88 protein-coding genes (2 of these 88 only partly in view) are annotated in these 115,343 nt (G+C 43.6%); 30 read left to right on the top strand and 58 right to left on the bottom strand.

Annotated elements, in window-relative coordinates; all coding sequences use genetic code 11:
* The 3 genes in view from B050_RS0102160 to B050_RS0102170 are tightly spaced (at most 39 nt apart) and all read left to right on the top strand, a layout consistent with a single transcriptional unit that may run on beyond the window.
* Window positions 1–83, top strand: the 3' portion of a protein-coding gene (locus tag B050_RS0102160) for a DUF4382 domain-containing protein (protein WP_018472232.1). Its footprint begins 730 nt before the window's first position; the window shows 83 of its 813 coding nt (coding positions 731–813); its start codon lies beyond the left edge, outside the window; the stop codon is at window positions 81–83.
* Between the two features lie 11 nt (window positions 84–94).
* Entirely contained in the window at window positions 95–1,120 is a 1,026-nt protein-coding gene (gene ribD, locus B050_RS0102165) for a bifunctional diaminohydroxyphosphoribosylaminopyrimidine deaminase/5-amino-6-(5-phosphoribosylamino)uracil reductase RibD (RefSeq protein ID WP_018472233.1), read from the top strand.
* 39 nt (window positions 1,121–1,159) lie between these two features.
* Window positions 1,160–1,645, top strand: a complete 486-nt coding sequence (locus B050_RS0102170) for a GAF domain-containing protein (protein ID WP_018472234.1) — start codon at window positions 1,160–1,162, stop codon at window positions 1,643–1,645.
* A 126-nt stretch (window positions 1,646–1,771) separates the two neighbouring features.
* On the opposite strand, the gene B050_RS0102175 is transcribed toward B050_RS0102170, so the two are convergent.
* The gene (locus B050_RS0102175) at window positions 1,772–2,326 is read right to left on the bottom strand and encodes an LOG family protein (protein WP_018472235.1); all 555 of its coding nucleotides are present in this window, start codon (window positions 2,324–2,326) and stop codon (window positions 1,772–1,774) included.
* Window positions 2,327–3,063: 737 nt separating this feature from the next.
* Between B050_RS0102175 and B050_RS0102180 the strand changes: the two genes are divergently transcribed.
* From B050_RS0102180 to B050_RS0102195, 4 genes are all read left to right on the top strand, one after another.
* On the top strand, window positions 3,064–3,564 hold the full coding sequence (locus tag B050_RS0102180) for an RNA polymerase sigma factor (protein WP_018472236.1): 501 nt from the start codon (window positions 3,064–3,066) through the stop codon (window positions 3,562–3,564).
* A gap of 4 nt (window positions 3,565–3,568) precedes the next feature.
* Window positions 3,569–4,174, top strand: coding sequence for a hypothetical protein (locus tag B050_RS0102185; RefSeq protein ID WP_018472237.1), 606 nt, complete (start codon window positions 3,569–3,571; stop codon window positions 4,172–4,174).
* A 283-nt stretch (window positions 4,175–4,457) separates the two neighbouring features.
* A complete protein-coding gene (locus B050_RS0102190) occupies window positions 4,458–5,387 on the top strand; it encodes a dihydrodipicolinate synthase family protein (protein WP_018472238.1) in 930 nt (309 codons plus the stop codon).
* 79 nt (window positions 5,388–5,466) lie between these two features.
* Window positions 5,467–6,960: a sodium:solute symporter gene (locus B050_RS0102195; RefSeq protein ID WP_018472239.1), complete on the top strand. Its 1,494-nt coding sequence runs from the start codon at window positions 5,467–5,469 to the stop codon at window positions 6,958–6,960.
* 299 nt (window positions 6,961–7,259) lie between these two features.
* On the opposite strand, the gene B050_RS0102200 is transcribed toward B050_RS0102195, so the two are convergent.
* The 5 genes from B050_RS0102200 to B050_RS0102220 form a co-directional block, all read right to left on the bottom strand.
* The gene (locus B050_RS0102200; protein ID WP_018472240.1) at window positions 7,260–8,726 is read right to left on the bottom strand and encodes a RagB/SusD family nutrient uptake outer membrane protein; all 1,467 of its coding nucleotides are present in this window, start codon (window positions 8,724–8,726) and stop codon (window positions 7,260–7,262) included.
* A 12-nt stretch (window positions 8,727–8,738) separates the two neighbouring features.
* Window positions 8,739–11,906, bottom strand: coding sequence for a SusC/RagA family TonB-linked outer membrane protein (locus tag B050_RS0102205; protein ID WP_018472241.1), 3,168 nt, complete (start codon window positions 11,904–11,906; stop codon window positions 8,739–8,741).
* Window positions 11,907–12,286: 380 nt separating this feature from the next.
* Window positions 12,287–13,291: a radical SAM/SPASM domain-containing protein gene (locus B050_RS0102210; RefSeq protein ID WP_018472242.1), complete on the bottom strand. Its 1,005-nt coding sequence runs from the start codon at window positions 13,289–13,291 to the stop codon at window positions 12,287–12,289.
* A gap of 229 nt (window positions 13,292–13,520) precedes the next feature.
* Complete coding sequence (locus B050_RS0102215; protein WP_018472243.1) at window positions 13,521–14,981, bottom strand: RagB/SusD family nutrient uptake outer membrane protein; 1,461 nt, start codon at window positions 14,979–14,981, stop codon at window positions 13,521–13,523.
* A 12-nt stretch (window positions 14,982–14,993) separates the two neighbouring features.
* Complete coding sequence (locus B050_RS0102220; RefSeq protein ID WP_018472244.1) at window positions 14,994–18,161, bottom strand: SusC/RagA family TonB-linked outer membrane protein; 3,168 nt, start codon at window positions 18,159–18,161, stop codon at window positions 14,994–14,996.
* 1,524 nt (window positions 18,162–19,685) lie between these two features.
* Between B050_RS0102220 and B050_RS0102235 the strand changes: the two genes are divergently transcribed.
* From B050_RS0102235 to B050_RS0102245, 3 genes are read left to right on the top strand one after another with little or no spacing between them, the layout of a single operon-like run.
* Window positions 19,686–20,870 carry an efflux RND transporter periplasmic adaptor subunit gene (locus B050_RS0102235; RefSeq protein WP_018472247.1) on the top strand — a complete coding sequence of 395 codons (1,185 nt, stop codon included), beginning with the start codon at window positions 19,686–19,688 and terminating at the stop codon, window positions 20,868–20,870.
* Window positions 20,871–20,930: 60 nt separating this feature from the next.
* Window positions 20,931–24,065: an efflux RND transporter permease subunit gene (locus B050_RS0102240; RefSeq protein WP_018472248.1), complete on the top strand. Its 3,135-nt coding sequence runs from the start codon at window positions 20,931–20,933 to the stop codon at window positions 24,063–24,065.
* Window positions 24,058–25,461, top strand: coding sequence for an efflux transporter outer membrane subunit (locus B050_RS0102245; RefSeq protein WP_018472249.1), 1,404 nt, complete (start codon window positions 24,058–24,060; stop codon window positions 25,459–25,461). Before B050_RS0102240 ends, B050_RS0102245 begins: the two co-directional genes overlap by 8 nt.
* Window positions 25,462–25,611: 150 nt before the next feature.
* Here the strand turns inward: B050_RS0102245 and B050_RS0102250 are convergent, their stop codons facing one another.
* Window positions 25,612–26,094: a GNAT family N-acetyltransferase gene (locus B050_RS0102250; RefSeq protein WP_018472250.1), complete on the bottom strand. Its 483-nt coding sequence runs from the start codon at window positions 26,092–26,094 to the stop codon at window positions 25,612–25,614.
* 448 nt (window positions 26,095–26,542) lie between these two features.
* Window positions 26,543–29,914 carry a TonB-dependent receptor gene (locus B050_RS0102255; RefSeq protein WP_026235553.1) on the bottom strand — a complete coding sequence of 1,124 codons (3,372 nt, stop codon included), beginning with the start codon at window positions 29,912–29,914 and terminating at the stop codon, window positions 26,543–26,545.
* A gap of 904 nt (window positions 29,915–30,818) precedes the next feature.
* On the opposite strand from B050_RS0102255, the gene B050_RS0102260 reads away from it, so the two are divergent.
* On the top strand, window positions 30,819–31,514 hold the full coding sequence (locus B050_RS0102260) for a lysoplasmalogenase (protein ID WP_018472252.1): 696 nt from the start codon (window positions 30,819–30,821) through the stop codon (window positions 31,512–31,514).
* Between the two features lie 90 nt (window positions 31,515–31,604).
* A complete protein-coding gene (locus B050_RS0102265) occupies window positions 31,605–32,507 on the top strand; it encodes an endonuclease/exonuclease/phosphatase family protein (RefSeq protein WP_018472253.1) in 903 nt (300 codons plus the stop codon).
* A 113-nt stretch (window positions 32,508–32,620) separates the two neighbouring features.
* Here the strand turns inward: B050_RS0102265 and B050_RS0102270 are convergent, their stop codons facing one another.
* The 5 genes from B050_RS0102270 to B050_RS0102290 all read right to left on the bottom strand — a co-directional run bounded on the left by B050_RS0102270 (window position 32,621) and on the right by B050_RS0102290 (window position 39,815).
* Entirely contained in the window at window positions 32,621–32,941 is a 321-nt protein-coding gene (locus B050_RS0102270; RefSeq protein ID WP_018472254.1) for a hypothetical protein, read from the bottom strand.
* Window positions 32,934–34,259 carry a PepSY-associated TM helix domain-containing protein gene (locus B050_RS0102275; RefSeq protein WP_229802423.1) on the bottom strand — a complete coding sequence of 442 codons (1,326 nt, stop codon included), beginning with the start codon at window positions 34,257–34,259 and terminating at the stop codon, window positions 32,934–32,936. Before B050_RS0102275 ends, B050_RS0102270 begins: the two co-directional genes overlap by 8 nt.
* A gap of 82 nt (window positions 34,260–34,341) precedes the next feature.
* Window positions 34,342–36,756, bottom strand: coding sequence for a TonB-dependent receptor (locus B050_RS0102280; protein ID WP_018472256.1), 2,415 nt, complete (start codon window positions 36,754–36,756; stop codon window positions 34,342–34,344).
* A 623-nt stretch (window positions 36,757–37,379) separates the two neighbouring features.
* A complete protein-coding gene (locus tag B050_RS0102285; RefSeq protein WP_018472257.1) occupies window positions 37,380–38,378 on the bottom strand; it encodes a hypothetical protein in 999 nt (332 codons plus the stop codon).
* A gap of 12 nt (window positions 38,379–38,390) precedes the next feature.
* Entirely contained in the window at window positions 38,391–39,815 is a 1,425-nt protein-coding gene (locus B050_RS0102290) for an MBOAT family O-acyltransferase (protein WP_018472258.1), read from the bottom strand.
* Between the two features lie 590 nt (window positions 39,816–40,405).
* Between B050_RS0102290 and B050_RS0102295 the strand changes: the two genes are divergently transcribed.
* Complete coding sequence (locus B050_RS0102295) at window positions 40,406–41,020, top strand: RNA polymerase sigma factor (protein ID WP_018472259.1); 615 nt, start codon at window positions 40,406–40,408, stop codon at window positions 41,018–41,020.
* Between the two features lie 99 nt (window positions 41,021–41,119).
* Here B050_RS0102295 and B050_RS0102300 read toward each other — a convergent pair whose 3' ends face one another.
* The 4 genes from B050_RS0102300 to B050_RS0102315 form a co-directional block, all read right to left on the bottom strand.
* On the bottom strand, window positions 41,120–42,775 hold the full coding sequence (locus tag B050_RS0102300; protein ID WP_018472260.1) for a capsule assembly Wzi family protein: 1,656 nt from the start codon (window positions 42,773–42,775) through the stop codon (window positions 41,120–41,122).
* A 39-nt stretch (window positions 42,776–42,814) separates the two neighbouring features.
* On the bottom strand, window positions 42,815–43,480 hold the full coding sequence (locus B050_RS0102305) for a hypothetical protein (RefSeq protein ID WP_018472261.1): 666 nt from the start codon (window positions 43,478–43,480) through the stop codon (window positions 42,815–42,817).
* Window positions 43,481–43,666: 186 nt separating this feature from the next.
* On the bottom strand, window positions 43,667–46,135 hold the full coding sequence (locus B050_RS0102310) for a bifunctional UDP-N-acetylmuramoyl-tripeptide:D-alanyl-D-alanine ligase/alanine racemase (RefSeq protein WP_026235558.1): 2,469 nt from the start codon (window positions 46,133–46,135) through the stop codon (window positions 43,667–43,669).
* A gap of 51 nt (window positions 46,136–46,186) precedes the next feature.
* Window positions 46,187–46,522: a tRNA-binding protein gene (locus tag B050_RS0102315; protein WP_026235559.1), complete on the bottom strand. Its 336-nt coding sequence runs from the start codon at window positions 46,520–46,522 to the stop codon at window positions 46,187–46,189.
* A gap of 74 nt (window positions 46,523–46,596) precedes the next feature.
* Between B050_RS0102315 and B050_RS0102320 the strand changes: the two genes are divergently transcribed.
* Both B050_RS0102320 and B050_RS23020 read left to right on the top strand, forming a co-directional pair.
* A complete protein-coding gene (locus B050_RS0102320; protein WP_157492493.1) occupies window positions 46,597–46,947 on the top strand; it encodes a hypothetical protein in 351 nt (116 codons plus the stop codon).
* Window positions 46,948–47,109: 162 nt separating this feature from the next.
* Window positions 47,110–47,406, top strand: a complete 297-nt coding sequence (locus B050_RS23020; protein ID WP_240473663.1) for a transposase — start codon at window positions 47,110–47,112, stop codon at window positions 47,404–47,406.
* A gap of 262 nt (window positions 47,407–47,668) precedes the next feature.
* Here B050_RS23020 and B050_RS0102325 read toward each other — a convergent pair whose 3' ends face one another.
* Window positions 47,669–48,415, bottom strand: a complete 747-nt coding sequence (locus B050_RS0102325; RefSeq protein WP_044201644.1) for a 1-(5-phosphoribosyl)-5-[(5-phosphoribosylamino)methylideneamino]imidazole-4-carboxamide isomerase — start codon at window positions 48,413–48,415, stop codon at window positions 47,669–47,671.
* A gap of 156 nt (window positions 48,416–48,571) precedes the next feature.
* On the opposite strand from B050_RS0102325, the gene B050_RS23605 reads away from it, so the two are divergent.
* Window positions 48,572–48,745 carry a hypothetical protein gene (locus B050_RS23605; protein WP_018472266.1) on the top strand — a complete coding sequence of 58 codons (174 nt, stop codon included), beginning with the start codon at window positions 48,572–48,574 and terminating at the stop codon, window positions 48,743–48,745.
* Window positions 48,746–49,051: 306 nt separating this feature from the next.
* Here the strand turns inward: B050_RS23605 and B050_RS0102330 are convergent, their stop codons facing one another.
* Window positions 49,052–50,116 (bottom strand): WD40/YVTN/BNR-like repeat-containing protein, encoded by a 1,065-nt coding sequence (locus B050_RS0102330; protein ID WP_018472267.1) that lies wholly within the window; start codon window positions 50,114–50,116, stop codon window positions 49,052–49,054.
* A gap of 44 nt (window positions 50,117–50,160) precedes the next feature.
* The gene (uvrA, locus tag B050_RS0102335) at window positions 50,161–52,980 is read right to left on the bottom strand and encodes an excinuclease ABC subunit UvrA (RefSeq protein ID WP_018472268.1); all 2,820 of its coding nucleotides are present in this window, start codon (window positions 52,978–52,980) and stop codon (window positions 50,161–50,163) included.
* 1,188 nt (window positions 52,981–54,168) lie between these two features.
* Here uvrA and B050_RS0102345 point away from each other — a divergent pair.
* A complete protein-coding gene (locus B050_RS0102345; RefSeq protein WP_018472270.1) occupies window positions 54,169–54,771 on the top strand; it encodes an RNA polymerase sigma factor in 603 nt (200 codons plus the stop codon).
* A complete protein-coding gene (locus B050_RS0102350; protein ID WP_018472271.1) occupies window positions 54,746–54,982 on the top strand; it encodes an anti-sigma factor in 237 nt (78 codons plus the stop codon). The genes B050_RS0102345 and B050_RS0102350 overlap by 26 nt, the downstream gene beginning before the upstream one ends.
* Window positions 54,983–55,353: 371 nt before the next feature.
* On the opposite strand, the gene B050_RS0102355 is transcribed toward B050_RS0102350, so the two are convergent.
* On the bottom strand, window positions 55,354–55,833 hold the full coding sequence (locus B050_RS0102355) for a GNAT family N-acetyltransferase (protein ID WP_018472272.1): 480 nt from the start codon (window positions 55,831–55,833) through the stop codon (window positions 55,354–55,356).
* Between the two features lie 311 nt (window positions 55,834–56,144).
* Between B050_RS0102355 and B050_RS0102360 the strand changes: the two genes are divergently transcribed.
* Window positions 56,145–56,915 (top strand): type III pantothenate kinase, encoded by a 771-nt coding sequence (locus tag B050_RS0102360; protein ID WP_018472273.1) that lies wholly within the window; start codon window positions 56,145–56,147, stop codon window positions 56,913–56,915.
* Between the two features lie 144 nt (window positions 56,916–57,059).
* On the opposite strand, the gene B050_RS0102365 is transcribed toward B050_RS0102360, so the two are convergent.
* Window positions 57,060–57,362 (bottom strand): DUF4286 family protein, encoded by a 303-nt coding sequence (locus B050_RS0102365; protein ID WP_018472274.1) that lies wholly within the window; start codon window positions 57,360–57,362, stop codon window positions 57,060–57,062.
* 191 nt (window positions 57,363–57,553) lie between these two features.
* Here B050_RS0102365 and B050_RS0102370 point away from each other — a divergent pair, with 191 nt between their 5' ends.
* From B050_RS0102370 to B050_RS0102410, 9 genes are all read left to right on the top strand, one after another.
* Window positions 57,554–58,000, top strand: coding sequence for a sterol desaturase family protein (locus B050_RS0102370; protein WP_018472275.1), 447 nt, complete (start codon window positions 57,554–57,556; stop codon window positions 57,998–58,000).
* Complete coding sequence (locus tag B050_RS0102375; RefSeq protein WP_018472276.1) at window positions 57,997–58,899, top strand: MerR family transcriptional regulator; 903 nt, start codon at window positions 57,997–57,999, stop codon at window positions 58,897–58,899. Before B050_RS0102370 ends, B050_RS0102375 begins: the two co-directional genes overlap by 4 nt.
* Window positions 58,900–59,076: 177 nt before the next feature.
* The gene (gene nth / locus B050_RS0102380; protein WP_018472277.1) at window positions 59,077–59,763 is read left to right on the top strand and encodes an endonuclease III; all 687 of its coding nucleotides are present in this window, start codon (window positions 59,077–59,079) and stop codon (window positions 59,761–59,763) included.
* Between the two features lie 3 nt (window positions 59,764–59,766).
* Window positions 59,767–61,563 (top strand): asparagine synthase (glutamine-hydrolyzing), encoded by a 1,797-nt coding sequence (gene asnB / locus B050_RS21960; RefSeq protein ID WP_044201484.1) that lies wholly within the window; start codon window positions 59,767–59,769, stop codon window positions 61,561–61,563.
* Window positions 61,560–62,762, top strand: coding sequence for a glycosyltransferase family 4 protein (locus B050_RS0102390; RefSeq protein WP_018472279.1), 1,203 nt, complete (start codon window positions 61,560–61,562; stop codon window positions 62,760–62,762). The genes asnB and B050_RS0102390 overlap by 4 nt, the downstream gene beginning before the upstream one ends.
* Window positions 62,763–63,003: 241 nt before the next feature.
* Window positions 63,004–63,417 (top strand): DUF2721 domain-containing protein, encoded by a 414-nt coding sequence (locus B050_RS0102395; protein WP_157492494.1) that lies wholly within the window; start codon window positions 63,004–63,006, stop codon window positions 63,415–63,417.
* Window positions 63,414–64,559 carry a peptide-methionine (R)-S-oxide reductase MsrB gene (msrB, locus tag B050_RS23835; protein ID WP_018472281.1) on the top strand — a complete coding sequence of 382 codons (1,146 nt, stop codon included), beginning with the start codon at window positions 63,414–63,416 and terminating at the stop codon, window positions 64,557–64,559. Before B050_RS0102395 ends, msrB begins: the two co-directional genes overlap by 4 nt.
* Window positions 64,560–64,995: 436 nt before the next feature.
* Window positions 64,996–65,457 carry a carboxymuconolactone decarboxylase family protein gene (locus tag B050_RS0102405; protein ID WP_018472282.1) on the top strand — a complete coding sequence of 154 codons (462 nt, stop codon included), beginning with the start codon at window positions 64,996–64,998 and terminating at the stop codon, window positions 65,455–65,457.
* 11 nt (window positions 65,458–65,468) lie between these two features.
* On the top strand, window positions 65,469–65,930 hold the full coding sequence (locus B050_RS0102410) for a peptide-methionine (S)-S-oxide reductase (RefSeq protein ID WP_157492495.1): 462 nt from the start codon (window positions 65,469–65,471) through the stop codon (window positions 65,928–65,930).
* A gap of 11 nt (window positions 65,931–65,941) precedes the next feature.
* On the opposite strand, the gene B050_RS0102415 is transcribed toward B050_RS0102410, so the two are convergent.
* From B050_RS0102415 to B050_RS0102580, 32 genes are all read right to left on the bottom strand, one after another.
* A complete protein-coding gene (locus B050_RS0102415; RefSeq protein ID WP_018472284.1) occupies window positions 65,942–66,607 on the bottom strand; it encodes a TetR/AcrR family transcriptional regulator in 666 nt (221 codons plus the stop codon).
* A 778-nt stretch (window positions 66,608–67,385) separates the two neighbouring features.
* Window positions 67,386–68,687 (bottom strand): sulfatase-like hydrolase/transferase, encoded by a 1,302-nt coding sequence (locus B050_RS0102420; RefSeq protein ID WP_018472285.1) that lies wholly within the window; start codon window positions 68,685–68,687, stop codon window positions 67,386–67,388.
* A 67-nt stretch (window positions 68,688–68,754) separates the two neighbouring features.
* Entirely contained in the window at window positions 68,755–70,488 is a 1,734-nt protein-coding gene (locus B050_RS0102425; RefSeq protein ID WP_018472286.1) for a RagB/SusD family nutrient uptake outer membrane protein, read from the bottom strand.
* Between the two features lie 18 nt (window positions 70,489–70,506).
* Window positions 70,507–74,040, bottom strand: a complete 3,534-nt coding sequence (locus B050_RS0102430) for a SusC/RagA family TonB-linked outer membrane protein (protein ID WP_018472287.1) — start codon at window positions 74,038–74,040, stop codon at window positions 70,507–70,509.
* Window positions 74,041–74,248: 208 nt separating this feature from the next.
* Window positions 74,249–75,346 (bottom strand): FecR family protein, encoded by a 1,098-nt coding sequence (locus B050_RS22805; protein WP_018472288.1) that lies wholly within the window; start codon window positions 75,344–75,346, stop codon window positions 74,249–74,251.
* Window positions 75,347–75,747: 401 nt separating this feature from the next.
* The gene (locus B050_RS0102440) at window positions 75,748–76,905 is read right to left on the bottom strand and encodes a BamA/TamA family outer membrane protein (RefSeq protein WP_018472289.1); all 1,158 of its coding nucleotides are present in this window, start codon (window positions 76,903–76,905) and stop codon (window positions 75,748–75,750) included.
* Between the two features lie 203 nt (window positions 76,906–77,108).
* A complete protein-coding gene (locus tag B050_RS0102445) occupies window positions 77,109–77,723 on the bottom strand; it encodes a fatty acid desaturase (protein WP_083923231.1) in 615 nt (204 codons plus the stop codon).
* Between the two features lie 160 nt (window positions 77,724–77,883).
* The gene (locus B050_RS0102450; RefSeq protein ID WP_018472291.1) at window positions 77,884–78,729 is read right to left on the bottom strand and encodes a 4-hydroxy-3-methylbut-2-enyl diphosphate reductase; all 846 of its coding nucleotides are present in this window, start codon (window positions 78,727–78,729) and stop codon (window positions 77,884–77,886) included.
* A 6-nt stretch (window positions 78,730–78,735) separates the two neighbouring features.
* On the bottom strand, window positions 78,736–79,446 hold the full coding sequence (locus tag B050_RS0102455; protein ID WP_018472292.1) for a lycopene cyclase domain-containing protein: 711 nt from the start codon (window positions 79,444–79,446) through the stop codon (window positions 78,736–78,738).
* Window positions 79,447–79,454: 8 nt separating this feature from the next.
* Entirely contained in the window at window positions 79,455–80,297 is an 843-nt protein-coding gene (locus B050_RS0102460; protein ID WP_018472293.1) for a phytoene/squalene synthase family protein, read from the bottom strand.
* Window positions 80,294–81,799 carry a phytoene desaturase family protein gene (locus B050_RS0102465; protein WP_018472294.1) on the bottom strand — a complete coding sequence of 502 codons (1,506 nt, stop codon included), beginning with the start codon at window positions 81,797–81,799 and terminating at the stop codon, window positions 80,294–80,296. Before B050_RS0102465 ends, B050_RS0102460 begins: the two co-directional genes overlap by 4 nt.
* A 1-nt stretch (window position 81,800) precedes the next feature.
* Window positions 81,801–82,310: an RNA polymerase sigma factor gene (locus tag B050_RS0102470; protein ID WP_026235565.1), complete on the bottom strand. Its 510-nt coding sequence runs from the start codon at window positions 82,308–82,310 to the stop codon at window positions 81,801–81,803.
* Window positions 82,311–82,893: 583 nt separating this feature from the next.
* Complete coding sequence (locus B050_RS0102475; RefSeq protein ID WP_018472296.1) at window positions 82,894–83,355, bottom strand: hypothetical protein; 462 nt, start codon at window positions 83,353–83,355, stop codon at window positions 82,894–82,896.
* Between the two features lie 37 nt (window positions 83,356–83,392).
* Window positions 83,393–83,977 (bottom strand): hypothetical protein, encoded by a 585-nt coding sequence (locus B050_RS0102480; protein ID WP_018472297.1) that lies wholly within the window; start codon window positions 83,975–83,977, stop codon window positions 83,393–83,395.
* Window positions 83,978–84,004: 27 nt separating this feature from the next.
* A complete protein-coding gene (locus B050_RS0102485; RefSeq protein ID WP_018472298.1) occupies window positions 84,005–84,466 on the bottom strand; it encodes a hypothetical protein in 462 nt (153 codons plus the stop codon).
* An 82-nt stretch (window positions 84,467–84,548) separates the two neighbouring features.
* Complete coding sequence (locus B050_RS0102490) at window positions 84,549–84,902, bottom strand: DUF3127 domain-containing protein (protein WP_026235566.1); 354 nt, start codon at window positions 84,900–84,902, stop codon at window positions 84,549–84,551.
* A gap of 131 nt (window positions 84,903–85,033) precedes the next feature.
* Window positions 85,034–85,717, bottom strand: a complete 684-nt coding sequence (locus tag B050_RS0102495) for an ion channel (protein ID WP_026235567.1) — start codon at window positions 85,715–85,717, stop codon at window positions 85,034–85,036.
* 90 nt (window positions 85,718–85,807) lie between these two features.
* A complete protein-coding gene (locus B050_RS0102500) occupies window positions 85,808–86,455 on the bottom strand; it encodes a helix-turn-helix transcriptional regulator (RefSeq protein WP_229802421.1) in 648 nt (215 codons plus the stop codon).
* 434 nt (window positions 86,456–86,889) lie between these two features.
* Entirely contained in the window at window positions 86,890–87,180 is a 291-nt protein-coding gene (locus tag B050_RS0102510; RefSeq protein WP_018472304.1) for an ArsR/SmtB family transcription factor, read from the bottom strand.
* A gap of 642 nt (window positions 87,181–87,822) precedes the next feature.
* The gene (locus B050_RS0102515) at window positions 87,823–89,520 is read right to left on the bottom strand and encodes a GMC oxidoreductase (protein WP_018472305.1); all 1,698 of its coding nucleotides are present in this window, start codon (window positions 89,518–89,520) and stop codon (window positions 87,823–87,825) included.
* A complete protein-coding gene (locus tag B050_RS0102520) occupies window positions 89,513–90,079 on the bottom strand; it encodes a gluconate 2-dehydrogenase subunit 3 family protein (protein WP_018472306.1) in 567 nt (188 codons plus the stop codon). The genes B050_RS0102515 and B050_RS0102520 overlap by 8 nt, the downstream gene beginning before the upstream one ends.
* Before the next feature lie 297 nt (window positions 90,080–90,376).
* Complete coding sequence (locus tag B050_RS0102525; protein WP_018472307.1) at window positions 90,377–91,942, bottom strand: calcineurin-like phosphoesterase C-terminal domain-containing protein; 1,566 nt, start codon at window positions 91,940–91,942, stop codon at window positions 90,377–90,379.
* A 125-nt stretch (window positions 91,943–92,067) separates the two neighbouring features.
* Entirely contained in the window at window positions 92,068–93,504 is a 1,437-nt protein-coding gene (locus tag B050_RS0102530; RefSeq protein ID WP_018472308.1) for a SusD/RagB family nutrient-binding outer membrane lipoprotein, read from the bottom strand.
* 26 nt (window positions 93,505–93,530) lie between these two features.
* A complete protein-coding gene (locus B050_RS0102535; RefSeq protein ID WP_157492497.1) occupies window positions 93,531–97,010 on the bottom strand; it encodes a SusC/RagA family TonB-linked outer membrane protein in 3,480 nt (1,159 codons plus the stop codon).
* 84 nt (window positions 97,011–97,094) lie between these two features.
* Window positions 97,095–98,075: a FecR family protein gene (locus tag B050_RS22810; RefSeq protein WP_018472311.1), complete on the bottom strand. Its 981-nt coding sequence runs from the start codon at window positions 98,073–98,075 to the stop codon at window positions 97,095–97,097.
* 340 nt (window positions 98,076–98,415) lie between these two features.
* Window positions 98,416–99,372 (bottom strand): class I SAM-dependent methyltransferase, encoded by a 957-nt coding sequence (locus B050_RS0102550; RefSeq protein WP_018472312.1) that lies wholly within the window; start codon window positions 99,370–99,372, stop codon window positions 98,416–98,418.
* Between the two features lie 578 nt (window positions 99,373–99,950).
* Window positions 99,951–100,568 carry a sigma-70 family RNA polymerase sigma factor gene (locus B050_RS0102555; protein ID WP_229802420.1) on the bottom strand — a complete coding sequence of 206 codons (618 nt, stop codon included), beginning with the start codon at window positions 100,566–100,568 and terminating at the stop codon, window positions 99,951–99,953.
* A gap of 158 nt (window positions 100,569–100,726) precedes the next feature.
* The gene (locus tag B050_RS0102560; protein WP_018472314.1) at window positions 100,727–101,416 is read right to left on the bottom strand and encodes a phospholipase D-like domain-containing protein; all 690 of its coding nucleotides are present in this window, start codon (window positions 101,414–101,416) and stop codon (window positions 100,727–100,729) included.
* 365 nt (window positions 101,417–101,781) lie between these two features.
* Window positions 101,782–103,062, bottom strand: coding sequence for a hypothetical protein (locus B050_RS0102565; RefSeq protein WP_018472315.1), 1,281 nt, complete (start codon window positions 103,060–103,062; stop codon window positions 101,782–101,784).
* A gap of 24 nt (window positions 103,063–103,086) precedes the next feature.
* A complete protein-coding gene (locus B050_RS0102570; RefSeq protein WP_044201492.1) occupies window positions 103,087–105,528 on the bottom strand; it encodes a TonB-dependent receptor in 2,442 nt (813 codons plus the stop codon).
* 327 nt (window positions 105,529–105,855) lie between these two features.
* The gene (locus B050_RS21975; protein WP_018472317.1) at window positions 105,856–107,001 is read right to left on the bottom strand and encodes an alpha-L-fucosidase; all 1,146 of its coding nucleotides are present in this window, start codon (window positions 106,999–107,001) and stop codon (window positions 105,856–105,858) included.
* Window positions 107,002–107,086: 85 nt separating this feature from the next.
* Window positions 107,087–107,650 carry a YfiT family bacillithiol transferase gene (locus tag B050_RS0102580; protein WP_018472318.1) on the bottom strand — a complete coding sequence of 188 codons (564 nt, stop codon included), beginning with the start codon at window positions 107,648–107,650 and terminating at the stop codon, window positions 107,087–107,089.
* Window positions 107,651–108,288: 638 nt separating this feature from the next.
* Between B050_RS0102580 and B050_RS0102590 the strand changes: the two genes are divergently transcribed.
* Complete coding sequence (locus B050_RS0102590) at window positions 108,289–108,945, top strand: HAD family hydrolase (RefSeq protein WP_018472320.1); 657 nt, start codon at window positions 108,289–108,291, stop codon at window positions 108,943–108,945.
* Between the two features lie 80 nt (window positions 108,946–109,025).
* Here B050_RS0102590 and B050_RS0102595 read toward each other — a convergent pair whose 3' ends face one another.
* From B050_RS0102595 to polA, 3 genes are all read right to left on the bottom strand, one after another.
* Window positions 109,026–109,448 (bottom strand): secondary thiamine-phosphate synthase enzyme YjbQ, encoded by a 423-nt coding sequence (locus tag B050_RS0102595; RefSeq protein WP_018472321.1) that lies wholly within the window; start codon window positions 109,446–109,448, stop codon window positions 109,026–109,028.
* A 343-nt stretch (window positions 109,449–109,791) separates the two neighbouring features.
* Window positions 109,792–111,168 carry a DNA repair protein RadA gene (gene radA / locus B050_RS0102600; RefSeq protein ID WP_018472322.1) on the bottom strand — a complete coding sequence of 459 codons (1,377 nt, stop codon included), beginning with the start codon at window positions 111,166–111,168 and terminating at the stop codon, window positions 109,792–109,794.
* 226 nt (window positions 111,169–111,394) lie between these two features.
* Complete coding sequence (gene polA, locus B050_RS0102605) at window positions 111,395–114,211, bottom strand: DNA polymerase I (protein WP_018472323.1); 2,817 nt, start codon at window positions 114,209–114,211, stop codon at window positions 111,395–111,397.
* Between the two features lie 396 nt (window positions 114,212–114,607).
* Here polA and B050_RS0102610 point away from each other — a divergent pair, with 396 nt between their 5' ends.
* Window positions 114,608–114,925, top strand: coding sequence for a hypothetical protein (locus B050_RS0102610; RefSeq protein ID WP_018472324.1), 318 nt, complete (start codon window positions 114,608–114,610; stop codon window positions 114,923–114,925).
* Between the two features lie 94 nt (window positions 114,926–115,019).
* On the opposite strand, the gene B050_RS0102615 is transcribed toward B050_RS0102610, so the two are convergent.
* Window positions 115,020–115,343 carry the end of a M48 family metallopeptidase gene (locus B050_RS0102615; protein ID WP_018472325.1) on the bottom strand. 471 nt of this gene lie beyond the right edge of the window, so only the last 324 of its 795 coding nucleotides appear in the window; its start codon lies off the right edge, out of view — the gene reads right to left on this strand; the stop codon is at window positions 115,020–115,022.

Raw genomic sequence — 115,343 nt, forward strand, 5'->3', positions numbered from 1 at the left:
TTACAGTCACCGCCAAGATCGACTCGGTAACGGTGATAGAAACCATCCTACTGCCAGAAATCCAAGAAGAGATATTACCCTAAAACCGCCAATAATGACCCAAGACGAAAGATATATGCTGCGAGCACTGGAGCTGGCAGAACTTGGGCGAGGACGGGTAAGTCCAAATCCCATGGTGGGATGTGTCATCGTCTGGCAGGATACCATCATCGGTGAGGGCTATCACCGCCAGTACGGCGGCCCCCATGCGGAGCCTAACGCGATCGAAGCAGTAAAAGACCCTGGAAAACTTCCCGAATCCACGGTATATGTCACACTGGAACCCTGCGCTCATTTCGGTAAAACCCCGCCATGTGCAGCGCTCTTGGTGGCCAAAAAAGTAAAGAAAGTCATCATCGCCCTCGTGGACACCAATCCTCTGGTGGGCGGAAAGGGCATCAAAATGCTGCAAGATGCCGGTATAGAAGTGGTCACGGGAATCCTCGAGCAGCCTGCCCGAAAACTCAATAAACGGTTCTTCACCAGCATTGAAAAAAAACGTCCCTATATTATTCTGAAATGGGCACAAACTGTGGATGGCTTTGTGGCTCGGAAAAACTATGATAGCAAATGGATCTCCAACCCTTCCAGCCGGCAGATGGTGCATCAGTGGAGGGCAGAGGAGGACGCCATCATGGTGGGCACCAACACCGCCCAATACGATAATCCACGCCTGAATGTCCGCGACTGGCAGGGAAAAGATCCGCTCAGGATCGTGCTGGACCGAAGCTTGCGATTAGCACCTTCCTTATCTTTATTTGATCATCAGATCCCCACGATTTGCTATAACAGCCTTAAAAATAGCGAAGAAGAAAATCTAAGTTTTGTAAAACTAGCGCAGGACCTTCCCCTGGTCGAAATGCTGAAAGACCTCCAGCAGCGGAAAATCCAAAGCTTAATAGTGGAAGGCGGGAGTTTTTTGCTGCATAAATTCATAGAAAATGAACTTTGGGACGAGGCAAGGGTGTTTACTGGCCAAAGGAAATTTTCCGAAGGCATCCCGGCACCCAGGCTGAGGCCTAGCGCCAGCACCAGCTATGATATTTTGGGTGACCGACTGGAAATTTTCGAAAATCAATAAGAAGCGTAAATCACTAATTGGCCCAAGGGGCACTCATCAATGGCAGAATCACTATACCTTCCGACGGCAGCGAGCAAGGCTGAAAAATACGAGGCACTTTTACCGCAAATAGAAGCACTCATCAGTGGTGAGCCCGATCTGACGGCCAATCTCGCCAATATAAGTGCAGCACTGAAAGGTGCCTTTGGCTTCTTCTGGGTGGGATTCTATATCGTGAAAGAAGACGTATTGGTATTAGGTCCCTTCCAAGGCCCCATCGCCTGCACCCGCATCCATCGTGGCAAAGGCGTATGTGGAACGGCCTGGGAGCAAGGTAAAACCCAGTTGGTGCCCGATGTGGATGCCTTTCCAGGCCATATCGCCTGCAGCTCTGCCTCCAAGTCCGAGATTGTTGTCCCTGGATTTTATAAGGATGAAGTACTGCTGATCTTAGATATAGACAGTGATCAGCTGGATGATTTTGATCCTACGGATCAAGAATACCTTGAGAAAATGATGAAAATTCTCGAACAAACCATCGCTTAATGCTATGAACCTAGCATGGTTAAAATGACCTTCTTAAGCTTCTATAAGTAATATTCCTTGGTTAATTCCATTCGTCAACTGAGATACAAAAAGGTCCTCGCCCCAGCCGAAGGACACTTACTCACCTCAGGCTGAAGGTGTAATAAATCGAGCCATGGCATCCACTAGCTCTCTGGGATCATCGCTAATGATCAATGGAGCCATCTGCTGGTCCTTGATAAACCCTTCCTGGCGAGAAAAATCCAGGAAGCTTATCAGCTGATCATAATATCCATTTACATTGTACAAAGCCAGAGGCTTCCTCATATAGGCCAGTTGGTTTAGCGTCATCACCTCAAAGAGCTCCTCCAAGGTCCCAATACCGCCAGGCATGGCCACAAATCCATCACCCCGCTCGGCCATCAGCCACTTCCGATCTCTCATGGTCTCCACCACGGTCAGCTCGGTACATCCCTGGTGGGCCACTTCTATATCCACGAGCTTTTGGGGGATAATACCATATACATTCCTACCCGCCGTCAGCATATAATCTGCCATAATCCCCATCAAACCGACCTTTCCAGCCCCATATACAAGGTCAAGCTCCCGATCAACAAGCTCCTTCGCCAGTGCTAAGGATCCCTCCTTATAGATGGGATTATTGCCAGTATTGGCTCCACAGTAAATTGTAATTTTTTTCATGTCTAAAAAGGTTTTTTGGGCGAATGCAATTATTATGCTATCGAAAATTTATACTTATTGAGTAATTATTCCAGGTAAAGTAAGTGGAATTTATAAAGGTTTCCTCTTGTAGGAATAGCTTTTTGGGGCTTCCGGCTCTGGGTACAATTAGTAAGAATACTTATTCCCACTCCCACAAAACCAAGGTGGTAAAGAACTCGCTACCATTATAGCGTTTTTCCAACTAAGAACTTAGACTTAGTCCGGCAATTTTCTTTGCTGAGCAAAAATTGATTTCTTACCAAAAAGCATACTTCCAAAATGTCAATTATAGGAAGTTGAAATCACATGCGTGGATGTAAGTCAGTATGAACAAATTAAAGAAAATTTCGATGGATGTAAAACCCAAATCTCCCTTAATTATAGATCAATTTTTTCTTCCTCATTTTCTACACTGAATCTCATTTTTGCCCTGATATTCTTTGGCAAAAACGAAATATTCATTTCCCCTCCCCCAGCTCAAAGGACTGGGAAAGAGCGGAAGATTTACACTTAATATTTTGGAGTCTTAGTTAGAGATAGGCAGTCAATATTTCCAGAGGTACGCGGAAAAGAGCGAAGCAGGCTATCGCTTGATAATCCATTTAGCGCTATGCGTCCAGCCATGCTTTAAAAAATATATTTTATATTCCTGTGACATTTTTCTATCCGCTGCGAATAATAATAGTAAAAGAAGCCAAACTGGAAACCAAAAACTTATGAACCAGCCATTGGAAAGGGATTTTGAGCAATACCTGGAGCATTATGAGCGCATGATCAGCAAGGTGGCGCGCATCTATAGCCATGATCAGGAGGGGCAAAAAGACCTTATTCAGGAAATTGTCCTGCAGCTGTGGAGGGCATTTCCTAAGTATGAGGCTAGCAAATCCACTAGTACCTGGACCTATAGAATCGCCCTAAACGTCTCCATATCCTTCCTTCGAAAAGAGAAATCCAGAAGGGAAGGAGAAGAAAGCTACCGCCAGGAATGGCCGGTTTACAGCAGCCCCCCAACAGATAATGACGAGCGCATCGAGCAGCTCTACCGATTTATGGATCAGGTAAAATCCACCGATAAGGCCCTGTTGCTGCTGCTCCTGGAGGGCTTCAAAAATAAAGAAATCGCCTCGATAATGGGGATCTCCACCAGCCTGGTTTCCACGAAAATCTTCCGTATCAAGGAACAATTAAAAGTCTATTTCGAATCATTAAATCAATAGAATTATGGAATATCGAGAATTAAGTCAGCTATGGCAAGAGGATTCCACAGCGCCAAAATCCAGTAATTTGCTATCCCGAAAACTCATAAATGAGGCCATCACCTCCAAGGTAGGCGCCAGCTTCAAAGAGCAAAAATTCTCCACCTATTTTGAGCTAATCAGCAATATCTTATGGATGTGTTTCCTGGTGAGTTTTATGAAGCAAGAGCTCCATGCCCTGCAGTTTTTTATTCCTGCGCTGATCCTGGGATTGGCCAGTCTGCTTAGTCTGGGCATGGCAGGCTATCAATTATGGCTATATCATGGGAGTCATTCGGATGATGCAGTGCTCGATGCCCAGCGGAAAGTCATGAAGCTGCAATATTTGGAGGCCTTGGATAGACGCTTGCTTTGGCTATTGATACCGGTATTGTCCACGCCCTTTTTGATCGTGTTGGCGAAGAGTCTGGCGGGAATAGACATGTACTTATTCCCAAATTTCCTTTGGCAAATAGGGCTGGGAAGCATCCCGATATCCGCCATTATTGTGTGGATACTGAAGCGATTTCCCTCCAAAAAGCTGCAAGAAGCCCGGGACTTTCTAGACGAACTGGACCAAATGAAGGAATAAGGCTGCTGGGCGAATGAATAGGGTATTTAATTTACTATCTTCTTAGCCTTAACCAACGCCTGATAGGATAAGCGTACCAGTGGTCGATCTGCACCTTCCTAAAGATCTTAGGAGCAAAAGGAGGATACGATCCCTCACCGTATCCCGAAGGTGCAGGACAGTGCTCTGGCAATATGTCTTTAGTTTGGGAATAGATTAGAACTAAGAGAATAGCGGATAAGCAGGTTTAGGCATGGCCCAAAACCACGCTGTCACTGTATTATTATATACCATGAGCACAACTATGAATAAGCCAAAATTCCAGGGTATCATCCCGCCGATGATTACGCCTTTGCTAGAGGAAGACCAGATAGATATTCTAGGACTAGAGCGGCTGCTGGACCATATGATTTCAGGCGGGATACATGGGATTTTTATCCTTGGCACCACTGGAGAGTCCACCAGTCTTTCTTATAGACTCCGTCACGAACTGGTGAGGCTCACTTGCAAAATGGTAAATGGAAGGCTGCCCGTCCTGGTGGGCATTACAGATACCGCTGCGACGGAGAGCATCCGCCTGGCCAATACAGCCAAGGAGGAAGGTGCCGCAGCGGTGGTGGCCGCTCCCCCCTATTATTTTAATCTAGGCCAGCCTGAGCTGATCGAATATTATGAATACTTGATACGGAAGCTTCCACTGCCCTTATTCCTTTATAATATGCCTTCTCATACCAAGATCATCATTGAGCCCAATACGGTAAAAACGCTCTCCAACTATAAGGAGATCATCGGGCTCAAGGACAGTTCTGCCAATAATGCCTATTTCAATAATCTGGTTCATAAGATGAAAGATCAACCTGACTTTTCGCTCTTTGTGGGTCCGGAGGAAATCATGGCAGAGACGGTCTTACTTGGAGCAGATGGAGGCGTGAATGGCGGGGCCAATATGTTCCCAAAACTCTATACCAAACTCTACGAAGCGGCAAAAACGGGGGATATCACCAGGGTGAAAGAGCTACACTCAGTGGTCATGCAAATATCTTCTCAGCTCTACTCCTTAGGCCACTATGGCTCCAGCTATCTGAAAGGGATCAAAGGGGCGCTGAGCCTTATGGGTATTTGCTCTGACTATATGGCCTCCCCCTTGCACCGATTCAGGGCAGAGGACCGAGAGAAGCTCGCCTGCAACCTACAGCGCATCCAAGAGCGAGTGGATCAGCTGCAGCTGCGCTAAAGAGAATCCTTCAAGCCTTGCAAATAAGTCTCTCAAAAAATTAGAGGCCATAATCAGTTTAATTTAACCCGAATAGCCCATGCAATTATCCCTGATCGACCTTGCCATATTTTTGGTTTATATGCTCGGCATCCTGTTTTTTGGTGTGTCTTTTTATTTTAAGAAAGGCCGGACAACAGATGACTATATGGTGGGTGGAAGGAAACTGCCTGCCTGGGCGATAGGGATGTCGATTTTTGCGACCTTTGTGAGCAGCATTAGTTTCTTAGCCCTTCCGGGCAATGCTTATTTGGGGAATTGGAATAGTTTTGTCTTCAGCTTGTCAATTCCTATAGCAGCGTGGATAGCAGTGAAGTTCTTTGTTCCCATGTACCGGGAGCTAAAGAGCGAATCAGCCTATTACTATTTGGAGGAGCGATTTGGCGCTTGGGCGCGGACCTATGCCTCCATCTGCTATCTGCTCACCCAGCTGGCACGGATGGGCACGATACTGTACTTACTGGCTTTACCGATGAATGCGCTGCTGGGTTGGGACATTGCTACGATCATTATTGTGACCGGCATAGCGGTGATCATCTATGCTTCCATGGGAGGAATAGAGGCGGTCATCTGGACCGATGCTATTCAGGGAATAGTCTTGATCCTTGGGGCCATCACCTGTCTTCTGATCCTATTATTTTCTATGCCTGAAGGTCCCGGGCAGGTGATCAGCATAGGGCAGGAGCATGGTAAGTTCAGCTTGGGAAGCATGGGGATCAGCTTTACAGCCTCCACATTTTGGGTGATCCTGATTTATGGCCTATTCATAAATCTTCAGAATTTCGGCATTGACCAAAATTACGTGCAGCGCTATATGAGTGCCAAGACCGAAAAGGAGGCGATTAAGTCCACTTGGTTTGGGAGCAGCCTTTATGTGCCGGTATCCTTATTGTTCTTTTTTATCGGAACGGCGCTATTTGCTTATTATCAGGCTATGCCGGAATTATTACCTGCTTCGCTGCAGACCGCGGATGCTGCGGACAAGATTTTCCCTTATTTCATCGTAAATGGCCTGCCTAAAGGGCTTACAGGCTTATTGATCGCTTCTATATTTGCCGCAGGCATGAGCACCATCTCCACCAGCCTCAATAGCTCTGCCACTGTGATCCTTACAGACCATTATAAGAAATATATCAATCGCACCTCCAGCCAAAAAACCAACTTCCGCGTCCTGACCATTTCCGCTGTGGCGATGGGCATCTTAAGCATCCTGGTATCACTTGCCATGACCGAGGTCAAAAGCGCCCTGGATGCTTGGTGGGCACTGAGCTCAGTATTTAGCGGTGGGGTGCTGGGATTATTTCTCTTGGGCTATTTCTCCAGGAGGGTAAAACAAATGGAAGCGGCCATTGGGGTGGTACTAGGCCTCCTCGTCATCGGATGGATGAGCCTGACCCCCATATTCATCAGCGAAGGTCCATGGATATCCTTTCGAAATCCCCTACATGCCAATATGACCATTGTGGTGGGCACCTTAGTAATCTTCCTCACGGGGTTTTTATTGTCCAAAGTGCTTAATGGTAAAACCAGATAAACCTAAAATAGGAAAGCCAAATTATTAACAAGAAGCACATCCAAGCAAAGATACAACCGTCATCGAGGGTCATGCATCATGCGATCGCGGCTCTACCCATTGCTGTAGAGACTGCTCCAAAATGGTTTTTCATACGTACTGCTGAGGCCCTGACGGGCAAAATTATACCACCTAACTTGGGTATAAATACTAGAGGGAAACCGTCCAAAATCTGTAAAAAAGTAAGTTTAGGATATTAATTCAGTAGGGCAAAAAAAAAACAACCTGACCAATTTGGCCAGGTTGTAAAGTATATGCTATTAAGATGGATTTTGTTCCATTTCAGGGTTTGCATTGATTTCATCCTGAGGAATTCTCCACTGCCAGTTATTGGTACCTGCTGGCTCTGTGAATTTACCACTCAAGACGCTGCTTACGTGATTTCCACCATTTCTATTAAGCGGAAGATTAAGACGCTTCAGGTCATAGAATCGGAAGCCCTCACCCCATAGTTCCAAACGACGCTGAATCATGATCTCCTCGATCAAGGCATCACCGGTATTGGTGCTTAGGGTATATTCTGGATCCCGGGCACTCGCAAGTTCAAACAGGGCCTGAGCAGCGCCTGCATTATTACCTGATCTAGCCAAGGCTTCCGCCTGAAGCAAGATCATTTCAGCAGCTCTCATATAAGGCACATCACCCACAGAGCTACCAGAAGACTGGGCCAGGAATTTTGTGTTCATATAAGGCACCTTAGTGAAAGCAGAAGAAGGCATTTCGAAGGCCTGTCCAGTCGGATCCCAAAGACCTCTTCTTATATCCGTTGCAGACATCTCGTCATATAGAGGCTGGAAGATCGCCTTAGGATTGCCACGAATATTGGTAGAGCTGAAGTTCAGCGACATATAAGCAAAGAAGGAGGCAAAGTACGTGGTCTGAATATCGATCTGAGCAGAACCCCAGATCCACTCCGGATTATTCACATTATTGAATCCTTCAAACAATTGTGTCTCATTCATCAGGTCAAAGCCATCACGAGCTTGTGCAGCAAGAGGAGCAGCTTCGGCATATTTACCTTGGGTAAGATAAACACGGGCTTTTATTCCTCTAGCGACATTGATATTCAAGTGAGACTTGGCATTACGATCTTCTGTCAATAAAGAAATCGCCTGATCCAGATCCGCATGTATTTGGGTATATACCTCTTCTACAGTATTACGGGGACCACCTTCAGTGATGGGATCAAGAACGATAGGTACACCTAGCTGAGTATTGGTAGTATTGGGCGCATAGCGCTCCGCAAACATCTGTACCAAGTTAAAGTGAGCCCAGGCACGATAGGCCAGGGCCTGTCCTTTGATCTCGTCTTTTTCTTCCTGAGGGCCTTCAGCACCATCGATATTTGCGATGATCATATTGGCATTGCCCATTACTTTATAGTAAAATCTCCATACAAAGCGTACATCAGAAGCAGTTTCAATGATGTGTCTCTGCCAGCTAGCGATGGAAATAAACCAGCCATTTCCCACAGCTGTGTTTACCAAATCTTCTCCCATCATATCTCGCATGATCATCACACCACTTTCTGCTGGCTGACCTTGAGAGTCATATCGCTCAAACATGGTACGGTGAATCCCGTTTAGGGCCGTCATGGCATTCTTGGTGGTGGTAAAGACCGAAGTCTCAGACACCGCATCCGTAGGCTTGGTGTCAAGGTAATCTGAGGCACAGCTCATATTTACCAGGACAACCAGACTTAGTATTTTATAAAATATCTTTTTCATGTTAATTCTGGTTTAGAAGCTTACATTTAAACCTAAGGTGAAGGTTTTAGCTGGTGTATAAGTATTGGAGGTCGTTCCGTTGAAACTTTCAGAAACGAACATTCCTTTTCTTTTAGACAGCCATCCCAAGTTCTCCCCAGCCACATAGATCGATGCTTGAGAAGCATCCACCTTTTTCAGCAGATTGGCAGGAAGGATATAGCTAAGGTTTATTGATCGCAGGTTCAAATAAGATCTATCGATCAACCAACGGTCTGAACCGCCGTTTGATTGCTGTCCTTGAATATTATCCATACGTGGTACATTGGTGATATCACCAGCCGTCTCCCATCTATTTAGGATATCTTTATGCAATGAAGAGCCATCAGGTGATGAGGTCATCATACTTGCATATACACCATCATATATATCGCCGCCCACAGAGAAGCTGGTCAATATACTTAGGGAGATATTCTTATAGGTAAAGGTATTGCTCAAACCGCCAGTAAAGTCCGGGATAGCAGTACCTGCCGAATGGTAGGCGGCATTTGACAGGGTAGTGGTCAAAGTATCCTGACCCTGAATGATTACATCATCACGTAATGAACCTTCAGTGGTAAGCTTTTCCACGGCTGTGTACATGCCATAGCCCGTCTCAGGATCCACGCCTCTCCAGTCTCTCAACCAATAGTCATAAATGGATCCACCAACTACCAACTTCTTAGTTCCAACTACCTGCTCCTCAAATGGCAATTTCTTAAACTCATTTTTGAAGGTGGAGACGTTCAGGTTGGCATTCCAAGTGAAGTCCTGATTACGGATGATGTCACCTTGAAGTTGAAGTTCGATACCGGTATTAGACATGGTACCCACATTGACTGGGGTACTTTCGATACCGGTAGTCAAAGAAAGCGGTACGTCAAACAGTAGGTTTTCAGAAACTCTATAATAATATTCCAAGGTACCAGTGAATCTTTTTGCAAAAGCAAAGTCAATTCCGATATCGAAGGTATTATTTGACTCCCATAATAATTCAGTAGCTGACAAGCTTCCCTGAAGGATACCAGGCTCATTGGCATTATTATAATCCAGATCATATAAGGCCTGCCAAGGATAGTAATCAGGGCTACCAGCATCATCCAAAAGGCCGTCATTACCTACCTCACCATAACTGGCTCGTAATTTCAACATATCAAAGAAGTCTGCATTGAAGAAGGCCTCTTTTTCGATATTCCACGCACCGGCCACAGACCAGAAAGTACCCCATCTTACGTCCTCAAAGAACCTGGATGAACCATCTCTTCTGATGGACGCTGACAAGGAATACTTATCATCATATACATAGTTGAAGCGAGAGAAGTAAGACTCGATACGATAAGAATCCACTCTACCATCCGCAGAGTTTACTGTCACGAAGTTACCAGGCTCGATATTTCCATCAAGGATCTGCCCTTGCTTAGCGATTTCCTGACGGTTGATCTTCAGGTCATAGTTTTCGTGCGCCACCAATCCTTCAAAGTAATGCTTGATATTGATGGTATTAGCATAGCTCAAAATCTGGTTGAAGGTCATGGAATTTCTTCGCGTATTCAGACGGTCTGTTCTTCCAGATGGAGCGCCGTCACCCACGATAGGGTTATCATAGCCCACACCTAGATAAGAGATCATATCTGTAGAGATATTGGATCTGAACTTAAAGTTTTTGAGAAAATCTATCTCAGCATAAGCCCTAGCACTGATGACATCTCTGTCATAGAAGTTTTCGTTTAGCTTAGTTTCCTGCACCACGTGACGTCCAGGAGATCCACCAGAACCACGGAATACAGAACCTAGATTGGTCATATCTCCGGTATCATATATTTTTTGTCCGTTGGCATCCAGGATATATCCACCAGTTTGCTGGTTTTGAAGATATACTGGATAGATAGGGCCCATATTTCTAGCAAAGAAAAACGGGTTTACATAACTAGAATTTCCTGAAGTAGCGGCGTTATTGCCTTCAGTCATGGTAGCGGAAAGGTTGATACCTGTCTTGAACCAGTCTGTAGCTTGCGTATTCACATTGATACGACCAGTAAATCGCTCCATATCAGACTTGATTACAAAGCCTTTTTCATTTAGATAACCAATACTAGTATAGTAGTCAGTTCTATCTGTACCGCCTGAATAAGACATATTGTACTCGCCTCTACCACCGCTACGGGTCACTGCGTCGAACCAATCAAGGTCGGTAAAGTTATTTACTGCACCAGAGTTTAGCATACCATCCACACCCACTACTTCGTTGTTAGGGACGTCATACACATTATATTTCAGCACAGGAATAAGGTTTTCCGAAGCATATTGGCTAGCGGCATTTTCTGCCATATTAGAGTTAGTCATCTGACCAAATTTCAGAGACTCCCAAGTCAGCGGATAATATTCGTCTGCATTGACACGGTCATATTCAGGAAGTGCTCTGGAAGACACCCCTTGACGAATACTTATATTAAAGGTTGGCTTATTTTTACCGCCTTTTTTGGTAGTGATCATGATCACACCGTTGGCGGCTCTGGCTCCATAAAGAGCTGAAGAGGAAGCATCCTTCAATACCGTCACATCTGCAATGTCCTTAGGATTAAGGTTAGAGATATCACCATCATAAGGCACACCATCCACCACATATAGTGGATTTTGGGAAGCATTTACAGAGCCGATTCCTCGGATACGGATGGTGGGACTCTCTCCTGGCTGGCCACTAGCAGAGGTGGTTATTACACCAGCCGCCTGACCTTCCAGTACATTTGTTACACTGTTGATGGGACGATTGGCAATACTGGCTTCTTTGATGGCAATTGCAGAACCTGCAAAATTGCCTTTCTCGGCAGAACCATAAGCCACTACGATGACCTCATCCAGATTTTGGGTATCTGGCGACAAGGTCACATTTACTGTAGATTGGTTTCCGATCTTTGATTCGAAACTGGAATAACCAATAAAACTAAAAACTAATGTATTCTGGCCCTCTGGGACCGTAATAGAATACATACCGTCTAGGTCGGTGATGGCACCGACTGTAGTACCCTTTACCAAGACATTCACGCCTGGCAATCCATTAGGCTCTTCTTGCGAAACTACCTTCCCTGTTACCTTGCGACCTTGGGCCCAAGTAGCAGAAATGGTCAAGAGCACTAAGATTAAACTTAGTAAACTTTTCCTCATAAAGTTATTTATTTGAGTAATAAAATTGGAAAAAGAACATTCATCACGAATAACTTATATTCTAGTTTTATGGTAAATAAAACCGATAAACATTCATTTGCTTGCAATGTTAAGAATTTTTAACATTAAAATACGTTGGTTTACCTATATTTTCTGAAAAATTACCTATTCACCCTTTATTTTTACCAAATGAAATGAATCGAAGGTGATAAATTTTCAGAACTTATATGATTCCTAAGCCCTCATCTATGGACAAAAATTAGGCATCATTTGATTTTTAGAGGATTTTATGCTTTTAATCTCTAAGACATTTGGACAATTATGACTTGGTTAAAAAAAATACCATGAAAACAATTTTACACAAACAAAAATCAAATACTCTACTCCATACAGTTCTTACAAATATCAATTTCTGATCTATCTAGGAAAATCTGGTTTCTAAAAGACCCATACTTTACATTTTTCCATATTTCCGCCAATCGCGTTATTCCAATATTACCCATGGTGTATTTTCCATCCTTATCATAGCAGCAGGGAAGCACATCCCCATCCCAGGTGATTACCGCTCCTTGCCACATCCTCCAACATTTATCTCTAAGCTCTTTTTTGAGCTTCCACTTTCCCATGCCATCAGGCAGATAGCGGGAATATCGGAGGTCGCTGGGGATCAGCGGGGAGCCATTTTCATAATTATAGATTTGAGCGGTCTTCAGCTGCAGCTCATCCACCCCGAGAGATTTGGCCAGAGACTTGATTTTAGATAGCTCATGCTCATTCTGGCCAGTCACCAAAAACTGAAATATAACTTGAGGAAAATGTTGATGACGCGCCCGCCGGCTTTTGATCAGTAGATCAATACCCGCAAGCACCCGATCCAGCTTTCCTCCAATCCGATAATTTTCATACACCTCCTGCGTAGCCCCATCCACCGATACGATCAGCTGCTTAAGGCCTGAATCTAATACCTGGGGCACAGTCTTTTCATTGAGGAAATGCGCATTGGTAGAGGTGGCAGTAAAGATCTTATGCTGATCAGCGTATTTTACCAGTTCCAAAAACTGAGGATGCAAGAAGGGTTCGCCTTGAAAATACAGGTGCAAATAGGCCAAATGGGGGGATACTTCCTGAATGATCTTTTGGTAAAGTGCTGTATCCAGCATCCCTGTGGGACGGGAAAAACTCCTCAGGCCAGAAGGACATTCGGGACACCGTAGATTGCAGCCCGTGGTAGGCTCTATTGACAAAGCCGCAGGTAAACCCTGAATAAGAGGCTTTCGGAACCATTGAGCTTTCCAAAAAGAGAGATATAAGCTGACAGCATTCCTAACCTTGGCCCAGGACAAATACTTAAAAAACTGAATACCTAAAACCACTTTGCTTTTCATGAACTATCTCTCTATCTCGCTCGCTCAGGAATAGTCTTATTCCAGCTCATCAAAATTAGTTATAATCCACTCATCAGCAAATTTCAAAAAAACTATATGGAAGCAAGGAAATCTCAAAATGAAATCAGCACTTATTGAGCGTTTTTAGGATCCCAGGAAAAATGTGCTCAATTATGAATTCAAAAAAAAACGACCTAAGCTGTTTGCCTAGGTCGTTGATACATTATAATCAGGAGGGGTTTTGTATTATTTTATCGTTGGCATTGATTTCATCCAAAGGAATCTTCCACTGCCATTCATTACTACCTGCATCCCGCTTATAGTTGTTTTCTAATACGGTGCTCACATGATTGCCGCCAGTCCTATCCAGAGGAAGGTTAAGCCGCTTCAGGTCAAAGAACCGGAATCCCTCTCCCCAGAGTTCGACACGACGCTGGACCATTATTTCTTCTATAAGCAGCTGGCCCGTATTAGTGCTCAGGAGGTATTTAGGGTCTCTGGCATGAGCCAATTCGTAGAGTACTTCTGCTGCCTTGCTGTTATTTCCTGATCTGGCCATGGCTTCAGCTTCTATCAAGACCATTTCGGAAGCTCTCATATAGGGTACATCACCCACAGAACTCGATTCACCTTGCGCAAGAAACTTCCTATTCATATAGGGTTTTTTCACAAATCTATTTGAAGGAGGCTCGAAAGTAGTTCCTGTAGGATCCCACAATCCTCTTCTCAGGTCTGTATCAGTCATTTTATCATAAAGGAGACTAAAAATGGCCTTGGGATTAGAACGGATATTGGTAGAACTAAAATTTAAGGACATATAAGCGAAATAGGAGGTAAAGTAAGTGGTCTGAAGGTCTATTTGATCAAAACCCCAGATCCACTCCGGATTATCGACATTATTAAACCCCTCAAAGAGCTCTGTTTCATTCATAATGGTATAGCCATTACGAGCTAGATTGGCAAAGGAAGCCGCTTCTGCAAATTTCCCTTGGCTTAGGTACGCTCTCGCTTTGATCCCATTGACCACATTGATATTTAAATGGGATTTGGCATATCGATCCTCATTCAGTAGTTTGCTCGCCTTCTCAAGGTCCTCATGCACCCGGGCATAGACTTCCTCCACGGTATTCCGTGGGCCACCCACGAGTATAGGCTCCAGTACTATTGGGACTCCCAGCTGGCTATTACTCCCAGCAGCATCATAGCGTTTGCCATAGAATTGCACGAGGTTCAGGTGAGCCCAGGCACGATAGGCCAGAGCCTGGCCCTTGATCACATCTATATCTGCCTTTGGACCCGAGGCATTGTCTATATTTGCGATGATCATATTAGCATTACTAATTATGGAATAGTAATATTCCCAAATGAATTGAACATCTGAGGATGTTTCACTGACATTAGTATTCCATCGATAGACGGAAATATAAAAGCCATTCCCCAGGGAGGTATTTACCAGATCTTCGCCAAGCATATCACGGATAATCATAGCCGCTCCTTCGCCCCCTTGCCCTTGGTGGCCAAATTGGAGGTTCAAAGCGCGGTGGATTCCATTCAAGGACGTCAGTGCATTTTCAGTAGTTAGGAAAATCTGATCTGCTGACACCGCATCGGTAGGCTGTGTATCCAAAAAATTAGGTTCACAGCCCATCATCAAGGTCAGCACAAGTAATATATATAGTGATTTTTTCATGAGAAGATTCTTTTAGAAGCTAACGTTTAAACCAAGTGTAAATGTCCTTGCAGGAGTATAGGTATTAGAAGTGACCCCGTTGAATCCTTGCGAAACAAACATCCCTTTCCTCTTTGATGCCCAACCCAAATTTTCTCCCGCCACATAAATGCTGGCCTGTGATACCTGCACCCTCTCCAGCAGACTCGCTGGAAGAGTATAGCTTAGATTTACAGACCTTAGGTTCAGGTAAGACCTATTTATCAACCATCGATCAGAAGCGGCATCGGAGTCGGAGGCATTATTGCTATCCATTTTCGGTACTTCGGTGATATCACCAGGTTTTTGCCAACGGTTTAAGATATCCTCATGTAAGGCGGAGCCCTCAGGAGAAGCGCCCATCAGTGAGCTATAAACATTGTCATAGATCAAGCCACCCACAGAGAAACTAGTCAATACACTCAAAGAGAATTTCTTATACGTAAAGGTATTGCTTATTCCGCCTGAGAAATCTGGTATTGCGGTTCCAGCACTATGGTATCGGGCATTATTCTGGCTTGTAGTCAGGGTATCCTGTCCTATAATTTTCAGATTATCATTAATTTTCCCGTTTTCATCATAGTAATTGTCAGCGGTGTATAGCCCTTGGCCAGTTTCGGGATCCACCCCCCTCCAGTCTCGCAGCCAGTAGTCATAAATAGATCCACCCACCACTAGTTTTTTACTTCCATTGATAAGTTCATCAAATGGCAGCTCCTTAAATTCATTCTTAAAGGTGGAAATATTGAGGTTTACATTCCACGAAAAATCTTTTTTGCGGAGGACATCCCCTTGTAATTGGAACTCTATACCAGAGTTTGACATGGCGCCGAGATTAGCAGGAATACTGCTAAAACCCGTAGTTAAGGACAATGGCACCTCGAAGAGTAGATTATCAGATATACGATAATAATACTCCAGGGTACCAGAAAACTTATTGCCAAAGGCAAAATCCACCCCTACATCAAATGTTTTATTGGCCTCCCATAATAGGCCTTTAGAAGCCAGGCTTTCCTGAAAAGTACCTGCCTCGTTAGCATTATTATAGTTTAGACCATATAAAGCCTGCCAAGGGTAGTAGTTTTGACTCCCATTGGAATATTGCACCCCATTATTTCCGACCTCTCCATAACTCATTCTTAATTTGATCATTTGGAAATAATCAAGGTTGAAAAAATTCTCCTTATCGATACTCCAAGCCCCGGCAACAGACCAAAACAGTCCCCAGCGTACATCTTTATAAAATCTGGAAGATCCATCTGTTCGTATGGAGGCAGACAGGGAGTATTTTTCATCATAGACATAATTAAATCGAGAGAAATAAGATTCTATTCTATCGGTATCCACACGACCAGAGGCAGAGTTTACAGTGACGAAATTATCAGGCTCCACATTACCATCTAATATCTGCCCTGATTTAATCACATGCTGCCGGTTATACTTATAGCTATAGCTTTCATGCGCCATCAATCCTTCCAGATAATGCTTGCCTTCAAAGGTATTTGCATAGCTCAGGATCTGATTGAAGGTGGTAGAGTTTTTTCGGATATTCAACCGCTCCATCAATCCTCCTGGTGCGCCATCTCCCACCACACGATTTTGATAGATCATCCCTAAATAAGAAGTGATGTCTGTAGAGATATTGGTTTTAAACTTAAAATCCTTCAAAAAACTCACCTCAGCATAGGCACGTGCACTTATGATATCCTCATCTGTAATATCCTCGTTGAGTATTGCCTCCTGGATGGTGTGTCGGCCCGAGTTAGCGCCAGATGGACGGAAGACAGATCCCAAATCTGTGCGATCTCCCGTATCAAAAATCTTTTGGCCATTCTCATCCAGAATAAATCCTCCGGTTTGTTGATTTTGAAGATAAACAGGAAAAATCGGCCCCATATTTCTGGCAAAGTAGAAGGGATTTACGATACCATTGCTTGAAGTGGTAGAGGCATAATTACCATCTATCATGGTGGCGGAGAGATTTACCCCTGTTTTTAGCCAGTCTGTGGCTTGAGTATTGACATTAATACGGCCAGTAATACGCTCCAGGTCGGATTTTAAAACGAAACCCTCTTCTTTCAGGTAACTAACACTGGTATAGAAATCCGTCGCCTCTGAGCCACCGGAATAGCTCATTATATATTCTCCTCTTCCACCAGACCGCGTCACATCATCAAACCAGTCAAGGCCTTGAAAATTATTAACTGCCAGAGGGTTTAGTTTTCCATCTATCCCCACTACTTCATTATCGGGGATATTATAGACATTATAATTTAGCACTTGGATTAGATTCTCCGTAGCATATTGACTGGCATCGACCTCGTTTTCGTTGCTGGAAGACATGATACCATTTTTGAGAGATTCCCACTGTAATGGATAATATTGATCAGCATTGACACGACCATATTCCGGAAGAGCCCTTGAAGACACCCCCTGTCTCACGTTGAGATTGAAAGTGGAATTATCCTTTTTCCCTTTCTTGGTGGTGATCATGATGACACCATTGGCAGCCCTTGCCCCATACAGTGCAGAGGAGGAAGCATCCTTAAGTACCGTCAAGTCGGCAATATCATTAGGTGCGATATTGGATATATCACCATCATATGGAACCCCATCGACCACATATAGCGGACTTTGGGAAGCATTTACTGAGCCCACACCACGAATCCGTACTTCAGGACTAAACCCTGGCTGCCCACTGGCAGAAGTGGTAAACACACCCGCCGCCTGTCCTTCCAGGACATTAGTGACGCTACTTACGGCTCGATTGGTTATTTCGGTATCCTTTATGGCCAGTGCTGAGCCACCAAAAGTATCCTTATGGGTAGTGCCATAGGCGATCACGATGACCTCGTCCAGATTTTGGGTATCAGGAACCATCGTCACATTGATCGTGGATTGGTTGCCTATAGCGATAGTCTCCGAGCTATAGCCTATAAAACTAAAAACAATCGTCGTCTGGCCCTCTGGCACTGCTATAGAATAATTACCATCCAAGTCTGTCACAACCCCGACTGTGGTTCCCTTTACCAGAACATTTACTCCCGGTAATCCCTGCGGCTCTTCCTTGGATATCACTCTTCCTGTTACCTTCTGGCTCTGGGCCCAAGCAGCAGAAAAAGCAAAGAGCAACAACACAATACTTAGTAAACTTCCCTTCATATTATTAATTTTAGGATTAAATAATTTTTTAATTCAGCAAGACATTCCTCTGAAATGGTGTCTTTTACCTATATTATCATAAACATTACTTGGTGAGGCTATTTTATGATAAATTAACATAAATTATTATAGGCATTATTTTCAACATTCAAAAAAACAGCCTTCCTAATCCAAGCCACAACCTGCAGGAAAACCTTAAATATTCAGGATAAAATAGAACCAAAAATCCACCCATTTCCCCGCAGAATATTAAGGTGAATTGAAGACTTTCTCTGGTTACAGCATATAAATACAGCTTTATAATGGAATGGGTGAATGAAAATTAAATTCTGAAAATTAGTCTACCTATTTATTATAAGTAAAATTTTCCTTAAAAATGTCATTAATATTCTTAATAAGCCTTTCCTCAAAAAAATGAGCTCCTATATAAATCTGCTTCAAATATAATGGTAAGCAGGCTCAAAGCAATAATCCTTGAAGGCTAATTGACAGCTAAAAAATTTCCATAAAAAAAAGATAAAAAATTACTAAAATTAAAATTGAATAGGTTCCAAAATTATAGATTCACACACAAAATGATGAAACACAATTTATACCCTTAAGCAAGTCAGATACGCAACTCCTAGTTTCTTAGGTTATTTTTACCGCTCACTAAATCTTTATTATTAATGTAAAAATCATTATTATATATATAAAATTTATTTTACTTTAAAAAACATCACGTTTTCTCTATAGAATAAAAGAGATTTTCAGAAATCACCCTTAGCATTGGAACTATAAAAGTGATTACCGCCTCCACTTCTGTAAATTTTTTGAAGGTCAGCAGATTTCCCGAGCCCCCCATATATTATAAACCCTGATGATCCACTCTGTATTTCGTCAAGTGGAAGTATAAGTGATTCTCCTATTCCCAGTTTTTGCAAGGCAGATTCGAAAGTCATCCAAAGACTACGCTCAAGCTCTCCATCATTTCAACTTTTGTCGAAAATCCATCTTTAGGTTTGCGTAAAAATGGGTATTTATATGTCCTCAGAACAAAAAAAACCGATGCCGAAAATCGACACCGGTTTATACGGTTGATTTACCTCTATCTACTTTAGCATAGGCTGAGGAATCTATACAATATCATAAAACATGCCATAAGCACAGGGTCCACAAAATAGGTTTGTGTATGCTACGTCGATAGATCAAAACCCCTATTTTCTCAATCTTTGGAGTATGCGATCTGTTTATTTACCTTTATTCATAAAATATTTAACATTTTCAAGATAAAAAGTCAAATACCATTTTTCCCTTTTAGTGACTTTTACTATTTTTAGTATAAAATAAACCAACCCTTAGCCCTTTACCAAGTAAAATACCTACCATAGCGGACTCATTAGACCAAAGAGCCTAGGACGATATAGGTATGACTGGCAATTATATTTCACTTTTCGAATTAGGATTTCTTTTTTAACAGTACTAATAGGAAATAACAACAATTTTTGAAGACAAGAGGCTCCACCATATAAAAAACATAATCTCATGAAAAATATAATTTTTGTCCTTACCGCGGTAATACTGATCAGTGGTTGTGGAAAAAAAGGGCAAAAAAAGCAAGCGCCAGTCCGTCAGGTCCCAGTGGTCATGGTGGTCAATAAGGATCTGCAAGGAAGCTACACCTTTCCGACGGAGTTTATGGGCAAGGTGCATAACGAAGTTCGCCCCAAGATATCGGGATATATTCAGGAAGTATATATAGAGGAAGGGCAGAAAGTCAGCAAGGGGCAGATGCTATTCAGGCTGGAGACCAATATCCAAACTGAAAATGCTGCTGCTGCCAGGGCAGAAATCAATGCCTCTCAAGCCGCCGTGCAAGCTGCTGAGGCCAGTGTGCAGGCAGCCCAGGTCAATGTGGATAAACTCATCCCTCTGGTCGAGCAAAATATCATCAGTAACGTATTGCTGGAGACGGCCCGGGCGGACCTCCTAAAAGCCAAGGGGCAGCTCAGCCAGGCCAAAGCAGGCTATGGCACCTCCCAAGCCAACTTTAAGGGAATAGAGGAGGACATCAAGTTCTCCGAAATCACCAGCACCATGGATGGTGTCCTTGGCCGGATCAACTACCGAACAGGAAGTCTGGTGAGCCCAAATGACCCTAAGCCTCTAACCACCATTTCGGATATCAGCGAGGTGTCAGGCTATTTTGCTCTCAACGAAAAACAGTATATCTATTTCTTCCAGCATTTTGAGGGGAAGAACCTGGAGGAGAAAATCCAAAATCTACCGCCAGTGCAGCTTATCCTGCCCAATGGCAGCATCTATGAGGAAACTGGTAAGGTGCAGGCCGCTACGGGGGAGATAAACCCCAATACTGGCAGTATCCAATTCAGGGTGGTATTCGAGAACCAATCGGAAATGCTCAAAAATGGCAGCACAGGCACCATCAAAATTCCTCGTGATTATAAGCAAGCATTGGTCATCCCTGAGTCGGCCACCTTTGAGCGACAGGGAATCACCTATGTATATAAGGTGCTTGGAGACAGCCTGAGCATGCAGACCATCACCCTCAAAGATCGGGTAAGCAACTATGGCGTGGTGGAAGAAGGGCTAAGTGCTCAGGACCAGATCGTCGCGACAGGCGTGGCGACACTGCGAGCAGGAATGCACATCAAGCCAAAAACCATCAGCCTAGACAGCATGGTCCAATCTATCAAGGCCGTGCGCTAGCAAAAGCTACCATCCGCCTATAATGCTAAAAATGAGTGATTTTATCTTAAGATATTTTTCATGATCAAGACTTTTATTGACCGGCCGGTACTCTCCACCGTGATCACCATCTTCATGGTGCTCCTGGGGGTATTGGGGATCTATTCTCTGCCGGTGACCCAGTACCCGGACATCGCTCCCCCCACCGTGCAGATTCAGGCCAATTATACCGGAGCTAGTGCAGAGACTGTTCTAGAGAGCGTCATCATCCCCATCGAGGAGGAGGTCAATGGCGTGGAGAATATGACGTATATCAATTCTAGCGCAGACAATACAGGCGCAGCGACCATCACGGTGTACTTCGAGCAGGGGGTGGATCCGGATATTGCCACTGTAAATGTGCAAAACCGCGTCGCCCGGGCCACTCCATTACTGCCTGAAGAAGTCAATAAAAGGGGCGTGGTGACACAAAAGCAGCAAACAAGTGCTTTGATGTTTATCACCTTCTATTCCACAGTGGAGGACTTTGACGATGTCTATATTCAGAATTATATGAATATCAATATTATCCCTCCCATCAAGAGAATATCGGGAGTGGGTGATGCGAAGGCATTTGGCATAAAAGATTACGCCATGCGGATATGGCTGGATCCGGCCAAACTCACCAACTATGGCCTGGTCCCTTCGGATGTCATCGCAGCCATCAATGAGCAAAGTCAGCAGGCCACCCCTGGCCAGATAGGGCAAAATTCCGGTAAAGCCTTCCAGTACGTCATTAATTACAGCGGAAAATATAGCGAGGCGGAGCAATACAAAAATATAGTGGTCAAAGTAGGAGAGGATGGAGAAATCCTACGCGTGGCCGATGTGGCAGAAGTAGAACTCTCTGCCTTCTCCTTCACCACCACTGGCAAGCTGGACGGGCATCCCGCCGTGTCCATGGCCATCTACCAGACCCCGGGCTCCAACGCCCAGAAAATCATCGAGGAGGTAAAAGCCCAACTAATCGCTAGCCGGGGCCAAATGCCCGCAGGTATTGATTATGATATCAACTATGATACTAATGAATTTCTGACCGCCTCCATGGAGGAAGTTATAAAGACGCTTTTTGAAGCTTTTATACTTGTCTTTATCGTGGTGTTCATTTTCTTGCAGGACTTCAGGTCCACACTGATCCCGGCCATAGCGGTCCCAGTGTCCATCATAGGCACCTTCTTCTTCCTCAATGTTTTTGGGTTTTCGATAAATCTGCTTACCCTCTTTGCCTTGATCCTGGCGATCGGCATCGTGGTGGATGATGCCATCGTGGTGGTGGAAGCCGTCCACGCCAATATGGAGAAGAAACCCGGGAAAGATATCAAGGACGTCACCAATGAGGCGATGGAAAGTATATTCTCCGCCCTGATCTCGATCACCTTGGTGATGATCGCGGTATTCATCCCTGTCACGTTCATTTCTGGTCCCACGGGAGTATTTTACAAGCAATTTGGAGTAACCCTCGCCATCGCCATAGTCTTATCGGCGATCAATGCCCTTACGCTCAGTCCCATGCTCTGTGCCTTGCTGCTAAAGCCCCATGTGGAAGATGGCAAAACCACTGTCATCAAGCGATTTTACGCTCATTTTAATGTGGCATTTGCTAAGCTTACCGAGCGATATGGCCGAGCCGTGGCGATGATTATCAACCAAAAATGGATCGCCCTATTGCTTATCGCCGGCGCAGTGGCGGCCATACTCTGGGCCAATGCCACCACTCCAACAGGCTTCGTCCCAAACGAGGACAGAAAAATCATTTTCTCCAATGTGGAGCTCCCCCCGGGCTCCTCCATGGACAGGACATACCAGGTCATGGAGCAGCTCAACGCGATCGTCTCTCCGATTCCCGGGGTGGACAAGGTGACCTATATGGCTGGCTTCAGCCTCATCAACGGCGCCGGAAGTAATTATGGATTGGCATTTATCCAGCTCACCGATTGGGAAGAGCGGAAAGGGGATGATGAGCTGGGGGTGGTTGCGCTGACGCGCAAAATGTTTGCCGTAAGCCAGGAGATCTCCGATGCCAAGGTCCTGTTCTTCAACCCGCCGAGTATTCCTGGATATGGAATAAGCTCGGGTTTTGAGATGCAGGTACTGGATCAGTCGGGCGGTACTGCTGAGCAGCTGGCAAGTGCCACTCAGGAATATATGGCGGCACTCACTGCCCGCCCAGAAGTACAGTATTCCCAAAGCAGCTTCAACACCAACTATCCGCAATATGATCTGCGGATCAATGTGGACCTGGCCAAGCAAAAAGGCGTAAGCATCAATGATATATTTGCCTCATTGAGTGGCTATGTGGGAGGGATTTATGCGGCAGACTTCACCAAATTTGGCAAGCAATATAAGGTCATGGTGCAAGCCGCTGCCGACGCCCGTGATGATATGGCCAAGCTAAATAGCATCTATGTCCGCACCAAAGACGGTGAAATGTCTCCTATTAATGAGTTTATTCATTTAGAAAAAATCTCCGGCCCCCAGTCCGTACAGCGCTTCAACCTGTTCAGCTCTGCCATGGTGAGCGGAGCTCCCGCCTCAGGATATAGCACCGGTGATGCCATTAATGCCGTACGGGAAGTGGCCGCGGATCACCTTCCTGCAGGTATGGACATTGATTTCTCCGGGCTAACCAGGGAGGAAATCAGCGCTGGCTCTCAGACAGTCATCATCTTTATCATCAGTCTGATCTTCGTTTACCTCCTGCTCTCCGCCCAATATGAAAGCTACGTATTGCCCTTGGCCATTATGTTTACCTTGCCGCTGGGAGTATCGGGAGCCTATATTTCTCAGAAAATTGCAGGCTTGGAAAACAATATATTCTTCCAAATCGCCCTGATCATGTTGATAGGATTATTGGCGAAAAACGCCATATTGATTGTGGAGTTTGCCCTGCAAGAGCGCCAAAAGGGCAATAGCATCGTGCAAGCAGCCGTATTAGGTGCCAAGGAACGACTGCGCCCCATCCTCATGACCTCTTTTGCCTTTGTGCTTGGGGTGATGCCCCTGGTCATGGCTTCCGGCGTCGGCGCCAATGGCAACCGATCTCTGGCCACCGGAGCAGCTTTTGGGCTGCTCGTGGGCACCATCTTCGGCCTTTTAGTCATTCCCGTATTATTTGTCATTTTCCAGTCCTTGCAGGAAAAAATCAAGCCCATCAAACTACTTCCAAAAGATGAATAGCATTCTAAAAAATATACTGCCTCTTGGGCTTTCTATCTGCTTACTCTGCTCCTGCCTGGCCACCAAGGATTATTCCAGACCTGAAACCTATGCAGTGGAACAATATAGAACCCAAAGAATCAGCCATGACACTAGCTCATGGGCAGAGTACCATTGGGAAGATATCTTTAGGGATAGCTACCTGAAGCAGTATATTACGGAGGCCCTTCAGGCCAATCTTGATCTACTCAAAGCACAACAAAACCTGCTCATCTCTGCCTCACTAGCGAAACAGTCAAAATCACTAATGGCCCCCACCGTCACAGGGGGCTTTACTCCTGCTTATATTTGGCCCTCTACGGAGACCTTTTTGGGCGATTCCTACCCCAACGACAGCCACTATTCGGATATCTCTCTGGGACTCAGCCTGGCTTGGGAAGCCGATGTATGGGGACGACTAACTAGTTTGAAAAAAGCCGCCGCTGCACAGTACCTGGCCTCCGAAAATATGCAGCGACTCATCAAGTCCCGGGTCGTCGGAACCATCACTAGCAATTATTACCTGCTTCTTTCCCTGGATGCAAAGGAAGCTTTTCTTAAAGACGCTATAAAAAACAGGGAGGAAGGACTCACCACCGTCCGTAGCCTCAAGGAATCTGGTTCACTGTCAGAAGTGGCGGTTATCCAAAATGAATCCCTGCTCAACATTGCTCAAACTATGCTGATCGATGTGCAACGTGAAATCAAACTTCGGGAAAATATCCTAAGTGTGCTCATTGGCCGTACTCCCGAGAAGCTGCCGCGGAACAGCTGGGAGGCCCAAAAAATCATCCCTCCACTTGGCTTAGGGATTCCGATGGATCTGCTAAACAACAGACCTGATATAATGTCTGCCGAATATGAACTGGTTCGCGCCTTTCAGCTTACCAATGTGGCCAATGCTAGCTTCTATCCTAAGATCTCCATCCAAGCCTCTGGCGGACTCAATAGTCAAAACTTCGACAATCTATTTAGCGTGAATGCCCTCTTTGGAAATCTTATCGGCAATCTTACCCAGCCAATCTTCAACCAAAGGCGACTGAGAACTCAGAAAGAGGTGTCAGTCGCCCGCCAACAAACGGCCTATTTGAACTATAAGCAAACGGTGCTCGAAGCCTATCGGGAGGTGTCCGATGCTCTCTATACCTATGATGCAGGCGCAGCAAAAATGACGATCCAGTCACATCAAAACCAACAATTGCGCCTAGCCGTGAAGTACTCAGAAACCCTTCAGGACCAGGGAATGGCCTCCTATCTGGAAGTCCTAGCGGCAAAAAATAATTCGTTGGATATCCAGCTGGACATCATCGACACCAAGCTATCTATGATGCTGTCCGCCGTGGATCTCTACCTGGCCCTTGGCGGCGGCTGGAAATAATCAGACCTGGCTCCTGCCATTATGGGTTCCGTCCTCTGCCAGGCAAACCACTGACATTCGCCGTCTGATTGGTACATTCCTGAAGGATTAGGTATTAAATAAGGCTCGCTCCTAGCTCGTCGATGGTATTTTTAATGATTGGTCATGGGCTTAGAGGTCTTTTAGCATCCAGATGGAGCAAGAGAAATGGCCAGAATCACCCAGAGGCTTGGAAAGCCGCCTGAACCCCACCTTTTCATACAAACTTACTGCCTGACCAAATAAGGGTATACTTTCGAGATAAAGCCCTTCATAGGCCATATCCTGAGCACTAGCGATACACTTTTCCATTAGGGTCTTGCCAATTCCCTTTCCCCGGGCCCCAGCATCCAAATATAATTTGACCAGCTCGGCCAGGCCTGATGGCAATCCACTGGTGGGATATACGCCACAGCAGCCGAGGATATTTCCATCCTCCTCTGCCAGCCAAAAAACAGCCTTCTCTGCCCGCTCAAAAAGGCCATGCAAATCCTCCATTTCGGGATCTGCAAATACCGTCCCCTCCCGCGGAGCATCATACTCCTCAAATACTGCTTGAATCAATTTTTTGACCGCAAGGTTATCCTCTTTTTCTATAAGGCGATAGGTATTCATAAGGCAAATTTACATTTTATCCATTATAATACCCCTCTAAATGGACTGAGAAACTCATTAGCTGGGAAATATTATTTCTACCCCCAGACCAGGATCCCAATCAATAATTATAACTCCTGGAGGAGCTAAGTGAGCCGATGAGACTTGATAAGGCTTGGCTTGCTATCATTGGTAATCCTATAAATAGGGGAGCTCGGGGAGGATAAAAAGGAAGTGATTTGAGGAAAGAAAAATGGCCCGATTGCTCCGCAATGTGATTTTTGCCTAATCACTATTAGGTAGAAGGGCTAGCACTGGGAGATTTTTACGGGAGCGCCAGAAAACAAAAATGGGTACTGCCAGATGAAGGCAGTACCCATTGGTGCAGCTATAGTCAGTCCCTTGGGGAAGGCTACGCCAAATAATGACTAAGGGGCTGTCTCAATAAAAAACAGCCCCTTCAAAAATCTTAGAATATATATCTCAAACCAACCTGCATGCCCCAAGTAGTAGAATAGCTACTTTGGTTTCTGAAAGGAGTGGTTACCAATTCATCAGAAGTTGTCTGAACGGTAAGGGCAGGAATCCCTGAAGCAGGAGTATCAGAGGCCAGGTTAAGCAGGTTTTCTGCTCCGTTTAGCTGCTGTTGTACTCCCCAGTTTTTGCTAAGAAGGTTACCCACATTTACGATATCCACACTTAGCTGAAGCGTATGCTTATGCGATCCAATTTCCGTAAATAGATCCTGGAGGATTCTTACATCCCATCTGTTTAGCCAAGGCATCAGGAAACCATTTCTCGGAAGGTACTCTCCTCTGTATTTCTCCAAGCCATTTTCGCTTACGAAAGCATCAAAAGCTGCTTTCTGCTCAGCTACTGTAAAATCACCATCTACCAAAGGAAGGTCATCGGTGTTATTAGGAAGGAAGATCAGGTCGGCGTTTATCCCATCATTATTGATATCATCTCCATAGTAATAGGAGAATCTACCTTGATGCGATCCGCTATAATACACGCCTACGGTGGTCGCAGCAAAATTAGAATATTCGAATCTATAGTTGATGTTTGCGACTACACGGTGAGGGATCGCATAATCAGAGATATGAAGCATCTGATCATTTGGACTGTTGATGATCGGGCTGGCACCCCAAGCGGAGTTGGCGCTAGAGCCAGAGTTGGCAGAAACCTCCTGCGATGCAGAATAGGTATAGAATACTGAACCAGATATGCCATTATAATCCGGCATTGTCAAACCAACTGTTGCACTGAAGGCATGACCTTTCACATCTGTATTAGTAAGTACGGTAGCGCTATTTCCACCCATTACTGAGTTATATGCTGTGCTTTGGCCAGGAAGGAAAAACTCCCTATCATCTCCATAATCGCCTACTTCTCCACTAGAACCATAATTCATAGTGTTGGTAGAGCGAGTTCTGTTTGCACCATACTGGAATACACCATTGATATCTTTGGTATAAAGGAGGTCAGCAGTAGCAATCAAAGGCGTATTAGGAATAACATAATCTGCTCCTAAGCTAGATCTCCATACCATCGGCATCTTAAATTCTCTATCCACCAAAGCAAATGAGCCTGGAGCTCCTTCAGAAGGAGAAGAGATAAACACGTCTTCTGCACCAGCAGGAACGTTATTTACATGGTAATATCTATCAGGCTGGAAGGTAATATTTCCTATCCATCCGGCTACGTCCTCATAACTTCCAGGCTCCACATTATTTTGGATCACACCTGCGTTGGTTGGCATATTGGTAAGCCATACGAAAGGTACTCGACCGGAGAAGGCACCTGTACCACCTCTAAGTGTGAAGGTTCTGTCGCCATTCACATCCCAGTTGAATCCTAATCTTGGAGAAACCATGATTTTAGACTTAGGCCAGTCGCCAGAGCTATAGTGCGTAGGCATACCGTATTTGTCCAGAAGGGTGATATTATCGATAGACTGGTTTGCAGTCAGGTCATTGAGGTAAATAGGAAGCTCTGCACGAACACCAAAGGTCAGGTCCAAATCTTCGTTTACCGAGAACTTATCCTGAGCATAGATAGAGGCAAGGCCAAAATTCACTCTAGAGTAAGTATCTTGTCCTTCATACGGATAGGTCAATCCAAACATGGTAGGCGCCACCTCATTGGCAGTGCCAGTGGTAAGGAAGTCCTCCACAGAGGCATATCGGTAATAAGAAGTACCCATTCTCACATAACTGTTTCCAAACTTCTGAATTTCAAAAGCTGCCCCAGCGGTGATGGTATGACTACCTTCTACATAAGTAAGGTTGTTTATGAAGGAGTAGTTGTCATTAACCACGTCATTATTATAAGAGAAAAGCTCAGTACCAAAACTCATATAGTTGATAGAACCTGGAGATTTCACACCATTTACGATCTCACCGCCATCCCAGATATCCACAAATGGGAAGAGCTGGTCACTTGGAGTGGTTCTGGTATCTCTGATTCTGGAATAAGTTGCCAGGAACTGGTTACTTAATTTGGCAGAGAAGTAGCTATTAAGTTCAGCAGTGATAGATCTCACAGAGTTTTCAAAGCCATAATTGGCATTTTCGAAAGCGATGGAATTCTGACCCACACGTGATCCATTGGAGAAAGGTGAGCGTGGTCTAGGACCAGAATTGGCGTTAGCCACCTGAGGGGAAATCCCCACCACCTGATTATAACGAACGGCTAGTTTGTGCTTTTCGTTGATATTCCAATCCACACGAGCAAGGAATTTGGTGCTCTCTTGTTTTGCTTCATTGGCATATCCCTGATATCTGCCTGGATCATATCCCCACTGGTTGATCAGGTGATCTCTTACTGCTTCTAGGTCAGCGACTGTTGTTCTGGAGATATTATTCTCTGGATCAGAAACACCATTAGTTGAGGGCTTCCATAGGTTGGCGCCAGAGGCATTTGCTCCTGTTTGGAGTTCTCTTTCAGCATTGACAAACAAGAATAGTTTGTTTTTGATGATAGGACCACCTAGTCTAAAACCAAAGTTCTGGCTAGCGGCATCAATTTTTTCCAGCTCATTATCTTCAATTTTACGACCTTGAAGATCCTGGTTTTGAAGGAAATAATAAGCGGAACCTTCAAAGGTGTTCGTACCACTTTTGGTAACGGCGTTGATACCGGCACCAGTAAACCCACTTTGGGTAACATCAAAAGGAGCGATGTTTACAGAGATTTCCTCAATCGCATCCAAAGAAATCGGCTGGGAATTACCTCCTGGTAGGGGGCTACCACTCAGACCGAAGCCATTATTGAAGTTGGCACCATCAATCTGCAGGTTATTGTACCTAGCATCTCTACCGGCGAAGGAGTTACCGTCTGCCTGAGGCGTAAGACGAGTAAAGTCCATGATACTACGATTGATTTGCGGCAAGTCGGTGATTGCTTTTTGTCCGACATTGGTCGCAGCGCCTGTTCTGGAGGCATTGAAGTCATCCAGACTGCTGGAGGTCACCACGATCATCTCTAGCTCAGACTCATCATCCAGTAGAATCACATCTACAGAATAGGGCTGGCCCAGACTTAGGTTGATATTGGTGATTTGAAGGGCCTGAAAACCTATATAACTTATCTCTAAGGTATAGGGTCCACCCACTCTTAGGTTGGCTAGATTAAACCGGCCATCGATGCTCGTCACAGCACCATACACGGAACCAGACGGCCCATGCGTGGCCTTTACTGTGGCACCGATTAACAATTCTCCTCGAGCATCAACCACATTTCCTCGAATGCTACTGGTTGTTACCTGCCCATACAGCATGGTGGTTCCCATAAGAACCATTACTACTGTTAGTAATTTTTTGAGTAAATTTTGCCTCATAAATTTTAGATATTGATTGATACTACTGATTTATTAAAAGGGAATACTAATTTTCAGCACAAAGGTATAGGACTTTACGGGGTTTTTATTTTAGTAATTGTTAAGTTTCTCCTTGCTACACGATACATTACTTAACATTAACTTTACCCACTTATAGAATATTCTTCTAAAGTTAAGAAGTATTTTAACTTTTCCCGAAAATATCAGACCTATACAGTCAAAATTTCTACAAAAAATTCTCTCACCTCCCTATCCTTCTTGCAGGGCACGTTTCTTTATAAAAAATATTTGTATTATCCTAAAAATATTGTATCATAAGCTCCATTATAATTCAAATTTGATTTCCTGTTTCGGCATTTATACCAAATAATTACAGCCTAAAACAAATAATAAAAACCTAAAATATGGAATCTTAATACGCTATAAGTAATAGTCGATTTATATCAGTAAAAATCATTGGAGCCTTTTCTATGAAATTTTACTAATCTCCGTTTCTTAAAATTCTCAGTACAAGCTGATAACAGTTCTCCAAACGTAAGAAGTCAAACCCCTATTGGCTCAGCCAAAATCTTAGCCTCCCAAAACATCATAATCCAATAGGATCTTAGTCAAGCACAGTTTTGTAAACAAAATAGTAGAATAAACTAATTTCGGGGGTTTCGAAGCCAGTTCCTCCCTGCCACCTATCACGCAAGCTACTGTATCTGGGCTATGAAAGCCTAAAAGTTAAGAACAGATAAGAGCCGATGGCAGAAGGCCAAGTACGATTTCGCAATAAAGAATATGGAAAATGGAAAAACAGTCATACAGAGAGCCTTGTATTTATTAAGAAGCGCCTCGTTAAATAATTGTAAAAAGCTAAAGTAGAGTCGAATTTTTAAGGATAATGTCCGATCTTGTGCACATGAGTAAAAAAGCGATTGGATGGCTTTATTTATATCTATTTGCAGGAATTGCCGACTTGGTTGCCATCGCCAAGGGTTTACAGGAGTATAGATTTTTCACCAAACCCCTAATTATAGTATCGTTAGGCCTGTTTTTTTATTTCACCACCCAGTCCATTCAGAAAAGCTTACTTCGCAAAGCAGTCCTTGCAGGCTTATTATTTTCTATGATTGGGGACTTTCTGCTGTTATTTCCTGATTTATTCTCCTATGGACTTGGGGCCTTTTTAGTAACCTTGATCTGCTATATTATCGTCTTTAAGCTCACCCAAAACCATCAGGTAAACCTAAGGTCGGTGAATTTCCTGAAGATTTTCTTCTATAACTTACCCATATATCTGATCACCGCCATCGTCTATTTCCTGATCAATGATCACCTATATAGTCTGAAAATCCCCGTTATCATTTATATGCTCACCATGGCCCTGATGGTGATCATCGCCCGCGAGAGGTTCCAGCGCACCAATATCCAGAGTTTTATTCAGATCCTTGCTGGGGCTTTTCTCTTCATGATTTCGGATAGCTTATTGGCCCTGGATATTTTCTTTCAGCCCATAGAAAATGGAGGAGTCCTGATCATGGGCACCTATATCATGGCTCAGTTGCTGATCATCATGGGCATAAGAAGCCACCTAATTCATAGCCCGGGAAAATAAACTATCCATGAATATTCGTAGGTATATTTCATAACAATTTAATCTAAACTTCTGGCTTAAACACTTAATTAGCCTTAGTTTAGTGACATTATGAAAAAAATAACCTTTCTTATCCTTGCTTTTATTATTGCTTTCCCCTCATTTGGCCAAGGCCAGAAGGAGCTAAAAGTAATTAGTTATAATATATGGAATGGCTTCGACTGGGGCAAGGATCCAGAAAGAAGGCTAGCCTTGGGCCAATGGATGAAGAACCAAGCGCCCGATGTAGTGGCCCTTCAGGAGCTCTGTGCTTATACCCCTGAGAAACTTCAGGAAGATGCCACATCCTGGGGTCATGACTATTCGGTATTACTCAAGACCACTGGCTATTCGGTTGGTATTACCTCCGCAGAGCCGATCGAGGTTCGCTCAAGATTATTTGCACCGCTGCACCATGGAGCCTTGCATGTGGTGATTGTAGGGATCGATTATCTAGTGATCCACCTGCACCCAGGCAGTATTCAGCGTCGCCGCGAGGAGCTCCAGTTGCTACGTGCATATATAGATGAGGTAATCCAGACTACGGAGAACCTGATGGTGCTGGGAGATTTCAATGCCCACAGCCCGCTAGATGCCTCGGTATATCTCGAAAACCAGGCTTGGCTGGAAGATAAATGGGAAAGCTATCAGGAGAAAGGATTGGATGGAAATATGGCCATAAAGCTTCAGCCAGATTATTCGGTGATGGCAGGCTTCCTGAGCCTTCCTTTATATGATGTGGTATGGCAAAGCAAGGGTGCTTCCAAAGACAATGTGAGCTATCCAGCCATGGCGCTTAGCGATAAGGAAAATCAAGGCACAGAAATCCCCGGCAATGAGCGAATAGACTATATAATGGTTTCTGAAGACCTGCAACCTAGCATCATAGAGGCCCATATTGGGAATAAGGAAGACAATTGGTATTTATCAGACCACTATCCCGTAATCGCCACATTTAATTTGCCAGCCAACTAGGCAAAAAGGAAAATTCCCCGCTCCCGCCATTTTAGCATAATTATTTAGCAATTATAGTCTAGCCACGGGTATTGCACAGGAAGATTTAATCCTTGGACTATTGTTTTTTTGCATCAAAAAAACCAGATGGCGATGGCCAGGCCCAAGGTCAATATGGTAAGCCAATTACGCTTTTGCCACAGGCTTATTCCTGCAAAAAAGAGTAAACTGAGATGGGAAAAACCTAAGTGATCCAAATGGTCGGTAAATCCTTCAAGGCCATTTTCATAGGCAAAAGGATAAAAAGTATGGATAGAAATTCCCGAAATGACTTTCATATACTGATCAATAGAGAAGGCCATTACTACCAAGGATATTGAGGCAATTGCTAATAAAAGCATCACTCCATATTGCTCATGCAAGCGATTATATTTGGGTTTGGCTCCTTTAATCATGTTTAGAAATGGATATAAACCTCAAATAAACTGCCCTTGCTAGGTAAAAAATTATAAACCCATAAAATATAAATCCTACCAAAAGAGAGGGAAGGCCAATTCCATACCGAATGCTCAGCACTGCTATAAGTGAAATGGACAATAACATTCCTCCCGTCCATCTGATTAATAAAGGCTTTAGCGCAATAAAATCAGGTTTTTCCTGTCTTTTTTTCTTCGTTCTTTCGAGATAAATAATAAATCCACTAATAGAAAGAAAGCCGGAAGTAAAGGCAAGAATGGCATAAATAATCTTTAAGCTCATCCCCCCAAAATCACCAAAATGGAGTGCTTCCTGAATATAGTAAAGCTTAGTAAGCTTTCCCTCTTCATTAATTTTGAAGCGGGACACTATCTCCAATTGCTCTTTTGTCAGCACCAGCTTATTTGACCTTCTCTCATACGCCTGCCCAGCGACATCCCCCAAAACATGGATGAGACCGTCTCCATTGGTGCTCGGACGAATATCCCAAGGCACCATTTCAGGAAAAGCCTGTTGGGTAATATCCATTATCCGATCATAATTAAGAACAAACCGCTTATCCAGTTCTGCACTGAGGGGTTTGTGATCGGGAGAATACGCATTGGGGAGCTCCTTTCCTGCAGCAGTCATGATATAGGATTGCCATCCAAGCCAAGCGCCAGAAATGGAGATCATAAGGTTAAAAATCAAGGCTGCTGCACCAATATATTTATGTAGATCGGCTTGGGTAATACGCATATTCTTGCGCCGAACTTTACCGAAGCTTTGTTTCTTCATAAACTTCCCATAAATCAAAAATCCGGTAATCGTGGACACCAGCAAGGCCAGCCCAATTAACCCGACGATTTGCCGGCCATAGTTTGCCTCATAGAAGCGGACGTGGATATTTCGAAGGAAATAACTGAAGGTCTTGAAATAATTTCTTTCGCCCAGGATTTCTCCCGTATAGGGATTTACAAACACCTCCCAAAACATGGGGTTAAACTCCTCGGCCTCATTTGGCCGAAGGCGGATATTCCATGAATCAAGGTGTTCTCTGGGCAGTTCCACCTCAAAAAGGTATTTATCAGGATGCATTTCCAATACTTCCTTCACCGCCTTGCTGAGTGAGGCTCGTTGTGGAGAAGGCTGCACCTTGGTCAATTGGGGATTGAGCAGCTGATCTACTTCTGGCCTAAAAAGTGCTGCAGCACCCGTTAGGCTTAGAAAAGCGATCATCAGTCCAGCGTAGAGGCCGACCCAATTGTGAATTTTCCAAAGTAGCTTTTTGTCCATATGCCAAATCCCCCAAACCATCCAAAAGGCTGGTAGGGGGATATTAGTTTAAGTATTTCCCGATGGGGGATGCAAAAATAATAATTCTATTTCAAATGCCGGATCAGAAGGTATAAGAAACAGTGGTCATGACATTTCGAGGTGCTCCAGGAAAAGCCCGTAGGTAATCATATCCACCCACCCAGTGCGTTTTATTAAGCACATTATTCACATTCATCTGAATCTGGAATTTGTTCATCTTATAGTAAATGGCTGCGTCCACCAGTTGGTAAGCTGGAAATATTGGGGGTGCTTCGGTGCTGCCCAAGGAACCGAAGCGCTCGCTAACAAAATTAGTTCCCAGACCAAATCCCAAGCCTTTGAACTGGCCAGAGGCAATGATGTATTTCGTCCAAAGATTACCCACATGCTTAGGGGCGTTTGGTTTTTGTCGACCAATCAAGTTTTCATCATCACTTTCCTCCACTGTAGCTTCATTATAAGAGTAATTGGCCACTAAACTCCAGTTATCAGTAATTCGGCCTACCAGGTCAAACTCCACTCCCTTACTAAGGTCCTTGCCAGTCTGTACAAGGAGATCAGGATTACCGGAATCATTGGCAGAATACAAAGCACCTCTTTCGGTAAGGTAATATAAAGCCATGGTAGCACTCAGTCTTCCTTCGAATAGATCTCCTTTTGCACCTATTTCCATAAGCTCACTCGTCAGCGGGTCAAAAGGCCCTCCAGCCTCAGGATTATTAATAATGGAGGCCGTCTGTGGTTCATACCCCTGAAGATAGGTACCATATACATTCACCCTTGGTGACAATTCATAAACCAAGCCAAGCCTGGGAATCAGGGCACTTTGAGTAACTGACTCCTCTTCCGGAGTCTTATAATCTAGTTCATCCGTATAATAATCCTGACGTAGGCCAAGAAGCACTTTAAGTTTACCTATTTCCAATTGCTCCTGAATATATATGCCATGCGCATGTAACTGCGTCTGGGGAAAACTGGTGGTACTATAAAAATACTTGGTCATATCCATCATTTGATTGGGATGAAGCTCATTGAGGTCAAAATGCGCTACGACAGGAATAGGGTTTCCCTGTGCATCCAAGGCATACAGGTCTTTATTATTCACATTATAAGAGTTGATAGAGCCGGTCATGTCGGCCGTGAAATAGCCTCTTGCTTGCAATTGAGATCCACCGGGCTGCAAGGTCTGCTGAAAATAATCATAGCCAAGCAGCAACTTATGCTTAATAAGCCCAGTGCTAAAGTCGTAATTGAAATAATTGCTAAAGTTATTATTCGTCCAGGTACGCTGACGAATGCCAGCTCTCATTTCTACCTGACTAGGATCTTCGGAACCATCTCCAAGATTGGCAAATTTGTTATTGGAGCGATGCTCCAAAAGGTCCTCACTATAATCTGACCGCATAAAAATAGAGTTAAAACTCAATCCATCCGTGAACTGATGTCTCAGTGATATGGTAGCATTTATATTTTCCTCCTTCAGGTAGTCATTGGTCATGCTTAAGGAGCGAGTGATCGGGGTAGAATAAAGGTCACCATCACCAAATACCGCCTGACCACGATCAAGTCTTCCGTCTGACTTCTGATAAACTACATCAAAATTCAAAACTGTTTTGTCTGAAGGGAGGAATGAAAATGAAGGAGCCACTACCAAATTCTTGGAGTATTGGAGATCCCGGAAGCTGCCAGAGTTTTCATAGCCGAGATTAAGCCTGTACAGAAGAGTATTGTCCTCGGTCATAGGGCCAGTAAAATCACTTAATATTCTGAAGGTGTTAAAGCTTCCTACGGTAGAAGTGATGGATTGTCTTTTCTCCTGAAGAGGCTTTTTGGTCACTCTATTGATCGTACCTCCAGGGGAAGAATTTCCAAATAATGCAGAAGCTGGGCCCTTGATGATTTCGACCCTTTCGATATGAGGGATGAGTTGTTGCTTCCAGAAACTGGTCATTGCACGCATTCCATTGACCAAATTACCATTGACATCCTGACCTTTCACGCGATTTCCACGAATGGTAATATCATTATAGAAGGTAAATTGATTGACGCCGCTGATATTCTTTACTACATCATTCACCTTATAGGCTCCCTGATCCAGCGCCAATTCCTTGGTTACATAGCCTATCGATTGTGGCACATCCCGCAAAGGCGTGGATGACTTAGTACCGATAAATGAGCGGGTATTCTTATAGGTTGTTTCTGCTCGCCCTAAGATCTCGACCGTCTGAAGTTGCATTTCGCCCTCAGTAAGTATGACATCCATGGAAGTATTTTCACCCGATTTTATGATGACCTGCTGCTTTTGGGAAGAATAAGCAAAAGAACTGAACTTCACCCAATAAGTCCCCTCAGGAATTTTGTCAATTTGATACTCTCCCCTAGCATTGCTAAGCGTACCAAGGCCAGTGCCTTCCACCATAATATTGATGAATTCTGCGGCCTCATCCTGATCAGTGCTAATAATGCCAGACAAACTGCCAGTTTGAGCGTAAATCATCGTGCTTATAAATATTAGACAATTTAAAAGTAAAGCTTTTTTCATGAGGGTAATTTTATTTAGACCAATTATTGATTGATTCAAAATTAGGCCCTCATTTTGGTCAAACCAAAAATAATCGCACTTATTTAGATTAAATCTTATTAGAAGCGTATACTTAATATTTGATAGTATTACTTATAGAACTGGCAAATGCAGTCCATTAAATAATCATAGTTGCAATTTATCAGACCTAAAATAGGTTCATTATTCCTTCCTCAACTGGAATGAGCATTTATCTTGGATAGTTCTCTTCCCCCAACATAGAGACCTGGAAGCTCGTTTTTGGCCTATAAGAGTGAAAAAACATGGCGCTGCTTCTCTGTCACTTTAAAAGTAATGGCAGCAGCAAGCCGCAAAGTGATAAATTCATTGAAGATCCAACATTCGCTTATACAATAACAGGAATGCGGAGGGTAAAAAAATCATCAACTCCGTTTCAATTACACTAGGCATATAGGAGGAAAGAAACCATTAGTAGGATTCCTGTGGCACTAAGCAGGGAAATTTATGAGATGCAAAAACTTCCTTAGACAGACCATAAAATCTTATTTACCAGCTTTTACCTTCCCAGCAAGTAGCTCTTATTCGTCAGATGACATCTGATTAGTCCTGATGAGGGTATGGCCGGGACTGTCTTTGGGGTTGTTTTGATGAAATTCGTTAAGCTCTTTATTGATGATCTCCGTGAATAAGGCTGCTCCATCAGGATTGAGGTGGGTATTGTCTAGAAAATAGCGTGGGTTATCCTCCAATGTATGCTCGTAATTCCAGAAGAATACGTCTTTATTATCCACAAATTTCGATACAAATTTCTCTCTACGATCAATGACTTCATCAGAAGCCATATCATTGTTCAGGTAGTATTTGGGAGGGGAAAGGAATATTACCTGAATCCCGCGATCTTTGCAATAGCCGATAAGCTGTTGCAGAATTTCTTGATTTTTGGTATTTCTTTCGTCACTTACCGTATTCTGATAGATAAGGCGCTCGTAGAGTTTACCAGACTTTTCTAATTTCTCAATATCATAATCTGCATTACCAAAGAGGTCATACAATGCTGATAGTTTAAATATAAAACCTGCATCGTTATAGCGTTCTATATTCTTCTCATCCATCATATAGGAAAAGAACAGTTTGGTATAGAATTTAAAATTGGCGGTGAGAAGCCAGTTGTTTTTCAGGTCTGACTCATAATTCTGGATATCATAATAGATATTAAACAGGTGATTACTTTCCCATTTTTGATTATTATCGTTCTCCAAATAGCCCAGCGACAGGTCAAAAAAGACATATTTAAGTTCTGGAAGCTGCGGAGCAAACTTAGAAAACAGCATCATATTAGTATTTACAGCACTGGCTTCATGAGCCAAGGAGGCGGTGGTGATGTCCATTCCCAGAGGGTCTATCGCGCGCCAGGTATAGGAAGGCCCCAGGATCAAGGCCTCCACCTGATCCTTATTACTTTCCAGGTACTGCTTTTTCGCTTTATAGTAATTTTCTCTAAGGTAAAGCTCCATAGAGAAGAATATCACTGCGATAGGCAATACAAAGAGGGCAAGATTTACGAGGTATTTTTTCATAAATTATAGCCCTTAGAATTGAAAGTAAAGAAAATCCTGAGGTCTGCCGCCATAGTAAAATACGGCAAACAGTAAGGCATAATACACGCCCCATCGCAGCAATTTTGGAGAATAAATACCTGTCAGGTCAAGTCCATGCTCTTTTTCACGCTGAAACCACTCGATCAAGATCATCAAGCCTAATCCGGCAATGGCCTTATTCTGGGGCACTAGCGGAATAGAAAACAATGAGGGATCGAATAATTGTACCATATAGTTAAAGCTTTCGGAAATAGGCTGCATCAAAAATAACACCCCAAGAAAGATAAAACTCATCTGAGTAGAAAATATTTGCCAGGTTTCTTTCCAGGAAGGAAGTATTTTTCCATGAGCAACGGGCTTTCTGAATTTTTTCCGTCGGAAAACCACTGGCATAAATAGCAAGGCATGGAGCAAACCCCACATCACATAGGTCCATGCTGCGCCATGCCAAAAACCGGTAATTAGGAAGATGATCAGGATATTACGCACTACCTGCCATCTGCGGAAGCCTTTCAGTCTCTTGATCACATAATCGCTAAACCATGAAAACAAGGAAATATGCCACTTCTGCCAGAACTCCGGAACGGAGCGCGCAAAAATAGGAAAGTCGAAATTCTTCATCAGTCGGAATCCAAACAGCCTTCCTGTGCCTATGGCAATATCTGAATAACCTGAAAAGTCACAATAAAACTGAAAAGCAAATGCCACCAGACAGACCAATAAGGTGCTGGCACTATGCTCCTCATAATTCATGGCAATGCCGCTGGTAAAAATTGCAAGGTTATCCGCCACTACCACCTTCTTGAATAAGCCCCATAGCATCTGACGCATACCATCGGCCGCCTCACTATACTGAAAAGTACGCTTATTCTGGAACTGTGGAAGGAGGTTGGTCGCCCGCTCAATAGGGCCCGCCACCAGCTGAGGGAAGAAACTTACATAGGCAAAAAAGGCGAAGAAATCCTTCGTCCCCTTTAGTTTCCGATCATATACATCGATGGTATAACTAAGGGTCTGCAGGGTATAAAAACTGATGCCCACCGGAAGGATAATATCCAGACGGTCTGCCGTAAATCCGAAACCCATAAAGGAGAAAGTACTGACAAAGCTATCTAAGAAGAAATTATAGTATTTGAAAAAGCCCAAAAGACCCAAATTCACCGTAATGCTCAGGCCTAATAAGGCATTACGCGTCCGCTTCTCCTCCGCTTGATTAAGTAATATACCCACTAGGAAATCCACCCCACTACTTAGGGCGATCAGAAATAAAAACCGCCAATCCCACCAGCCATAGAATAAATAACTGGCTGCCAGGATTAAGGCATTCTGAAGCCTAAGGTTTTTCGAAAAGACAAACCAGTACAGAAAAAATACGCAGGGCAAAAATAGAGCAAACTCCAGAGTTGTGGTTAGCATATTGTCTTGCTTTTCTTGTTTGTGAATTAATTTTTACCAGTTATACCTTTCTTTCCGACTCTTCTACCTGTTTTGCATTTGAGGTACCAAATAAGCTATTACCAGCAACACCTTAAGCATATTGTATATAAACGGAAATCTTTGATGTTGTAAATATACAAATCAATAAATCTAAAAACCAAATATCTGTATATAAAAAACATTTTTAAAATTATAAAAGGCAATATAAGCGAAGATCAGCTTTCAAACAACCCTTTAAGGGCTTCAGGCCTCATGCGATGGCCATGTAAGATCCCTTAAAAAGGAAAAATTACCCATTATAATAGGGACTAACATGGTAAAATCCCCCTAAGTAAAGCAGATTTTACCAGCAAAAACACAGCATCTTCAAAAAACCAATCAAACGATCACTAAGGTGACTTTTAGTAAAATTTCATATTGCAAAAGTAAGTAATCAAAATAAATTTGATAAATAATAAAACAAAAGGAAAAATTATTGTTATTTTAACGTTACGATTTCTTCATAAGAGCTTAATTTATTTTCCCTGACTCCAAAAATTCCATTTGGAAATTACCTAAGACTTAGTAGTATGTCTATCATTGACTATATATCTTCATCGACAACAGCCGCGACTCCCAGCCATTGGTGGGAGCAGATACGCGCCGGAAATCAGGAGGGATTGAAGTCATTATATTCTCATTATATGCAGGACATGTTTCGCTATGGCATGGCGATTTATGATCATAATAGCCTGGTAAAAGACTGCATTCAGGAGGTCTTTGTGAGTCTGTGGAAGTACAGAAAGAGCCTAAAGTCTGACATAAATATCAAAGGATACCTTCTAAAATCCCTGAGCAACAAACTGCATAAGGAAATAGCAAAAGAAACCCAGCGCTACCACAGCAATTCCTGCGATCAATATGAAAACCTACTATTTACCGATTCTGAAGAGAAGAAGTTGATCGATAGACAAACACTTAGCAGCCAGCAGAAACACCTCGCAGAAGCTTTGTGTAAATTGCCTGAAAGGCAAAAGGAAGTTATCCAGCTTATATTCTTCGAAAACCACTCCTATGAGGCGACCTCAGAAATCATGGGAATCAACCTACGATCGGCCTATACACTCGCGTGGAAGGCGATTTCCTCACTCAAAAAATCGGTTTTGCTGATTTCCTCACTCATTATGCAGCAACTATTATCTTAGCTCCCAATAATCAAAAATACCTGTAGTACTTTTCTGACAGGCACTGCAAGCCATGCCAGCCTGTATCGCCTCGCCCAATAGCACAGACTAAGAGCCCAATTACTCGATCAGGTACACAAAGCTAAAGTGCGCCACCACGTTTTTACGATCAAATCCAGGGATAAAATACTCTTCGGGATCATTTACCAAATACCAGTTATAGTTCAAGGTACTAATATATTGTAATTTGCCAGAAAGGAGGAATTTATCAATCTTCCAATCGGCCACTACAGAGGGTACCAGATCCACGTATTTACGCCGGTAATCCTTTATGATTTCGAAGCTTTTATAGTAGAAGTCATTATTATGCACCAATCGCTCCATCTGCACGCCCACCCGATTGAATTTTTTCATATAGCTCGCTTCCAGAAAGATCACATTACTTCCCGGCCCAATCCCCGCACCCAAAACCTGGCCTTTATTGGTGTAGCCATGCCGCACATGGGGATGGGTGTACCATGAATCATAATCAAAAATCGTCTCCCTGACCACCTGGCCCATCTGCGTCATCTCTGAGCTCAGCTGAAAATAGGCGTCCTCTCCCTTCAGCGGGATCAGGCTGGTAAATCCAAAAGTAAAAGCTCTGGTAAGGTCCGGGTTGACCAGAAAATCCCTGAGCATACGGCTATTGCCATTACTTCCATATTCTCCATAAAACTCAAATAGCCCTCCATGGCTCATCCATCTAAAGAATCCACTGCTGAGTTGATTTCTCTTATCTCGATCTACGTCTATGACATCAGCAGGACCTTTTGCTCCATTGAAAATGGGGAGGTAATCGGCAAATTTGCTCATATCATTATGATACATCTGGGAGACACTGCTATACCCAACGCTCAGGCCCGGCACCCACTTGGGCTGATAGCTAAAGGTGATCCCTGCCAGGTACCTCCAGTCATCCCTTTTGGGAATATAAGGGCTAGAGTTTTTATAGACATAAGTAGAGTTTGGCGGCAAGAAACCTGAATTCTCAAGCTGCCCCATGACCAGCTGCCCTTCAAAGGCACCAATAGAAGTGGTGAAAGGGCGCGCTGTCTCAATAGTGGCATGCAGAAACCCGGGAGCATTATTACTCATCAAGAGCGAATTTCTCCGAGCAGGCCCCCACCAGAGGTTTTCGGTGGATATCCCCGCCGAAAATCCCCCATAAGTATATTTGATACTGGACTGGCCCGGGAGGAATCGCGTATAACTCCCCGTCCCAAAGCGCTCAGGAATATCACTGGTATTGAGCCATTCATAATAGTCCATCCAATGGTAACCGTCCGTAAAAGTCGGAAATCCGATATAATCGAGATTTTGAGCAGCAATAATTTCGGGCATCAGCTGGATGCTTAGCCCCTTATATTGTAAGTACATGCCGCCGCTCAGTAAAACCTGGGCGCCACTGTTGGGAATTAAAGCTCCGTCATTGACCCCAAAGGCATATTCAGCATTGTACTGACTGCGAAAAGTAAAAGGCATCGCCTTAATATATCCGCCACCACGAAGGGTGTCTTTTTTAGGATCCAGCAAAAATGCATTAAAAGTCTCTGCTTCTTCCTCAGAAACATTGCTCAGATCCTCAGGGCGGGGGGAGAGTGGACGCAGATTAAAGGAGTAATCTGCGCTAAAATTCCCAATTAACTGTTGCCTGCGCAGGTATTCTCCCATGAGAGGATTATTGAGGTTTATCGTTTGGCCAGAGGCCATGCCGCTCACCAGAACTATTCCCATCAAAAGAAACTTATATATCGTCGTATTAGAAATCATAAATCACTTTACCGTTAGGGTGGTTACTTCAATGCCAGTGACCGACCAGCTTTCGTCACATATCTCCGAGAAGGCATTGTCCTGTGTGAGTTCGTCACCCCATACCACTGTGATATGGTCGGACTTATGCTTAATCAGCTTGCTAATAAGGTATTTGGAAGTCCAGCCCGGCACTCCCTCGTATTGGCAAAGCCCGGGAAGATGCTTCTGTAAAGCCCCTGTCTTAGGGTCATTATGGCGGCCATATTCCTGCGGGAAAGCTTGATATAAGCAATAGGATGAGTTGCAGACGCTATTGGAAAAGGTAGTTTCAAAAACACGATCGCCATCCACCTGGACATACCAAAGGTCAGGACCACTAAGTCCGATAGTATTGCCATCCCAACTGTCATGCGCCAGAATCTCAATTTCTACTCTTACGGTATTATGATCAGGCAAATTATCCAGGGAAAGGCTGATTTCTTCCTTATTATAATTCCCCATCACAGTATCCCCATTAAATACAAAAAGTCGAGCATTGTCTATTTGCGCCGTCCTTGCCTCATCACGGAAGTCGCTGACATAGACCACCACATCCCCCACCAGGGCTTCCTGGGAGCATGATAGGAGGGACAAGATAAGTATGGCTCCAGAAAGAAGGGATGCCAAACGAGGGATTTTAAGTATCATGAGGAATATTAACCTTGAATAATCAGTTCATTTTCTGCTCCTTATATTGCCGCAGGCCAAAGCTTACTGCAAAAAAAACAAGGACACAAATATAAACTAAATAAAGGGGAATGTCTCAGCCTAACAGACTGAAATATCCGCTGGCCAAAAGATGATTAAAATCATACCGCGGATCAATGAACCTTTTTAGTCCATATAATACACCCTCTTCACTCTGCTGCTGATATTGGTAAGGAGCTCATAAGAGATGGTGCCAATGGCCGCCGCTTGGTCCTTCAGCGGAAGCTCCTTGCCATAAACGATGACCTCATCACCCTCCTGTACCTCCTCCAGATGGCTGATATCCACCATGGTCATATCCATACACACATTTCCAATGACCGAAGCGATCTTACCATGAATCATCACCTGCCCCTTGCCATTGCTAAAGCGCCGATCATAGCCATCGGCATAGCCAAGAGCAATCGTCGCTATCTTGCCATCAGCAGACATCATCCCTTTACGGCCATAGCCCACCGTATCTCCTTTTTTGAGAAGCTTGATCTGGGAAATGGTGGTCTTCAGCCTACTTACAGGCTGCAAAGCTTCATCATGAAGGCCATTTACCTCTATCCCGTATAGGCCGATGCCCAGACGGACCATGTCCATCTGATATTCAGGATAGCGGATGATTCCCGCAGAATTCAGAATATGGCGCAAAGGAGTATCAGGAAGAATATCACTTATTCTGCTGGCCATTTGCATAAACAATTCCGCCTGACCTCTGGAAAAATTCTCATGAAGTGCCTCATCAGCACCCGCCAAATGGGTGTAAAAACTAGCAATCTCAAGCTCGGGGAATTTACCAATCAAATGCAGCAGCTCCTCTAGATCTTCCTCCGCAAAGCCCAGTCGTCGCATGCCCGTATCCAGGTCCAAATGTACCGCCAATCGAGCGCCCGAAGACTTACAATATGCTCCCAGCTGCGCAAAAAACCGGCAGCTATACACCACCGGCTCCAGCTTATTCCTGATCAGATTGCCAAATGACTCAGGCGCTGGGTTAAGCACCATGATGGGCAGCTGGATCTGATCATTCCGCAGCGCCACTCCCTCATCTGTATAGGCGACTGCCAGGTAATCTGCTTTTAGCTGCGCTAAATGATGCGCAATTTCTGTCGCCCCGCCCCCATAGGCGAAGGCCTTTACCATCACCATAATTTTGGTGCTGGGTGCAAGCCGTTTTTTATAGAACGAAAAATTGTTTCTGAGGGCATTGAGGTTGATCTCTAATACGGTGCCATGCAGCTTCTCCTGCAGGCTGTCAACAATCTGCTCAAAGGCAAAATCCCGCGCACCCTTGATCAAAATCAGGTCATCTTCCAAACTAAGGGTGGCCAAACTCTCCAAGGCCTCCTTCGTGTTACCATAAAACAAGGACTCTCCCACATAGTAGCTCTTCAACAGCGGAATCCTATTTCCGACGCCCACCACCAGATCCAGCTGATAATGAGTGAGCATATCGGCCAATTGCTGGTACACCGAATGCTGATCGCCCGCCTGAAGCAGGTCGGATATGATCAGGATCTTTCGCCGCTTGGCGCGTTGATTCTGCATGAACTCTAGGGCCACATCCAGGCCGGCAAGGTCATTATTATAGGTGTCATCGATCAGCAGACATCCCTTCTGGCCGGACTTCAGGCTGAGCCGCATTTCTACCGCAGCTAAAAAGGGCAACTGCTCAGAAATCTCCCTTTCCTCCATCCCCAAAGTCAACGCCGTCACGATCACATGACGTAGGTTTTCTAAAGAAGCCTCATCCGTAAAAGCCGTCTGAAAGGTATAAACCCCCAAGTCTGGCTTCATCAGGGTGATCTTGCTGCCTTCAGCCTGCTTCTTTACTGTAAGTGTATAATCACTGCCCGGCTGGTCCGACCATGCCACGAGCCTCTCAGCGGGAAAGTGCTGCTGGAGAACGGCCTTCACTTTGGCTTGATCCTTTCGATAAATGATGAATTTCGATCGTTTGAATAGCTTTATTTTCTCAAGCAACTTCTCTGTCTCATCCGCAAAGCCTTCCGCGTGTGCAGTGCCAATGGTGGTAAATATCCCCAGATCAGGCTGGATGATATCCTCCAAAAGCTCCATTTCATGAGGCCTGGAGATCCCTGCTTCCAGAATGGCGAGCTGATGGGAAGGCTCAATGCCAAATACCGAAAGTGGCACCCCTGTCTGGCTATTATAGCTTTTAGGACTTTTGGCTACCTGGTATTTGCTGCTAAGCAACTGACCCAGCCATTCCTTCACGATCGTCTTTCCATTACTTCCAGTGATAGCGATGACCGGCTTTTCAAACTGCTCCCTTTGGTATTTGGCCAACTGCTGGAGGGCAAGTACTGAGGAGGACACCCGCAAGAAAGTAGCCTCGGGATACCGATCCAAGTGCTCTGGTAAAGTCTCCACCACAAAAACACGCAGCTCCTGCTCGTAAGCCTGCATCAAATAAGCATGTCCATCCACCTTGAATCCCGATAGAGCAACGAATAAGGTCTCTGGCCCATAGATTATCTTACGGGTATCCGTGGAAATATAGGACACGGGATTCTCAGATTTTGATCCAAAAACCTCCGCCTGCAAGAGTCCTTGCATTACCGACACAGGAATAGGTTTGAGCATAGTTTAGTGTTTTATGGGACTATTAGGAGCTGGAAGCCCATACGAAAAGCATTAATAAAGTTTTGAGCCATTGGGAACGGGCAGGTCCACCGTGGCTAAGGCCACGTTTCCGCTCGAATCGTAAAAGCCAGTTACCAATACTTCTGACATAATATTGGCAATTTGCTTAGGGGGAAAATTACATATGCAAAGCACCTGCTTGCCCACAAGGCTCGCTAAATCATAATTCTCGGTGATCTGAGCAGAGGACTTTTTTATTCCTATTTCTCCCAAATCTACCTCCAGCTTATAAGCAGGTTTCTTCGCTTCCTGAAAGATTTCAGCTTTGATAATGGTGCCAATTCTTATTTCAACCTTTTGAAAATCAGAAAACTGAATCATTTGCATATTATCTATAAATTTGTATATTTGAAAACCTCTTTGTGTTTAAACAAAAAAGAGGCTAGAAAACACCTTTTATAATGGTCAAAGCTAACCAAATTCCATCGAAATTCTATAAACTATTCCTTCTCGGAATGGCAATAGGTCTATGCTGGACATTGGATGCTGAGGCTCAGGAAATACGAGATTGCGATAGGAAAAATCACAACCAAAGTAGCCTGGGAGAGGATGTAATTTATGGGGAGATGGAGGATGATTATATCCCACAAAAAACAGAACCCACCAAATCGAGAACTATCGTAAAGGAACTCAAAGATAGCCCCGCACGAAAAATCTCTGCCACCGAAAAAAAGCAGGAATCCACAGAGGAAATGTCAACACTTTCCTTTAACCTATTTCTATATATCGTGGATCGATTCAAAGAAGACTAAAGATAATTTCAGTAAAATATACTTTCAATTAGTAATAGCCCATAATAAAGGAGACTTTTAAAGTTTCCTTTTTTTTTATGCCTAATTCGTCTTATCAAGTAAAATCGGATCAGTCCTAAAAGTTAGGGGGGGATTGGGCTAGGATCTCATCAAACGAGTAAAATAAAAGAACTAGCCTTTACCAAGCTAGCACAATGGTATAATGAGGTAGAAAACGCAGGTTTTAAATCATTCAACACCGTATCTAGAACCTTACAAAATCATTATACATCTATCCTTAACTTTTTGACGACCGTAGTACCAATGCCTCGACTGAGTCATTCATTGCAAAAATTAAAGGTTTTAGAGCTCAATTTAGAGGCGTCACAAATATCGAATTCTTCCTATTTAGATTGTCAAAAAATTATACTTGAAATAATTGCCCCCCAAAAATTCAGACTGATCCGTAAAATCAGGTAGGGAAACCAGTCATCAGGCTGCCAGAAGGCAAGGCTATCGCCCTATTTATAAGCAGCTGTGCTTCCCTCAAGCGTTTGGCTTAATGTAAAGGCTTATAAAAAGTGTTTATATGGAAATAAAAATATACACTGACTCGTCATTGCTTTAAAACTAATCAGCTGCTATCTAACGCATCCTTCCTACTAAAGTCGGCAAGGATGATGCTCGATATTTTTTTCAATAATTAGCCCAAATCACAATTACGAGTCAGCATGAAGGATATTTAGCTCATCGATTTGCAGGAGGCGACAAAGTCCTTGATTTCTTCGGCATTGATTCTGCCATCATAAAAGGCCTTTCCGAAAACCACTCCAAAGAGTCCAAGATCCCTTAGCTTCCTGAAGTCATCGATATCCCGAACGCCACCACTTGCGACTAAGGAGAGGTTAGGGAATCGCTCGATAATTTCTTTATATAGCTTAAAATTAGGGCCTTCCATTACACCCTCGCGGGTGGTATCGGAGCATTTGAGGTATCTCAGGCCTCTTTCGTAAAAGTGCTCTATATGCTCAAACAGATCCACATCGGCCTCCTTTTGCCAACCGCGGATTTTGACCAGATTGTCAGCAGGATCCGTATCGGCAGCCATATTTATTTTTTCCCGGCCATAAGAAATCAGCCATTGGGCAAATTTTTCTGGAGATCGCACTGCAATGGTGGAAGCCGTAAGCGTATGAGCACCATGCTCAAACACCTTGATCACATCCCCATCAGTCGCCACACCTCCTGTAAAATCTACCTTCAGAGAGGTATAGGCTGCAATGGTGTGCAGCACATGGTAGTTCTTTGGGCTGCCGCGCCGTGCCCCATCCAAATCCACTAGATGGAGACGCTCGATCCCACAATCTTCAAATTCCTGGGCAACCCCTAATGGATTGTCAGATATCAACTCTTCAGTAGCAAAATCTCCCTGCCTCACTCGTACACACTTGCCATTGATAACCCATATAGATGGAATAATTTCAAACATGCTTCTTTCTTTTTGGTATTTTGGGTAAAATATTTTGGTATGAATAGCCGCGCCATCACTCATTGTGCAGGCACATTATTCAAGATCTTTTCTATTAATAATCCTAAGTCCACTTTAGGAGCTTAATTACAGCTTATCAAAATTCAGGCCTGGTCGATGAATCTAAAATCAGAAATGGTCTCTAAAACCCACACCCAAACCTATTCTATAAAAGCCAAGCTAATGCTAAGAGTAAAGCCCTTTACGGCGCCCATTCCTTATGTATTAGCATTTATGAGTGGACAAAGCATTCTTAATCCACTCACTTTGGACAGAAATGAACCTTTCTAATATACCATTTCCCTGACTTTTATAACAGGGAATAGAAATAATAATTTTCAGATTATTTTCATTGCTAAGAATAAGAATGAATCTCATGACAGCATGGGCATGGCCCCTACAATCAGCATACATTCCTGTAAAAATACCGCTGATAAATCATGGAGGAGCCTTACTTAATTCTTTGCCATAATTCCCCTAATTAAAAGATGTTGAGCTACTGGTGTCCAACCGGATTCCGGGGTAGGCTAGCGCCAGGCCAATCAAATGAAAGGCTAGAAAAGGGGAGTCACTTAGTGTATAATTTCTATTTCAGGATCAGTCGCTTTGGTCGGAGGAGGTGAGCAGTTTGGCTATTTTGCCGTTCGGTCCCGAGGCCCAGATGGTTTCTCCATTATTTGATTTTTGGATCACATGGAAGGCTGCATCACTAAACTTGGTCCAGTTATGCCCGGCATTGCCAGAGTAGTCACTGCCATTTGGCCCCACGGCGATGAGCCAATGGTATTTGGCATAGTATGCCACGCCGGAGCGATAGCCTGAGGGCCCATTACCTTTAGGTTTGACCCATGATTTCCCCTCATCAAAAGACATGGCGATATTATCTTGATCCAGGTCCGGGTTTTTATAGTCCCCACCCACGGCGATAAGGTTCTTGCCATTGATAAAGGCCAAGGAAAAGATGCCTTTGGAAGGAGCGCCTTGAGTAATAGGCACAGGAATACTATCCCAATCGACCCCTCCATCTTCGGAGAAGAAGATCCTACTTTGGCTGCCGCCACTGGCCATCCAGATACGATGATCCTTAGCCAATATTCCCGTTCCACTAGCTGCAAAGCCCGCTTCACCAGGTGAGGCCTTTGGGGCGCTGCTGATATCATCCCAGCTTTCGCCACCATTCAGAGTGAGCACCAACTTCCATTTTCCTTCTTCCGGATCTCCATATACATAGCCACGGCGATCATTGACGAAGGTCATTCCATCAAAGAAAGCGGAGTCAGAGGCTTGATACACTTTCTTCCAATCCTCGCCTCCATTGGTAGTTTTGTAGATTACGGCAGGTTGGCCAGAGGAGATGGCAACGGCCGTATTGGCATCAAAGGCCTCGATATCCCTAAAGTCCACCGTGTCCATACCGGCAATGACACCATGATCCCAGCTCTTGCCGCCATCTAAGGTCCTTAGCCATACTCCTTCAGAGCCTGAAGCCCATGCGATATCATCTGTTAGCGCCGAGAGTCCACGAAGGGAGCTTTTCACCGGGGTGGTTAGTACTTCCCATTCTATAGGACTTACCTCGGGTGATTCATTTGTTTTCTGGCAGGACCAGACGATTGCCGCCAATCCCAAAAGGCTCAGGCGAAGCACCATATTTCTTTTCATGACTTGTCTAATATTGCTTATAATAAATACAAACTCAGTTATTATTACCCTAAAAATGATTCTCGAAGGTACTTAGCAGTGTAATTATCTTCCACCTCTTTCAGCTCCTCTGGAGTGCCTTCAAATACAAGATGGCCGCCTTTATCCCCGCCTTCCGGGCCCAAATCAATGACCCAGTCTGCGGATTTAATCACCTCGGTATTATGCTCAATGATCACCACAGAATGCCCCTCTTCGATCAGCGCATTGATAGAATAGAGCAATTTCTTAATATCATGAAAATGCAGACCTGTGGTCGGCTCATCAAAGATAAACAGGATATGCCCTTTGTTTTTGGAAGCGCCTTTACCCAGGAAGGAGGCTAGCTTTACCCGCTGTGCTTCCCCCCCACTGAGGGTATTGGATGATTGGCCCAGACCTATATATCCGAGACCTACCTCCTGAAGCGGCAGCAGCCTGCTCACTATGGTATTCTTCCCATCAAAGAAACTGATGGCCTCATCGATGGTCATCTCCAATACATCCGCTATATTCTTATCCTTATAAGTAATGTCTAGAATTTCATTCTTGAAGCGTTTGCCTTTGCAGGACTCGCAGGTAAGGAAAATATCCGCCATAAACTGCATTTCGATTTTCTGCGTACCCTCGCCCTGGCAGGCTTCGCAGCGTCCTCCATCCACATTGAAGGAGAAGAAAGCCGGTTTATAACCTCGCTGTTTGGAGCTGGGTTGCTCGGAATACAGATTACGGATCGCATCATAAGCCTTGACATAGGTCACTGGATTTGACCTCGAGGACTTGCCGATAGGATTTTGATCTACAAATTCGATTTGACTGATGGATTTATAGTCGCCGCCTAATTTATCGAACTTGCCTGTCTCATCGATCACCGTGCCCAGCGTCTTACCCAAGGCAGGATAGAGTACTTTTTTGATCAAAGTTGATTTTCCAGATCCACTGACGCCTGTGACCACTGTCAGGGTATGCAGAGGAATATTCACTGAGATATTCTTCAGATTATTCTCCCTGGCTCCAGTGATAATCAGCTTATCTTTTCCTTTACGGTTGCCGTTCTTACTATTGATTTTCTCCTCACCACTGAGGTATTTGGCCGTATACGTCTCGCCGTGAGCGATAAGCTCTGGAAGTTTCCCCTGAAACACCAGCTCACCACCATTATTCCCTGCATCCGGCCCTATATCGATTATCTCATCTGCAGCCTTCATGATCTTCTCCTCATGCTCCACCACGATCACCGTATTCCCCATATCTCTCAGGGTTTTGAGGACCATAATAAGCCTATCGGTATCTCTAGGGTGCAGGCCAATGCTAGGTTCATCCAATATATACATGGAACCCACCAAGGCAGATCCCAAAGAAGTAGCCAGCTTGATCCGCTGAAACTCACCGCCCGATAGGGACGAGGTAAGGCGGTTTAACGTAAGGTAACCAAGACCTACTTTATCAATATATTCCAGCCTGTTGAGAATTTCTTTCAGCAGCCTATTGGCTGTTTTTTCCTCCGCAGGATTCAGTTTTATAGTCTCAAAGAAATCCAAGGCCTTGTCTATAGGCATCAGCACGATATCGGTGATGGATTTTTCATTGATCTTCACATAAGAAGCATCTTTTCTCAGACGTGTCCCCTTGCAATCCGGGCAAGTGGTCCTACCACGAAAGCGGGAAAGCATCACACGGTATTGGATTTTATGCATCTTACCTTGCAGGAAAGTAAAGAATGCATTGATTCCTTTAAAGTGTTTATTTCCTGTCCATAATAGTTCTTTCTGCGCCTCATCCAGGTCCTCATAGGCCCGGTGAATAGGAAAGTCAAAGTGAATTCCATTTTTGATCAGCGGCTCAGCCCATTTCTTGGTGGTCTCTCCGCGCCAAGGTGCTATCGCACCTTCATAGATGGACATGGACTTATCAGGGATTACCAAATCCGGATCTATCCCCAGCACTGAGCCGAAGCCTTCGCAGGTTTTACATGCCCCATAAGGATTGTTGAAACTAAAGAAATTGACAGAGGGCAGTTCGAAGGAAATCCCATCCAGTTCGAATTTATCGCTAAACTTCCGCACTCCTTTTCCAGGAACTAGCACGAAACACTCCCCGTGGCCCTCATAAAAAGCAGTCTGCACACTATCTGCTATCCTAAACTGATTGTCCTCATCTTCCTTATGGACCACGGCACGATCTATCAGGATCTCTGCCTCACCTTCAGGAATTTTCTTTTCCGCCAGCAGGTCTTCCACGTAATAAACCTCCTCATTGATGATTACCCGGGTGAAGCCCTTTTGGAGGAGCACTTCCAGTTCTTTTAGAAATGTCCTGTCCTCGGAGATTTGCAATGGGCAGCTGATCATGACCTTCTCACCCTCCTCAAATCCGTGGATATGATCCACCACATCGGTGACTGTATGATGCTTCACTTCCTCTCCACTTACCGGAGAGATCGTTCTGCCAATTCGGCTAAAAAGCAGCTTTAGGTAATCATAAATCTCCGTGGTGGTGCCCACGGTAGACCGAGGATTTTTTGTGCTTACCTTCTGCTGAATGGCTATGGCAGGGGATACGCCCTTGATATATTCCACATCAGGCTTCTCCATACGGCCCAGAAACTGCCGGGCATAGGAGCTTAGGCTTTCCACGTACATCCTTTGGCCTTCGGCAAATAATGTATCAAAAGCCAACGATGATTTTCCAGATCCAGACAAGCCAGTCACCACCACCAGTTTATTTCTAGGAATGGCTACACTTAAGCTTTTCAGGTTATTGACCCGGGCATTTTTTATAATTATATACTCTTTTGGATCGAGATTTTCTATAGATCTACTTTTCAAGGCTGTTTTTTCATTCATAGCGTACAAAGATACCAAGTACTAAGCGGAATCGGTAATAAGGATAAAACCCAAATTCCTCGAATAGTTCCCCAAAACCTATAAGCCATCCCTGGCCTTCAAGGATTTTCGTGGTACTATCGATTTATAGGATGTCTAATAGGATCCTTCGGATCAATATAATAGTGCTTTTACTCGTACTTTTTTAATTAATTCAGTCCCATAAAAAAGTCCATTTTGCGGGAACAATTGATAATCGTCGATTTCTTCCACCTCTATCACCTCACTTATAAGGTTCAGGGAGTCAGCATAAGCTTTGATCCGGCCTTCCGCTTGCACCAAAGCCATCTGGAAAGCCTTCGCTTGAATCTCATTATTTTTTTCGGATGAGATATAATAGCCATTGCTATTTATAGATGCCGGAATATCAGATTCCGCGAGGACATCGGCAATTCGGTCTTTATCCTTGGGATCAGAAATGGATAGATTATAGGTTATACTATAAGTAAAGGCCTTAGGACTGGAGGGCTGGTCATACATACCCTCGCGGTAATAATTCTCATTGGCTTTTTGGGGNGAAAACGCAGTCATCTCCGTAGAGTTCATCAACTTCTCAAATTCCTCTTTTTGTTTTTTGTCTCCATTAAAGCCTATGCTGACCGCCGAAGGGAGCTCGGTCAGGCTAATAGTGTGCGCACCAATCAACTCTATGGAGCTATCATGACTGCGGTTTGATTCGAAATTGCAGGAAGAAAGTGTCAAGCTGAGCATCAAAATGAAGCCTAAATGAACAAAAAAACAATTTTTCATAAAGTTGTAGATTATTGTTGAAAATTTCCACACTGTATAGTAGGCTTACACAAGAAGTGAGCCATATTGCCAACAAAATATCAGAGTATTATTACAAAAAGGAAAATAAAAGGACCGATTAATTGTAAATATATAAATCTGATGATTTTGGTATAATAATTGGGTAAAATAAAGGTTGGGAAGCAAATATTTTTCCCCGAACTATTGTATTAAATTTTTCTATAAAAACAAAACATTATATTGTTTTACAAGAAATTTTAAATTTATTCAATATAAAAAAATCTGATGAATGGTTGCATCATGTTAGACAATTGAATACATTTGGTTCACACACATAAGTAACAACCCTAAAATTGGCAATATGCAATAGACTTCTACGTTATTTAAACGTCAGAATTTATGAGTAAAAGGTTAAGACCGAATGACAGCGAATTGATCGCTCAGTACAGAAATGGTAGTGATGCTGCTTTCGAAGTGTTGGTAGATAGATATAAGTCTCGAGTATTCACGACGATTTATATGATTGTAAAAGACCAGGGAATCGCCGAGGATTTGCTTCAGGATGTATTTGTAAAAGTCATTCACACCCTCAATTCCGATAGGTATAATGAGGAAGGCAAATTTCAGCCATGGCTGATGCGTATAGCCCATAATCTTGCAGTGGATCATTTTCGAAAGATGAAACGTTACCCCTTCATCATGATGGAGGATGGATCCAATGTATTCAATACCCTGCAGTTTGCAGAGTCCACCGTGGAGGACCAGAAGGTTCAGGATGAAACTCACGCCTTAGTGCGCGAGTTAATCGACGAACTTCCAGCAGCCCAAAAGCAGGTATTGATCATGCGGCATTATATGGATCTTAGTTTTCAGGAAATAGCTGACCAAACAGGGGTAAGCATTAATACCGCTTTAGGTAGAATGCGATACGCTCTGATCAACATGCGCAAAAAACTGAAAAAAATAAATATTGCCTATGACAAAATATTTTACCCCAAGTGAACAGCTGATAAAGTACATTTATCAGGAACTTACTGAGCAAGAAAGCGAAGCGTTTGAACAGCATATGCGTTCTAATGATCATTTGATGCAAGAATATTTAGACCATCTCAACATCCTTGGAAGCCTGAATGAGCTTAGCCTGGAACCATCCGAGACGGTAATCCATGCCATCAAAACTAAGGCCCGTTCTTCTGGCCTTCAAAAAGCATAATCCCCGCAAGGGAATAACTATCAAGTTTTATAATTAATAAAGGCACTCATCCTTACAGTTCTTACTGTTTTGGATAAGTGCCTTTAGTGTTTTTAAGGACTTAGTTTTATAAAATACTGTGCTGTCAAATCTTGACTCTATGCACAATAGCGCTGTCACCTGCGCCTGAATAATTAATGTAAGTATTGTAAATACCAAGCCCTCTTTTCATCTCTATGGGCTCTTTCAAAATCATCCATAAGCCGAAGAGATTATCCTGAGCTTTGGTTAAAGTTAAAGCCCACTCCGCAGCAAAACCATTAAGATTGACAATAATAGAATTCCTCTTAGGGATTCATTTTAAATTCAGAACTACTGACCGATACACCCTCTTATTGGCCAAGCATTTCTTTAATATCCTCTGATTGAAGATGGCAATTATACCAGCCCCCTTCGATCTCCGCATCGTATTTCTTATAGAAATTGATGGCGGGATCATTCCAATCCAGCACCTGCCACATCATTCCAGTGCAGTTTTCCTCAAGGGATTTTTTCATTACCCTTTCAAAAAGTAACTTGCCGGCGCCCTTTCCTCTTTCGGATTCCGTCACTATATAATCTTCTAAATATAACCTCCTACCTTTCCAGGTGCTATAGCGATAATAATAAATCGCGGTGCCGATGATTTCCGCCGTACTCTCTTTGATCAATACAAAAAACCCAAAGATGGGCTGCTCACCAAAACCATCTTCCTCCATCATCTTCACGGTATTGGTGACCTGCTCTGGTGCTTTTTCATATAATGCCAGCTCTTCTATTAATTCGAAAACTCTTGGCAAATCGTCTTTTTTTCCTTCTCTTATCGTGTACATATCTCGAAAATATTAAAAAAAGGAATGAAAAATAAGGGTAAAGGCTAAATTTCTTATTGATTTCAGGTAAAGCCCCTACAAACATAATACTGATCCACAACTCAATGAATACTACAGCCGAGGCCATTTATCATCTTCGCGGGGTGGCAATATTCTACTCCAACCATAGGACAAGGCTTAGACCCTACAAAAAGGAGTTTTCCGCTCTAATGATTTTTGCTGCATTCTTATCCGGGAATTCATACAGGCTAAGACTGGAAATAAGTGTAAATAATTTATCTTAGTAGTCTTACTAGAAAACAGCGCTAACTATGTTTTTATCCATCGACGCAGGCAACTCCAATATTGTTATTGGCATCAAAAAAGAAGATTCTTCAGTCTGGGAGCCCATTTACCGGATACCGACCCAACAGAATCTGTCCGCTGCAGCATTGGAGAAGAGCCTCCGATTATTTTTACTGGAAAATGGCATCAAAACTCTTAACATTAATAATATCGGACTTAGCTCGGTGGTCCCGGAACTCAATGCCTCTCTGATCAATATGTGTAGGATGCTTTTTCAGCTGGAGCCTTATTTAATTGATGAATATAGCTATGGAAATCTGAGTGTAAAGACCTCCCGCCCAGCGGAAATGGGCACGGACTTGATGGCCAATGCATGTGCTGCATATCAGCACTACCAGCAAGCCTGCATAATTGTAGATTTTGGGACGGCACTGACCTTTACCATCGTGGATGAACAGGGAAATATTGCCGGAGTGAATATCGTGCCAGGCCTCAAGACGGCACTAAACTCACTGTTTGCCACCACCTCAAAACTCCCCCAGGTAAAGCTCGAACTTCCTTCTTCTGTCATCGGAAAAGACACGGTTCATTCCATTCAAGCTGGGATTTTGTACGGATATACGGGATTGGTGAAAGGCATGCTGAGCAGTATAAGGTCGGAATTACCGCTGGACTTTAAAGTAATCGCAACAGGCGGATTATCCAAGATCCTCACCACATTAAAGTCAGACTTTGACATGGTGGACCAGAACCTCACGCTGGAAGGGGTACGCCTTATTACGCTTCACCAGAGGTAATTGGTTCCTTCCTCACATCCGCTCTGCGCATACCTCCCGCAGAGGCTGGAGAGACCAGGAACCTTTGGGTTCATAATCTACTCCGGGCTCTATCACAGATGCAATGCATTCGGAAGGATAATTAACTGGAATTTTTACACCAGCCTAAAGTTGTTCCAGCAAAGAGCGAAAAATCACATAACGATCTCTAAATTTCAACTGATGCTTATCCTGTAGTTGACGAGCGTGTTTTTCCTGGTATTCTTTTATTTTGTCCATGTCCTCCGCAAAGTACTGAACGGAATAGTTGACCCCACCGTCCTCAGCTTCATGCATTAATCTGAAAAATTTATTTTCCTTAAACAGCCCAGTCGCCATAACTTCAGGAATATGGGTTTCTCTCATGAACTTGATCCACTCATCCTCCACGGATTGATCAATATTTACAGTTACGTTATAGAGAATCATAGTTTTTATTTTGTTTATCAATAGATATGGTTTTCTTAAACAAAAATTTAGTAAATTTGCTTAATCAATAATCTTCAAAATTAGTTATTTCCCGCGATATAGCCTTAATCAAGACTACTAAATCCATAAAAGGGTTAAAAATCTGGTTTTCAAAGTTAAAACAATCTCCAACATTTCAGAGTTAATACCTCATGTTATACGCAATAGGATTCGTGCTGATTGGTTTTATAAGCATGGAGCTTGCAGGATGGTTTATCCATAAATTCATTATGCACGGCCCGCTTTGGCCTATCCACCAATCGCATCATAAACCAAGCAAGGGCCCATTCGAACTCAATGATATCTTTTCCATATTTTTTGGAACCACGGCTGTAGTGCTGATGATCCTTGGTTATGAGCAATTAGATTATCGGTTTTGGATAGGCACAGGTATCACGGTCTATGGTTTTAGCTATTTTGTATTCCATGATATCATCATTCATAGACGACTAAAACTAATAGCGCGTCCAGAGCATGGCGTTTTGCGTGGCATCATCAGGGCTCACCAAGCGCATCACTCTGACAATAAGAAAAAAGGAGTGGCTGCCTATGGCCTGTTTTTCGTTCCTTTCAAGTTTTTTAAAGGAGGTCTAAAATGAGCAATTATTCCATCAAAGACCTCGAGCACCTGTCAGGTATCAAGGCCCACACCATCCGAATATGGGAGCAACGCTATAATCTGGTCGAGCCAAAACGAACCTCTACTAATATTCGCTATTATGATGATGCAGATCTAAAACTCATCCTAAATGTCGCTCTTCTAAACAATAATGGAACGAAAATTTCCAAAATCGTAAAGATGAGCGAAGAGGAAATCCGTGATCAGGTCATTGCACTGACGGAGGGCACCATGGCTTTCGAGGACCAGATTCACGCACTTACTGTGGCCATGATAGAGATCGATGAAGAGAATTTTGATAGAATTTTGACCATCAATCAGCGGAGCATAGGCTTCGACGAAACTATGCTGCAGGTAATTTATCCATTTCTTGCAAAGATCGGCTTGCTATGGCAAATCGGCAGCATTAACCCTGCCCAAGAGCACTTCATCAGTAACCTCATCCGTCAGAAACTCATCGTGGCTATCGATAAGTATGTCTATCAAGGCGGTGGTAAGAAGTTTATCTTATTCCTCCCAGAGGGCGAGCTGCATGAAATCTCCCTGCTCTTCGCCTCTTATATTCTTAAGCGTGAAGGCCATAAGGTAATCTACCTTGGCCAAAGCACCCCAAAGAAAGACTTATTGGAAGTCTATAATTATCATCGCCCTCAGTACCTGATCACCGTTTCCACGACCGCTCCGGACCTGGAATCACTGCAGGAATATATGGATGATCTGGGGCGGATTTTTAAGGAAAGTAAGATCATCATCTCTGGCTATCAGGTCATGAGAGCCTCCCTAGAGTTCCCCAAGAATATCAGCAAACTCGACCATATCTCAGATATAAAGGGCTTTGTGGATAGCTTAGACAACGATTTTACTTCGGTCAAATCCTAAACCTATCCTCTTGGCTTAACGGTAACCTCTAGAGCTATAAACTCTTATTCCTGCGAAGCACGGACAGCAGTCCCTAAATCCAAAGCCTGATCTTCTTCATAAGTCGGGGAAGCCGGCAGTGAATACATTCCTGGTTTAATCGAAACTTATTATCTTTGGCTATAACCTAAAAGAATTATGCTAAAAAAGGAACGGTACCAAGCTTTTATAGACCATTTTTCTACCCATATGCCAGTGGCGGAGACGGAGTTGCACTATGAAAATCCCTTTCAGCTATTGGTGGCCGTGATTCTAAGTGCCCAGTGTACCGATAAGCGAATTAATATAATTACCCCTGCGCTATTTAGAGATTTTCCCACTGCGGAGCATCTGGCGGCGACCAATTTTGATGAGTTATTTCCCTATATCAAATCCGTTTCTTATCCCAATAATAAGACCAAGCATCTGCTAGGAATGGGTAAAATGCTGGTGGAAGACTTCGGCAGCGAAATCCCCTCCACGGTACCAGAACTGGTAAAACTCCCTGGAGTAGGTCGCAAAACCGCCAATGTCATTACTTCTGTGGTGTGGAATCAGCCTAATATGGCCGTGGATACCCACGTATTCAGAGTTTCGAGAAGACTGGGCCTCGTCCCAATGACCGCCAATACCCCGCTGGAAGTGGAAAAGCAGCTCATTCGTCATATCCCAAAAGAACATATCCATATCGCCCACCATTGGCTGATCCTTCATGGACGATACATCTGCCTGGCCCGAACGCCCAAGTGTAGTCAGTGTGAATTGACTCATTTCTGTAGGTATTATGAAAAAAACCAAGCTAAAATCCAGAATGAATTGGATTTGTTGCCCAAGAAAAAGAAATAAGCAATGTGCGGCATAAATATGGTCCTTCATCAGGGGGAGGGTGCCTCCAAGGCCATCTTCAAAATGAACCGCTCCACTGCCCACCGTGGTCCAGACCATAGCGCTTGGCTTCAGCTAAGTGATCGCCTGTATGTCGGTGGCAATCGTCTGATCACCGTGGACCCTGGGGACTATTCAAATCCTCCAATCTGCACTGAGGATCAAGCCTTCTGCCTGGTCTGGAATGGGGCTATCTATAACACACAAGAGCTTCGCAACCAACTAATTGATGCGGGGGTGATGTTTTCTAGTCGGTCAGACACAGAAGTATTGTTTCAGTGGCTTATCTTATTTCCTCTGCGCATAGGGGAAATCAATGGCATGTATAGCTTCATATTCATTGACAAGAAAAATAATACGGCACTTATAGCCAGAGATCCCTCGGGCCAGAAGCCATTATATTATTATCAGGAGGGAAATACATGGGTGATTTCCTCTGAGCTCCGTGCGATTATGGGCAGTGGACTTGCCAAAGTACAGCTAAATCAAGGGCAGTTGCAGCCCTATTATTACCTGAGACATGCCTGGTCCTCCCAGACCATGGTCGCTGGTATCCGGCAACTGAATCCCGGCGATATGCTGAGCCTTGACCTGGATACAGGAGAGGCTAGCTTTGCCAGGATAGCCCCTGTGGCATCGTCCGCCGATTCCGTGGCAGTGGAGGATATGGATTTTCCTGCTCTCCTATCCGAAGCAATGCTTCGCCATATGGAGGCGGATGTTCCTGTGGGACTTATGCTGAGCGGCGGTGTGGACAGCAGCTTATTATTGGCCAGCTGGATGGCAGAGACGCAAATTCCCTTGCATACCTACACCGCCTCCTTTGGGATGGAAAAGGCGGGATATGTAGATCATAAATTTGCCAAAAAACTGGCAAAAAAATACCGCTGCGAGGCTCATGAGGTAAAAATCTCTGCGGAAATCCTCGTGCGTGAATGGCCTGAATACATTAGCACACTCGACCAGCCAGTAGGAGACAGTGCGGGATTTGTCAGCTGGCAGATAGCCAAAGCGGCAAAGGCACATTCTAAAATCCTTATCAGCGGGGCAGGAGCAGATGAGCTATTTGCCGGATATCGAAGACACCAAGCGTATAAGACCTACCTGAAAAACCCGAAACTCTGGAGCATAATCGCCTCATTCGGAAAGAATTTTCCTTTTTTGCCCGCTGCGCTTAAAAAATTCTTCACAAGCATAGAGACTTCTTCCTTCCATAGTTTTGTGAATATGACTGCCTTGCAGCCAGTCCCGCAGGTATTATTCAATGGATTCCAGAAAGAATTCGCCAATCAACAAGAAGGCTTCCTAAAGGCCCTGGCATGGGATCGCGAGGTGTATTTGGTACAGGATATCCTGAAAGTCCATGACAATGCACTAATGGCCGAAGGTATAGAAGGAAGAGCTCCGTACCTGGATGTCCAAATCCGACAGATGGCCATGAAGATCCCGGAGCATCATTTACTTAGTATGCCTGCCAAAGATCCGCTGGTCAAAGCTTTGGAAGCTGCCGGGCATCCCGAAATAGGGAAGCGCAAAAAATGGGGTTTTGGCTTGCCCTTTGGAGCATGGATGGAGCAGGAGGCATCGCTGCGGCGACTGGTGAATAAGGAGATACATGCCTTCATGGATCGGCATCCGAAGGAACTTCCAGCTGAATATATAGCCTTCAATCAGGGAAGGGCAGGAGGAGTCGGCTCCAACGCCCTGCTGTTATGGAATATCTTTGTCCTGGCCTCCTGGTGTAATTATCATAAACTATGAGAATTATCTATGTCCATCAGTATTTTGTGCGGCCTGAGGAGGGAGGGGCGATACGTTCGTACCATCTGGCCAAAGGAATGGTGGAGGCCGGGCATGAGGTGGTTATGGTCAGCAGTCATAATAAGAAATGCTATGAACAGGTAATCGTCGATGGGATAGAGGTTCATTATTTACCGGTAGAATATAGCCACCATTTTACTTTTTGGGCCAGGATCCGCGCCTTTATGCTTTTTGTATGGCAAGCCAAAAAACTTCTTAAGAAACTAGCCCTTCCAGACCTATTCTATATCACTTCCACGCCCCTGACCACGGGAATCCTGGGATTGTGGATATCAAAAAAATGGGATATTCCTTATGTCTTTGAAGTTCGAGACCTATGGCCGGAGGCGCCCATTCAGGTGGGAGTGATCCGAAATAAGTTGCTTCAGAAATGGCTTTATTCTTTAGAACGTAAAATTTACCAGGGCTCGGCTCATTTGATCGCCCTGTCACCGGGAATAGAGACCTATCTCCATCGGCAGCTTCCCCAAAAGCAGCTGACCTTAATCAGCAATTTCTCAGACTGTGATTATTTTGTACAGGAGACTCCGGCACTTCCCGCCTTAGCCGAAGTAATGGAAATATGGAAATCCTATGAGGTAAAAATCGCCTATACTGGAGCCATAGGAGAGGTGAATGCCGTGGAGGAATTGCTGGTTCTAGCCGAAGCAGCCGCAAATCAAGGCCTCCATTGGGGTTTCCTGATCATGGGGGATGGAAAAAGGCTTGCGATGCTTCAGACCGCGGCCAAGGGGCTTGCGCAGGTACACTTCCTTCCTCATGGCCCAAAGCAGGAGGTAAGGGAGGTTTTGCGAGAGGCTGATTTCGCCTTTGTCTCCTTTTCTCAAGAGCCAATCTTGCAGACCAATAGTCCCAATAAATTTTTTGATGCCTTGGCATCATCCACTGCTATTTTGATTAATCATAAGGGCTGGATACGTGATCTGGTCATCGAGGAAGCTGCCGGAATGGAAGTGCTACTGGGAGAGGATCCCGAGAAGTTGAAAGAGCAAGTTTCATTGATAAAAAATTCGCTAAACAAGCTTCCAGAAATGAAGGCAAATGCACGAAAGTTAGCCCTTGGCAGATTCTCAAAAGCAGCAGCCTTGTCCCGGGTTTTGGGGGTGTTGAAACTGGCGGTGAAGGAGCGTCAGGCTTAATATCATTTTTTAAGAAATAGTTATTAATTAAAAAAAAAGGTGTAGTTTTTATAAATAATTGAACTTCAATGCTATATAGTACCTGATTTATTGAAAGATTACCTTTTTACATTCAAAAATAGTTGAATTCTACTATTATCCTAATCCTATACAACTAGACGAAAAGAATAAATGTGCTCGGCAAATTGCCGCGGCAAGAAGAGTTGTTCCTTATAATTTTACTATAAAAAAGCAATTTACTATGGAGTGGTATTTACCCATTACAATACTTCCTGGGGTTGGGATGTTGATCTTGTCCACCACCAATCAGATGTTGAATTTAAGCCAGGAAATAGCGAGTTTATTAACAGATGAGTGCAATGAATTTAGGCTATTTATAGCGGAGAAGAAAATCAAGCAGTTGAGTAGGTTAACGCGTAGCTCCACCTTATTATATTTATCAGCGGGCTGTTTCGTTTTCAGTGGGATCTTGCAGGTAATCACGCAGGCATCCACCTACTCTTTTCTTCCGAGCAACCTTCTGTATTTAGGAGCCGTTTTGGTATTAGTCGGCTTAGGTATATTAATATCCTATAGCTATCATACCATCACAATACGTAAACTCCAACATACCCGAAGGGGAGAGATGTTAGGAAAGGGAAAAAATTCCTTATGAGTGGATCTTATACATTACCATTGCAGGTGCAGCTCCCTATGTGGGACTTATCGCCAATATTTCCAAACCAACTTCCAGGTTCAATTTCAGATTATCAAGGCAAGCCATTGGTGATTTTGATTTTCAGCATCAAGTGTCCAGGTTGCCTGGGCCGCGCCATACCCTTTGCCAATAGACTGGTATATGAGATGGGCGAGGAGCTGCAAGTGCTGGGCATACATACGACTTTCGAAGGAAAAGCCCCTGAGCTCGAGGAGCTGCAGGCCGCAAAGGAGGAGTATCATATACGGTTTCCTATCTTTCAGGACAGGCACCTCAATAGCACCTTTACGCTCTATAAGGCGGGTGGCACTCCGCACTGGCTGGTACTGGATCGCTCAGGGAAATTACAATATTCCATATTCGGCTCTGATCCCAATAATGCGCTATTGCGGATAGAGTATAAGCTTCAGGAGCTGCTACATAATCCAGAAGCGGAAAGTGAGGAGCTGCGTAAGGTGACGGTGGAGGAATATTCACTGGATCCGGACAGGTATGAGCTTCGGGAAGGCTCTGCTGATGGGGCACCATCCTGTCCCTATGGAAATCAATTAGAATGGATAGGTTACGATCTTCGGGAACTCGAATTTGTTAGGTTCACAAAGGGCGTATTCAAAAAAATTATAAAACAAAAAAAAGTAAATACTATGGAAACGATGTTAAAGTGGAATGATGTCATTCGATTTGCAAATAATGGCACTCCTAGTCCAAGTCGAAGAGTGGAAAAAACAGAAGCGGAATGGAAAGAAATCCTAAGCCCTGAGCAATTTCAGATCACCAGGCTTCGCGGAACGGAGAGAGCGCATAGCTCCGATTTATGCAATTTATTTGAGCCGGGGAAATATGGCTGTGTATGCTGTGACACCTTATTATTTGACTCGGGAGAGAAGTTTGATAGCGGCTCAGGCTGGCCCTCTTTTACTCAGCCGATAGAGGAAAATGCCGTTGCCTATCATAAGGACAATGCTTTTGGGATGGTGCGTGTGGAGGTGACTTGCAATACCTGCGATAGCCATTTGGGTCATGTATTTCCTGATGGACCTGCACCAAGTGGCCTTCGCTATTGTATCAACGCATTATCATTGAAAAAGATAGCGAAGTAAGCTGGATTTATCACTATGGGTATTCTTGCCAAGCCATAGGGAAAAAAAGACGAGTCCCTTAGTAGAAAAAAATTCCATTTTCGTAATTCTTCAGAAATCACGAAGGATACGTTGGAATGGAAGAGTTTTGGTTTCCCTTTACCGGTCTATATAGCAAGTAAGGCCGCCACATTGAATCAATAAACTGCTTCAATGAAAATGGCCTGAGATAGGTAAATAGAATAATACGATGCCTATCGATTTAGGGAGAAATTATGACTAGCTGAAAAACAATAAATCAAGCTAGCTATATGATCCTGGTGGACTAGTTCTACACTCCCCGATAGTTGAAGCGCATCAGCAGTTTAGAATCTACAGATGTCAGGCGAGGTGCTGGGTAATCCGGCGCCTCCGGCATCTACTTTTAAGGATTATATCAATTTAAAAACAACGGAAAATGGAAGAAGTGAATTTCAAAAACACACGATTTGATCCAGATTTGACCCCATTTCATGGTATTGCGAAAGAGATGGCTGGGGCATTCGGATATACCGCAGATCTCATGGTGGATAAGCAGCTCGCTCAGCTCCTCAGGCTGAGAGTGGCTCAGAAAAACGAATGTTCTTATTGCATTATTCTCCATGCCAAAACCTCCAGAGAAATAGGAATCTCAAATGCTAAGACCGATAATATTTCTTCATGGTGGAACAGCGACTTATTTACTGACAAGGAAAAATCTGCCCTTCGGTACACGGATGTCCTTAGTGAAGGCAGTCATCCCGCCTTTCAGGAAGTGCATGATGAGCTCGCCAGATTCTTTAGCACGCAGGAAATTGCTGAGATCGCTGCGATCGTCATCAATATGAACTTATGGACTCGCCTGAAACTAGCGCAAGGAGCTACTCCTGCTATCCAGTAATAATGACAGAAATGAAGTACATCGGTTTTGGAGGCGGCTGTCACTGGTGCACAGAGGCGGTATTTCAGTCTATAAAAGGGGTGGATACTGTCTATCAAGGATGGATCGGCTCCATAGGTGACGAAAGAGAATGGTCAGAAGCGGTTCTTGTACGGTATAATCCTGACAGAGTCAGCCTTGCCACACTTATTGAAGCGCATTTGCTGACACATAGCAGTGAGAGCAATCATTCTTTTAGACATAAATACCGATCTGCAGTCTATACAATGAGCACTGATGAAAACGAACAGAGCAGTGGTATAATAAAAAGCCTGGCAGCTAAAACCAATACTGATTATATCTGCCAGGCTTTGCCTTTTCGGAAATTCAAATCGAATGTTAATGTATTTCTGAATTACTATCAGACGCGAAAGGATGCTCCTTTTTGTACGCGATATATAGAGCCAAAATTAAGAATCACCCAACAATTATAAGGCAATGTCAATTAGGAAAGGATGGAGTCTTCATCAATATAGTACCCGTATTCGCTAATGAGACGTTTGTATTCCGAATCACCAAGATCGGTCATATACGGAATCAAAAGTTCCCAGATATGGATAACCATTTCTCCAGGCTCCTGAAAGTTAAATCCAGATAGCAGCTCTCTTTGGGAAAGCCAGAAGGTGATGACGATACGTATGGTATGTCTCAAACGGTGAAAACCAGTACCAATTTTAGGTTCAATAAATCCTTCGGCAATGAATCTTTCGAAAAGATTTGTCATTTCATCTCTACGTTGAAGAATTGTTTTCTTCAAGAGCGAGCCTACCTCTGGATTTCCTCGGGAGATCTCCAGAACATCAAGATTGAAGAACCTATATTTCATTTGGAACTTGTCGAGATGAACCAAAAAGCAATGAAAGGCCTCAAAGGAGGATTTTATATTGGTATATTCTTTTATGGAGGTGGTCATTTCCTCCCTCATCTGTTTATAAATGGCTAGAAGAATAGCTTCACGGTTATTATAATGATAGTCTAAGTTACCGTGACTAATCCCAAGCTCGGCGGCAATATGCCTGCTGGTAATATTATGGGCTCCGAACTCATTATAAAGCCTGATGGCTTCATTTAGTATTTTTTGTTTTGTAGATATTTTCTTTTTCTTCTCCATAGCATGAGCGGATTTTTCTTGGAACAGCAGGTATTTGTCCGATTAGGGAATAAATACTTGTAGTTTTATTACCCTATTCTCTGATAGAACCATAATTAATTGTTTTCCTTACAATTTTACAACCATAAAACGCTCCAAACTGTTTAAAATGAACCTATAAAATGGCAAAATCTTCAAATAGGTGATTAAGACCATTTATGGACATTAAATAATGAGCCGGGCTTCACTAAGAATATTAGGTTAATTCATAATAACCTTAAGCACCTTTCCACAAAATGGAAAACTGTCCTAATACTATTCAAGGGCACATTAAAATGGACTAATGCTAGTCCTTTAACACTTTGGTACGGAAATTAGCTTATTATGGTGATTTGACAAGCCTAAATCATTATAGTTTATTAATATTAGGTGTAATATCTCGGTAATGTACAAAAAAATTCCAATTCATTACTTATCCCCACTAAACAACCGTTTAATATTTTTACAGATTATATTTAGTCTAAAAAAAGATCTCTCCCTTTCACGACTTTATAAATCTAAGCCAAAAACCTGAAAATCTGTCAAATACAGGTTATATTTTCATTTTATTTGGTAATTAAAAATCTATTTAAGTAAAATATACCAAAACCATCAGCCTTTACATAAATTGCTTCAAACGGCAAGTTCGCTTAAGATAAAAAATCTACAACAGTCAATTCACTTATCCAAGCCTAATCATACCTTTTTTACCTTGATAGCCCCCTATTATACACATTTTTGCACGGCTTATATAATCCAATTATTTACCTATATTATGCAATATGTCCTTAAAACTATTAATTCTTCTAAGGCCAAAATCCGAAATTTCCGCAAGTGAAAGTTCTTTCCTTTCGAAAGGATCATTTTGAATATTGAAAATTCTGCCATCATCATATAGTTTCCATTCTTTATTTTGAATATGTCGAGATGGCTGATGTTTACCCCAGCGAGGATCATAATCACAGTAGATCCACTCTCTGCTCAGCGACTCCTTTCCCAAGAGCTGGGAATAAAAACTTATCCCATCCGTAAATCCCCTATCCACCTCCTCTATACCTGCCAAATCCCAAAGTGTGGGCATAAAATCCGCAAAATCAATTAAATGATCGTTTGTACTTCCAGAAGCGATGCGTCCCTTCCAGTACGCTAGCATCGGCACATGGGTTCCAGCTGCGGTTGGATGGCCCTTATCCCCTTGGATTTCCATCCCATTTTGCATAGACAGCACCTTCCGGTCCGTGCCATTGTCCCCAATAAAAACGATCAGGGTATTCTCAGCCATTCCTAATTCCTCCACCTTAGTCCAGATCTTCCCTACCAATAGATCCATATACTCCACCATCTCTGCGAAATATATGGGATCATTGACCTTACTGGAGGCGTCAAAGTCCGAAAAGGAGGCATTGGAAGGGCTAGGAACAAAGGGATCGTGCGTCAGGACCATCGGATAATACACAAAAAACGGATCGGATTGGTTATCCTCTATAAACTCAAGGATACTTTCTGTAATGATATCAGGGCCATATTCCCCCTCATAGACTTGATTACCGTTTGGATTTGATAAAAGAGGATCTTTATATCGGCTACCGAGTTCATCCACCTGCCATAGGCAATAGTCCTCAAAACCCGCCTCAAGGGGATGGCTACCCACGCGTCCACCTGCAAGATTGCGCTGATGCTCATTTCCAAGGAGCTGCCATTTGCCAGCCACAAAGGTCTTATATTCTGCTTCTGTCAAATAATCTCCAAATGTTTTTTCCTCTGGATCCAGCAGCCCAAAACCAATATAATTACGGAAATTATATTTGCCAGTCATCAACTGCACCCTACTCGGGGTGCATAGAGGCATTGAATAGCACTGGCTGAAATTCATTCCTCCGGCAGCCAAACTATCCAAATAAGGGGTTTGATAGCTATCACTGCCATTGACACCTAGGGTCTCGAAACCCAAATCGTCTGCCATAATTAGAATTATATTTGGCCGTAAGGCCTGAGAATCCTGAAACCCATAAGAGGAGGAGGATGCTATCACTAATAGGAGAGCGCAAAAATAATTTTTCATAAGAAGAAAGAAAAAGCTGCCCTGACAGGTCTTGAGACACCCTCAGGGCAGCTTATAAACATTGAAATTACCAATTAGGATTCTGATCCAAATTAGGGTTCAGCACCAGTTCATCACTAGGAATGGAACTTAGATAATCCTGATCTGGACGGAAGCTATAGCCATTTGGCATTTGTGTTTGGAAGTAATCCACCAACCCATCATCATTTACCATAGCCGTAAAGGAGGCCGATCCATTAGGATTTAGGAAGTCATCCTGATCAAATGGATATCCCAAAGGACGCATACCATCAAATAATGAAGCAGCAGCCCATCGGCGATAATCATCCACTCGCTGTCCTTCCAGTGCTAGCTCCACTCGTCTTTCGTTACGAATAGCATAAAGTGCATCTGACACAGCATATCCATAATCCAGCTGCTGAGCACCATATTGCTGCTGTGGAATCACGGTGAAGTCCGGCATGCCAGCGCGGGAGCGGATCATATTCAAGGCTTCATAGGCCACGGTACCGTCCAATTCGAATTTGGCCTCCGCGTAATTTAGCAATACTTCGGCAAATCGGAAATAGATACGACCTGTCTGGCTATAGCCACCAAAGTCGGCCCCAGCGCCAGAGGAATAAGGATTGGAGAATTTCTTGACTTGGAAGCCTGTGGGGCAGAGTTCTTCAGAGCCTTTTTCCAGAAAGGGTCTGTCGAAGATCTGGCCAGAGCTAGCCACTCGCAGGTCACCCGGAATCCACACCGTCGCATGAAGCCTAGGGTCACAATCAACGGCGATTTGATTGAGGAAATCATTGCCTTTGGTACCTTGGGCCACAGCCATATAATCATAAGGCTGTCCATCCTTACCCAAATACGAGCTCACCAATGACCAGGTGATGCCCATATCCCGGGTCCTTCTGGTGGTATAAAACTGCAATTCATGCCCCATCTGCTCAGAAGTACTGGCAATCTTATAGAATAAAACCTCATTGACCCCCGACATATTATCTAAGCCAAAGAGCGTATAATAATCCGTGTCCGGATTGCCAGTGGAGTATATCCCCACCTGATAGCTTCCATTCATCAATTCCTCTGCGGCGTCTATGGATTTCTGAAGGTATTTATTAGGATCAGCCCCATCTGTACCGAAATCGGTTCCGGCATGATACTTCTGCCAAGTACCCTCAAACAATGCCACCTGAGACTGAAATGCCAAGGCCGCTTCCTTATTCAATCTGGCATTACCTGTACTGGCCTTTAAGCCGAGGTATTTGTGTGCGCTGTCAAGGTCAGATAGGATGAAATCAGCCACGGCCGTACGTGGATCACTTGGCTTAAATAAGTCCTCATCTCCTGGAAAAAGCTGGTGATCATAAATAGGTACATTCCCATATTTCTGCAGCTTGGCATAATAAAACCAAGCTCTAAAGAAATAGGCTTCCCCCAGAAACTGAGCATAAGCGCTAATGTCATCCTGCACCTGGTCGAGGTTGTCAAAGAAGATATTCACACTGCGAATACTTTCCCATTCGCTGGTCCACTGGCCCACCTGAGGGGCTCTGGCACCATGCAGGACAGAATTTGGTGTCGCCACTATTAGGTTATCAGAGTTATTTTCTGAAAGTGGAAGTAAGGCACTGCCATGGCCTGGCAGGGTCACATAAAATTTCTTGACATAATTATCAAGGTCATTGGCCGTTTTAAAATAATCATTGATAGAGATTTTGTCCTCTGGAGGATTATCTATAAAACTTTCACATGAGGCCAGTCCGAGGACTAGCAAGATCATGGCGGATATATATTGAAATTTCTTCATGTCTTCGCGATTTTTGAATTAATAACTAACCTGCAATCCAAATGAAAGAATGCGATCGGCTCCATACGTTTTGCCAGCACCCCAGCTGCCACCGACAGCCACAGGATCAATTCCTTCGGGTAGGCTGGAGAAGGTAAAGAGGTTTTCACCCGACATATACAGTCGGAAATTGCTCAGCTTAAATCGGTCCAGCACTTCATTAGGCAGGGTATAACCGATCTGCACATTCTGCACCCTCAGATAAGCACCATTCTGCAAGTACCTTGTATTGGTGTTTCGGTTCTTAACATTCTCCGCGCTATTTATATAAGGCCGTGGGAAGTAAGCGTCCAGGTTATAGTTAGCTTCGCCTTCGGCAATGCCAGTATATGCATCTCCCACCTGATCTCTGAAATAATCCAGATGAGAAGCAAAGAGGGAAGACTGATTACCGGTACGGAATCCCCAGAATATATTTTCAGAATCACCAAACCAAAGATCTCTTTTGCCAACGCCCCTTAGGATGGCGGAGAAATCAAAGCCTTTATAGGCAGCATAGAGGTTTAGCCCAAACTGCAGGTGAGGCGTGCTATTTCCGATGATACTTAGATCACCATGATCCTCAAGGGTATTCGTGCCATTATCCACAAATCCATCCCCATTGATATCCACATATTTCACATCGCCGGTATTCCATTCCAAGCCAGTAATATCAGATAGATTCACCTGAGAGGTATAAGCATCGATTTGCTCCTGTGTTTGGTAGAGCCCATCTGTGGTGTAGCCCCAGATTTCTCCCTGCTCCTTCCCTACATACCAGGAAGATAGTACGCCATTCGGGTTGAGGTATTCGGTGATTATCGCTTTGCTATCGAAGATATTGAAGCCCACATTATAGGTGAAGCCCGATGAGGTGGTTTGATTCCAGGTAATAGTGCTTTCCCAGCCTCTAGACCTCAAAGTAGCATTGTTGGAATTTGGCGGTGCATCTCCCAAAACCCCAGGCTGTGGATCCACAGGGCCGATCATATCGAAGGTAGTACGCTCAAACCAATCAAAAACCACCTTAAGCCTCTTGTCCATAAAGCTCATATCCGCACCGATATCGATAGTCCTTGCAGTCTCCCAGGTCAGATTTGGAGAGATCAGAGAAGGAGTGTCGGCATAGCCAATAGGCCTGGAATCAGAAGGCCCATACAGCCAGTTTACGGCCTCCCCTGACAATGGGATCAAAGGTAAATCCTGGTAAGGATCCACATTTTGGTTTCCTAGCTCTCCCCAAGACCCTCGGATTTTGAAGGCATTGACCGTCTTGGAAATAGGAGCCCAGAAGGCTTCCTTATCCATATTCCATCCCAAGGAAAAGGAAGGGTAAAATCCCCAACGCTTGCCCTCCCGGAATCGGGAAGATCCATCATAGCGAGCATTTAGCTCCAGAAGGTATTTCTCCCTGAAATTATAATTGAATCTTGAGAAGTATCCCTGGGTGCTTATGGTGAGCAGCTCCTCGGTCATCTGAATCTCCCCATCGGCAGTCATCAGCGATGGTACAGAGGGAACGAGGATATTGGTTCTGAAGCCATTGAGACTGCGGTCCTTGAATCGCTCAAACTGGGTACCCGCGAGAAACTTAAAATTATGATCCTCCTGCAGGTCAAACTCATAGGAAGAATAGATATTGGTGGTCCAATATACATTACTATAATGAGTGGTCGAAACGCTACTCGGCACAGTATTTCCACTAGGAGTCAGGGACTGATCCACCAGGTGATCATATACGGTAAACTCATTTCCTCTATAAAGTTTATCCACATTCTTCATCGCAAAATCAGCATGGATATTCCACCCCTCCATAGGATTGATATCGGAGGCAAAGGTATGCCAGTTCTCGATTTCTTCGGTGACATCAGTCCCTGCATCGTTCACCCAAGGGATTTTGGACTGGATCATGGTATTCCCATAGCCATCATATAAAGCATTACTCGGCATGGTCCTGGCGATCTGGTGAAAGATCAGATCATAAGATCCCTGACGGTCCATATTAGGAATTTCACGGACGGTCTTGGAAAATCTAGGTTGGTATGAAAACTCCCAATTGTCGGTGATATAAGTGGTGATTTTACCCATGATATTGTACCTATTGAAGGTATCTGTACCATAATTAAGCACGCCAGACTGGTCATATAATCCAGCGGAGAAATAATAAGAGGTCTTATCCGTCCCGCCCGAAATGGACAAGTCATGTTTCTGGATAAAGCCTTTTCCGAAGTATTCGTCAAACCAATCACGATTGGCGTTTCCATTTTGGTTAAATCCCCAGGTATTGAGGTTACTTGGATTAGGGGTGGTCTCGAAGTGCGTCGCATCAGCGGGGAAATTAGCATTGGCCCGTATCGCGTCAAAATCTCCTGCTTGGTAAGCCACGATATTATCCACCACTCTATTGGTGAAGAATCGTCCCCCAGCACCATATACACCGGCCTCGTTGATCGCACGAGCATGGGTGTAAGAGTTGAGCATGGAAGGGAGGTTCTGTGGGCTGGCCATAGAGACGGATCCTGAATAGGTGGCTTTTAGCTTTCCTTTTCCGGATTTGGTGGTGATGACGATCACCCCATATGGGGCTCTGGAGCCATAGATAGCCGAGGCTGCCGCATCCTTGAGCACAGAGATCGACTCGATATCATTAGGATTAAGTCGGTTCATATCACCCGGAATCCCATCAATGATCACATAAGGTTCGCCACCATTGATGGAGCCCATACCTCGGATTTGGATATTCATATTAGCCCCCGGCTGGAAACCATTATTTCCCACGCCGAAGGTAAGCCCCGGGGAAGTTCCTTGTAGCAACTGGGAGACGGAAGGGGAAGGACGATCCTTGATCATATCTCCATCCACCACGTCTATAGCTCCGGTGAGATTGGTCACTTTCTGCGTGCCATAACCTACGACCACCACTTCCTGAAGGGACTTAGCATCCTCTTCCATGCGGATATTGATCGAGTCATTATTCCCTACGGGCACTACCTGACTGGTAAATCCAATGAATGAAAATCGCAGGGAGCTGCCTTCAGGTACCGAGAGGGAGTAATTGCCATCCAGATCAGTAACAGTGCCTGTGGTGGTTCCCTCCACAGTAATGGTCACTCCCGGCAAAGGCTCACCGATATGATCCACTACTTTTCCAGAAACGGTAATTTCGGCTAATTGCAGCCCAAGCACCGGCTGGGTAGATCGGCTTGTGTTCCGTTTTACATGGATATTATGATTTACCTGCTTAAAACTCAGATTGCTCTGAACAGCGATATCGCTTAGCAGATTATACAAATTGCGCGTTTGTTCCGTGATTGTAATTCGCTCGTCCTTGTTTACCTCCTTATTGGTGTACACGAAGTTGAAGCCAGTAGTCTCTTCTATCTGATGAAAGACCTCCGAAAGCTTAGATTTCTCAAAACCTAGGTTAACCGTTACCTCCTCTAAGTCCTTAACCTGAGATTTGGTCTCATTGGCCAAGAGGAAGCTCATGGTTACCGCTTGAATCACAAAAGCGTAAATAAATAGCTTTGTCATATAGCTTAAGTGTATAAGTATCCTTTTGTTCATATATTTACATGGATTATTAAATTGATTGACAGTCGATTTGATTCTTTCATCCGGAGCAAATTTGACGATTGGCTACGGATACCTTTTACTATCCGAAGCTGTTGACGCAGTTTCGGATTTTCATTTTCTATAGGCTACTTCTATTATCTATTTTACTTTTTGTTCATTGGCCATTTCAATTAAAATTGATCTTTACTTCCTTTTCTTTGATCTCAAAAGTGAATCGGGCCGTATAGCTCAGTCCTTCTAAGACATTCTTTAGATTTTCATCTTCGAATTTTCCGGAAACCAATAAGTCAGTGCCAGGCTTCCGTTCAATTATAATATGGACCCCATACCAATTTTCGAGGGTCCTCACCATCTCATGAAGTGGTGTTTCATTAAATATGATCTTTTTTTCCCTCCAGGCAGTCACCATTTCCAAGTCATAGCGGTACAGGGAAAGGTTTCGGTTTTGCTTATCCAGCTTGACCCCATCCCCGGGTTGGAGGACGAGCTCTTTCCCTAGATCAGTATCATTTACCTGCACCTTGCCCTCCAAAAGTGCGATTTCGCGCAGCTCATTTTTATAGGATTTAATATTGAAGGCAGTGCCCAGCGCTAAGGTGGAGGTGTTTCCCGTATGCACTATGAAGGGCTTGGAAGCATCCTTTGCCACATCAAAATAGGCTTCGCCCTCCAGATGTACCTCACGCTTCTCCCCTTCAAAATCCTTAGGGTAGCTTATGCGGCTATTGGAGTTGAGCATTATGCTGCTGCCATCGCTGAGAGAGATGAGTGACTTCTGTCCCTCAGTGGTTATATTCTCCATATATACCAGCATCGTAGGCTCTGGTGGCAGGGGTGTGGCAAGAAATAAATTGGCAATGATGCTTAGCGTAAGGCAAAACAATAAAATTCCCGCCACCCGTTTCCATTGATTGATAGGATGCAGCGAGACTATCTCTGTGGCATTGCTCTCCTCTTCATCCAATAACAGATTAGGATGCAGCGGGATAATTTTGCCTTTTTGCAAATCTCGCCCTTCCTCATACTGGATTTCCCTTGCTATAGCATCCCATACTTGATCCACTTCCTTCGCAGGTATCTGCGCAGCAGGCTGAACATAATTCAGCAGTAGCTGCCTCGCCTGATGGACCTCACTTTTCTTGGAGGGATAGCGCTTTAGGCTGGCCTGCCACTGCGAATGCATGGCAGGGCTGGGATTCAGCACCCAAGCCCTGAATGAAGCATCCAAAACAAAATCTTCTACCGAAAAATTCGAAATATCCATAATTATGATTTACAAACTAATAAGTCCGCGAGATGAAATAGTTATCCTTCATAAATCAATTATTTTTAATAATTTTTAACATTTCTTCTCAGGCTGAAGAAAAGGAATAATTAGAAGGATCATCGAAAATAGCCCCTAATGAGTGCAAACAGCGTTTTCTACTTATAATTTAGAGGGTTTGCGGCGCAATACAGCACAAGTAAAAAATAAGTAAAATGGCGGTAAAAATTCTAATAAAAAAAATCTAAGCCCGGGAAAAGCAGGCCATTTGGCCAGCAAAAAGTGGAGATAATTTCCAAAATCAGCAGCACGCTAAGAGGAAACGCACAAGCAATATCGTCTCAAGAGGTAAATTCATAGTTTATATTTTTTACAATTTTGCGCCAGCAAGATCTAAAAAATCAATACACCTCATTCAGCCCAAAATAAAAGGCNGACTGATTCCCAAAACCAAAGTCTATCCTGATATTCACTCCTTCATCGAGCAATTTGTACCTAAAGCCAAAGCCAAAAGCAGCATGAAATCCATCCCATGAAAATTGGTTTAGGCCAGATTCCACCTGGCCAGTATTTCCAAAAAGCACCATTCCCAAATCTCTATAAACGGGGAATCGATACTCGCCCTGATAGATCATGGAGGTCTGCTCCCGATACCTGCCCTCATAGTATCCCCGCATCCGTTTGCTTCCACCCAGCAGGCTGAGCTGCTGGAAGGGCGCCAGTCCATCCACCACACTTCCAAAGGCCTGAAATGCCAATACAGAAGCCGTGCCCACCGGTACATATTGTCTCAGATCCAGCTCATATTTATTATAAGTATAGTCACTGCCCCAAAACGACTGGTAGCTCATCCATGAAAACTGGCGTAATGCACCCCTGCGAGGTTGGAAAATATCGGATCGGGTATCATGGCTGACTTTCAGCCCCAAGCCAGCGACCAGGGGCTTATCACTCCCGGGAATATCTCCTGAGTCTAGCAATCCACCTTCCTCTTTTTGATATACATTATCCGTGCGGAAGTCCAGCTGAGGACCAAAATACAAATGGGGAAGTACTAGTCTGAGGTAATTAAATTTGAATAGCAAGTACCGACTTGCATAATCCTCCTCATTCGATGAGGGAAGGTCATTTCCTATGCCATAAAACTTCAGAGGATACTTGGCCATTTCCAGCCTGGCGTAGAAATAATCTTTATTATAATTCCGCCATAAGTCCACGTCAGCCTCCAGAATTGCCTGTTTTTCTAGGGTATAGAGAAAGGTAATAGGCATGGAGCTGGGGCGGAGGTTTTGGCTGATACTTTTGGAATTCCTAAACACCTTGATGGCCCCCATGCCCAGCCCAAGGCTAGTTTCTGGGGAATAGCTCACCGCCGGAATAAAGGACCAGCTGTCAGTGCTCATCCAGTTTAAGACATCATCTAAGGTATTGAAGAGCTGGTCATGGATCCTGGGTTTTGACTCCGCAATACTGTCAGCAGAAACCTGGGCATGGCCCCCCTGGCCTAGCCCAAAGAGCAAGAAGATGATGCCGATGGCTGATCTATAAAAATTCCTCATATGCGCTATATCATTAATCGATAGCCAAAAGTAGAGGATTTTAATCCTTGGAGCAAGATTTGATTTTAAGGTCTTTTTTCGCGGATTATCTATCAGGGCTTTCCTCCTGGACCTAGCCTATTGAATTCAATGATATGACCCATCATGGCTGGCAGCAAGATTTTAAGGGATTTTCAAGTCCTGCTATAGGCAAATGCAGGCCTTCATTTCATTCTCCAAAGCCGCCACCAGGGAGTGCCAGGGGAATCATGATGCTCATAATGATAGCCAAAAAAATAGCAAGACAAAAATGCCCACAGATGGTTTTTGGACAGGGTTCCTGACTTATGCTTGTTGGGATGCATACCCCGATGGGGAGTATAAGTGCCGAAATAAAATAATTGAAAGGTGGAAAGAATGGAGGGCAGCATCCAAAATAAAATCACGTTGGTCATGGGAAAGAATACTACCAATACCCAAAATGTAATGCCCATCAGCAGCATCTGCGGCCATCGGATATAGCTGGTGATGAAGCTCAGGTACCAAGGCCAGAAAGCATGAGGCTCATGATAGTCAGGATCCTTATCAGTAGCCACGAATCGGTGATGCTCATGATGCTTGGGCAGGAGATCCTGATAAGAATTATAAGCAAACAATCCTGCCGCCAGGGTGCCAATTAGCTGATTAATGGACTGATGAGAGGATACACTGCCGTGCATGGCATCATGTGCGGTGATAAATAATCCCGTGTATAAGTGCATTTGCAGGATTACGCCTACATAGACGAGCGGATTGGACCAGGAAAATTCATGGTTCAACCAGAAATATGTCGTTAGCATCCATAGCAAAATGATGCTAAGACCAATGATAGAGCCCCATGGATCCAGGGTGCTAGGCGTTATTTGCTTAGTTTTTTTGATAGTCGAAGTGGATAATTATTATTAAACAGGGAAAATTTCTTTCGGCAGAGCCGCCTTCTTACTTATCGGCTATCGCCAATCAAAAGGCTGAGATAGTTTCTTTCACTGCCTCCATTAGCCACATAGGCGTGGAGGTAGCGCCGCAAATTCCCACCCGGCTTTGCTTGCCAAACCAGTCTTTATTTACCTGCTCCACGTTGGAGACAAAGTGGGTGTGGGGATTCTCCCTTTTGCAGACTTCATACAGCGCCTTGCCATTGGACGATTTGCTTCCACTCACAAAGATCACTATATCATAGTTTTTAGCAAAATTACGTAATTCTTTATCTCTATTGGATACCTGGCGGCAGATGGTATCATGAGTATTTACCTCAATTCCATTTTCCTTAAGCAGCCGATTGATTTCATAAAAATGATCTGTACTCTTTGTAGTTTGGCTGAACAAGGTGATCTGCGGGGGCATTGTGGATAAGTCCAACTCATCAATATGCTGAAAAACCACGGCCTCTTGATTGGTCTGTCCCAGTAATCCTGCCACTTCTGCGTGCCCATGTTTACCATAGATGTATATTTTCTCCTTCCTGTCAAAGGCATTTTTGATCCTATGCTGCAGCTTCAGTACCACGGGGCAGCTGGCATCCACGAGGGTCAGGTTATTTTCGATTGCGAGCTTATAGGTGGAAGGAGGCTCGCCATGCGCTCGAATCAGCACTTTGGCATCCTTCAGCTGCGCCAACTCCTCATGATTGATGATTTTCAGGCCCTTGGCCACGAGCCTCTTTACCTCCTCATCATTGTGGACGATGTCCCCAAGACAGTATAGCATCTCCTCCTCATCCAAGATGTCCTCCGCCATCTCGATGGCATATACCACGCCAAAGCAGAAGCCAGAATGTCGGTCTATATCTATCTGAAGATCATTCATATACTATCAACTAAGTGAAGGCCTTAATGTTTTCCTACCAAGGAAATATTCATATAAGGATATATTCATCAGCATCATGGCTAATGAATAAAACACATCCTCCACCGGTATGGTAAATATCCTAAAGCCGAGGTTTTCGGCATCGTCATACCAGACCACCGGCTCAGGAGTAAATGCTCCCGTTAAAGCACCGTTAACCAATAAAAATGGTATTAGATGGATTAAATAAAACAGGTAAAATCGCTGAAGAAATCTCGTTTTGAAAAACCAAAGATGCGTCAGGATTACCAAAGCAGTCACTGCAAAATTGACCGAGGTGTACCATAAGTCATAATGGATTACCGCCATCGCCAGCAGCAGTAGGGTTAACAGTTGGCTGATGTATTTGGCGATTGTTTCTGAGATAGGAGCTTTCAGCTCATAATATTTGAGCACCTCATAGATGAAAATACAGGAATAGGGTACAGTTATAAAAAACAAGCATTCCTCTAAAGGCAAGGGACCAAGGTAAATACCGCTAAGGTACTGCGCATTGAATCCCCAGACGCCCATCTGAGTAAACTCATAATCCCAAATCAAGAAGAAGACGGCGGTCAGAAGAATAGCAGGCCAAAGAGCAAACCATTTCTTAAAGTAAGAAACCTTCTTGTCAAATGACCATAAAAAAGGGAGAATAATGGTGCCTATATTTAAAGCTAAATAAAGATATTTTTCCATGATTTCACCTATTCGATACCCAATTTGGAGCCAAAGTAAATGCTCATAAGTAGGGATAGTTTTTTGATATTAGGGATGCGTACCCGCTGATCAGAGATGGTTTCTGGTTGTAGTTTTCTGATTTTGGCAAACAGATTCTGGTAATAAATATAGGCAATCTTCACCCCGATTCTGGCGCCTTTCGGCAGTTGCTTTATTCCCAGATAGGCGGCATCGAAGTCCCTTTGGATATCTTCTTCTATGCACCGCTTAGCTTCCACGCTGAACGCACTATACTCCAGTCCCGGGAAGTACACCCTTCCCCGATCTTCATAATCGCTCTTGATATCCCGCAGAAAATTTACTTTTTGAAATGCCGAACCCAATTTGCATGCAGGAGCTTTCAACTGCTCGTACTGCGCCTCATTTCCTTCACAGAATACTCTTAAGCACATCAAGCCCACTACCTCTGCGGAGCCATAGATATATTCTGTGTATTTGGTGTCATTATACGTGCTGAAATCCAGGTCCATGGCCATGCTATCCATGAACGAATCGATCAGGTTTCGCTCGATTCCATATTGATGTACCACCATTTGGAAGGCATGAAGGATAGGGTTTAGGCTGATTTTTTGGTCTATGGCCTCATAGGTATCCGCTCTGAATTTGCTTAGCAAATGGCTTTTGTCATGGCTATGAAAAGTGTCCACGATCTCATCAGCGAAGCGCACAAAGCCATATATTCCATAGATGGGGGAATGAAATTTCTTCTCCATCACCTTGATTCCCAGACTAAAGGAGGTGCTATAGCGCTGTGTTACCAGCCTGCTGCACTCCAAGGCCGTGCTATGGTATAATTTTAATGGATTCATAGGGTTGATTTTTCGGTAGATGCCGGCTGAAACTGACGGAGGATTTCCTGCGCTACCACCTGTCCAGAAATCAAAGAAGGCGGAACTCCAGGCCCCGGAATAGTCAATTGGCCGGTATAATAAAAGTTGTCAAGATTCTTATTTCGAATTTTGGGCTTCAGCATAGCCGTCTGTCCCAGGGTGTTGGCCAGGCCGTAAGCATTGCCTTTATAAGAGTTATAATCCTGAATAAAATCTCTATGTGCATAACTGCGCTTATAGGATACCTTATCAGCGATGGATTGGCCTGTGAGCTTCTCCAGCCGAGACATTACTTTTTGGTAATATTCCTCCCGCCGAGCCTCGCTATCTTCAAGTCCTGGTGCAAGGGGAATGAGTATAAATAGATTTTCTTTGCCCTCTGGAGCCACCGAAGGGTCCGTTTTTGAGGGACAGCATACGTAAAACAGGGGTTTTTCGGGCCATCCTGCTTCCTCATAGATGACATGCGCATGAGGCTCTAAGGCTTCGTCAAAGAAGAGATTATGATGCTCCAAGCCTTCGATTTTGGCATCCACGCCCAGATAAAATAGCAAGCTGGAAGGAGCAAGGGTCCTCTTATCCCAGTAGGATTCAGAGTAGTTTTCATAGCCTGGGGGCAATAATGCCGCATCTACATGATGGTAATCTGCCCCAGCTACCACGATATCTGCGGGGATTACGCGGCCATCTTTCAGGTAAGCGGCGTTGACTTTGCGGTCTGTAATCTTAAAATGCGATACATCCGCCTTATATAGAAATTTCACCCCTTTTTCCTCCGCCAAACTCACCATTCCCTTGATGATTTCGTGCATTCCCCCCATAGGATACCAGGTACCAAGTTCCATATCGGCATAATTCATAAGGCTATACATAGCTGGAATTTTATCCGCTGTCTGGCCTAGGAATAAGACTGGAAATTCCATGATTCTGACCAGCTTATCTTCAGTGAAAGACTGGCGAACATGCTTTTTCATAGATTGGAAAAGATCGAGCTTGATCAGGTCATTAAAAATATTAGGCTGGGCAAATTCCCAAATGGTATGGCAGGGTTTATACACCCACTCTTTGATTCCCACCTCGTATTTTCTTTTGGCTTGCGCCAAAAACGTATCGAGCTTCACCGCACTGCCAGGCTGAAGCCGTTCAAATAAGGCTCGTAGTGCTAGTGGATCCGCAGGCAAAGAAAGCTCATCCTCCTTACCAAAATATACTTTATATGATGGATCAAGACGTTTCAGCTGATAGTAATCCTCTGGCTTTTTGTCGAATTTGGCAAAATAATCTTCAAAAATATCAGGCATCCAATACCAGCTCGGCCCCATATCAAACGTAAAACCATTCGCCTCAAACTTCCTTGCTCTTCCTCCGGGGCTGTCATTTTTCTCTAATACCTTCACCTCAAAACCCTGACTCGCCAGGGAAGTGGCTGCGGCTATTCCAGCAAACCCTGCTCCGATTACTATGACTTCCCCTTTATGCATATCAATCTGCTTTATAAACGCTCAACTGCTCCTTAAGGCTTTTTCTGGCAAGGTGAATTCGGTTTTTCACTGTACCGATAGGCAGGTTTAGCTCCTCCGCTATCTCGTAATATTTATAGCCCTCATGGTGCATCAGAAAAGGTACTTTATAGCAGTCCTCCAGCAGACTGATGCGCTGCCATATATCGCTCATGGCGAAAGAGCCAAAGACGCCATTTTCTATTAATACTTCCCCGGAATTTAAAAAATGCATATTCTCCGTGGTATCCACAAAAGTCGCCCTTCTCTTAATCTGCTGATAACGAGTGATAAACGTATTTTTCATTATGGTATATAACCAAGCTTTAAGATTGGTACCATCCGAAAACTTGTCCCGGTTCGTAAATGCCTTCAACATCGTGTCTTGCATTAGGTCATTGGCATCATCAGAGTCCTTCGTCAAACGCATAGCAAATGGACGTAGGGACTCAGAGTGTTCATTAAGCGAGTAACTGAATTCTTTAGTAGTCATGATTTCGGCTATTTGTTTAATCAAAAGTAGTTATGATTAAACAAAGTACAAACTTTTGTTTACTCTTTTTTTCTTTTAATTAAACAAACGGTAATAAATGACCTTAAACAGGTAATTAAAGACTGTTTTTTGGAAAAAGTAATTTTCCTCAACTATGCAGCTGAGCTATGAAAATGGTCTAAATGAGTGATTTAGGAGAAAATAAAAGGATATTCAGAGAAGAAATGGCTTGAAACAGCCTATTTCCGCTTTGGTAAAAAATATAAGGTAAACAGAAAAATAATGAATCTATTCACTGTATCCTGCAGGAAGGAGCTTAAGGGATCATGATAGGCTTGGTTCCCTTTTTTATTGCTGCATTAGCAGCAAAGGATTGTTTTTTTAAAGCCAAAAGATCAAAGCAAGGATGGAAATACCTACTCTAGGTTTAGGCGGGAATCTACAATCATGATAAACTTCTTACCAGGGAAATGATAGTTATATAATTATAGACCTAAACCACATGCCCGAAGAAAGACCTCAGCAGTCACGATGCCCCGATCTGGGTTTAAAAATTAATATGCATAATAGCTTTCACAGCCAATCAATTTCTAATGGCCTCGGAGAAAAAGTTTCTCTTCCACAATTCCTTACTTGAAAAGTTTACTGCATCCAAAATCTCATAGATATTCTTAGGAACAAAGGGGCTAATTACAAGGCAGAAATGCCCTGATCGATCCTGCATGACTTCCAGTTCGTAGTGAGTCTTGAGCTGCAAGATGGCACGGGGAAAAAATATCTGTACGTGTGTAGAGGTCAAATCCTGCTGAAAGCCGAATTTTTTCTTCTTATGATGAAAATGCTTTAAGATGGCCCGTTCCTGGAAATCCTTGTCGGCAAGGGTAAGAGTGGATTGCTGCCATATTTTGGGATTGAATTGATGGCTAAGCTGCATATTGCCCAGCCTGAAAGTGTATTTGATGAGCTGATCCACCTGAATCGTAACTGGCAGGTTATTCTTGATGGATAGAAATTTCCACAGGTTATCCATTTTTCTAACATCCATAATCTTGTATTTTGGGTTGTTTTGCTATTCTTGGCGGCTATTTTACTAATTCTCTATAATCTACCGCCGTCTTGATCAAGGCTTGCTTGGCATCATCGCTGGTCCATATCGGAAACCAACTTTCTACCACCTGCACCTCGATGACTTCGCGATCCTGCAGGCTCATTAGCTTATTTACAAGCAGCTCATGACTTCGCCGATCACCATTCAATATAGAAAAATGTTCATTAGTACCCGCATCAGACTGCCGTCTTAGGCGCACCGTGTCCAGCAATTCCAAGGCCGGAGAAAGCTCCGCATAGATATACGCTTTATCCTTTATACGATTTACGATCAAGCTTAGGTTTATAAAAATGCTGTCTGCTGAGCCTGAGCGGTCTTTGTGCCGATAAAGTAGCAGCTTGGCTTCGGCTTGCCTTTCGATATCATAGTGGATCTGTCGCACATTCTGAAAATAGATTAGACTGGAAGCCTTAAAGGAATTTTCGTCCAACATTCCTGAATTATTGGATTTCCGCTCATCGAAAAACGATAAAATCAGCACCAGGCTTACCGAAATAAGGCCAAAAAGCTTTATGATTTTTATCAATTCGGGGGTAAAAACTTCCTTTTTTGCAGACATGGGCCTTTTAGGCTTTAGGGGAAACGCTTAGTTCAGGAACAATCCCCAGCCATCATCATATTTATGAGAAGGGTCAAATCCCTTTACCCATTCCACAAAGAGCAATTTAAATTCCTCCAAGGCATCGCGCAATAGCTCAAGATGCTCCTCAGCATGGGTATCTACCATAGGCACAGAGTAAGTCATGCTGTTCAAATGACGCGCATGCACTTTCATAAAGACGGCGTTTTCCATTTTCAGGATATAATCATCCACTCCCTCGGCCCCGCTAAATTTCCCACAGATCAGCGTCGCATCTTCGATCATGAATGTGCCATACATATCTTTTGACATCTCATCCAAGGCTCCCACCATGGCTTCAGTAAGGTGCAGAATATCCTTTGCCTTCTGCATGACAGGATGATTTTCTATCCTCTCTTGTTCACGTCGGTACCCCTCTCCATCGTCCTCTTCATCCCAACTATCATCGTCCTCGAAATCATTCCACATATACTCCTCAATTTTTATGAATAAAAAAAAGCGATCATTAAATGATCGCTTAAATATAAACTTTTTGATAAATCTACCTCAATTAGAAAGGCAAAATATCTTCTCCTCCGTCATCATTGAAGGTGCTTACTTCCGAATTTGAATTGTTGCTTTGAGCAGGGGCTGAACCTCCACCTGGACGATCCACTCTCCAAGCCTTCACATCGGTGTACCATCTGCTATTGTACTCACGGCTTTCGATCTCGATACCTACCTTCACAGCTTCACCCTCTTTGAGCGCAAATTGGTCAATCTTATCACCCCAAATCGTCATGCATACCTTTTTTGGGTATTGCCCTTCCGTTTCTAGGATATAATCCTGCTTTCTCCAAGTCCCATTACGGCCATTGCCAGACTGCTCTGGCATAATCTGAATGATTTTACCTTCTAATTCCATATCGTTATTTAATTTTTGTTTCGGCTTGAATCTACGAAGGTAATCAATCACCCTTTTTATTAAAAAGTAAAAGACCATTTAATAGCAGAATTTTAAATTCCACCATCCCTTTTACTTGATTTTCAAGGAAATTAAAATGACCTCTTAGAACTGATTTTTGAGGAAAACTTGCTAATCAAAATGCCCACCAACACCACATTATAAAACTGACCCAACACTCCAAGGAAGGAGGCGGCCAATTTCGTGGTATGTACCAGCGGGGTGATATCCCCAAAACCAATGGTGGTCTGGATAATCGAGGCAAAATAGATCAAATCCACATAGGTATCAGCCAACTTAGCCGAATGCAGAGGCCCAATGGAGCCGGGATGATTATAATACATAAACTGCAAAAGGAATACGCTAATCTCTATTAGCAAGAAATACCCGCAGCCCGCAGCAAAGATGATATCGGCATTGACATAACTTGGTTTTATGAGGAATTTAATCACTTCCCACATAATCAATGCAAAGAATGCCACATATAGCAAACTCAGTATCTGCATAAATACCTGGTGTTCCTTTAGGAACGAATGGGAAATAGGAAGAAGGGTGACGATCACCAGAAGGGAATTTTTAATCGCTATTTTCCAAGGGCCCTTTTCAATAAATACGCCCACACTTGCCAGGCCCAATAATAAGGTGGTTAGTGGCCAGATGTAAATGATGTAAACGGTAAGATCCTCAAAAAATACAGCAGAATACAAGTGTACTATTAGCGATGCTAGCAGCACTTCGTATTTATTGTTCTCCAGAATTGACCTAATTTTTGCCATGAATTATCAAAATAGATCATAATGATAGATAATTACTCCTCCATTACACAATTTCTCAGGAGGAATTATAATCAAAAAAATGGTGAGTCATCAAATCAGCCCTTCCATCACACACTGGGAGGCTAAGCTGGCCATGGTGGAATGGCCGGTTTTCTTAAGCACATTTTTACGGTGGGTACGCACAGTGTTCTCAGAGATATTCAGTAAATCAGCGATTTCCTTTGGCTGCATTCCTAAAGCATAGGAATGAATGACCTCCAATTCCCGCTTGCTGAGTACATTGCCAATCTTATCCACAGGACCAACTAGTAAATTAGCATCAAACTCACCCGTGCTGGTTTCCACATTATAGAAAGATTTATCGCCATTCAAACTGATAAAAGAAATGTGGTCAGACTTAGCTAGCCCCATATAAGAAATATCGGTATGCACACTCAGCACATGCTCGATGGTTCCCTTTTGGGATACAGAAAGGACATTTACCTGAAGAAGCATGGTACGGAACTTTCCATATCGGTCCTTCAGGCGATACATATAGAGTATTTTGTAAAACGGCAATTCCTGAGGTTCAGAGAATTTTTCCAGAAAATCCCTTAGCACCATCTCCTTCCGCTGTACAGAATCCAAATCCTCCGATACTACGCATTTAAGCAATTCTTCCATCGAAGTATTTTCCGGATCCACATCGATAAATTTGGTGACACTAGGGTGTAAGTACTCCAGCCCTAAATCTTTCATATTTAAAACAAAATAAAAAAACTCACCTGGGCTGAATAGTGAAGCAATGTGTTTCAACTGCTCCAAAGCCTTATAAGGATGAAATTTATCTAAATGGCTCGAATAGCCATCTTTCCACATATCTATTAAACTAGGTATTCCTCTCTTCATGATCCTCGTATCCAAATCCAATTTGCAAAGATATTATTTTTATGAAAATAAGGCTTTTATCATGCCAAAATTAAATTTTACCTACAAAAACGATCAAAAATGCCGCTAAAAATGAGCATATACCCTGAAAATTGCTGCAAATACCTAAGTATTCCTTCCAAGTACTAAATATTATGGGTCAGGCGAAAAGAAAAAATAAAAAGCAGATGCTGAGAGCCCTAAATGAAAAGTAGAATGTGGATAGCTATCTATTAAATGGAGAAAAATGTAGAACTATCAACAAATTACAGGTTCTTTAACCTTTCTTTCCAGAAGGTATCGAAGTAATTTATCCACAAAGAAAGCTCTTCAAATCCTGCACCGTTGAGTTTGCAGATTCTTTCACGACCCTTTTTCTGGATGTGGATAAGCCCCGATTCACTCAGAATTTTGATATGCTTCGATACCGCCGGACGGCTCATCTCAAAATTATCCGCTAAAGCGCTTATGGTATGATCTTGATGGGACAATATCATTAATATAGCTCTTCTATTACTATCAGAGACTGCTTTGAAAGCATCTTTCTTAAGTTTCATATCCTGTATTAATAAATAATATTAGTGCTATATTGTGGATAACTTTAATTATAGCATCAGTTTAAATAAAAGTCATACCCTATCCAATGCCCTACTCGGCAATGCTAATTAACAGCATAAATTTACTAAAGTTTTTCTAAAAATGAAACCAAAGGGTTACGTCTAATGTAGGAAACTATTTAGTTACCTAATAAAACGCTACTTTTTTGATGGGTATAAGGCTGAAAAATAATTTATCAAGCTCGAAATAAAGTTTATACTTTCAACCAGTCCGCAGAAAAAACCTTACACCCTTTGCTAAGGCTAGGTATAATAAGAGTTATCAGAGCGGATTAGAGGGATTTCATTATCAAGGAGAAAATCTCACCTCATCATTTGGTCTCAAAAATAGCCATATCGACCTTTTATTCTATCCGATTTAGTACAACTGAACCATAGATAGAAAGCAGAAAAACTTTATGAATTTCATTCATTTTTACAATCTCAAAAGGCCAATTCAATATGAAGTATTTATGATCTCATGAATATGCCATTATAAAAAAATTAGCTGGCCAGAAAAGGGTAATGCCATTGCCGTCATGCATCATAAAAAAGGACCGCCCAAAAGGCGGTCCAAATATTTAACGACTAAAATCTAGCGACTTAGGAATTACCGAAAGCGTGATCCACAGCTCTTGCTGCCAAAACCATATAGGTTAGGGAAGGGTTTTGGGTACTGGTGGAAGTCATGCAGGCCCCGTCGGTCACATAGACATTAGGGCAGGCGTGAAGCTGATTATGCTTATTGAGTAGGGAAGTTTTAGGGTCATGACCCATTCTCACCCCGCCCATTTCGTGGATATCCAAACCAGGACGACGTTCATCATCCCATGTTTTGATATTTTTGAATCCAGCCGCATCAAACATCTCAGACACCTGCTCTCTATAATCTTTGATCATATCTTCATCATTCTGATCATATTCGACGTTTACGCGAAGCTGAGGCATGCCCCATTCATCTTTCTGACTTTCATCGAGGGCGATATAGTTGGTTTCCTTAGGAATGGTCTCGCCCATCATATGCGAACCAATATGCCATGATCCGTATTCAGCAGAAGAGATATTATTGACCAAATCCTCCCCAAGTCCATCATAACTTACATGCTTGGCCCGAGTACCATGGATGCCTGCGGCATAACCTCGAAGGAAGTTTGTTTCCTGCTTTTGGACATTTCTAAATCGGGGCATATAGCCGCTGGTGGGCCGCTTACCCTCAGTGGTAAAATCACCAAGCCCCTCATATTCGCCAGAGACACCCCCACGATAATTATGGAAACCTATGTATTTGCCCATTATATCATTATCATTTCCAAGCCCATTCGGGAAACGGGAGGAAGTAGAATTCATAAGAATCAAATTGGTATTTAGAGCACTGGCATTCAGGAAGATCACAGGAGCATAATATTCTGTCATTTCTTTGGTATGCGCATCTATCACGCGTACTCCGGTGGCTTTTCCTTTCCCTTCATCATAGATGATCGAGTGCACCACGGCGTCATTTTGCAAGGTTAGATTTCCAGTCCTGGCGGCCCAAGGTAAGGTAGCCGAATTGGAGCTGAAATATCCTCCGAAAGGACAACCACGCTGACATAGCACGCGGTGCTGGCAGATGCCTCGTCCTTGTTTTGCATAATATTCGGCATTGCCAGTGATGTGTGCACATCGGCCAGAGATCACATTTCTGCCGGGATACTGCTGCTCCACGACTCCTTTGAAGTAATCCTCCACGGCTGTAAGCTCTATTCCAGGCAGGAAGTCACCGTCAGGAAGCTGGGGAATGCCATCCGCATAGCCCGCTACGCCTACGAATTTTTCTACATAGCTGTACCAAGGCGCCAGATCCTTATATCGTATCGGCCAGTCCACCGCAAAGCCATCCCTGGCAGGGCCTTCAAAATCAAAGTCCGACCAACGCTGCACCTGCCGCGCCCACAGGAGTGATTTTCCCCCCGTCTGATATCCTCTTATCCAGTCAAAAGGTTTCTCCTGAATATAAGGATGCTCCTTATCTTTCACAAAAAAGTGCGCTGCATCCTCTCTGAAAGCATAGCAACGACTCACCACTGGGTTTTCTCTCTGTATATCCTCCGGAATCTGGCCCTTATGGTCAAATTCCCAGGGAAGCATATTCGTAGTAGGGTAATCCTTATTATGGACCACACTTCTGCCACGCTCCAGCACCAGCGTCTTGACGCCTTTATCGCAAAGTTCCTTGGCGGCAAAGCCTCCACTCATTCCTGAGCCGATGACGATGGCCCCATAGGTGTTTGCCTCTTCACTCTTTATATTTAGATTAGCCATTGATATTCACTTTTTCGCTTGCGTCAATTTTCTTTTTACCAATAAATACAGGGCCCGGCACCTGCTGATAAGGCATGATCTCGGTCATATAATACTCCGATTTCATGTATCCCTGAAGACCAAACTTCTTGGTGATCGCCAGGAATTCCTGAGTGGCCAACTGCTGTTCACCTTTTTTCTCAGTACCAGCCATCATGCTCTGAAGATGGGTTTTTCTCTCTGCCTCATCCATTTTGGTAAAGGAGGTGCCAAAGTTTTCTTTGGTAAAACTACCGAATCCTTTTAGGCCTTTGACAAATTGCTGCTGCTCATTCTCTGCCAGGCAGTCGTTGGCCATTACTAATACAAACTGATCTACGCCTAGCTCAACACCGCCCTTAAGGGTGGTTTTGGGAAAAATCGTATCGATTACTGCTTGTAGCTGCTCCGCATCACTTGCGGTGATCTCTAGCTCATCATAGGCGGTAAGCACTTCCTCCTCGCTGAAAGTACAGGAAGGGATCAGCGCAATGCCACCTGCAGCTAAGGCAAGTTGTTTTAATGCTAATCTTCTGTTCATAGTCTCTTTTTAGGGGCTTTTTGGGTTAAATGATATTTTTTCTGAAAAGATAAAACGGTTTAGCCAAATAACCAATTGAATAGTAAATTCAATCCTCTTCTTCGAGGCGGTTCTGTTTTGACCTGCCTAAGTTCCATTATTTTTTTGATTTTGTGAAATCCAAGGTGGAGAATACTGCTGATAAGGAAATCAATTTAGGATAATCCCTGCGATCGCCAGAGAGAAGATGGTGTCCTCAGAGCAAAAAAAAGCCGGCCCACATTCCTGTAGGCCGGCAACAAACTAAATCAGCAAAACTTATCTGATATGGTAAGTGCGCTTACCATAATGCTTTTTACCAAACATATCCGTGGCCTCCACTTCTATGGTATGAGGGCCTACTTCGAGCTTAGTATTGATATTAGCTCTCCACAGGTGAGTGCTTTTCACCGGATTTGATGGTCGGCGTCCCTCCCAAATCTCCTCAGTGGTATCCCACTGATAGACATCCAGCATATAAGTAGGATCATATTCCTCCATAAAACTCATATCCTTCCATTCGCCATTATCGATTCTATAGCGAAGCTTATCCGAGTCGGAGCCCATAAAGAAATTCACGAATATCCCAGCAGAAGTTCGGCTATCCTTGGCCAGCACTTTAGGCGCAAAAATGGCCATTTGATAGCCTTCCTGCTCATCCACTACCTTATACCTGACCTCATATTGGTTGCCGTCAAACTCGATAAAGGCATAACCTTTTGGCGTACCATCACGCATCGTGGATACAGGGATTCCCTTATCATTCAGCTTTCCAGAATACCAGTCACCGGAAGTGGTGCCCACATTATAATGGTGGTGAGGATTCTTATTTCCCCAGCCATCCTTCTCAAAGAAAAAGTCTTGACGCTGCAGGTGCGTATGCGCAGATAGAGAAAGGGTATTAGGGTAGTCTTTCAGCAGGTCAAACAATTGCTGGCGATCCTCGTCCTTGAAGGGATCTCCACTAGGCTCGCTCAGTGGAATATGCACAGCAATGACGATCAAATGATCTTTAGGGACAAATTGAAGGTCATTTTTCACAAACTCCAGCTGATCCGGACGGAAGCCACCCCAGTAGCCACTTTGGTCTCTTGGATCTGGATACATCACATCATCCAATACGATAAAGTGTACTTTGCCATGATTGAAGGCATAATTTGCTGGACCAAAATGAGCTTCGAACGTTTCATCTGCAAGGTGATCTTCGGTCACATCAAAATTAATATCATGATTACCCAATACATTATACCATGGCACCCCTACTTTGGCGGTGGCATCTATATAGGGCTTAAATAAGTCAAGATCATTGCCCACCAAATCTCCTAGGGAAAGTCCAAAATCGATCCCATCGATTCCTTCCACCTCGGATACCACGCCATTGGCAAAGTGATTTACCTCCTCAATCGTATAAGGCTGAGGATCACCAAAGATCAAAGCGGTAAACTGCTCCTTATCTTCCTGCATAGGAACCAGGGCAAAATCAAGCTTCTTCGGTAGTTTGCCAGTAGGTTTCACCCCTTCAAAATCCAATTCTGGAGAGCCTTCAGGCTTATGAATATAGAAATACTGAGGAAGGTTTTTTTCATTTACAGGAGCCTGATAGCCAGCTGGCTTGATGACGAAGACAATCTGATCATCGCTCACAGGAAGCTCATACCGACCTTTATCATCGGTCTGGACCACTTGGATGCCATTGGAGACGGATACTCCAGCGAGGAGCTCCTCGCGGCCGTCTTTTTTGCCATTTCCATTAAGATCGGCAAAAACCCTCCCTTTGGCGGTTTCCTGGGCAGATACCGCTAAGCTGGCGGAAATGATTAAGCCTGTTAAAAGTAATTTTTTCATTGTACTGTGACAGATTTAAGTGAATTAATTTATAGATTTCATTAGACTATTTTTACACCAAAATCCATCCAGCACTGGCCTGAAGCCCGCTGGATGGAATGAAGTATTGATTTGCCGCAAGGCAATTATTTTTCCCACCAAACTTTGGTGTTTATATCATCGCCACCCATTCGAGTGACCGCTGCCTCATAATTGGCGGCATTTTGTAATCTCACATCGATCGGGTACATAAATCGCACAGGGACTTTTTGGTCATTTTCCATTCCCTCATGCACGGGCAATACCGGCAAGCCAGTCCTCCTGTATTCGAACCACTGCTGATAGTCATTGAAATACAGACCTAAGTATTTCTGAAGCATGATCCTCTCAAGAGTACCGTCATAGGCTGCGGCGGGATTTAGGAAATAATCCCCAGAAATCTCCACTTCCCACTGCTCCATGGCTGCTCGTACGCCATTTTCATAATGCATCTGGGCGTCCGCCTGAATGTATCCTCTTTGCGCCAGCTCTGCCTTGATAAACTCCACCTCTGCATAGCTGAGGATAAGGGAAATCATCGGTGCCTCCACCAGGGCCACATTATGATTTGAGGGAATATACTGAAATTGGTTTTCATCTCCTTGATATCCAGAAGGAATCCCCTGATACCCTATCGGCGTGGTGCCGTCCAGATCCCTGGCCTGAGTAGCAAATCTTGCCCTACGAGGATCCTCTAGGCTGTTGAGCTGATCGATAAAAAAGGAGCTCATCGATCTGAAGGTGGTAAAATCTATCGCTCTGCCCCAGGGAGAGAGATTAGGAGTTACGCCAGTTACTTTCAGGATGGCCGACTCTGCCGTATTTTCAAATACTGGATAGCTTCCCGGATCATTGATCATCCTTGCCATTTCTGCAAAAGCGTTCGTTTCTGCTCGATTGGACACGCGAAGCAGCAGTCTTAGTCTTAAGGAATTACAGAATTTCTGCCACTGGGATACCTCATTGTGAAAGAGCACATCATCGCCATATTGCATCTCCCTTGTCAGGTCAAACAGGCTATTGGCCTGCTCCAAATCAGCTAAGATCTGAGTATAAATCTCCTCCTGAGTATCAAAAACAGGACGAAAAATCCCCTCCTCGGCACTGCTGGCCTCTCTCATGGGCACATCTCCGAAGCAATCCGTCAGCTGGCTATACACCCAGGCATTAAGCGTCATGGCGATGGCTGCATAGTTGGGATCCTCGGCATCCTCAGCAGATTGACGCATTTCCTTGATATTCACCAGCCAGCGGTAATAGGTATCCCAGGTGCCATTCCCAGCAGATTCACTGATATCATAGCGATGGTATCCTCCCGCACTGGATGGATAAGGAAGTGCAACCTGCATGATCTGAAAAGTCCAGGAATCTGCCCTACGGGTATTATAGCTAGCCACCTCATAGATGATGGGATTCAGCAGCGTACCTGGGCTGATCCTATCGATACGATTTGGGTCAGTATTGATTTCTTCGAAGTCAGCCGTGCAGCCTTGAAAGAATAGCACGAAAGCCAAGAGGGCAATTTGATAGAGTGATCGTTTCATATTTTTTGCTTTTCAGTAAAGAAAAATTACAGTTTTAAGGTGAGGTTCAGCCCAAAGGTCCGTGGCGTCGGCAGCTGGCCGATTTCTACCCCTGGCATCAAGCTTCCTCCATTCAAGGCGGCCGTCTCAGGATCAAAGATGGGGAAGTCAGAAATCAGCGCTAGATTACGGCCATATACGGCGATAGAAGCCTGTCTGATCATCATTTTCTTTAGCCATACCGATGGGATATTCATCTCAAATCTCACTTCCCGAAGTTTGATATAGGAAGCATCAAATGAGTTGGACTCGACATTTGCCCTGCGATAATATTCCCGATAATAAGCCGGCACGGTCGTTTGAGTGGTATTCGGAGAGTAAGTACCATCATCATTCAGCACCACTCCGTCCCCGATGATAAATCCGTCTTCACGACCCATAAGGGTATGCTTCAGCTTGCCTTGTTCAGACATTTTATGATGGGTTTGGGAATAGATGATCCCCCCATATTGGCCATCCAACAGCACGCTCAATCGGTAGTTTTTGTAAGTAAACTCATTTCTAAATCCACCTTTCCACTTGGCATAAGCATTGCCACGATAGGAGATATCATCCGGGCGCTCAGGAAGTCCGGATTTATTATATACAATTTCGCCCTCTGGGCTTCTCACAAATCCATAACCGTAAATATCACCCGTGGTGCCACCGACCTTTGCGATGATCTGGGCATTGCCGCCTGTGGCGATGACCTGGCTGTCATCATATCCGTTGGTAAGCTCCAGCACCTCATTGTCATTTTTGGCCCAGGTGATATAAGTCTGCCATTTGAAGTTTTGAGAAACCACAGGTGAGCCATTAAGGACCAGCTCTATGCCTTGGTTCTGGACTTTTCCAGCATTCAGCACCGCACGGTTATAGCCGGTGGTGGGATCCACAGGCACCTCCAGAATTTGGTTTTCGGTGATGCTGCGGTAGAAATTTATATCTGCGCCCAAGCGTCTATCGAAGAAGATCAATTCGATCCCCGTTTCATAACTGGTGGTTATCTCTGGCTTAAAGTCCACATTATAAAGGGTGGTAGGTACTGATCCGGAGCCTGGAAATTCGCTTTGCCCATAATACTTACTGGTTTTATAAGGGCTGGTATCATTGCCCACCTGCGCGGCAGATAGTCTAAACTTCGCAAAAGAGATCTCCTGCGGAAGAGAAAATAGGTCCGTTAAGATAAAACTGGAGCTTGCAGAGGGATAGAAAAAAGAATTATTCTGGATCGGCAAGGTACTGGACCAGTCATTTCTACCTGTCAAATCCAGGAACATCTTATCCTCGAAGGAGAAAGAAGCCAGGGCATAGAGACTGTTGATTTCTCTATTATTGTCATAAGTGCTCAGCACGGGGTTATTGATTCCATTGGCCAGCTTATAGACTCCAGGGATCACCAGCCCATCCACATAGGCACTCACATTCCGGTATTTACGGGTCATGGTATTTCCCCCGGCGCTGACGCGCAAATCAAATCGATCTCCGAAATGCTGCTTATAGGTAAGAAGGAAATCCGAGTTGATCTCATAATTACTGACATCCTGCTCCTTATAATAGCCGCGCTGAAAATTCGCGGAGCTATAGGGTCTTTGCATCGCGCGCTCCTCTTGGCTCAGTGATAATCCCGAGCGCAGCATCAGCTCCCAATGATCATCAAAGCTATATATTGCTGACAGATTGCCCACCATGGCATTATTATTCACCGAGTTGGTCATATCATACGCGATAAGGAAGGGGTTATCTATATAGCTAGAGAAAGGATGCAGCTGCTCGATATTTTCCATTCCTTCTTTCCAGATCGGTCGGTACCACTCCAAGTCAATACTTGGATTTTGAAAAATCATGAAATAGGAGATTGACTGGTTGTTATAGCCAGTAGCTGGTAGGTTATCACTGGCCTTATTGGTATAGTTTACCTTGGCATTTACTTTCAGTTTATCGGTAATGTTTTGATGCACGCTAAGTGCGGCCACGAATCGCTCAAAACCCGTATTCGGCATGATCCATTCATTTTTGGTATGGGTGAGAGAGGCTCTCATTCCTCCTTTTTCGGTACCGCCTTCCAGCGCAATATTATTGGAGAAGGTAAATCCTGTTTCCCAGAAATCCTTCACATTGTTTTCATAAGGTCTCCATAGCTGGCGTTCGGCAGATTGATCTTCGAGGCTTGGATCATATTGGTAGTAATATTGACCTTCAAACTTCGGCCCAAAGCCACTGGAGGTGCCGCCCGTGCTCTTTCCATCTTCGGAAGCCCCATAGGAATAATACAGCTCACCTTCGGTATTGAAGGCAGTCCCTGTTCCCTGACCATATTCATATTGGCTATCAGGCCATCTGAGCACATCGTTCATGCTAAAATTAGAGTTGATCGATACACCGATTCCCTTGTCCTTTTTGCTTCCTGATTTGGTGGTTATTACCAGTGCGCCATTGGCAGCACGGCTACCATATAGGGCGGTGGCACTGGCTCCTTTGAGCACTGTAATATTCTCGATATCGTCGGGGTTGATATCAGCGATACCATTGCCAAAATCCACTGGCACATCATTACCAGATCCAGCACCATAGGCAGAGCTCACCCCTGAGCTGGTCAGGCCACTATTCATAGGCACTCCATCCAATACGATCAAGGCACTATTCCCATTAGGGTTTAGGGAATTATCACCTCGCAAGCTGATCTGGCTGGAATTCATCGGTCCGGAGCCAGAAGATAGCACATTAAGACCGGCCACTTTGCCCACTAGCGCATCTGCCCAGTTATTGGATTTGGCATCCAGCAACTGCTCGCTATCCACTTTCTGTGTCGCATATCCCAGGGCCTTCTCATCTCGCTTTATCCCTAAAGCAGTCACCACCACCTCATCCAGCGCCTTACTATCCAGCTGCAGGCTTATCGTGATGGCTGCAGAATTTCTAATGGTATATTCCTGATTCAGGTAGCCCACATAGGAGAATACCAATACATCCCCTTCAAGGGCATTAATAGCAAAATTCCCCTCCAGATCGGAAACAGTACCCCGACCTTTTCCTTTAAGGAGAATATTTACCCCAGGCAGGCTTTCACCAGATTCCGAATCGATCACCTTGCCCGTCAGGGCAATTGCTGATGGCTGCTCAGCAAGACTGGTTTTCTTGGTGGATATGGCCAAAGTGGTATTCACCTGCATAAATTTCAGATTCGACTGACGAGAAATCTCCTGCAGGAGCAGCTCTAGGTTCTGCTTCTTCCTAGTGATTTTCACCTCTCCGCTGATTTCGAGATCACTCTCATACGAAAACTCAAAATTGCTTTGCTTCTCCACCTCTGCAAATACCTCCTCCAAGGCATAGCTACTTTCGGCAAGCCGAATATAGGTGTCCGTTAACTTCTGGGCGTTTGCCCGCTCTGCCATGGACCATTGCATGGTGCTAAGACAGAAAAAAACCATCGCGAATAGCCTCATCGTAAGGTACTTTAAGGTTTCATGTAAATTTTTTTTCATAATTTTGATTGGATTGGTAGAATTAGCTTTTGCATTTAAATCTGCCTATATCTTCGGCGGGGCTGTTGGAGCAGCTCCGCCTTCCTAGCAGCCTTGGATTCTTAGAATTATATTTTTTTGATTTATAGTATAGGATATGGGAATCGAATAATTGACGGCCAGCAGAAGGTCCTCCAAGTTTAGGTTATGGTAAGTAGCCGTGAGCCTGCAGTTGGGGTATTTATCAACATTGGATTTTATAGTCACCCCGTACCAATCTTCAAGGGCTTTTAGCACCTGCGGCAAGGTAGAATTTCGAAAGACCAGTTTTCCCTCTGTCCAGCCAAACACGCTCTCAGCATCAATAAGCTCTGTTCTATTCAGTTCACCCGCTTCTAGCCGTACCTGCTGAAGTGGCTCCAAGGTTTCCCCTATCTCGTTAGACAGCTGGACCTTGACCAGACCGGTTTTTACGGCCACAGATTCTGGGCTGCCGGGCCGGGCATTTACCAGGAAGGAAGTCCCTAGGACGCGCGTCTCCAGAGACTCGGTCAGCACGCGAAATGGGAGCTCCTTATTGGGGCTCACCTCAAAGAAAGCCTCACCGCTGAGCTTCACCAGTCGATTGCTGGAATAATCCGCCGCCACCTGCACCTCACTATTATGGTTAAGGTGAATACTACTTCCATCAGGCAGTTTGATTTTGCGCTTGGTGCCTGCGGGATTAGAAAACACTTCATATTGGCCAGTCCTATCGGTGCTCTCTGCGCTATGTCCCAGCTGAAATCGAAAAAGCCAGCTCATAGAAATAATTACCAACAGACCAGCAGCCACTGCCCATTGGAAAGGGATGGACTGATTTCTGGTTCTTGGAAATAGCTGCGCATGTGGGGTGATCTTTTTCTCCACCTCCCAAAAAATTGCATTTTTTACCTCTTCTTTTTTGCGAAGCTTATAATCAGAAATCTCCTCCACCTCCTGCGCCGATTCACGATACCAGTCATTCAGCTGATTTTGCTCCTCAGTGCTGATTTTGCCGCGTAGGGACTTTGCAATTAACTTTTCTATAGTTTTATCTACTTGCATTATGTGCTGTGTTCATCTATAAAGTGTCCTGCACAGTGCATTACTACCGTCAAAAACGGTTACTAAAATGTTAATAAAATCGAGTCTTTGGTGATGTTTGGATAACTAAGGAGAGGCTTAGCCCTGCCGGGCAAATAAAAAGTATTTCAAAAGGCATTCATGGTCCCAGCCTGAGGTATTCAGAGGAGATTTTTATTGAAGCATTAATCTGTTGGGCAATGGGGCCAGCTTATAGTAAAAAAATATACCAGCCTGAGCTATAACTTTAGGTAGCTATAAAAATAATCGATAAATAGGTATTTAGGCAAGGATGCTTATATATCCACATTCCTGCAAGCTGCTAATAGGAACTTGCTTTAGGCAGGTCTGCCACTTTCTGATAGTATAGGCATACCTGATCACCTATTTGGTATCGATTATGTTGTGCGGCTTTGGCCTTTAAGCTCTTGAGCTCTTCTTTAGAAAAATAATCTTCCAATTCATGATCCACCATTTTCCTCCCTTGTTTATATAAGGAAGTATAAGCAAACTGCGCTTCAGTACTGTCAAATTCAGTGTAAAAAAGATGGAAACCAAATTTCTTCCCCAGGTCATTCATGGCCTTGATACTGGGGATAAATAAATGCCTCGGAGGATCTAGCTGAAACCAATCTGCCCTTTCCTTTCTCCAAACCTCACTGTCTGTTACTGGCAGGCGGATTAGCAGCTTCCCGTCTTCCTTAACGATCTTACTCAGTTGTCCCCATATCTCCTGCGGGTATTCCATATACTCAAAGGAATGATTCATCATCACGATATCAAATTTCCCCCTGACCTCCTGGAGTTCTAAGCCCTGCAGGGTCAATCCAGGTTCTTTCACCTCTTTGGGAAGGAAGGGATCATAGCCATATTGATTGTCAAAACCACAGCACCGCAGGTCATAGCTCAATTGGCCATTTCCACAACCAATATCCGCTATCGCCTGATGCTTGGTAGCACGAAGGATTCTAAGCCAATTGAGGTAAGCGGGCTGGACCGTTCGGATGATTCCCCACTTATAAAAAAGCCATGCCGACCTTTTGAATATGGACCCTATAAATCCACAATTCTTTAGTTTCCTGAAAGAAAAATATTCAGAACTATAATATTGCATCATATTCTCAGGAGGACTCACCAGCTGTAATGATAAGCATAAGCCACATTCCATATAATCAAACTTATGCCCAAGGCCAAGACGCTTTTCTGAGGCATAAAAAACAATATTGTCCCTCTCATTTCCACAGGCCACACAGACGGTATTTTTCTTCTCAGCATCCATATTATAAAAATTTTACTTCTTTCACCCTTTATAAATACTTTCTAAAAGTAAACGGCTAAGCCCGAATTCTGGTAAATAATACTAGTACTATTCAAACAGCATTTATCACAAAACCAATTCCTAATTTTACAAAGTGGTCTATACTGAAAATAATCAATAATTCTGTAAAAACATAGCTTTAAAGTCAACAGAGAAGATTTTAAACGAATTGAAAACTCAGCATTCTCTAAGTGAAAACTAAAAATGTGGATAACAAATGCGTCTATACCTTAAAAAAAGGTCGATATAGGACTTATAATTGTCCTAATCTATTGATGTATAGGAATTGGCTATTATACACAAACCTCTTAAAAAGATTAGGATTAATTTTCAAAGAAATGAATAATCCAGAGCTCGGGTACTCATTATAATTTGGCTTTCTATAATAGGAAAAAATCCATGCTAAAACCTATCCAGTAAGTAATACTAAAAACAGGTATATACTATAGATGAACTATCCCTGAATTTACCAATATAGTGGAGTATAATTCATATATAAAGGTAATGAAACTCTCAGGCTGAGATTCCAAGACTTTTGCTTATTGAACTAGTAATAAGGCAATTACTGGTGCATATTCTTTGAGCTCGGACCTTAAAAACCTCAGGGACTGGCTCATTTTGTTATGCACAGTCTGGGGGGAGAGGCGCAGCTTATCGGCGATCTCCTCGGTGGACAGACCATCAAAGCGGCTCATAGTAAAAACCAATTGGGATTTTTGGGGTAATTTATCAATGGCCACATGCAGCTGTTCGTAAAGATCATCCAGCTCGAGCACATCATATTGGTCATAAGGAAGCTCCACCTCCTCCAGCCCCATGGACCGATGCAGGCGCCGAGAATCAATTTTCTTCATCACCTGATACTTTACCGCAGTAAATAAATAGGCTTTTATAGAGGTATTGATGGCTAATCGATCATGCCTCGTCCATAGATCCACGAAGAGCTCCTGAAGGAGTTCTTCGACCAGTTCTTGATCCTGCAATCTGCTATAGGCCGCTTGATAGAGGATTTCCCAATGCTGATCATAAATCAGTCGAAAGGCTTCTTTACAGCCAGTTGACAATTGGGCGAGCAGCTTTTGATCAGTAGGGCACACTGGATTATTATGGTTAAGATCCGGCGGCAGCAGCATAATTTCCACTATTCTACACTTCAACAGAAGCTATCAAATAGGGGCTGATGACACCAAAATTTATCAATCGAATGCTTAAAGGTAAGCGGATTGATGGGTGATGTCATCCCATTTTGTATTATGTTATCTTTAAGGATAAAGCGATGAAGGGAAACAAGCTAATCCCAAAGGGGGCAAGAAGATCAGCCTCGGCCCGATTCGAAGCGATCCCATAACCTGTCAAACTCCTTCTCGAAGGTCCGGACGGTGTGCACATCATCCAATAGCACGATATTTTCATAGTTTTGGCTGGCCGCAGAGCGGGTCCAATTATAACTACCAGTAAGTACTTTTTTCCGATCAAATATCGCAAATTTATGATGCATATGCGCAGGGCTATGATCAGTCTGTACGGCCAGGCCTTCCTCACGAAGAAGGTCAATATCTGAGCCTAAATCAAAGACTTTTTCATCATCGGAAATTATTTTTATAGGTATATTTCGGCGTTGGGCCTCGATGATTTCATTGGTAATTTGGTTATCACTAATGGTAAATACACAAATGTGGATAATTGACTGGGCCATCCGCAATTCCTGTATTATGGCATCTCTGCAGGCATTTCCTGGGCTGAAAAAGGCCGAACCATAGGCTGTGGCCGTTTCTTTTTGCTGCAAAAGCTTCACTGCTTCATAAAACCATTGCAGCAGATTCTGCGTATCGACATCCTGCGTCCGAGCCTGTGCCAGCTGGCAAATATCCGACATCAGCACTTGCCGCTCATGCATCGTCAAGTCGGCTACCTCCGACTTGATTTCTCGCTTTTCGGATCGTGATAAGGCGTGATCTTCTAAGCTTATTTTAAACTCATCCAAAAGGTGATCCAAGGTGTTCATATCCTAAATCTTTAATTGTATAGAAAAATATAGGTTAAAAATACTGGAATAAAGTAAGCAAACCTAGAGACTGAGAAAAGGCTTCTGGAATGAAGGACAATTGCCAGGCAGCACAAATACCAAGCTCCGACAGCATTCCATTTGCCAATCCATGCGACTCCCTATAGGCGATTTACAGTTCTGAAGATTGATAAATGTCATTGCTGGGCTTCTATAAATCCAGCAACTTCCAGTGTGGATAAGTAGAAAATCCCCTATCAAATAGCCCTAAAAAGTGCTTTCCACGCTGGAGCAAGCAAAAAAAACACCCGCCAAAAATTGCTTTTGGGCGGGTGTAAAATGGTATTGGCTGTTAAGCCCTATTCTTAGTATATACCGATATAGAAAGCATCAGCACCCGTTTGAAGAGAAGCACCCTTAGTAAATCCGTCGGCAGTCTCATTTGCTGGATCGAAGATATACACATTTCCTCCTTCACCAAGTGGAGCAAGGGCCATGTGGAATTTACCATCAATCATCTTACCACTCTGGTATTGTCTTAGCCATAAGCCATCAGGAACATTCATCTCCACCGCTTTATTATTATATACATCCACTCTGGCTACAGAATAGTTATTATCACCTTCGATGTCCAGATTAGCATAAGGCACATATCCGATGCCGTTGCCCACATAGAACCAACCGTAAGATCTTACCCGCTGACCGAGAAGCTCAGAAAGGTTAAAGCTATAGTTATCATCATAATCGCCATTGGAGATTTTCAGGATGAATGTATCATCATTTTCGTCCAAAGTGGTTACTATCTGATAGATATCATCATTCTCATCTACATGAGCCACAGGAGTTCTGTAGCCATTGGTAGCACCCTTAGCTCCACCTGCGGTGGTACCGATGATTCGTGGATTGGTAAGACTTGGGAAGTCCAGCACCATCGTCTCCACATTAGTGTTATTAGGAACTATAGTTCTGGAGTCTGGATCATTAGGATCAAAACCACTACGGCTAAGACCATAATATAACTTATCACCCACAACTACCGGAGCATCGATACGACCTACATAGTCCAGGCCATTATCACCGCTGGTAGGAATCTCAAATTTTTCGATAGTTTGCATATCAAGGTTCTCCAATGAAAGTAAAACTATACTTGCATTGGCCTGCTTCATGGTGACTGCACCGGAAGTTTCATCCACATAATTTTCGGTTTGCACATAATGTAACATGGCATACTCATCATTCAATGGAGTAATACGTGGATTAGCTGTACCAATGGCGTATTCCACATTCACCTCAGAAAGCTGGGTATAAGACTCACCACCATTTACCTGAAACTTATACACACGGCCTCCACCGTAATCCAGGTCATAAAGGTTGCTTCCATCAGTGGATTGGAAGATCCGTGCCGTACGAGTAGAAGGCACTTCAAAGCCATAGGCATTAAAAGAAATAGACCGATCTGCACCGAAGTCCTCAAGACTCTGGACAAAAGTAACAGACTCACCAGTGGATCCGGCACCCAAAGCAATCGTATGATGAGCCTCAGTGGTCCCCGGCTGCGGAGTAGGCTCAGAATCATCAGTACAGGCTCCCAGGCTCAAAGTCAAGCCTGCAACTAAAGCGGCAATTTTGGTAGAATAGTTGTTCATTTTCGTATATTTTTAAAATATTAATTACAATAGATTATAAGTAAGCTTGGCATAGAAAGCCCTTCCTGGCTTCTGCAAGGCCCAATTGTCAAATACCTGCTCATCCGTAATGTTTTTTACATCAAAACTAAAGGTGAATCGCTGGCTCGGAACGGTATAGGAGCCACCAATGGAATGTACCATTTGGCTGGGAATGACATTCTTACCCGCGCTTCCCAGGCTCTCCCAGTTGCGGAAATAATCATGCACATATCCGATATTATAATAGAAAGTGCTTCGTGAACGCTCCTGAAACCAGTTGTCTGCCGTATATCTGATATTACTGTTGGCAGTGAAGTAGGGGGCATTTCTTAGTCGATCGCCATAGTAGATATATTCGGATCCATATTGGTCATATTGCTGATTAAATCGCGCATTGAAGACCGAGACGCCTAGCATCCAGGTAAGCTTATTGTCATAAGAATAGCTCAGCTCCGTATCAAAACCCTTGCTCAGGATTCTATCATTATTTTCAAATCCATAGGTCTCCGCCTGCTCTGAGGCCACCACCTGGCGGATCATATCCAGTGTATTTCTGTAGAATACATTGAAATTCATTTGGAAAGAGTGCTTATTCCAGTGCAAGGCCTCTAAGTTGAATCCCAAATTGGCATTATAACTTTGCTCTGGATCCAGCTCATAGGAAGGGTCGATAGCCTCTGCATCGTTCCCGAATACCTCATTGCCGGTGGGCATACGAATGGCTTTTTCGGCGGAAGCCGTAAGCTGAAACTTCGGAAAAATATAGTATCCCAGCGCTAGACCATACCCACCAAAACTGCTGGTTTTGCTGTATTCATATGGAACAGGCGTGCTGCTAAATCGCTCATATTCCACATCCTTTAGGCTCACCGTTTGGTTATAGTATTTGTAAAACAAGGAGGTCTTAAGCTTATTATCGATACCATTGGCGTTCAGAAAGACCCCTGTGATATTCTTGTTCAGGTAGCGGGTGTCGGTCAGGTCTCTGACTTCCTGTACTTGCATGGGATCATCTGGCTTCCGACTGAAATAATTGCTAAGTTGATTCACCCCAACGGTGAAGTTTTCATTGAGCTCATATTGGGCATTCAGACGAACGACGGCTTGTTTTTCCCTTGATTCATTCAAGGTAGGGCTTCCCGCCTCTGCACCGGAGGACCATTCCTCAGGCTTGCCATCCTCATTGAAATCCACCAATTCTCCATACCAGTTATAGATATAAGGAATCGTATCCACCACATTCCTCTTCAGACTGGAGTAGGAGGAAAAGAAATTCACATCCAGGCCTTCCTTAAAGAGATCTTCTTTTCTATAGCTGATGCTCGCCAGATTGGTGCTTTGGGAGGTGGAGCGATTACCATATACATTTTCCATGGTGGCGCCATGCTGGATGTCCTTTTCCATTCCGGAGCTCAACACATCCACCAAAAACTCATCCGCCCATTTCACATTGGTAAAACCCGCCGCGGCTTTGATGCCCATTGAGCGGTAGTCATCGTGAAATCGTGGTGCTTTGATATAGGTGATTTTTCCAAATTTGTCAGTGACATAAATTTGATTTCCCCATACCTTATAATTATTGTTGGAGAAATTATAGAAAGCGGAGCCTCTGAAGGTAAATCCGTTTTTGGCGTTTCGGTAATTCCCATTGATGCTGGCCTGCTGGGTATTGAAAGAGCCATAGGAGATCGAGGCGTTCAGCGTATTGGGGGATTTGGTTTTTAGGATTACGTTGACCGCTCCTCCGAGGGCATCATTGCCAAACTCGGCTGGCACCACCCCCTTATACACTTCTATGCGCTCAATCATCGAGGTAGGAATGCTATTCAATGAAAAAGAACTTCCGTAATTTTCCATAGGTATTCCATTGATAAATATTCGAATCGCATTGCCGCTAAGGCCATTGATATTGTATCGAACCCTAGAGCCTAAGCCTCCATCTTGCCTGATCCTTACGCCGGCAGTTTGATCCAGAATGTCATTGGTCTGCAGGGATTGGTTTACGAAGTTTTTGGTATCAATAGCTTTCACCGCAAATCCGCTGGTATTGATCTCCGTAGAGGTGGATTTCCCCAGCACCTCGACCTGTGATAAATTGGTCATAGATTCTTGGAGCCTTAGATTTAGCTCATGATGATTGCCGGCCTGGAGAGAGACCTGCTGCTCCAGCGGTTGGTAGCCCATAAGCTTTACGCTTAAAATCTGATCCCCGGGCAAAACCTCCGGAAGATGATAGCTTCCCGATTCATCACACATAGTATAATGATCCAATGAAGGAATCCCCACCACTGCAAATGCCAATGGCTGGCCACTTGGGTCAGTCACTGTACCACCAAGGCTGGATTTGCCCTGCTGCGCCATCACAGTTTGCAAGTGGCTAAGTAGTACTATACTTAGCAGCAAAATGGATGGGAGATTGTTATATTTATTTCTTTTTTGATTCATTACTAAAAAATCCTCAGTAAATAATTCCTATCAATTTAATATCGGCTTTATTTAGATTTAATCTATTTTGACACAAACATACGGCTAAGTCCTCTTTTCAGCAAGGCTTATTTAGATTAAATCTAAGCGATAGAAAAAATTTATTGGATTTTTGAATTGATAGATACCATCTAGGCTAATTATTATAAATAGCAAAGTCTTAGGAGGATGAAAAAAAAGCAGGGTAAAACTAAGGAGCAATGAGGTATATAGAGGACTCAAAAAAACAGGCTGATAAATAAGGTATCTATCAGCCTGTCATCGTATAAAAAGGGGTTTTTAATGTCGTTATTTTTGGCTGGCCCATACTTTTGCCAATCTTGGGGCGGCTTCGGTCAGGGCCTCAATATCTTCATCAGGAAGGGATCCATCTGGTTTTGGGCCGATATTGAGCAATAAATTAGCGCCAATATCCTTTGCATTTTGGACCATCTCGACGACTTGATCGGCAGATTTATGCTTTCCATCATCAGCTTTCATATAGCTCCAGCCATGAGGTTGCATGGTATTGCATATTTCTGTGGGCTTGCCCTGATTACGCTCAAAGGCGATCTTGGCCACTGGATATTGATTCCCCACCTTGGCATTTCCTGCTCGTTCGGGAGCACTATAATCCTCCTGCCCATTGGCTCCCTGCTTGAAGGAAATTAGCGCATGGGGAGACAATGTCCTGATAAGTGCATAGGTTTCATCCACTGGAAAGAGCTCAGGATTGGCATAATATCCCATAATGGGGTCAAACCAAATTCCGGCAATCCCAGGATATTGCGTCAGCATCTCAGTAAGCTGCTCATGCACAAAGTCCACATAATGTCTAAAATCCTCAGGTTTCTGGTATTTATAGCTAGGCTCAGGCTGTTGATAATGAGGCCTGGCCACTTCCCAACCGTCTTCAGGATTATAAAAATAAGGATGATGCCAATCTGCACCATAACTATAGTATAGAAATAAAGCCATGCCTTTGGCCTCGCAGGCATCATATAATTCTTTTACCAAATCTCTTCCGGCAGCAGCATTCATCGAATTATAATCGGTCGCCTTGGTATCGAAAAGACAAAAGCCATCATGATGCTTAGAGGTCAGCGTGATATATTTCATCCCTGCTTGCTCCGCTACCTCCACAATCCTCGCCGCGTCAAAATTCTTAGCGTCAAATTTTTCCGTCAGCTGCATATAGTCACTCAAGGGAATGGTATCCCGAAACTGCACCCAAGCGCCTTTTTCAAGGATAGAATATAGGCCATAGTGTAAAAACAAGCCGTAATCCGCTGATTCAAACCATTCAAGGTTGGCTTTACGGGGATCTTGTGCATATTCCTCGGCGTACTCAGACAAATAGGCAGGAATATCACTCGAGGGAGATTGGCAGGATATCAGACCCATACCAAGCATCATAAAGGTTAAGAGTACAATCAGGGAGTTTTTCAGATACATTATAGTGAGGCCTTAAATGAAATTTCATCTTTCACTCACCAATTTGTAAAATTCCCAAGACAATTAGGCCTAAACCCCAAAATTTTTAAAGAATATATTCCCGTTCAAAATCCCCTTTATATTCCAGCGCTTGTCGAATATGGGCAAGATGATGCTTTCCATGCCAGCTATAATGGTCTATCACGCCACCCAGACTCACCTCTCTTCTTTGTCCGGGATGGTAAAAAGTACGCTTTAGCTGAGCTTCATTCAGATTGTCCAAAAGCATCGTCCATCGCTGATGGATACCATGAAGGATTTCCAGTGAACTACTAATATCAGCGGCCATGCTATCATTAAGTTTGGCCCATTTCACCTCATCATAAGTGGTGACAACAGGCTTATGCTCGGTAAGAGCCAGTTTGCTCCTCATCAAGGCATTCATATGGCTATCAGCACAGTGATGTACCAGTTGTCTTACCGTCCAGCCATCAGGCCTATGCAGGTATTCGAGCTGCTCCTCAGTCAGTGAAGCGGTGATTTGCTCCAATTGCTCAGGAAAAGAGCTGATGTCTCTGATCCAATGTTGAATGTCTTCCTCCGAAAAATAGGTCTGCTCATGATGCTGACCAATAGGGTATTTGAGTTTCTCCAGTTCTACCGAATCCATAATAGTATGTGCTTTTGTGGTTTATGATGAATATAATATAACCTTTAAAATCATTAAGCTTCTATAAAAGTAAGGCTTAAGCAAAGGCTATGTTTACCTGCTCAAAGGCCACTCCTAAAAGCGCGCTTGAGATGGTAAAGCCTTCTAAACAAAATGAAGGCCAAATATGCCCTTTATTTTTAAATCAGGTAAAAAATACTTGTTGAAGCAAGTAAATTGCATAGGTAAGAATGTGGATAAGTAAGCGTCATAGACTGGGTATTGCCTCTATTGCATCCTTTGCTTTAGTGATTGTTAGTATTTCTTATTAGCCCTCCGGGCAAAATCATTTTCCCTTACAGTGAGGAGAATATTCTACACTATGCCTACTCCAGTGAAATTCACCCTTTAGGAATATAGCCTTTAATCTAGGCAAAAGAAAGTCAGGTTTATGTCAGGATAGAAAACAGCTAGCCCTTATATAATGCTAAGGAACTCTCGAAAAAACATACCTTGATAACTTCCATTGGATGAAATATCCTTACTGTAGGCATCTTCTATCCAATCCTTACAATTATATAAGTGAAGGAATGATCAAGATAACATCCTCATAATAGAATGCATTTTACGGTGTCTAAAAAAACCGCTACTTTTGCTTTATGGAAAATAAAGCAGTGATATTTGATATGGATGGCGTCATTTGCCATACGAACCCTTTTCATTCGCAGGCATTTGATGCATTTTTTGCCAAGCGTGGCATGCAAGCTAGCCAGGAGGAATATGCTAATCATATGTATGGAAAACCTAATAGCTATATATTTAGCCATTTCCTTCAAAAAGAGATTAGTGCTGAGGAGCTTTCCGAGCTTGAAAACGAAAAAGAAGGGCTTTTCAGGGAGATTTATGCTGATCAGGTGATGGCCGTTCCCGGTTATATGGAATTTCTTGCGGCTTTGAAAAGTGAAGGCTTCAAAACTGGTGTAGGAACTTCCGCACCGCGTGCAAATATGGACTTGATCCTCGACAGCCTGGGGATCCGCTCCAATATGGAATCCTTGATGGCCAGTGAGGACGTAAGCAGTCATAAACCAGCGCCAGAGGTTTACCTCAAATCAGCCAGTAAGCTAAGTACTGAACCCAAAAACTGTGTGGTATTTGAGGATTCTTTCTCGGGTGTTTCGGCAGCCATCAATGCAGGTATGAAGGTGGTGGGAGTGCTTACCTCTCATACCCAAGAGGAGTTGCCACCTTGCGACCTATACATCAAAGATTATACAGAAATAAACATCAAAAATATTCAGGAATTATTGGGATAAAACCAAAAGGCTTTTTTACGGCTATAAAAACGTGCAAACGTGTGGAAAAGTATCGCCATCGATATTTTCTACACGTTTTTTTATTGGCCATAGGCGGTGAGCACCAATTTCCTAGAGCCACCATAATCCCTAAATTCTCCCAAATATATGCCCTGCCATGTCCCTAGGGCCAATTTACCTGCAGAAATAGGGATCTGAACCGAACAGCCAAACATGCTGCTCTTGATATGTGCTGGCATATCATCTGGGCCTTCATAGGTGTGGATAAACCGTGGATAACTTTCTGGAACCATGTCATTAATGAACGTTTCGAAGTCCTTGCGTACAGTAGGATCGGCATTTTCATTAATGGTAAGCCCAGCAGAGGTATGCTGGATAAATACCTGAAGCATACCCACTTTAATCTCTCGAATCTCTGGAATGGCCGACTCCACCTCATCCGTAATCAGGTGAAACCCTCGAGAAAATGGTCGTAGCTTAAGATGTTTTTGATAGCATTTCATATCCTACAAAACTACACAGCAGCCAGCACAAATTAAAAGAAAAATTCAAAGCAGTGACTCTGGCGTTAATTAATAAAAGCTAATTAACAAACTGACTTCTTATATCTCATTGTTACGGATTGAATCACTGAAAAAGCCTCCTCACTGTGCATAGTAATCTAAAACATTAGCATAATCTATAGTACCGCACCAATTATGAATGAACTATAAGCCAGCTCCTAAAAAGAAAAAAAATCTATATGGGATTCTTAAATATAAAATCACTTGATATAAAAAAGTATGTGCAATGAAATAAGAATACTTAGTATATGCAAACTAACAAGCTCGTAACAGTGAGCCGAGATTAGGAAAATAAGCGCATATAGACCTCATCCAATTTGGAAACAGGAATAACCTCAATGCCAAATGTGGATAAGTCAACACCCTTAACCGCATACCGGGAAACAATTATTTTTTTAAAACCTAGCTTATCCGCTTCAGCAATGCGGTTTTCTATACGATTGACCGCACGGATTTCACCACCAAGGCCCACTTCCCCTGCAAAACACATTCCCGAAGAGATAGGAGAGTCCTCATACGAAGACAGCAGGGCTGCACAAACCGCCAGATCCAAACCTGGATCATCCACACGCATACCTCCAGCCACATTCAGAAACACATCTTGCTGTCCCAGCCGCATTCCTCCACGTTTCTCCAGCACCGCCAGCAGCATATTCAGCCTTTTAGCATCATGACCCGTGCTGCTCCGTTGCGGTGTGCCATAAGTCGCCGGGCTGATCAAAGATTGGATTTCAATAAGCAGTGGACGATTGCCCTCCAGCATCGCACCGATTGCCACGCCGTTAAGCACTTCATCGCCCTGACTCAGTAGAATTTCGGAGGGATTAGCCACTTCCCGAAGACCATCAGAGCGCATCTCGTAAATACCCAACTCATTGGTCGATCCAAAACGGTTTTTGGAAGTCCGCAAAATCCGATAGGAAAGATGTCGATCCCCTTCAAACTGCAAAACGGTATCCACCATATGTTCCAACATCTTGGGACCAGCGATGGAGCCATCCTTAGTAATGTGCCCAATCAGAAAAACCGGGGTTCCCGTTTCTTTGGCAAACTTCATTAATTCTGCGGTGCATTCTCTCACTTGAGAGACCGAGCCAGCGGCAGATTCCACATGCTTACTATGCAAAGTCTGGATGGAGTCGATCACCAAAATATCGGGTTGCACCGCCTCCACCTGCTGAAAGATATTTTGGGTATTAGTTTCTGATAACACATAGCAATGATCAGAATGATGCTTCATCCTGTCGGCGCGCATTTTTATCTGGCTTTCACTTTCCTCCCCGGACACATAGAGCACCTTGGTTTGGTTAAGAATCAGCGCAATTTGCAGCATCAGAGTGGACTTACCTATGCCGGGCTCTCCACCAATAAGGGTAAGTGATCCCGGCACAATTCCTCCTCCTAAGACCCGATCCAATTCGGCATCTTTGGTGACTAATCTAGGGTGCTCTTCAAAGTTTATCTCCTGTAATTTCCTGGGCGAATTCGTCCTCTTCGTAGCGCCCGAATTGCTTTTCCAGCTTCCACGGCCAGTTTCCTCCTTGTGTATAACCTCTTCTACATAGGTATTCCACTCATTGCAAGCAGGACATTTACCCACCCATTTTGGGCTTTGGTTTCCACAATTCTGACAGAAAAAAGCAGTCTTAATTTTCGGCATACAGGATTATAATTAATTAGGAACAAGGCCAGTTATCCACCTTACAACAGATACTCTTCCTATTCCGGAGGGATATAGATTTTAATAATCGTTCCTCACTTATCCACCAATTTATTCCGCAGCCAAAAACTTACGAAAATGGTCACTTCGTGTAGGAAAAGGATCCTCTAAGGAAGATCATTATCGCTCCCTAAGGCGCTCTTAAATAAATGTGGATAATTGATTTTTAGTGGGCTTCCAGCCAGTCATTTCCGACTCCCACTTCTACCTTCATTGGTACATCGATTTCCAGGGCTTCAGTCATCAGGATGGGTATATGCTTTTGCAGCAATTCCACCTCATCCTTATGCGCATCAAAGACCAATTCATCATGTACTTGAAGAATCATCTTAGATTTCAGCTTTTGATCCTGCATCCACTTATGGACGTGGATCATGGCAACCTTTATCATATCGGCGGCACTTCCCTGGATAGGCGCATTAATGGCATTTCGCTCCGAAAACCCACGCATAGTGGCATTTCGGCTATTGATATCACGCAAATAACGTCTTCGGCCCAAGATGGTTTCTACATATTCATCTTTACGCGCCTTTTCAATACAGTTATTCATATACTCACTTACCGCTGGAAACTCCTTAAAGTAAGCATCTATAATTTCTTTGGCCTCGCCACGGGGAATATTTAGCCGCTGTGAAAGCCCAAAAGCTGAAATACCATAGATAATCCCAAAATTTGCCGTTTTGGCTTTTCTTCGCATATCAGAGCTTACCTCCTCCAATGGCACACCAAATATCTTAGCAGCTGTGGTGCTGTGGATATCTCTGCCTTCGCTAAATGCTTCAATCATCGATTCATCCTTCGAAAAAGCCGCCATAATCCTTAACTCGATCTGGCTATAATCAGCCGCCAGGATCACATGATCTTTGTCCCTAGGCACAAATGCCTTTCGGATCTCCCGACCTCGCTCTGTACGCACAGGGATATTCTGTAAGTTGGGATTTACAGAGGACAATCGACCAGTAGCTGCAACCGTCTGATTATAAGAGGTATGTATCCTTCCAGTTTTAGAATTGATTAAAGTCGGAAGGGTATCCACATAGGTATTCTTCAGCTTAACCAACTCTCTAAATTCCAATATCCTCTGGGCTATCTCATGCTTTGGTGCCAATCGCGATAGTACTTCCTCACCTGTGGCAAATTGACCCGTTTTTGTTTTCTTAGCTTTAGGATCAAGTTCCATCTTTATAAACAGCACTTCCCCCAACTGCTTTGGCGATGCTAAATTAAAAGTGGTGCCCGCCAGTTCGAAAACTTCCGCTTCTATTCTTTTGATATCCGTCTCCAAGGTCAGCGATAAGGCGGCCAGGCTTTCGGTATCTATGCTTATACCTTCAAATTCCATAGCAGCCAAAACAGGGATAAGAGGTGTTTCTACTTCATAGAAAAGCTTTTCGAGCTTATTTTCCTTGAGGCCAGGATTAAGTTTTTGGGCAAGCTGAAGGGTAATATCAGCATCCTCAGAGGCATACTCCACGACCTTATCCACATCAACATCGCGCATATTACCCTGTGATTTTCCTTTTTTACCTATGAGACTCTCGATAGATACCGGCTTATAATTCAGGTAATGCTCCGCCAGCCAATCCATATTATGCTTGCCTTCGGGCTCGATCAGATAGTGCGCCAACATGGTATCATATAAGGTGCCCTCCACTTCAAGCCCATAATTCTTCAATACCAGCACATCATATTTTATATTTTGGCCTATCTTGACGATTTCCTTATTTTCAAAAACCTCCTTCAGAGGCTCCAATAGTTCCTTGCACTTATCCACATCTGCTGGTAATGGAAGGTAAAAAGCCTCTCCAGCCACATAAGCGAAGGAAATCCCTACCAGCTCAGCCTCATTTGGATTCAAACTGGTAGTTTCTGTATCGAAACAAAATTCCTCTTGAACCTTAAGATAGGATATCAACTCTTTGAGCTCCTCTAATCCATTAATCTTATGGTAGGAATGCACTTTGGAACTAATCGTATCAGCGATCTGAAGGGTTGGTATGGGATCCAATGCTTCTTCTTCTTCACTTACTTCGTCTTGATCCGTAGTTCCAGTAAAAAGACCTAACTGCTCATTCACATCTACTTTTGGCTTCTTCAGCGCTTCGCCAAACACACGCTTGGTGAGGGTTCTAAATTCCAATTCTGCAAATAAGGACTTCAATTTTTCCTCATTTGGTCCAGTATATTCAAGTGCTTTAGGTACAAATTCTATAGGTACATTTTGCATGATGGTAGCGAGCTCCTTGGAGAGCAGACCTTGCTCACCGAAGTTTTCCACATTTTCCTTTTGCTTACCTTTTAACTCGTGGGTATTTTGGAGCAATCCTTCGATAGTGCCATAGGCCTTCAGGAGTTTCTTGGCTGTTTTCTCACCGATTCCTGGGATCCCCGGAATATTATCCACTGCATCTCCCATAAGCCCAAGGATATCCCTTACCTGATCGGGAGATTCAATTTCCCATTTTTCACAAATCTCCTTTACCCCCATGATATCCACCGCATTTCCCATGAAAGCAGGTTTATACAGAAATATATGTTCCTCCACCAGCTGTCCATAATCCTTATCAGGCGTCATCATAAACACCTCAAAATCCTTATATTCAGCTTTCTTGGCGATGGTGCCTATGATATCATCAGCCTCATAGCCATCCAGCTCCAAAATGGGGATGTCAAACCCTTCCACAATCTGCTTTACCCAGGGAATACCAATGGATATATCCTCGGGTGTCTCCTGCCTATTGGCCTTATACGCCTCAAACTGCTCATGACGAAAAGTAGGAGCGGAAGTATCAAAAGCCACCGCGATATGCGTGGGGCGCTGTTTCTCCAGCACTTCCAATAAGGTATTGGTAAAACCTAACATCACTCCTGTATTGAGCCCTTTTGAGTTGATGCGGGGATTTTTGCTAAACGCAAAATGTGCCCGATAGATAAGGGCCATGGCATCTAAAAGGAATAATTTTTTCTTGTCTGTGCTGGACATGGATATAATCTGCTTGTTATGTTTGACTTAGCCCAAAAGTGAAAATTCAGCCTTGGGCATGGAAAGCTAAATTACAAATTAATCGCCCAATCCCGCAACAGGATCTGTAAATAGCTGGGGAATCCTTCAATCATTCGCCCCCCTTCAGAAATTGACCTCTCATGATAACTTTTGCATGATAAGAGACGAAATTAAGCGCTATAAGAACCAGCCAACTCCACCAATAAGACATTAAACCTGAGACTTTTGCAAGATTATATTTGTTGACCTACAATTTTTGGTTTGATATTTGATAATTATGGCCTAATTATTAAAACCTAGTTTCTGTTGACCATAATCATTATTATTACACTAAATATAAAATTCATAATCCATAATTATTAACCATTGATAGATATGAAAAAAATAAGCTACTTTTTAGCAATTATGTTCTGCTTCCTAGCCTTTTCACCCGCTGTGAATGCAGCAGGCTTGAGTAAAGACAAAGAGGAAACTGAATTGAGTCCGGAAGACGAAGCAAGACTTGAGGAAATGAAAGCTCGCGTCGATGAAATCAAAAGCATGGACCTAAGCGAGCTCAGCAAGGACGAGAGAAAAGAAGTCCGTGAAGAATTAAGAGGAATGAAAAAGGAGGCTAAAGCAATGGGAGATGGAATTTACCTATCGGTTGGTGCCATTATCGTCATCTTGCTAATTCTAATCCTAGTAACCTAATTAGCTATTATTCAGCTTTTTATAATTACACAAAAATATCCCAAATCCTCGAAAAGCGACTTTAAAAGCTTCGAAGATTTATGGGATATTTTTTTTATGGCATGACGGATTGAAGCTTTTCCCAAGTTTCCTCCTGGATGATTGACTGATCCACCTTATCCCAATCCTCATATTCTTCCAAAATGTTGTTTGCTCTTTCCTGGCTATCTGGATGTGTACTAATCCAATATAGTGCGTCGGGCATATCACTGTTTAGAGTACTCAGCATATACATAAAATCTGCCAAATGAATGGGATTTATCCCTGCTGCATCGAGGTATTGTGCCGATTGACTATCCGCCTCACGCTCCTCATCACGGTCAAAGGAAGTTGAAGAGAGATGACGAAGGATATCATGGATCATTCCCCCGGAATTGCC

The sequence above is a fragment of the Echinicola pacifica DSM 19836 genome (assembly GCF_000373245.1).
GTDB lineage: Bacteria > Bacteroidota > Bacteroidia > Cytophagales > Cyclobacteriaceae > Echinicola > Echinicola pacifica.

Excerpts from the sequence above, each read along its gene's own strand:
- B050_RS0102260 (WP_018472252.1), top strand. The coding sequence starts at position 30,819 with ATGAGTAAAAAAGCGATTGGATGGCTTTATTTATATCTATTTGCAGGA.
- B050_RS0102315 (WP_026235559.1), bottom strand. The coding sequence starts at position 46,522 with ATGCAAATGATTCAGTTTTCTGATTTTCAAAAGGTTGAAATAAGAATT.
- B050_RS22805 (WP_018472288.1), bottom strand. The coding sequence starts at position 75,346 with ATGGATATTTCGAATTTTTCGGTAGAAGATTTTGTTTTGGATGCTTCA.
- B050_RS0102560 (WP_018472314.1), bottom strand. The coding sequence starts at position 101,416 with ATGAACACCTTGGATCACCTTTTGGATGAGTTTAAAATAAGCTTAGAA.
- B050_RS0102525 (WP_018472307.1), bottom strand. The coding sequence starts at position 91,942 with ATGAAAAAATTACTTTTAACAGGCTTAATCATTTCCGCCAGCTTAGCG.
- B050_RS0102595 (WP_018472321.1), bottom strand. The coding sequence starts at position 109,448 with ATGAAATGCTATCAAAAACATCTTAAGCTACGACCATTTTCTCGAGGG.
- radA (WP_018472322.1), bottom strand. The coding sequence starts at position 111,168 with ATGCCGAAAATTAAGACTGCTTTTTTCTGTCAGAATTGTGGAAACCAA.
- B050_RS0102515 (WP_018472305.1), bottom strand. The coding sequence starts at position 89,520 with ATGGCTAATCTAAATATAAAGAGTGAAGAGGCAAACACCTATGGGGCC.
- B050_RS0102460 (WP_018472293.1), bottom strand. The coding sequence starts at position 80,297 with ATGAATCCATTAAAATTATACCATAGCACGGCCTTGGAGTGCAGCAGG.
- B050_RS0102475 (WP_018472296.1), bottom strand. The coding sequence starts at position 83,355 with ATGGATGTTAGAAAAATGGATAACCTGTGGAAATTTCTATCCATCAAG.
- B050_RS0102170 (WP_018472234.1), top strand. The coding sequence starts at position 1,160 with ATGGCAGAATCACTATACCTTCCGACGGCAGCGAGCAAGGCTGAAAAA.
- B050_RS0102610 (WP_018472324.1), top strand. The coding sequence starts at position 114,608 with ATGAAAAAAATAAGCTACTTTTTAGCAATTATGTTCTGCTTCCTAGCC.
- B050_RS0102325 (WP_044201644.1), bottom strand. The coding sequence starts at position 48,415 with ATGTTTGAAATTATTCCATCTATATGGGTTATCAATGGCAAGTGTGTA.
- B050_RS0102535 (WP_157492497.1), bottom strand. The coding sequence starts at position 97,010 with ATGAAAAAAAATTTACATGAAACCTTAAAGTACCTTACGATGAGGCTA.
- B050_RS0102330 (WP_018472267.1), bottom strand. The coding sequence starts at position 50,116 with ATGAAAAGAAATATGGTGCTTCGCCTGAGCCTTTTGGGATTGGCGGCA.
- B050_RS0102420 (WP_018472285.1), bottom strand. The coding sequence starts at position 68,687 with ATGAAAAATTATTTTTGCGCTCTCCTATTAGTGATAGCATCCTCCTCC.
- B050_RS0102480 (WP_018472297.1), bottom strand. The coding sequence starts at position 83,977 with ATGTCTGCAAAAAAGGAAGTTTTTACCCCCGAATTGATAAAAATCATA.
- B050_RS0102215 (WP_018472243.1), bottom strand. The coding sequence starts at position 14,981 with ATGAAAAAATCACTATATATATTACTTGTGCTGACCTTGATGATGGGC.
- B050_RS0102255 (WP_026235553.1), bottom strand. The coding sequence starts at position 29,914 with ATGAGGCAAAATTTACTCAAAAAATTACTAACAGTAGTAATGGTTCTT.
- B050_RS0102370 (WP_018472275.1), top strand. The coding sequence starts at position 57,554 with ATGTTATACGCAATAGGATTCGTGCTGATTGGTTTTATAAGCATGGAG.
- B050_RS0102465 (WP_018472294.1), bottom strand. The coding sequence starts at position 81,799 with ATGCATAAAGGGGAAGTCATAGTAATCGGAGCAGGGTTTGCTGGAATA.
- B050_RS22810 (WP_018472311.1), bottom strand. The coding sequence starts at position 98,075 with ATGCAAGTAGATAAAACTATAGAAAAGTTAATTGCAAAGTCCCTACGC.
- B050_RS0102185 (WP_018472237.1), top strand. The coding sequence starts at position 3,569 with ATGGAATATCGAGAATTAAGTCAGCTATGGCAAGAGGATTCCACAGCG.
- B050_RS0102450 (WP_018472291.1), bottom strand. The coding sequence starts at position 78,729 with ATGAATGATCTTCAGATAGATATAGACCGACATTCTGGCTTCTGCTTT.
- B050_RS0102390 (WP_018472279.1), top strand. The coding sequence starts at position 61,560 with ATGAGAATTATCTATGTCCATCAGTATTTTGTGCGGCCTGAGGAGGGA.
- B050_RS0102200 (WP_018472240.1), bottom strand. The coding sequence starts at position 8,726 with ATGAAAAAGATATTTTATAAAATACTAAGTCTGGTTGTCCTGGTAAAT.
- ribD (WP_018472233.1), top strand. The coding sequence starts at position 95 with ATGACCCAAGACGAAAGATATATGCTGCGAGCACTGGAGCTGGCAGAA.
- B050_RS0102195 (WP_018472239.1), top strand. The coding sequence starts at position 5,467 with ATGCAATTATCCCTGATCGACCTTGCCATATTTTTGGTTTATATGCTC.
- B050_RS0102425 (WP_018472286.1), bottom strand. The coding sequence starts at position 70,488 with ATGAAGAAATTTCAATATATATCCGCCATGATCTTGCTAGTCCTCGGA.
- B050_RS0102485 (WP_018472298.1), bottom strand. The coding sequence starts at position 84,466 with ATGTGGAATGATTTCGAGGACGATGATAGTTGGGATGAAGAGGACGAT.
- B050_RS0102415 (WP_018472284.1), bottom strand. The coding sequence starts at position 66,607 with ATGGAGAAGAAAAAGAAAATATCTACAAAACAAAAAATACTAAATGAA.
- B050_RS0102275 (WP_229802423.1), bottom strand. The coding sequence starts at position 34,259 with ATGGTTTGGGGGATTTGGCATATGGACAAAAAGCTACTTTGGAAAATT.
- B050_RS0102355 (WP_018472272.1), bottom strand. The coding sequence starts at position 55,833 with ATGTACACGATAAGAGAAGGAAAAAAAGACGATTTGCCAAGAGTTTTC.
- B050_RS0102565 (WP_018472315.1), bottom strand. The coding sequence starts at position 103,062 with ATGAACAACTATTCTACCAAAATTGCCGCTTTAGTTGCAGGCTTGACT.
- B050_RS0102295 (WP_018472259.1), top strand. The coding sequence starts at position 40,406 with ATGTCTATCATTGACTATATATCTTCATCGACAACAGCCGCGACTCCC.
- polA (WP_018472323.1), bottom strand. The coding sequence starts at position 114,211 with ATGTCCAGCACAGACAAGAAAAAATTATTCCTTTTAGATGCCATGGCC.
- B050_RS0102495 (WP_026235567.1), bottom strand. The coding sequence starts at position 85,717 with ATGGCAAAAATTAGGTCAATTCTGGAGAACAATAAATACGAAGTGCTG.
- B050_RS0102490 (WP_026235566.1), bottom strand. The coding sequence starts at position 84,902 with ATGGAATTAGAAGGTAAAATCATTCAGATTATGCCAGAGCAGTCTGGC.
- B050_RS0102270 (WP_018472254.1), bottom strand. The coding sequence starts at position 32,941 with ATGATTAAAGGAGCCAAACCCAAATATAATCGCTTGCATGAGCAATAT.
- B050_RS0102360 (WP_018472273.1), top strand. The coding sequence starts at position 56,145 with ATGTTTTTATCCATCGACGCAGGCAACTCCAATATTGTTATTGGCATC.
- B050_RS0102235 (WP_018472247.1), top strand. The coding sequence starts at position 19,686 with ATGAAAAATATAATTTTTGTCCTTACCGCGGTAATACTGATCAGTGGT.
- B050_RS0102320 (WP_157492493.1), top strand. The coding sequence starts at position 46,597 with ATGGTCAAAGCTAACCAAATTCCATCGAAATTCTATAAACTATTCCTT.
- B050_RS0102590 (WP_018472320.1), top strand. The coding sequence starts at position 108,289 with ATGGAAAATAAAGCAGTGATATTTGATATGGATGGCGTCATTTGCCAT.
- B050_RS0102300 (WP_018472260.1), bottom strand. The coding sequence starts at position 42,775 with ATGGGAATAGTTCTGGTGAGCGGCATGGCCTCTGGCCAAACGATAAAC.
- B050_RS21975 (WP_018472317.1), bottom strand. The coding sequence starts at position 107,001 with ATGTATCTGAAAAACTCCCTGATTGTACTCTTAACCTTTATGATGCTT.
- nth (WP_018472277.1), top strand. The coding sequence starts at position 59,077 with ATGCTAAAAAAGGAACGGTACCAAGCTTTTATAGACCATTTTTCTACC.
- B050_RS0102220 (WP_018472244.1), bottom strand. The coding sequence starts at position 18,161 with ATGAAGGGAAGTTTACTAAGTATTGTGTTGTTGCTCTTTGCTTTTTCT.
- B050_RS0102470 (WP_026235565.1), bottom strand. The coding sequence starts at position 82,310 with ATGACTACTAAAGAATTCAGTTACTCGCTTAATGAACACTCTGAGTCC.
- B050_RS0102290 (WP_018472258.1), bottom strand. The coding sequence starts at position 39,815 with ATGCTAACCACAACTCTGGAGTTTGCTCTATTTTTGCCCTGCGTATTT.
- B050_RS0102310 (WP_026235558.1), bottom strand. The coding sequence starts at position 46,135 with ATGCTCAAACCTATTCCTGTGTCGGTAATGCAAGGACTCTTGCAGGCG.
- B050_RS0102245 (WP_018472249.1), top strand. The coding sequence starts at position 24,058 with ATGAATAGCATTCTAAAAAATATACTGCCTCTTGGGCTTTCTATCTGC.
- B050_RS0102250 (WP_018472250.1), bottom strand. The coding sequence starts at position 26,094 with ATGAATACCTATCGCCTTATAGAAAAAGAGGATAACCTTGCGGTCAAA.
- B050_RS0102285 (WP_018472257.1), bottom strand. The coding sequence starts at position 38,378 with ATGAAAAAATACCTCGTAAATCTTGCCCTCTTTGTATTGCCTATCGCA.
- B050_RS0102240 (WP_018472248.1), top strand. The coding sequence starts at position 20,931 with ATGATCAAGACTTTTATTGACCGGCCGGTACTCTCCACCGTGATCACC.
- B050_RS0102345 (WP_018472270.1), top strand. The coding sequence starts at position 54,169 with ATGAGTAAAAGGTTAAGACCGAATGACAGCGAATTGATCGCTCAGTAC.
- B050_RS0102430 (WP_018472287.1), bottom strand. The coding sequence starts at position 74,040 with ATGACAAAGCTATTTATTTACGCTTTTGTGATTCAAGCGGTAACCATG.
- B050_RS0102570 (WP_044201492.1), bottom strand. The coding sequence starts at position 105,528 with ATGAATCAAAAAAGAAATAAATATAACAATCTCCCATCCATTTTGCTG.
- B050_RS0102530 (WP_018472308.1), bottom strand. The coding sequence starts at position 93,504 with ATGAAACGATCACTCTATCAAATTGCCCTCTTGGCTTTCGTGCTATTC.
- B050_RS0102180 (WP_018472236.1), top strand. The coding sequence starts at position 3,064 with ATGAACCAGCCATTGGAAAGGGATTTTGAGCAATACCTGGAGCATTAT.
- B050_RS0102410 (WP_157492495.1), top strand. The coding sequence starts at position 65,469 with ATGAAGTACATCGGTTTTGGAGGCGGCTGTCACTGGTGCACAGAGGCG.
- B050_RS0102395 (WP_157492494.1), top strand. The coding sequence starts at position 63,004 with ATGGAGTGGTATTTACCCATTACAATACTTCCTGGGGTTGGGATGTTG.
- B050_RS0102265 (WP_018472253.1), top strand. The coding sequence starts at position 31,605 with ATGAAAAAAATAACCTTTCTTATCCTTGCTTTTATTATTGCTTTCCCC.
- B050_RS0102550 (WP_018472312.1), bottom strand. The coding sequence starts at position 99,372 with ATGGATGCTGAGAAGAAAAATACCGTCTGTGTGGCCTGTGGAAATGAG.
- B050_RS0102175 (WP_018472235.1), bottom strand. The coding sequence starts at position 2,326 with ATGAAAAAAATTACAATTTACTGTGGAGCCAATACTGGCAATAATCCC.
- B050_RS0102510 (WP_018472304.1), bottom strand. The coding sequence starts at position 87,180 with ATGAAACTTAAGAAAGATGCTTTCAAAGCAGTCTCTGATAGTAATAGA.
- B050_RS0102405 (WP_018472282.1), top strand. The coding sequence starts at position 64,996 with ATGGAAGAAGTGAATTTCAAAAACACACGATTTGATCCAGATTTGACC.
- B050_RS0102500 (WP_229802421.1), bottom strand. The coding sequence starts at position 86,455 with ATGAAAGATTTAGGGCTGGAGTACTTACACCCTAGTGTCACCAAATTT.
- B050_RS0102455 (WP_018472292.1), bottom strand. The coding sequence starts at position 79,446 with ATGGAAAAATATCTTTATTTAGCTTTAAATATAGGCACCATTATTCTC.
- uvrA (WP_018472268.1), bottom strand. The coding sequence starts at position 52,980 with ATGAATGAAAAAACAGCCTTGAAAAGTAGATCTATAGAAAATCTCGAT.
- B050_RS0102445 (WP_083923231.1), bottom strand. The coding sequence starts at position 77,723 with ATGCTAACGACATATTTCTGGTTGAACCATGAATTTTCCTGGTCCAAT.
- B050_RS0102375 (WP_018472276.1), top strand. The coding sequence starts at position 57,997 with ATGAGCAATTATTCCATCAAAGACCTCGAGCACCTGTCAGGTATCAAG.
- B050_RS0102365 (WP_018472274.1), bottom strand. The coding sequence starts at position 57,362 with ATGATTCTCTATAACGTAACTGTAAATATTGATCAATCCGTGGAGGAT.
- B050_RS0102520 (WP_018472306.1), bottom strand. The coding sequence starts at position 90,079 with ATGAACAGAAGATTAGCATTAAAACAACTTGCCTTAGCTGCAGGTGGC.
- B050_RS0102580 (WP_018472318.1), bottom strand. The coding sequence starts at position 107,650 with ATGGATTCGGTAGAACTGGAGAAACTCAAATACCCTATTGGTCAGCAT.
- B050_RS0102280 (WP_018472256.1), bottom strand. The coding sequence starts at position 36,756 with ATGATTTACGCTCAAACTGGCAGTTTGTCTGGCATTATTAGCACTGAT.
- B050_RS23605 (WP_018472266.1), top strand. The coding sequence starts at position 48,572 with ATGAATCTAAAATCAGAAATGGTCTCTAAAACCCACACCCAAACCTAT.
- B050_RS0102305 (WP_018472261.1), bottom strand. The coding sequence starts at position 43,480 with ATGATACTTAAAATCCCTCGTTTGGCATCCCTTCTTTCTGGAGCCATA.
- asnB (WP_044201484.1), top strand. The coding sequence starts at position 59,767 with ATGTGCGGCATAAATATGGTCCTTCATCAGGGGGAGGGTGCCTCCAAG.
- msrB (WP_018472281.1), top strand. The coding sequence starts at position 63,414 with ATGAGTGGATCTTATACATTACCATTGCAGGTGCAGCTCCCTATGTGG.
- B050_RS0102190 (WP_018472238.1), top strand. The coding sequence starts at position 4,458 with ATGAATAAGCCAAAATTCCAGGGTATCATCCCGCCGATGATTACGCCT.
- B050_RS0102205 (WP_018472241.1), bottom strand. The coding sequence starts at position 11,906 with ATGAGGAAAAGTTTACTAAGTTTAATCTTAGTGCTCTTGACCATTTCT.
- B050_RS0102350 (WP_018472271.1), top strand. The coding sequence starts at position 54,746 with ATGACAAAATATTTTACCCCAAGTGAACAGCTGATAAAGTACATTTAT.
- B050_RS0102210 (WP_018472242.1), bottom strand. The coding sequence starts at position 13,291 with ATGAAAAGCAAAGTGGTTTTAGGTATTCAGTTTTTTAAGTATTTGTCC.